Here is a 114,304-nt window from a genome sequence, read left to right on the forward strand (position 1 = left end):
CGCTTCCCTCCACTCATGTGGTGACCCTGCCCAATCCGATACTGCCATGATCCCTCCCCCAAGTCACTCAGCGAGATTGAATCAGAGAAATGTAACATCCGCAACTGTAGTACTAAGCTCCCGGGTCTCTGGAGGCAGAATCCGACCATATGCATGAACCACATCATGCAGGGACTGGCTTTCAACCCGATGCAAACCCCAAGCCTGTATGGTTTCCGCGCTTCCTTGACCGACACACAATCCGCAGGACAATGCGATCGCCAGGGCGCATGTGCGCAGACCTGTCATGCCGCGCTCGCTATTCGGTTCAGGGCGCAATGGCTCCACAACTGATCCAAGGCATCAATAAGCTGCGTAACGTCAGACGAGGAGTGAATGGGCGAAGGTGTCAGCCGCAGCCGTTCCGTCCCTTTGGGCACCGTCGGATAGTTGATCGGCTGCACATAAATCCCATACTCATCGAGCAGGATGTCCGAAACGCGCTTGCAATGAACCGGATCGCCCACAATCACAGGAACGATGTGTGACCCGTGATCAACAAGCGGCAAACCGCGGGACAGCAGCTGGGCCTTGACCTCCGCCGCACGTGCGGCAAGGCCGTGACGCAATTCTTGACCTTCACGCGATTTCAGCACCCGCAGGCTTTCTACTGCGCCAGCAGCAACAGCCGGCGGCAAGGATGTTGTGAATATAAATCCCGGAGCATGGGATCGAATGGCATCCGCGATCCGGGATGATGTTGCGATATAGCCGCCGAACACACCCACGGCCTTGGCAAGCGTGCCGTTGATGATATCAATTCGATCCATCAGGTTGTCGCGTTCAGCGACACCGGCACCGCGTGCGCCGTACATGCCCACTGCGTGTACTTCATCGATATAGGTCAGTGCGCCGAACTCTTCTGCGATGTCGCAGACAGCTTCAATAGGAGCAAAATCACCATCCATTGAATACACAGATTCAAACGCGATCAATTTTGGTGCAGCAGGATCGTCGGCCACAATCAACTGGCGAAGATGGCTCAGATCGTTGTGGCGAAAAATGCGTTTCTCACCACCGCCACGACGGATCCCTTCAATCATTGACGCATGGTTCAGACTGTCCGAATAGATAATGAGGCCCGGCAACAATTGGCGCAACGTCGACAAGGTTGCATCGTTGGCAACATAGGCGGATGTAAAAAGCAGCGCCGATTCTTTCTGATGAAGGTCAGAAATTTCGCGCTCCAGAGCTTTATGATGCCGCGTGGTCCCAGAGATGTTCCGTGTCCCGCCAGAACCCGCGCCAGAGCTGATCAAAACGTCCTGCATGGCGTCCAGCACGCGCGGATGCTGCCCCATGCCCAGATAATCATTCCCGCACCAGACCGTCACATCATGTGTTGTCCCGTCCGCCAATGATCGTTGAGCATGTGGGAAATGCCCGCATTCACGATCCACGTTTATGAAAACGCGGTACCTTCCTTCATCGAAGAGGCGTTGCAGAGCCGCGTCCAAAGCGTGATCGACTTCAAGACGCAACGCAGCGCCATGCGTTGGAGAATTATCAGTCATGGAGGCCCCTTACCGCGCAAAAATCATCTGTGACGGTAGGGGATTCGCTATCGAGAGCGCATCATCGGAAGGTCAGGCGGTTCGACCAACGAAAGTATGAAAAATCGACCACCGCACGCGGCACGTCCAACTTGTCTTTGCCTGCCTGACAGGTCTGAGAGCAGTACCTGACAGGTGGTCACTGCAGCTGCATGACCTTTCCAGCCAATCGCTACACGATCATCATGACAACTCTGTTCGAGCGAATAAACGAAGCTTTGATGTTCCGCGCGACTATCATCAGACTCACTTGCAAGCGCGGTACTATGGTGATCGCAGGCAAAGACCGCAACTCGATCGTTGGCGCAGACCATAGCGCGCGAGAACTATCGCGATAATGCTGAAACCGCGCAAGAAACACTGCGTTGAACGGCAATGCAGGCCTTCGACATCGCTCAGACAGGAGCATCCAAGTCAAGAAGCTAGTTTTGTTGAAGAACTGGTGCCGCTGAAGGGACTCGAACCCCCGACCCCATCATTACGAATGACGTGCTCTACCAGCTGAGCTACAGCGGCCATTCCAGCTGTGTGATCAGTTCACTGCAGGAATGGCCGGGCTGTTAGCACCGGTTGAACGCCAAGAAAAGGGTTATTTGACCTTTTCAGGTTCGGGTGTTGGCTGGGACGTATCGGCTCCTGAAACAGGGGACGTTTCTTCCGTGCCAGCTGTCGCGTCTTCAGTTGGCGCGGGCTCGGGATCAAGAACCTCGCCCTCGTCAACGGGGGGTGATTTGTCCTCGATGGACCCCACGATCAGGGGCAGCATCTCGGCACCGGCGGGCAGAACGGTTTCGCTTTGCGGCGGGGTGGTCCAGCTCAGGGTGTCGAAGCTTTCGCAGGTGTTACAGACCGGCGTCCATTCGCTGTGGATGGTCTTGCAGTTGTCGCAGACCCATTGCGGGCCGCGCGGCGCGGTCAGCGCACGGGCCAGCCATCCGCGCACAACCGCATCCGAGGCTCCCTCGCCCCGTTCGATAGCGGCAGCGATGGCAAGGACACGTGTATCCGGCTCGGTTTCCGCAAGATCGCCCAGCGCACGTCGCGCTTCCGGAAAGTCCTCGGCGGCGAGGTTCAATTCCGCCAGCAGCAGCTTGGTCTCGCGGTGCTCTGGCCGGATCGCGGTGAGTTGCTTGAAGCGTTGGAGGCGGGCCTGCGGGGTTTCGTTCGGCTCGATCTCGGCAAAGGCGGCTGCAAGATCGGGATGTGGCTGCGCCTGCCAGGCCTTTTTGAGAATGCGCACGGCATATTTCGCACGCCCCTGCGCGATATGGCTGCGGGCGGCCATGGCTGCCGCGGGAATAAGGTCAGGCGAGGATTTGTTCGCAGCAATGGCGGCTTCCTGCGCTTCGATGGTCTTGCCTTCGTCCAGCACGCCCTTCGCTTCGGACAGGGCCAGAACCGCGTCGCGCCGTTTGTGAACGTCGCGCGGCAAAGCGCCGTGCTTGAGCTTGGCGTTCAGAGTCTGGCGGGCACCGGCCCAGTCCGCATTGCGCGCCTGAAGACGCAGAAGCGTATCCTGTACCTCTTCGTGCTTGGGCTTGAGGGCAAAGGCCCGCTCTGCCAGCTTGAGCGCGGTATCCGTGTCTCCGGCGTCGAGCTTTTGACGCATCAACCCGCGCACACCCACAAACCGGGTGCGTTCGTTTTGCACCAGACGTTTGTAGACCTCTTCGGCCTTTTTGCGGTCGCCGGTCATCTCGGCCGCCTGAGCGGTGATCAGATCAGTCAGTTCCGGTTTATGCAGGTATTTTTCGGCCTTGTTGGCCTTGGCCATTGCAAGCCGACCTTCACCCGAAGCAAGGGCCATCAATCCTTCGCTCAGCGCCTGGAACCCTTTGCGTTCGCGATTGCGGTCGAAATACCGCGAAATGGCGGTTTCATCGCCATTGATGAATTTCAGCGTCGCGATCAGCAGCGCAAAGAGCTTGAGGAACAGCCACACCGCAAGGATTGCGACCAACGCAGCAATCACCGACTGAAGCGGGCCAAGCGTGAATTCGGTACCACCGGCAGTGATCTGAATGCCGCCGTTGCTTTCCATGAGATAACCGGCACCGAGCGTCAAAGCGGCGACGATGACGACAAAAAGAACGATCTTGAAAAGAGACCAAAGCATCGGACGCCCCCCTTATTCCTGAAGCAGCTGCTGGACGAGTGCGTCCGCTGCCGTTTTTGCGTCTAGTCGCGTTTGTGCCCGTGCCTGCCAATCGGACAGGACCGATCCGGCCACCTCGGGCAATGCGGACAACTCGGACAAGGCCGCGCTCAGATCCCCTGACCGAACTGCGGCTTCGGCGCGCGACAGCACGGAATCGGCGTCATCGCCTTCTTTCGGAGCGACTGACCGCGCCCCAAGCTGATTGGCGAAGAATGTGGTGACGCGGCTCATTCCTTCGGCGCCTTCCGTATCGGCGGTGCGGGCAGCGGCAAGGGCCGCGCGGGCCGCGTCGGGGAAGGTTTCAACAAGACCTGCCTGTGTCGGCACACCGTTGTCCGCATTGGCGGCAAGGATGTCGGGCACCTCGACACCGTTCGAGGCAAGAACGGTCACGGCTCCGCTATAGGCAGCACCAGTATCAAGCGCGGTAGAGACTTCCGCCATCGCAGCGCGGGATGCCGCCAGTTGGGCCTTGGCTTCGGCGTTTTCCTCGGCGGCAACGGCTTCTTGTGCCATTTGAGCGACTTCGGCACGCTGTGTTTCGATCTCTGCCCGCAAATCGGCGAGCGCCCGTTCATAGGCGTCGATGGCCTCCTGAGACACGGCCGATTCCAACGGCTGTCGCTCCAGAGTGTCGATACGGGCGACGATTTCGTCGAGGCGCGCCGATATGGCACGGGTGCTGTCTTGTACCGACGCAATCTGTGCCTCGATCGGGCCAAGATCGACACTGGGCGCTTCGGCGCCTTCAAGCGTGGCGATCCGCGTGCCCAGATCGGACAGTGTGCCGTCCTGCGATGTCAGCGCATCACGAATCTCGTCCTCGAATTCCGTGTCCGTGGCAGCATCGAACGGCCAGACCGCCTGCGAGGTATAGGCGGCGGCCCCATAGCCAAGAATGGCCGCAGCGGCACCACCCAGCAGCATGGGCACAAAGCCCCCTTTCCGCTCGACCGTCGTTTCCTTGATCACCTGAGGTGCGACCGGCAGTGTTTCGGGCTCTGAGGAGAGTTCGGTATACGTGGTCTCGGTGGGATGATCGTCCGCATGTTCGGCCTCGGCGATCAGTTTTTCAGCCTCTTCGTCGCTCAGATGCTCGTCCGGACGATCCGTGGTGCCGGTATCGGCATCGGACTCCGCTGTCGGAGATTCGCCTGATGATGACTGATCTGACTCGGTTTGGCCGTTGTCTTCCTTGTTGGGCTCGGGCTGTTCGACCACATCCTCGGTAACCGCCTCGTCGTCCTTGGGTTTGGTCTCCTCGGAGGCAGCATCGTCAGTCTCAGCGCCATCGGCAGGGGCATAAACCTCAACCGCTTCAACAGCTTCCGCTGCCACATCCATATCCTTGGACTCTGGCTCGGGTGCCTTGGCCTGGTCTGTCGCGTGATCTGCGTCGGCCTGTTGTTCCGTATCGTCTTTTGAGGTTTTGTCCGTGCTTTTGCGTTTCGCCACCGGGTATTCCTTCGAATCTGTCAAGTCTGCGCGACAGCTATGTCAACTTTACCTTACAACCGTCATGGCCGCCGCTCAAGGAGAACGGCGTCCGTGATCATGTCCTTTACCAGCGCCACCATTCCATCACGGTCTGGCGTTTGTGCAATTTCCGTTCTCCCTGCCGCATCGTCGGGCAACGCATCAGCGACCGCCCTGCTGATCGCGGCGTATCGAATATGGTCCAACCCCATCGATTCGCGCGAAAGTTGCCGGGCCGTTCTGGGCGAGAATACCGGCGCAAGGACTGGTCTGTCTTGCGACAAAGCTTCCCGTGCGGCAGGCGACAAAGGTTCCAGCTTTTGGGTATATAGCACAGCATCCGAAGTTTCCACGCCGGCCGCGCTCAGCCGGTTTGCGATATCACCGATTGCGGCTTCGCCTCGAAGATGCAGCAGCGGGCCCCTGCGGCAAAGCCGTAGAACGCAAGCGATGACCTCGTCTGCATTTCCCTTGGCGACATGGGTCTCGAACCCGATGGCACGCGCCGCCTCGCCAGTCGCCGGTCCAACGGCAAAGGCCGGAACCCGAAGGGCCTGACCGCCCAGAAAGCGATAGGCCTCGACCGCATTGGCTGAGGTAAAGATCACACCCGCCACACCCGCAAGATCGGGCAAGGGGCCCGTGACATGGATTGACAGAAGCGGATTGATCAGCACATCGACCGCATCCCGCGCCTCTGGTGGCAACGCCGACCAGAACGCTTCCGACGACGCTTCGGGGCGCGTGAGAAGCAGAAGTGGGCGTGCGGCAGCCATGGCATCCCGTCTTGTTGTGAGCAACACCCAAGGGTGGTAACTGCTGAGCTTCATGGGTGCAACGGAATCTCGGATGGACCACGACCTCACCGTACTTGGCCTCGAAAGCAGCTGCGACGACACGGCCGCCGCCGTTCTGCGCGGTCGCACGATCCTGTCCTCAGTTGTCGCTGACCAGACGGCCTTGCATGCGGCCTTTGGCGGTGTCGTTCCCGAGATCGCCGCCCGTGCCCATGCTGAAAAGCTGGATCTCTGCGTTGAACAGGCGCTTCAGAAAGCCGAACTTTCCCTGTTCGAGATCGATGCCATCGCCGTAACCGCCGGTCCGGGGCTTATCGGGGGCGTGCTGTCGGGCGTGATGATGGCCAAGGGGCTGAGCGCGGCCACGGGTAAGCCCCTGATCGGAGTCAACCATCTGGCCGGGCACGCCCTCACGCCGCGCCTGACGGATGGGATGGACTATCCCTATCTCATTCTTCTCGTGTCAGGTGGGCATTGCCAATTCCTTCGGGTGGATGGACCGACATCGTTCTTGCGTCTGGGAAGCACCATCGACGATGCCCCGGGCGAAGCCTTTGACAAGACGGCGCGCCTGCTGGGTTTGCCTCAACCCGGTGGTCCTTCGGTCGAACGACATGCACACGCGGGCGACGAGGCACGGTTCGCCTTTCCCCGGCCTCTACTGGATCGGCCCGGATGCGACCTGTCCTTTTCGGGTCTCAAGACTGCGCTGCTGCGTCAGCGGGACAATTTGGTGGCCGATCAGGGGGGCTTGCATCCGCAGGACGTGAACGATCTCTGCGCCGGATTTCAGGCGGCCATCCGCGATGTTCTGGTCGAGAAATCGCGCCGCGCCCTTTTGGCCAGCGAAGGGATCACCGGCTTTGCCGTCGCAGGTGGGGTGGCCGCGAACACGCCGCTTCGGCTGGCGCTTGAAGCGCTTGCAGCAGATCATGGACACCGGTTTGTTGCCCCACCGCTTGCGCTTTGCACCGACAATGCCGCGATGATTGCCTTTGCCGGGTCCGAGAAATTCGCCGCCGAAGGTGCCGACGATCTGACCCTGACGGCACGACCCAGATGGCCGTTGGATCAGGCGGCGCCGGCGGCACTGGGCAGTGGCAAAAAAGGGGCGAAGGCGTGATCGGTATCCTTGGCGCCGGCGCATTCGGGACAGCTTTGGCCATCGCCTTGGCCAAGACCGGCCAATCCGTCCGAATGTGGTGTCGCAACCCGGATCAGGCACGCGAGATGGTCGAACACCGTCAGAACACGACGTATCTTCCCGGCGCTCCATTTCCCGATAGCCTTGCCATTGAACAGGACGTGCGGTCGATCCTCGGAGGCACAGCACTGCTGGTCGCTGTGCCAGTGCAATCGATGCGGTCTGCGGTGGCGCAAATCGGGGCGACGGATACGCCCCTTGTGGCCTGCTGCAAGGGCATCGAGCTTAGCTCGGGGCTGGGTCCGACCGGGGTTCTTGCCGACGTCCTGCCCGCCGCGACCTCGGCCATTCTGACAGGCCCCAGCTTTGCCGCCGATATCGCCATCGGTCGACCCACCGCACTCACCCTCGCCTGCACGGACGCGCAGATCGGGGAAATCCTGCAGACCGCGCTGACCACACCGACCCTTCGGCTGTATCGGACCACCGACACGCAGGGCGCCGAATTGGGAGGCGCGCTGAAGAACGTGATGGCCATCGCCTGTGGTGCGGTGATTGGTGCCGGACTGGGTGACAGCGCGCGTGCGGCAACGATGACGCGGGGCTTTGCAGAAATGCAAAGGATCGGCACAATCTTCGGAGCACGTCCCGACACTCTTGCAGGACTATCCGGATTGGGCGATCTCGCCCTGACCTGTACGTCGGACCTGTCGCGAAATTACCGGTTCGGTCTCGCGCTGGGTCAAGGCGCACCCTTCGATCCCGCGATCACCGTGGAAGGCGTGGCAACCGCGCGCGCGATGCAGCAGATTGCACAGCGGAGGGGGCTGGACCTTCCGATCACCGACACCGTGACCCGTCTTGTTGAGGGTTCAACCACGATCACGGATGCCATAGAACGGCTCATGACCCGTCCATTGAAGGAAGAATAGATGCTCGTCGCCCTGATCGCCCGTGATAAAGCCGGAGCTTTGGAAACCCGCAAGGCCAACCGCGAGGCGCACCTTGCCTATATCGAAGCAACCGGTGTGGTTGATCAAGCCGGCCCGCTTCTGGATGAAACCGATCAGATGATCGGGTCGCTGGTTATCCTGAACGTCGCAGACATGGCCGCCGCAAGTGACTGGGCCGACAATGACCCCTACGCCAAAGCCGGTCTTTTCGAAAGTGTTGACCTGATCCCGTGGAAGCGCGTGATCGGCGGATGAGATACTGGCTATTCAAATCGGAACCGGCGACCTGGTCCTGGGACGATCAGGTTGCAAAAGGTGACGCCGGAGAAGAATGGAACGGCGTGCGCAACTATCAGGCGCGCAATTTCATGCGCGAGATGGCCGTCGGTGACAGGGGCTTCTTTTATCATTCCCAGTCCGAAAAGGCGATTGTCGGCACGGTCGAGGTGATTGCCGAGTCACATCCCGACAGCAAGACCGATGATGCCCGTTGGGACTGTGTCGACATCAAGGCGCTGTCTCCGGTCAGAACACCGGTCACTCTGGAGCAGATCAAGGCGGATGATCGGCTGTCGGCGATGGTGCTGGTGAACAACTCCCGTCTGTCCGTACAGCCGGTTACCGAAACGGAATGGCGCCTGATCTGCGACATGGCCGGCTTGGAAGGCTGACACGCAATTTCCCTTCGTCCGACCCGGTTTTCGGGGTAGTCTTTCCTTGACTGCCTGGAGGGTGACATGGGGTTTCTTTCGGTACTGGCCGCCGCAGCGGCATCTTGGGTGTTCGGAGCGATCTGGTACATGACACTGTCCAAGCCGTGGCTTGCCGCTGCAGGTGTCGAATGTGACGAGACCGGCAAACCAACCAACACCAGCCCGCTTCCCTTCCTGCTGTCGGCGATCTGCATGGTCCTGGTGGCCGGTATGATGCGCCACATCTTTGCGACAAGCGGAATCGGGTCCGTTGGGAAGGGTGCCCTGACCGGTCTGGGCATCGGGCTGTTCTTCATCGCGCCGTGGACGATGATCAACAATGCCTATGCCGGACGACCATTTTCGCTGACTCTCATCGACGGTGGGTATGCGGTCTGCGGATGCACGATCATCGGGGCAATCCTGACCCTGATGTAAACACGGAGGGTCCGGCCGACGCCGAAACCCCCCGTCCCCGCGCTCCCAAGTCACCACGCGCGTCAACTGATATGGTTTCGGTCGTCCTGACCGCTGCTTGGAAGTTATGTCACAACGGACTGAACGCAAAACGCGAAATCCGTTGTATTTTACGAAATCCGAAAACAATAAAGGGTGCTCCCTTGGGACCACCCTTACTTTTTGAACTGTCTGCCGGGTTCAGCCGTACACCGATTCCTTGCCGAAATGCTTGGTCAGCATGTAGTACACGACAGCGCGATACTTGTTCCGCTCGGATTTGCCGTACGTCTCGATCACGGAATGGATCGCATCCATCAGTTCCGGTCCGTCCTTGAGACCAAGCTTCTTGATAAGAAAATTGGTCTTGACCGTTTCCAGTTCGGACTCCTGCGAACCGGCAACTGTAGACGCATCATCATTGTAGATCGCCGGTCCACATCCGATGGTCACTTTCGTCAGCAGATCCATGTCCGGCGTCATGCCACATTTGTTCTTCAGGTCGTCCGCATACTTTGCGATCAAATCGTCTCTCTTACCCATCACTGTCTCCCTGTGAAGTCTTGGTTCCCCGGAGGACCGGCCCCCAACACCCGGGAAAGTGGCAAAAACGGTTTAAGGGGGCAACGGAAAATCACGTTTTGCGTTTATCCGGCCTGTTTTCCCCCTAGAGTGGACGTGGAAGCCACGCAAAGCTGGCTTCGACACGCAACCATAGGAGGGGCATATGGGACTTTGGAATTTCGTGAAATCGGCCGGTCGGAAACTGGTAGGCGGAGATGATCTGCCCACGGCCGCCGTTCTTGAAAAGGAAGTGGCAGATCTGGGTCTGGACACCAAAGGTGCCGAGATCAAGGTCGAGGGTGACAAGGTGGTTGTCTCAGGCGGCACCATGTCCAAGGAAGAGCGGGAAAAAGTGATCCTCGCGGTCGGCAATGTCGAGGGCGTTGCGGCGGTCGAGGCTGATACGGACGACGAACCCGTGTTCCACACGGTCGAAAAAGGCGATACGCTTTGGGCGATTGCCGAAAAGACCCTTGGCAACGGATCGAAGTACAACGCGATCTTCGAAGCCAACCGCCCGATGCTCAGCCACCCGGACAAGATTTACCCGGGTCAGGTTCTGCGGATCCCTGCAGAGGCATAAGGCCGCCCGTAAGGCGGTCGCCTGCGCATTCGGGGATTGCGAATTTCGTCATCACGGGTGCCAGACGCACATCCAATCAAGACGACACGCTGGCCTGGCGAATTTATTCGCCGGCCGCATATGTCGGCATGGTTTTCGTAAGAATAACTGTCTGCTCTGCTGATTTGCCGATCTCGCGTAAGTGCCAGACCTCCTTGCCTTTTTTCTTGCTCGGTGGCTCGGAGATGATCTTGTAGGTCGATATCCTTGGGCCGACGTTCGAACCGTGCTGGCACACGACGACTTCGTCGTTCAAGACATGGTCGATCACTCCGATATGGGCGTGGTGGTCAGGCCCTTTCTGACCGTTGGGAATGACTTCCCACAGATCTTTCTTATCGCCTTCCGACGCCTTGGGGCGCGCCCACAGAATAACGCTGTCGTAATCAATATCATACCAATCGTGCGCAACGCCCGCGATCTGCTTGTACTTGTTATGATAGTGGATCGGGTTCTCAAGGAAGCTTCCGATGGCCGTGTAATACGCATTCGTAAACCCGTTGCAGTCCAATCCGAATTCCTGGTCCTGATCGATCCAATTCTGAAGTCGATCGACCGAAACCAGCCCGGCTTTCAACGCAAGTTCAAAGAGAAGCGACAATTCTTCGAGTGTGGCATGCCCGCAGAAGGCCATTCTCACCCGTTGCTTGGAAACATCCAGCCAGTTGATGGCGTGCTTGTCCTTCTGAACCTCGGGGTTCTTCTGCAATTGACCTCTGAGCAAGCCTGCGCGCTTGTAGGCACCACCTCCGGTCCCTGACTTGTATCGCGTGATCGCGACCTTCTTCTTGCCTCCTCCCGGCAATCGGACCGGAAGGGCGTGACAGATTTCAACGAATTCCGAACACCACAGCTCTGGTTTGAACCGCGGGAAGTTGGCGTTTCGGATTTCCTTGATCGCAGGATGGTCGCGGTAATTGCCCATCTCGACCTCAAAGGAAAAAGCGGTTGTGAATGCGGAGATGAGAACACGTTGTCGTGATTCCTCAAAAGGCTTTCGTTCCTCGCACCTGACCGCGAGAAAGCGCATGACGCCTGTCGAAAGCGACAGGACACCCTACAGACCTGACAAGCAAAAAGAAAAAGGCCCGGGAGAGAACCCCGGGCCTTTCCGATGCATGCGCCAATTATTGCCGATTGGCTCAGTAGCGATAGTGCTCCGGCTTGAACGGACCCTCGGGCGACACGCCGATATACGCTGCCTGCTCCGGAGAAAGCTGGGTCAGTTTCACACCGATCCGGCCCAGATGCAGGCGGGCGACTTTCTCGTCCAGATGCTTGGGAAGGATGTAGACCTTGTTCTCGTACTGGCCGCCGTTCTTCCACAGCTCGATCTGCGCGAGCACCTGGTTGGTAAAGGACGCGGACATCACGAAGGAGGGGTGGCCCGTAGCGTTGCCGAGGTTCAGCAGACGGCCTTCGGAGAGCAGGATGATGCGGTTGCCCGAGGGCATCTCGATCATGTCCACCTGTTCCTTGATGTTCGTCCACTTGTGATTGCGCAAGCTTGCGACCTGAATCTCGTTGTCGAAATGGCCGATGTTGCCGACGATGGCCATGTCCTTCATTTCGCGCATGTGCTCGATGCGGATCACGTCCTTGTTGCCGGTGGTGGTGATGAAGATGTCGGCGGTCGACACCACGTCTTCCAGCAGAACAACCTCAAACCCGTCCATCGCGGCCTGAAGCGCGCAGATCGGGTCAGCCTCGGTCACTTTCACCCGGGCCCCCGCACCGGCGAGCGACGCGGCAGAGCCTTTGCCCACGTCACCATAGCCACAGACCACGGCCACCTTGCCTGCCATCATGGTGTCGGTGGCGCGGCGGATACCGTCGACCAGCGATTCCTTGCAGCCGTACTTGTTGTCGAACTTGGACTTGGTGACAGAGTCGTTCACGTTGATCGCCGGGAAGGGCAGTCTGCCGTCGCGCATGAGTTGATAGAGCCGGTTCACACCGGTGGTGGTTTCCTCGGACACCCCCTTGATCGCCTCACGGGTCTTGGTGAACCAACCCGGGCTCTGCGCCATGCGCTTGGCGATCTGTTTCTTGATCACCTCTTCCTCTTCAGACTGCGGCACCGGGATGATCTCTTCCCCGGCTTCCGCCCGCGCGCCAAGCAACACGTAAAGCGTCGCATCGCCGCCATCGTCGAGGATCATGTTCGCGCCTTCGGGGAACATGAACGACTTGTCGAGGTAATCCCAATGCTCTTCCAGCGTCTGGCCCTTGATCGCAAAGACCGGCACACCGGCCTCGGCAATCGCTGCCGCTGCGTGGTCCTGGGTCGAGAAGATGTTGCAGGACGCCCAGCGCACATCTGCGCCCAGAGCAACCAGTGTCTCGATCAGAACGGCCGTTTGGATTGTCATGTGCAGCGAGCCGACGATCCGTGCACCCGTCAGCGGCTTTTCTGCGCCGTATTCCTCGCGCAGGGCCATCAGACCCGGCATCTCGGTTTCCGCGATATCCAATTCCTTGCGGCCAAACCCGGCCAACGCAATGTCCTTGACGATATAATCCTTGGCCATACCCGGCTCTCCACATGTCATGCTTTATTGGAAGCGGCAGTTAGCACGGGGTCGCCGTTCCGGCAATGCACAGCTGTTTACAACCTGCGGGCGGCATCTTACCCAAGTCAAAAACGAGGCATATCATGGCGAAAACTCCCCGCGCATGGCAACGGATGCTGTCAGGCCGAAGGCTTGACCTGCTCGATCCGACACCCGTCGATATCGAGATCGAGGACATTGCGCACGGACTGGCATTTGTGGCGCGTTGGAACGGGCAGACCTTTGGCGACTATGCCTATTCGGTGGCCGAGCATTCCTTGTTGGTTGAAACGCTGTTCGGGCGTCTTTGCCCCAAGGCGACTGCGGCCGAACGGTTAACCGCGCTTCTGCACGATGCACCGGAATACGTGATCGGGGACATGATCTCTCCGGTAAAGGCTGCGGTGGGACCGGGCTATGGCGCACTGGACGACCGTTTGACCGCTGCCATTCACATCCGCTTCGGTCTGCCTGCGGTCACACCGGCCAAACTCAAAAAGCAGATCAAGAAGGCGGATCGGATCAGCGCCTGGATGGAAGCCACTCAGATCGCCGGCTTTACACGGGCTGAGGCAGACAAGTTCTTCGGCGCGCCTGATCTTGATCTGATTGCCGATCTGTCCATCGTGCTCCGACCGCCTGTCGAGGTGCGCAAAGAGTTCACGGCCCGCCATACCGCGCTGATCGGAGAGATGGTGTGATCACAATTCGACGCGCCGGTGTTCTGGATGCACGGCAAATGGCCGAGCTTTTGAATGCGATCATCCGGAAAGGTGGCACCACTGCGCACACGACATCTGTTTCGCGGGACACCATTCTGGAATGGATGGATCGCGATCCACAAAGATCGGCATGGCATGTGGCCGAGGATGACACAGGAAACATCCTTGGGTTCCAATTCCTCGAACCGCATCCAGATCTGCCGGTCGAAGCCTGTGACATCGCCAGTTTCGTGCGGTTGGGACAAACGGGTCTCGGGGTGGGATCAAAGCTGTTCGACGCATCCCGAAAAGCCGCGAAAGCTCTTGGATATGCCTGGATCAACGCAACTATCCGCGCTGACAACTCCGGGGGTCTGGCTTATTACCAAAGCCGAGGCTTTGAAGACTACGCACACCACACGAAACAGCGCCTCGCCGATGGCGCAGTGGTTGACAAGATCAGCAAGCGATACGATCTGACCTGATCGAAGTTCAGCGCGGTGATCGTTTTGCGAGGATCCGCTGCAGCGTCCGGCGGTGCATGTTCAACCGGCGTGCTGTCTCGGACACGTTGCGATCACAAAGCTCGTAAACACGCTGGATGTGTTCCCATCGCACGCGATCCGCGCTCATCGGGTTCTCGGGCGGCGGCGGAAGATCGTCGCCCTTGGCCAGCAGAGCATTCGTGATGTCGGTCGCATCAGCCGGTTTGGAAAGGTAGTCTGTCGCGCCGATCTTGACGGCCGCAACGGCGGTGGCAATCGCACCGTATCCCGTCAGAACCACCACCCGACTGTCCGGACGTTTTTCACGGATGACCTCGACCACGTCGAGACCGTTCCCATCTTCCAGACGAAGGTCGACAACGGCATAGGCAGGCGGCCGGGCGGTGGCAATTGCGGACCCGGCTGTCACCGATTGTGCAGTCTCGACCTCGAAACCACGCTTTTCCATCGCCTTGGCCAGCCTGCGCAGAAACGGCTCGTCGTCGTCAACAAGAAGGAGGCTCTTGTCGTCGCCCAGATCGTCGATGGTCCGCTCGCTCACCGTGGTTCCCTCCCGTCGCGTTTGCGTTATCCGCCAGTATTACCGGCGAAATTTTCAACATCAACGCACAAATGACCCGTTAACTGGCGGCGTCAAGAAAGCAGGACGTGCGCTCGGCAACCTGTTCGGGGCTCAATTCACGACGGAAAAACTCGACGAAACCGTCCTCGGGCATGACGAGATATGTAAAGGTGGAGTGATCGACGAGGTAGTAATCGTCATCACCCGGTTGCGCGCGGAAATAGGTCCGATACGCTTGGCTCGCTGCCTTCACCTGCTCTTCCGATCCCGTCAGACCGATCATGTCTTCGTGCAGATTGGCAGCGAATGCACCCACCGCTTCAGGCGTATCGCGTTTCGGGTCGATGGAAATGAACACCGGGGTCACCTCGTGCCCCTGGCTCTTGAGCAGGTCGACCGCCTCGGCATTGCGGACCGTGTCGAGTGGGCACACATCCGGGCAGAACGTGTAGCCGAAATAGATCAGTGATGGCTTTGTGATCACATCTTGATCCGTGACGGTCTCACCCGCGGAATTTACCAATGTGAATGGACCACCAATGGTGTCGGCCCCGCCTGCAACCTGCGTATTCCGGCAAGAGGCATACTTGTCGCCATCGCCGTCCGGCTGGCTTGCGTACCAAATTCCCCCCATCAGGGCGACAATCGCCACACCAGCCGAAATCGCTGCCAAACGTACCATGTTATCTCCTTCGCCGTCGCGCGAACAAAGCACTTCTCATCAGAATTGCCTTGCTTATGCTCTGCCACTGTCGAGGTAAGGATTTTGACATCCGGCACAAGTGGCGAAAGGGCGCAGATGACACAATCCGAATTCGGGATTTTCCAGGAACGCCAGCGCGGCAGTTTCATCCGACTGCGGACGATGATCTGGCTGCGCTGGTGCGCCATCGTGGGTCAACTTGCGGCCATCACGCTTGCGCAGAAATTCTACAACCTGCAGCTTGAACTGGGTTTGTGCTATCTCGCCGTCGGCGTGTCCATCGTCGGAAACCTGATCGCGATCTTCGTTTTTCCCGAGAACAAGCGTCTGAACGAGGCCGAGAATTTTCTCATGGTCCTCTTCGATCTCTTGCAACTGTGTTTTCTGATTTATCTCACGGGCGGTTTGCACAATCCCTTCACCATTCTGATCCTCGGTCCGGTGATCGTGTCTGCGACCATCATGACACTTCGGTCGACCATCATCATTGGTGCAACAGCCCTGACACTCGTTACGTTGATGGTGTTCTTTCACCTGCCGCTTCGCACCGAACAGGGGTTCATCATGCGCATCGCGGACGTGTTCGTCTTCGGGCAATGGACGGCCATCACCATCGCGGTGATCTTCCTGTCGCTCTATGCGCGCCAGATCACCGAGGAAATGAACTCGATGGGTGATGCCGTTGTCGCAACGCAGATGGCCCTCAGCCGAACCCAGATGCTCAACAATCTCGGTGGAGTGGTTGCAGCCGCAGCGCATGAGTTGGGGACACCTCTGGCGACCATCAAGCTGACAAGCGCCGAGTTGATCGAAGAACTGTCGGACCAACCGGACCTGCAAGAGGATGCGCGCCTGATCCGCGATCAGGCCGACCGCTGCCGCGACATTCTTCAGTCGATGGGCCGCGCGGGCAAGGAAGACCTCCAGATCCGCTCGGCCCCCTTGGTCGAGGTCATCCGAGAAGCGGCGGAGCCACACCTGAACAGGGGCAAGGATGTACTGATCGACTCACTGGGAGAGGACGAAGACCCGTTTGATCCACCACTTGCCCTTCGACGTCCGGAAATCATCCATGGTTTGCGCAATCTGATCCAGAATGCCGTCGACTTCGCGCGTGCCACGGTTTGGGTCGAAGCCCGCTGGACAGCGAAAACCGTGTCCGTGCGGATCATGGATGATGGTCCGGGCTACCCGACCAATATGCTTGGACGGATCGGCGATCCCTTCGTCCGCAACCGTCGCACGGAACGCGACCGCACAACCCGACCGGAATACGAAGGCATGGGCCTTGGTCTGTTCATTGCAAAGACACTGTTGCAGCGCTCGGGGGCCGAACTCAGCTTTGCCAACGGCGCAGATCGCGCCAACGGCTCTTCCCGCCGACGCGGCGCGATTGTCGAGGTCGTCTGGCCACGGGATGCCATCGTGCCTCCCATCCTGCCAAAGGGTGAAGGCATCGGGGAAAATCCGTCGTTCGAGGTCTGACCTTGTCTCATCTCATTAACGCTTGATTAACCAACTCATCGTTGAATGACCCGGACGGCAGACCGGGGTGTGTGATGGAGTCCTTGTATCTTGCAGCAACGACCATAGGCCTCGTCTGTGCCGCAACGGCAATCATCGCCATTCTCATTCTTCATCAATCACGGACGGATGAAGGAACGGCAGTCGCCTCCCGCTCGATGTCGATGGTTTTTCACGACAACCGGCTGATTGATGCGGATGACTGGATCTGGTCACTGCTGCCAGGGCCACAGACGCAGATCACATGGGCCGAAATCCGTGCAGCTCTCAGGCCAGTCTTCCCCGATCTGCCCGACCATCTCGGCCGGATGCGGCGCTTGTGCCCAGAAACAGGAGTCACCCTGAGTGTCACACGCACAGGGTCGCAATTCCGCGTGACCATCGACCCCGAAGACGGCTCCGATGTCGATTGGTTCCTTGCCAAACATGCCGAAGCCCATGCCAAGCGCATGAACACCGCCTTGATGCGCGCACCCGACCTGATCTGGTACATGACCGATCTGGATGGGTTTGTCTGGGGCAATGATGCGTTCGCCACCTATGCCGAATCCTTTGGCGGAATGTCGCATCTGGCGGACCATATCTCCGGCATCGTCGCGGAAGCCGGATCGCCCTATCCAAGACGCGTGCCCATCGACCGCAACGAATTGCGAACCGACCAGAACCGGTGGCTGGATGTTTCGATGCACGAAACCGAGGCCGGACGCTTTTACTACGCAACCGGAATCGATGCGATGATGCGCGCTGAAGCTGCGCAACAGAATTTCGTTCAGACCCTGTCCAAGACATTTGCCAACCTGACCACAGGGCTTGCCATCTTCGACCGGGACCGTCGCCTGATGGTGTTCAACCCTGCGCTCGTCGATCTCTGCCGTGTGCCCATCGACTTTCTGAGCGCGCGCCCGGCAATGTTCGAGTTTTTCGATAAGCTCCGAGATTGCCGTGTCATGCCCGAACCCAAGAGCTATGACGATTGGCGCGACCGCATGGCCAGGCTGGTGGCCGCAGCTCATGATGACCGGTTTCGCGAGACATGGTCGCTGAGCAGCGGTCAGACCATTGACGTCACCGGCCAACCCTACCCTGATGGCGCCATCGCTTTCCTGTTCAACGACATCACTGCAGAAGTGTCTCTGACACGAGGCTATCGGACCGAACTCGATACCTTGCAATCCGTGATCGACACCATCGACGATGCTGTGGCGGTGTTCGACCCACAAGGCATCCTGACCGTCTGCAATGCGAACTATGCGACCCAGTGGGATGTCGACCCGGATGCCTGTATCCCGGCGATCACCATCGCGGACGCCACACAAGTATGGAAATCCGCCTTTCACCCCAGCCCGATCTGGGCAGACCTTCGGGACTTTGTCACAAACGCCACCGATCGCGTCAGTTGGGACAGTGAATTGCGCGGCAGGGACGGTCGCGAGGTGCTTTGCAGGATAGACCCAATCTGCCATGGATCTACTCTGATCAGGTTTTCTCACAGATTGCGCGAGAACCAGACACCGCCGGACACAGGCGGGCTCAAGATCGTTTCCGCCTGACACCGGGTTTCCAATCTTGCAGCCCGCAACAGGGCGGGTAAACATGCCTGCATGACCCAGAACAGCGCGGCCTTCACCTCGACCTCACCCGATGAAACCGCGCGGTTGGCCATACGGCTGGGGGCAACACTGCAAGCCGGGGATACCATGCTTCTCGAAGGTGACATCGGCGCCGGAAAGAGCCATTTCGCACGTGCTCTGATCCAATCGCGACTGCCTGTACCGGAAGACGTGCCCTCGCCGACATTTACCATCGTTCAAGCCTACGATCTGCCGGACACCATGATTTGGCACGCCGATCTTTACCGGCTTGGCGACCCCGATCAGGTCATCGAACTGGGCCTGCTCGACGCGTTCCAGACGGCGATCTGTCTCGTCGAATGGCCGGACAGGCTCGACGATCTGCGCCCAAAAGAGGCGCTGACCATCAAGCTTGACGATCCGGACAAGACAGACCGGCGTGTCATCACACTGAGCTGGTCGGATCCGCGCTGGACGGGGCGTGTTGCGGGCGTTCTGACATGAATATCGAGGCATTTCTGAAAGCACATGGATGGGCCGGAGCCAGCCAATATCCCTTGGCAGGCGATGCATCGTCGCGAAGGTATATCAGGCTCTGTTCAGGCCCAAAACGCGCCATCCTGATGATCGATCCCCAAGACGACACGGAGCGCTTCGCCGCTGTCAGCACACACCTTCAGTCGCTGGCTCTCTCCGCGCCGGACATCTATGCCCGCGACGCCGGGTTGATGCTTCTCGAGGACTTGGGCGACGCACAAGTCGCTCGGGTGGCAAAGGCTGATCCGACTTTGGAGATTCCCCTCTATCAGGCCGCGGCCGATGTTCTCTGTCACCTCGAAACAGCCGAACTGCCGGACGGGCTGACCCATGTCACGCCAACGATCCTTGGTGAGATGATCGAACCGGCGTTCGACCATTACCTTCCGCTTTTTGGACAGAGCAATTCCGAAACAGCAGCAGAGATCACGACACGGTTGACCGAACTTCTTACCCGTCACTTGCCGAATGAGACCGTCCTCGTGATGCGGGACTATCATGCCGAAAACATGATCTGGCTGCCCGAACGCGCACATCTTCGCCGTATGGGGCTTCTGGACTTTCAGGATGCGCTTGTCGGACCGCCGATCTACGATCTTGTCTCCATGCTTCAAGACGCCCGTCGCGATGTGAGCGACACCTGTCACGCGGCCACTCTGCGTCATTACCTGAAGCGGACAGGGCGATCGGAACAGGCTGTCATGCCTGCGTTTCACCTGCTGGGTCTGCAACGCAATCTGCGTATTCTGGGCGTCTTTGCACGGCTTGCAACAGACCGGAACAAACCGGGGTACCTGTCTCTGATCCCACGGGTTTGGCGGCACATCAAAACCAGTTTGGCGCAACCCTTCGCGAGCGACCTCGAACCGCTTGTGCGGGACCTTTTTCCCGAACCCACAGCGGATCGCCTGACACCGAGGGTCATGACATGACCTTTCCTGTGATGCTGTTCGCAGCTGGCTTCGGCACGCGCATGGGCGCGTTGACCAAGGACCAACCGAAACCTCTGATTTCCGTGGCGGGCAAACCGCTGATCGACCACGCGCTCGACCTGGTGCGCGACGCGTCGCCAAGTCGAATTGTGGTCAACGCCCATTACAAGGCAGAGAAGATTGTCGAACACTTCGACGGGACGGACGTGCAGGTCCTGATCGAAAGCCCCGACATTCTCGACACAGGCGGTGGTCTCAAGGCCGCTCTTCCGGTTCTGGCGTCGGACGTCGTGGTGACAATGAACACCGACGCAGTCTGGGACGGACCCAACCCGCTGCACGTCCTGCAATCGGCATGGACCGACGACATGGACGCTTTGCTGTTGTGCGTCCCAAAGGGACAGACCATCGGACACATAGGCAAGGGCGACATCGACATCGGACAGGACGGGCATGCGACCTGGGGGACCGAAACCGTCTATTCAGGTGTGCAGATCCTGCGGGCAAAAACAGTCTCTGAGACACCTGAACGCGTCTTTTCGCTGAAGACCGTCTGGCAGCGGCTGGAGGCGAAAAGCGCGCTGCATGCGGTGGTTTATCCCGGACGCTGGTGCGATGTCGGACATCCCGGAGGGATCGGACTGGCCGAACAGATGCTGAGGTCCGCAGATGTTTGACCCGTCGGATCGGCCGCGCCTCTTTGCTCTTCCGCCCGGGGCAGATTTCGCCAGGGAATTGGTGCTTGGCATCAAACGCAGGCTGATGGGCCACCCGCCCGAGGCGATGGCGCGCGTGGAGCTGATCCTCAACACCCGGCGGATGCAACGCCGCGTCGAAGCCATGTTCGACAGTCTTGGCGCTGGCTTTCTGCCCCGCATTCGACTGATCACCGATCTGGCCGATCCGGTCGATCGCGCGCACCTTCCGAATCCGATCGCGGGACTGCGCCGCCAACTGGAACTGGCGGAACTGGTCCGCAAATTGATCGACGCAGATCCGGGCCTTGCACCCAGATCGGCAGTCTACGATCTTGCTCAGAGCCTTGGCGCTCTTCTCGACGAAATGCAGGCCGAAGGCGTGACGCCGGACGATATTGCTCGCCTCGATGTCACCGACCAATCCGGCCACTGGGAGCGTGCCCAACGCTTTCTGGGGATCGTAACGCACTATTTCGACCCGTCAAACGACACGCCCGATGCAGCCGCCGTCAATCGTATGGCACTGAACAGGCGTCTTGAGCGTTGGGCAGGAAATCCGCCGCATCACCCTGTCATTGTCGCCGGATCTACCGGCTCGCGCGGGTCCGCGTTTCAGCTCATGACAGTGGTGTCCAACCTGCCCCAAGGTGCGGTTATCCTGCCCGGTTTCGACATGGATATGCCGGCATCAACCTGGGATGTCCTGCGAAATGATGTGCGCAACACCGAAGCGATGCAGGGTGAAGATCACCCACAATTCCGCTTCGCGCGCCTGCAGGAACGGCTGGAGCTGCATCATGACGAGATTGTCCCCTGGACGGATGCATCTGCACCGAACCCGGCGCGCAATGCGCTGGTGTCTCTTGCAATGCGCCCGGCACCAGTGACGGACGAATGGTTGAAAGAAGGGCCAAGACTTCCAGCTTTGTCTGACGCGACACAGTCACTGACCCTGCTCGAAGCGGCCTCGCCGCGCGATGAGGCCCGCGCCATCGCCATGCGCTTGCGACAGGCGGCCGAGGACCACGTGACCGCTGCCTTGATCACGCCGGACCGGATGCTCACCCGCCGCGTGACTGCCCTTCTCGATCGGTGGGGCATCCTGCCGGATGACAGCGCAGGCACCCCTGCGCATCTCACGGCACCTGGACGGTTGCTGCGCCACGTCGCCCAACTCCGCGTCAAGGGCCCGACCGCTGATGCCTTGCTGACAATCCTGAAACATCCGCTGTGCCACGCAGGCGGGGATCGCGGTCAGCACCGGCTGTGGACTTCGGAACTGGAATTGTACATCCGCAAGAAAGGCATCCCTTACCCCGACCTTGGGCAACTCATGGCGTGGCCCGGTGCGGACGATGCGCAGGACTGGCTTACGTGGCTGGAGCGCTGTCTCTTGCGCCCTGCCGATACGGGACTGGCTCCTCTGGGGGACCATGTGTCCCGGCACATCAGGCAGACCGAAGAGATCTGTGCAGGATCCGGTAGCGATGATGCGTCCGAACTTTGGAACCGCAAGGCGGGTGAGACATGTCGCAAGGCATTCGACACCCTGATCGAGACTGCGGGTTTCGGCGGAGGCGTCACCTCCCGTGACTATGCCGACCTGGTGGACAACCTGCTGCGCGCAGAAGACGTGCGGGACCGCGACACGCCGCATCCCCATATTCTGATCTGGGGCACCATCGAGGCACGTGTGATGGGTGCCGATCTCGTGATTCTGGGCGGTCTGAACGAACACTCCTGGCCGGATGCACCGCCTGCCGATCCATGGCTGAATCGCAGGATGCGACAGCAAGCGGGACTTTTGTTGCCCGAACGCCGCATAGGACTGTCCGCGCATGACTTCCAGCAAGCCATCGGGGCCAAGGACGTCTGGCTTAGCCGTGCCGTGCGATCAGAGGATGCCGAGACCGTTCCATCCCGCTGGTTGAACCGTCTGACCAACCTGCTCAGCGGATTGCCCGGCACCGGAGGACCCGAGGCACTGAAGGCGATGCAGGCGCGCGGGCAGGCATGGTTGCAACTTGGGCGCGCGCTTGAACGGCCCATTGCTGTGCCAGCAGCATTCCGGCCGTCGCCCATCCCGCCGGTCGAGGCGCGGCCAAGCGAATTGTCGGTGACCAATATCGAAAAGCTGATCCGCGATCCCTATGCCATCTACGCATCCAAGATCCTGCGGTTGCGCCAATTGCATCCGATTCAGCACGCCCCGAACCCGATGCATCGCGGCACGGTAATTCACAAGGTTTTCGAGGAATTCGTCTCTGATACGGCCCGAAAGGGCGCGCCATTGACGGAACAGACATTGCTCGAGACCGCTCGACGTATCCTCGATGCCGAGGTTCCCTGGCCGACGGATCGCATCCAATGGCGCATTCGGATCGAAAAGATCGCTCGTTGGTTCGTCGCAAACGAAGCCGCCCGGCAAGACATCGCAACGCCCGTCCTGTTCGAAACCCAAGGCGCGATGCAACTGGCCGATCCGCCGTTTCGCATCACCGCCAAGGCTGACCGCATCGACCTCAACGACAGGGCCGAAGCGTTTGTCTACGATTACAAGACAGGGACCGCTCCAACAAAGGATCAGCAATTGCAGTTCGATGTGCAATTGCTCGTGACTGCGGCTCTGATCCTTGAAGGCGGTTTTGACGGGTTCAGCCCCCGTTTCGTGACCGATGCCCGCTACATCTCGCTTGCCGGCGATGGCAGCGAAGTCCCCGCACCGCTGGATGCGTGCCCGCCGGCGCAGACCATCGGAATGCTTAGGTCGCTGATCGACGCTTATCGCCATCCGGACACCGGCTACACGGCACGCAATCGCCTGCACAAGGACGCCTTTGGATCGGATTACGACCAACTGTCCCGCTATGGCGAATGGACCGCAGCGGATCCTGCAAGAAAAGTGCGGCTGTCATGATCCGGAACGAGGCCACGGAGGCGCAAGTCCGCGCGGCGGATCCCTGGGCGTCGACCTGGCTTGGCGCAAATGCCGGGTCTGGAAAGACACGTGTGCTGACCGACCGTGTCGCACGTCTGCTGCTGGGCGGCACACGGCCGGAACATATCCTCTGCCTCACCTTCACCAACGCGGCAGCGAGCGAAATGCAGAACCGCCTCTTCAAGCGGTTGGGCGAGTGGGCGATGCTGGACGACCCAAGCCTGAAGGATCAACTTGAAGAATTGGGTGAGGATCCCGCGCTTCTGACCGATACCTTCCTGTCCCGGGCGCGCACTTTGTTTGCCCGGGCCATCGAAACGCCCGGCGGCTTGCGCATTCAGACGATCCACGCCTTCTGCGCGTCGATCCTCAGGCGTTTTCCCCTCGAAGCAGGGGTCAGTCCGCAATTTCAGGAAATTGACGATCGAACCGCCCAGTTGCTGCGCGAGCAGATCCTCGACGAGATGGCCAGCGGTCCAGAAGCCGACCTGATCGCCGATATCGCGCGGATTGCGTCAAACGAACCGCTTCAGGTTCTGGCGGAGTCCATTGTGACCCAGCGCGACGGGTTCACACCTGCGCTGACGAAAGATGAGCTTCGTCAGAGATATGGCCTCGCACCAGATCAGACGCTCGGGACTTTGGCATCCTCTGTTTTTCCTGGTGACGAACTCGCGTTTCTGGCCGGATTGGTCACTGATCTGCGGACCGGAGGCGCCACCGACAACAAGCTGGCCGATGCCATCGTCACCGCGCAGGCCGGCGGATTGACGGCAGTGCTCGCGCTTGAAGGTGGGGTGCTGACGCAGCAGGGCACAATAAGCCAAAGGGTGCCGCCGACCGGCAAATTACGCAAAGGGCCACTTGCGGGCAGTGTCACGAGATTGGAAGACCTGTATCTGCGCATCGAGGCTGCGCGCGAAACGCGACTTGCCCTGGAGGCTGTCGAACGCGACGCCACACTTCATCGCTTTGCAGCGGCTTTCCTGCACCGCTATGAAACGACGAAACAGGCGCGCGGCTGGCTTGATTTTGACGACCTGATCACGCGCACGCGCGCCCTTCTGACCGACCGGCACCAGGCGCAATGGGTGCTTTACCGCCTGGATGGCGGCATCGACCATATCCTTGTCGATGAGGCTCAGGACACCAGTCCGGCCCAATGGGATGTCATCAACAAACTCGCGCAGGAATTCACAGCGGGTCAGGGTGCCCGCAGCACAGTGCGGCGCACCATCTTTGTCGTGGGGGACAAAAAGCAATCGATCTATTCCTTCCAGGGTGCCGATCCACGCGAATTCGACACGATGCGAACCGCGTTCAGGGAACAGATGCAGGCGACAGATGCACCGCTGCAGGACGGTCAACTCAGTTATTCGTTCCGCTCTTCGGTCCCGATTCTGCGGCTTGTCGATCAGCTATTCGCAGGTCGGGACAGGGCCGGTTTTCTGCCGGATCAGACACATATTTCCTTCCACGACAACGTGCCCGGGCGGGTCGATCTTTGGCCGTTGATCGAACCCGCGCCAGCAGAAGAAGACACCTTACCATGGGATACACCTGTAGACCGTGTCAGCCCGACACATCACAACGTGATCCTTGCCAAACGGGTCGCTCGGTTCATACATGACACGCTGGACGCCAAGACGGCAATCCCGGTGGCGGCCAAGAACGGTGAGGTCGACTCCCGCGCTGTCCATGCCGGGGATTTCCTGATCCTCGTGCGGAGCCGCGGCGGGCTGTTTCACGAGATCCTCAAGGCCTGCAAGGCGCTCAGCCTGCCGATTGCCGGGGCTGACAAGCTCAAGGTGATGGCAGAACTCGCGGTCAAGGACCTGCAGGCGCTCTTGGCCTTTCTGGCGACGCCCGAAGACAGCCTGTCGCTGGCATCCGCCCTGCGATCGCCCCTGTTCGGGCTGGATGAACAAGCGATCTTTGATCTTGCCCATCGGCGCACGTCGCCGCATCTCTGGGAAGAATTGCGTCGGCGCAAGGACGCGTTTCCCACTGTTTTCGAGGTCTTGGACGATCTGCGTCGGCAGGTCGATTTCCTGCGCCCATATGACCTGCTGGAACGTGTGCTGATCCGGCACACGGGACGTCAGAAGCTGATTGGGCGACTTGGAGAAGAGGCTGAAGACGGGATTGACGCGCTGCTCAACCAGGCCTTGGCCTACGAACAAACGGACATCCCCAGTCTGACGGGCTTTCTGCATTGGATGGAAACCGACGACATCGAAATCAAACGCACCGTAGACAGCGCCGGTGCCCGGATCCGCATCATGACGATCCACGGCGCAAAGGGTCTCGAAGCGCCCATTGTGATCCTTCCCGACACGCACAAGAAACCCTCGCAATCCGGGAAGGACGTGTTTGTGCGCGCCGAAGGTTCCGCGCATTGGCGCGGCTCCGACAAGACACGCGCCGCCTATCAGCGCGCTGCACTGGAAACCGCAAGACAAGCCGAGGACGAAGAACGCGACAGACTCCTCTACGTGGCGCTTACACGTGCGGAGCGGTGGCTGGTTGTGGCGGGTGCCGGGCCTGCCGACAAGGCCGCCGAAAGCTGGCATGACCGCGTCAAGGCAACGTTAGAGACTGTTGGTGCCGTCCCGCATCGCTTTGCCTTTGCTGACGACGAGGCAAACGAGGGACTGCGTCTGAACCATTCGAACTGGCCCGCAGCCGCTCCTTCGGACGCTGCGCCTTCCCCCGCAGCAGAGCCACCCCTGCCAGCGCTTTTCGACATGCAGGCACCAGAGCCGCCGAAAACCACCCAGGTCCGCAGCCCGTCCGACCTGGGCGGCGCAAAAGCTCTCGCCGGTGCCGAGGGCGACATGACCGATATCGCCAAGGATCGCGGAACGATGATCCACCTGTTGCTGGAAACACTGCCTTCGATCCCGCGCGAGGACCGCAGGGCAGTTGCACAAAGTCTGGTCGCGGGTCACTCTCTCGGAGAGGAAATGATCGACGAAGCGATCAGCGTTCTGGACACCCCGGCCCTCGCCCGGTTTTTCGCAGACAGTGCACTCGCCGAGGTGCCAGTGACCGCAACAATCGACGCGTTTCCCGACACCCACTTCCATGGCGTGATCGACCGGCTTTTAGTGCTGGACGATTGCGTGATCGCCGTTGATTTCAAGACAAACCGAACTGTGCCGGACACAGAGGTTCAAACGCCCGAAGGCCTGTTGCGGCAGATGGGCGCCTACCAAGCCATTCTTCGCCGGATTTACCCGGACAAGCAGATCGAGACCGGCATCCTCTGGACCCGCACTTCCACCTACATGCCGTTGTCGGAAAACCTCGTGACACAAGCACTCGTGAGAGCGCGCCACCTTGACGGGTCAACAGCGGATACATAGTGTCTCGGTCCGACTGAACCATGCGCCCGAGCCTCAAGGAGAGCCGCCAATGCCCACCGTCGCCGTGACCGATGAAACCTTCGATGCCGAAGTCAAGAATTCCAGTGTTCCCGTAGTCGTGGACTTCTGGGCCGAGTGGTGTGGCCCCTGCAAGCAGATCGGCCCGGCGCTTGAAGAGCTTGCTGCCGAATATGGCGACAGCGTGAAGATCGCCAAGGTGGATGTCGACAGCAACCCCAATTCGGCCGCCGCCATGGGCGTCCGGGGCATTCCGTCGCTTTTCATCTTCAAGGACGGTCAGGTCGTGTCGAACAAGACCGGCGCGGCGCCGAAAGCGGCGCTCAAGGGCTGGATCGACGAAAGCATCTGATTTCCGTTGTGAATTTTCTGAAACGCCCGGTCCCAGAACCGGGCGTTTTCCATTGCGGGGCTTGTGGGCTTTGACCGATCGGCCCATATCACCTGCAACGCAAAGAGGACGACACATGGCTGACAATGACTTTCCTGGCTGGCACGGCACCACGATCATCGGCGTCCGCAAAGGCGGCAAGGTGGTGATCGCAGGCGATGGACAGGTCAGCCTTGGTCAGACCGTGATCAAGGGCACTGCGCGCAAGGTGCGCCGCATCTCGCCCGGTGGCTATGACGTGGTCGCTGGCTTTGCGGGATCGACTGCGGATGCCTTTACACTTTTGGAACGTCTTGAGGCCAAGCTCGAAAGCACCCCCGGCCAGCTTCAACGGGCCAGTGTCGAACTGGCCAAAGATTGGCGCACGGACAAATATCTGCAGAAACTCGAGGCGATGCTGATCGTGTCAGATGGCAGGGAACTATACGTAATCACTGGTGCCGGTGATGTGCTGGAGCCTGAACACGATGTCACTGCAATCGGATCGGGCGGGAATTACGCACTCGCGGCCGGCCGCGCCCTGATGGGAACCGACAAGGATGCCGAAGAAATCGCCCGCGAAGCCATGGCGATTGCGGCAGACATCTGTGTCTACACCAATGGCAACCTGACGGTTGAGACGATCAGCGCCTGAGTGCGTTTCGCTCCCGTAGCTGCAAGGACAACATGATATGACCGACCTCACCCCCCGCGAAATCGTGTCGGAACTGGACCGCTTCATCATCGGGCAGAAGGATGCCAAGCGGGCAGTTGCCGTAGCCTTGCGCAACAGATGGCGGCGCAAGCAGCTGAGCGATGATTTGCGCGAAGAGGTGTATCCCAAGAACATTCTTATGATCGGGCCCACCGGCGTCGGCAAGACCGAGATCAGCCGCCGTCTGGCCAAGCTGGCCAAAGCACCTTTCATCAAGGTCGAGGCGACCAAGTTCACCGAGGTGGGCTATGTCGGGCGCGACGTCGAGCAGATCATCCGTGATCTTGTGGATGCTGCCATCGCCATGACCCGTGACCACATGCGCGAAGACGTCAAGGCCAAGGCGCACGAAGCCGCAGAGGAACGCGTGATCGAAGCCATCGCAGGTGACGGAGCCCGAGAGGCCACGCGCGAGATGTTTCGCAAGAAGCTCAAGGATGGCCTGCTGGACGACACGGTGATCGAGCTCGAACTGCAGGACACATCCAGCCCCTTCCCGATGATGGACATCCCCGGACAGCCCAATATGGGCGGCGGCGGCATGATGAACCTGGGCGATCTGTTCGGTAAAGCCTTCGCCGGGCGCACCACCCGCAAACGGATGACCGTGGCGGAAAGCTATGATGTTCTGATTGCAGAAGAGGCCGACAAGCTTCTGGACGATGAATTGGTCAAGGAAAAGGCGTTGGAAGCCGTTGAGCAGAACGGAATCGTCTTTCTTGACGAAATCGACAAGGTCGCCGCACGGCAGGAAACGCGTGGCGGAGATGTAAGTCGCGAGGGCGTGCAGCGCGATCTTCTGCCACTGATCGAAGGCACGACAGTCAGTACCAAGCACGGTCCGGTCAAGACCGACCACATCCTGTTCATTGCCTCTGGTGCGTTCCACATTGCAAAACCCTCGGACCTGTTGCCCGAGCTGCAGGGTCGTCTGCCAATCCGCGTGAATCTGCGTGCCCTGACCGAGGAGGACTTCGTCCGCATCCTGACAGAAACGGACAATGCTTTGACGTTGCAGTACACCGCGCTGATGGCCACGGAAGAGGTGACAGTCGCCTTTACCGAGGACGGAATCGCCGCCCTGGCCAAGATTGCTGCGGATGTGAATCAATCTGTGGAAAACATCGGCGCGCGGCGGCTCTATACGGTGATGGAACGTGTGTTCGAAGACCTGACTTTCGAGGCCCCTGATCGATCTGGCGACACTGTCACGGTTGATGCGGCCTTTGTGGAAAAACATCTGGGCGAGTTGACGAAATCCGCCGACCTCAGCCGCTACGTTCTGTAACCACCCTGTTCGTCGTCAGGTTTCGTGAGGACTCGCCAACGCAGTCCTGTGCTTTCCATGTGGTGCGCGCCTCTCTATGTTAGCGCCATCACATGGGGAGAGAGATTGTGAAACGGTCCCGCATCAACGACATTCTGCGCGAAAGCGATGCTTTCATCCGCTCCTTCGGATACACGCTGCCGCCCTTCGCCTATCACTCACCCGACGCTTTGAAAGCCAGCGATCACACCGAGATCAAGGCACGCCGCATGGGGTGGGACATCACGGATTACGGCAGGGAAAACTTCGACGAGCTGGGCCTCTTCCTGTTCACCACGCGCAACGGACTGAGCGCGGATCTTGGTCAGCGGTCAGCCATGCTCTATGCCGAGAAGATCATGATCTCGCGCGACCGACAGCTCAGCCCGATGCATCGGCATGATCTCAAGGTCGAGGACATCATCAACAGGGGCGGTGGAACGTTGGTCATCGAACTGTTCATGGCAGACGCAGCGGGAGGCGTTGACCGTGACGCCGATGTGAAGGTCATGGTTGACGGTGTGGTTCGCACCTTGCCTGCAGGGGGTCATCTGAAGCTCGACCCGGGTGAATCGGTGACACTTTTCCCAAACAATTGGCATGCTTTCTGGGGCGAAAAGGGCGATGTGCTGATCGGCGAGGTGTCTACTGTCAACGATGATCTGACCGACAACATTTTCGTTGAACCGATCGGCCGCTTTTCCAACGTCCAAGAAGATGAAGCGCCTCTGCATCTTCTGGTTTCGGACTACGACACTCATCTCTGACAAAAAAAGCCCCGCCAGACTGGCGGGGCAATTGTCGCTCTCGCGTTGGTGGATCAGACCATCCACCACCGTTCGGCCATGCGCCCATTGTCCATCTGCCAGAGATTGCCGACGGTTTCTTCCGTCGCGATCTTGTTGGACACCGCCTGAACGTAGTTGGCGAACATCGGGATGATGACGCCGCCATCGTCGCGCAGAATCTGCTGCATCTCGAAATACATCTCGCGACGCTTGTTGCTGTCCAGTTCGGCACGGGCGGTCAGCAGCAATTCCTGGAAGCGCGGCTGATCCCACTGGCTGTCGTTCCAGGGCACACCGGCTTCGTAGGCGGTTGCGAACATCCAGTCCTCAGTCGCGCGGCCCGAGAAATAGGAAGCACAGAACGGCTTCTTCAGCCAGACGTTCGACCAGTAGCCATCTGCGGGTTCCTGCACCACGTTGATGTTGATGCCCGCACCCTTGGCCGAAGCCTGATACAGCTGCGCCGCATCCACCGCACCGTTGAACGCCGCATCCGACACGTTGAGGTCGATGTTGAGCTCGGTCAGACCCGCTTCCTTGAGGTAGAACTTGGCCTTGTCCAGATCGTAGGTCAGCGGCTCCATCTCGGCGTGGAAATACTGGTTGGCCGGGCCGATCGGCGTGTCGTTTGCGGCTTTGCCGTGACCCAGCAGGATTTTGTCTACCAGCTCCTGTCGGTTGATGCCGTACTTGAGCGCACGGCGTACGTTCACGTCGGTGAAGGGATCGACCTTGGTCAGCATCGGGAAGGTGTAGTGCTGGTTGCCTGTCACTTCCTGAATGCGGATCATCGGGTTCGCCCGGAGCAGCGCCTCGGTCTTGAAATCGATGCGATTGATCACATCGACCTGACCCGTCATGAGCGCATTCATGCGCGCCGTGGAATCGTTGATGGCTATGTATTCCAGTTCGTCGAAGAAGCCCGCGCTGTCGCCCTTGTAGTGGCTGTCGACACGGCGTGCGGTCATGCGCACACCCGGCTCGAACGATGTGACCTGATACAGGCCCGTGCCGATGCCCTTGGCAATCGCCTCTTCGATCTGACCCGCCGGATACATCAGCAGGTGATAGTCGGACATCAGATAGGGGAAGTCGGCGTTGCCAGCTTCCAGCGTGAACTGAACCTGATGTTCGCCGGTTTTCTTCATCTCGCTGATCGCGGCGACGATGGGCTGGGCGGCAGATTTTGCACCTTCAGCCACGTGCATCTGCAGCGATTCCAGAACGTCATCCGCACCAAAGGGCTTGCCATTGTGGAAGGTCACACCCTGACGCAGGTTGAATGTCCATGTCTTCGCATCGGGTGTCGCTTCCCAATCCGTGGCAAGTTCACCGATCAGCGATCCATCCGCTGCGATCTCGGTAAGGCTGTCGAACACGGCGCCCTGAGCGCAGGCGATCATGTAAAGATCCGAATGCGTCCGGCCGTCCCAGCTGTCCGATGTGTTGGCCCCGTTGAGACCAGCCCTTAGGCGACCGCCGCGTTTCGCCTGGGCAAACACCGGCAGGCCACTTGCGGCCAGAACACCGGCGGCAGCACCGGTTCGAAGTAGTCCACGTCTAGAAATGCGAGTCATCATCGTCTCCCTGTGATTATGAGCGGTCTCAGGCCGCCTGTAGGTCCTTCATGGACCGATTCTCATGACATCTTATCAACGGCTGCATCGCCGATGTTATCAACTCCACGTTCGTTGAGTAGATTGGTAAGCCAATCCGGGTCCATTTCCGGCACCGAACTGAGCAACAGGTCCGTATAGGGGTGATGCGGTGGCACGAACATCTCCTGTTTCGGCCCCTGCTCCACCACCTCACCGTCTTTCATCACGACAACTTCGTCTGCGATGGCTTTGACCGTCGCAAGATCATGGGTGATGAACATATAGCTGAGTTTCAGATCATCCTGCAGCCGTGCCAACAACTTGAGGATGCCCTCGGCCACAAGCTGATCCAAGGCACTTGTGACCTCGTCACAAATGATGAACTTCGGCTCCGCCGCCAAAGCACGGGCAATGCCGATGCGCTGCTTCTGACCGCCAGACAGCTCGGACGGCAAACGGTCGATATACTGCGCCGCAGGAAGCTCGATCTCATCGAGCAACTCCTCTACACGACGGCGTTTCTGCTTGCCGGTCAGTCCCATGTAGAATTGCACTGGCCGACCGATGATGTCGCCGATGGTGGTCCGCGGGTTCAGCGCCGTGTCCGCCATCTGGTAGATCATCTGCGCTTGCCGCAACTGATCCTTGCTCCGGCTCTTGTAATTCGCCGGCAGCGCCTTTCCGTCGAACTCGATCACACCATGCGTCGGCGGCAACAGCCCCGTGATACACCGCGCCGTGGTCGACTTGCCCGACCCGGATTCACCCACCACCGCAACGGTACGCCCTTCGTGGATGTCAAAGCTGACGTTGTTCAGGACTTTCACCTTGCCGTAGGCGGCAGACACGTTCTGAACGGACACAACAGGCGTCGCGCTTGTGTGCACAGCCGGTTTCTGGGGACGCTCAAAGGCCCGCACTGCCCAGAGGCTCTTGGTATACTCTTCCTTCGGCTGGGCCAGCATCGTGCGCGTGTCAGCCTCTTCCACCTCGTCACCCTTGAGAAGAACTTTGATCCGATCTGCCATCTGGGCGACCACGGCCAAATCGTGGGTGATATAGATCGCGGCGGTGTCAAACTGCTCGACGATATCACGGATCGACGCCAGAACTTCGATCTGCGTCGTCACATCCAAGGCTGTCGTCGGCTCGTCAAAGATGATCAGATCAGGGCGACAGGACATCGCCATCGCCGTCATTGCGCGCTGAAGCTGACCACCGGACACCTGATGCGGGTAGCGGAAGCCGATCTGATCCGGATTGGGCAAGCGCAACCGACGATAAAGCTCGATCCCGTCCTTCATACTCTCGGCGCGGGACATGACACCGTGCTGCACCGGGCCTTCGGTGTGCTGGTCGATCAGCTTGTGCGCCGGGTTAAAGCTGGCTGCCGCAGATTGCGCGACATAGGCAATGCGCTTGCCCAACAGATCCCGCTTCTTGGCGGCTGAGGCTGCAATGAGGTCGATCCCGTCGAACATGACCGACCCCTTCGAGATCCGCACGCCATCGCGGGTAAAGCCCATAGCGGCCAGCCCCAGCGTCGACTTGCCCGCACCCGACTCGCCGATCAGACCCAGCACTTCGCCCTTGTTCAACGTCAGGCTCGCGCCGTTGATGATCGGCGACCACACCTCGTCGCTGCGCCCTTCGATCCAGAGATCGCGGATTTCGACCAGCGCGCTCATTCCTTGAGCCCCGAACTTCTGTGCAGCATCCAGTCCACCACGAAGTTGACTCCGACGGTCAGCAGCGCAATCGCCCCGGCGGCCAGCAGCGGCAGTGCCGCCGTCAAAGGCGAAAACGCCGCGAAGTTGATGAACTGTGCCGAGTCGCGCACCATCGTGCCCCAATCCGCCAAGGGCGGCTGGATGCCGACACCCAGGAAGGACAGCGATGCGATCGTCAGGAAGACAAAGCAGAAGCGCAGTCCGAACTCGGCCAGCAACGGTGCGGTCGCATTCGGCAGGATTTCCTTGAAGATCAGGTAGCCCAAACCTTCGCCCCGCAGCTTGGCGGCTTCAATGTAGTCCATGACCACGATGTTCAGACCCACCGCGCGTGCAAGGCGAAACACCCGCGTGCTGTCGATCACGGCGATGATCAGGATCATGTAGACCGTCAGCAGCCACCGCTCTGATCCGGCCCAGGCACTGGCGATGGTCATCAGGAGCAGCGCAAAGATCAGCGACGGAATCGCCATCAGAACGTCCACGGCCCGGCTGAGAGCCTGATCGAGCCAACCCTGAAGCGTGGCGGCCAGAAATCCGAGAGTCCCTCCAAGGAAGAACGCAATGCAGGTGGTGATGAACGCAATCCCGACGGTGTTCTGCGCGCCATAGATCAGGCGGCTGAGAAGATCGCGCCCGATCTGATCGGTGCCCAGCGGATGCAACGGATCACCCCCCGCCGCCGGGTTACCCCCTGGCAGGACATTGACCTTGGCAAAAACGGCTTCCTGACCATAAGGCGCCAGCCACGCGGCAAAAACAGCCGTAAACGCGTAGACAATCACCACCAGCACGCCAAAGCTCGCAGTCAAAGGCATCTGGCGAAACAGCTTTTTGCTGCCACGCGTGCCAACCGTACGACCCAGAAGGCGAAAGAGATACGCAGCAGCAGCAGACAGAATGAAGAACTGCACCGCCCAGCGAAAGAAGACGACGCCGGCATTCGGGATCCCGGCTTCGTTTACCGTAGGTTGGAAGAAATACCAGACCGAGAAAACCAGAAGACTTGCCCCAAGAACGTAGCCGAAGGCGACTGCGAAAGGCATGTCCCGGAATGCCGGCGCATTGCCCGTTGCCTTTTGCCCGGCGAAGCGGAGAACCCAGCCGCCTGCGGCGATCCCGGTCAGGATCAGGGCCATTGTCAGAAGCGTGTTCATTTGGGATGCCTCAGACGCGGATTGGACAGGATCGACAGGATGTCCGCCAACAGGTTCAGCAGGATGTACGCGGCAGCAAAGATCAGGCAGCACGCCTGCACCACCGGAATGTCGCGGATCTTCACGCTGTCGACGAACAGCTGACCGATGCCGGGATAGACAAACACCACCTCGACCACCACGACCCCGGTGATGAGATAGGCCAGGTTCAAAGCGATCACGTTGATGATCGGTGCAAGCGCATTGGGCAGCGCGTGTTTCACGATGACCCGCATCGGCGACATGCCCTTGAGCCGCGCCATTTCGATATAGGGCGAGGCCAGAAGGTTGATGATCGCCGCCCGCGTCATCCGCATCATATGCGCCGTGACCACTAGGGTCAGCGTCAGCGCGGGCAGCAGCGTCCGTTCAAGCCGTTCACCAAAGGACATGCCCTCAAAGATGTTGGACAGCGACGGCAGCATCGGATTGAGCACCGCAAGGAACAGGATCAGCACATAGGCAAGGAAGAACTCGGGTGACGAGATCGAGGTGAGGGTTGTGATATTCGTTGCACGGTCAAAAACCGAATTGCGGAACAGGGCGGCCAGGATGCCCAGCACAAGCGAGACCGGAACGGCGATACAGGCGGTCACGGCGGCAAGGAACATCGTGTTGGCAAATCGCGGCGCGATCTGCTGCGCGACGGTGGTGCGCACACCACTGTCGGCGCCGACGAAACTGGCAAAGTTCGCCTGTGCAAAGGAATTGCCCAAATCCCCTTGGATCGCGGCACCCAGCCATTGGAAATACCGCGTGATCGGCGGTTGATCGAGACCGAGGTCCCGACGAATCGCCTCGACCGCATCAGGCGTCGCACCCTGCCCCAGGATCGCTTGCGCGAAATCTCCGGGAAGCATGTTCACTGCGGTGAAAATGACAATGGACACCACGAACAGTGTCAGCAGGCCAAGCCCCAGCCGTTGGAGAATGATACGTATGACCGATTGCAACTTCTGGCTTAACCTTGGTTCCCGTCGTTTGCATACGTTAACAACCGCGGGCCACGTGTAAACATCTAATGCCAGCTAAATGTTAAGATGTTGATATATCATCCATAATGCGAACCAGCTCAGCACTGATCCCGGGCTCGGACAGGGCATGACCCGCATTCCGCACCATGCGCAGGTCACATTCCGGCCAGGCACGGGCGAGTTCCCATGCCCGAACAGGCGGGCAAATCATGTCATACCGACCTTGGACAATGGCACCGGGAATGCCCGAAAGGCGACCGATATTCTTGAGGATCCAGCCATCCTCGTCGAGAAACCCGTTGTTGATGAAATAGTGGTTCTCCAGCCTCGCGAAGGCACGGGCGTAATCCCCCGGCGATTCTCCACCCGATCCGCTCGAATAGACCGAGGCCAACGCGTTTTCCCAGGCCGACCATGCCCGCGCAAACCGGGTTTCGGTGCGCAGATCACCACAGAACAGACGCCGGTGATAGGCCGCGATCAGGTCGTCGCGTTCATCCTCGGGGATCATGTCGACGAACCGCGCCCAGGTTTCGGGCCAGAATTGGCCTGCACCCCCGCCGTAGAACCAGTCAAGCTCGGCACGGGTCATCGTGAAAACACCGCGCAGCACAAGATGGCGCACATGCTCTGGATGGCTGATCCCGTAGATCAGAGCCAGCGTGGCGCCCCAGCTGCCACCAAAGACGATGAACTGATCGATCCCGAGCGTCTTCCGGATCAGCTCGATATCCGCAACCAGATCCCACGTCGTGTTGTTGTTGACGCTGGCATGGGGACGGGACCGGCCGCAACCGCGCTGATCGAATAGAACGACGCGGAACACCTTGGGATCGAAATACCGCCGCATCGACGGGCTGCACCCTCCGCCCGGTCCGCCATGAAGCACGATCACCGGGATGCCGTGTTCTGCGCCACATTGCTCGACATACACGCTGTGCCCATCCCCGACGGACAGCATACGCTGATCGTAGGGGTCGATGGGGGGATAAAGGTACTGCACTGCGCGCTTTTGGCTCGGGAATTTATCCATACCCAATCTATATTGGCAGCGATCACCAAAAGACCATGGGGAAAAATCCAGTGACCGCCACGACAACAGTCGATCCTGCCGAAATCGCCAAGTTCGAAGCGATGGCCGCCGAATGGTGGGACCCCAATGGCAAGTTCAAACCCTTGCACATGATGAACCCCGTTCGGCTCGACTACATCACCTCCCAAATTGCTGCAGAGTTCGACCGGGACCTGTCGCAACGCCAACCGTTCTCTGGCTTGCGCCTTCTCGACATCGGCTGCGGCGGCGGGCTCCTGTGCGAACCAATGACCCGGCTTGGCGCGACCGTGGTCGGCGTCGATGCCGGCGGCAGCAACATCCCGGTGGCGCAGGCACATGCGCGCCAATCCGGGCTCGAGATCGACTATCGCCATACAACAGCCGAAGCGATGGCCGCAGCAGGTGAAACATTCGATGTCGTACTCAGTATGGAAGTCATTGAACACGTCGCTGATCCGCTGGGCTTTTTGACGGCGTGCAAGCAGTTGCTGAATCCCGGCGGCCTGCACGTCTGTTCAACGATCAATCGCAATGCCAAAAGCTTTGCCGCCGCCATTGTCGGCGCGGAATACGTCATGCGCTGGCTGCCGAAAGGCACTCATGACTGGGCCAAGTTCATCACTCCGGACGAGCTCTACGGTCTGTTGCGGCAAGCAGGCCTCGATCCCGTTGATCGCAAAGGCTTCCAGTTCAATCCCGTGTCGTGGAAATGGAGCCTCTCGGACCGTGACCTGAGCGTGAACTACGTGACCACAGCCCTGAACCCGCATTAACCACCAGAGCGCGTCAAAGGGACGTTGCGCCTAGCCCCGACCGTCCGGCTCTTCCAGCTTCACGCGCAATTCGCGCAGAACCGGGATCGCCGCACGGACCTTGGTGTCGCCCAGTTCTTCGACCATTTCGTTGATCAGCGGCGTGATCGCAGCTATCGCCGCATCCCGCGCAGACAGCCCTGCCGGACTGATGGACACCTGCTTTCGGCGGGCATCGTCCCAGTCGGGGCGGATATGCACATAGCCTGCCGCCTCGAGCTTGCCCAAAGTGTTGGTCATGGCACCGCGCGTCACGTGAAACGCCTTGGCCAATTGTGCGGGGGTCTTTTCGGATCCTCCCCGTGCCAATTGGTTCAGCACCGAAAAATGCGAAATCTCCATCTTGTTGGGCAACACGCGCGTCAACCTGTTCCGCAGCAACTGATCTGCGGTCAGCAATTCACTGAAGAGCGAAATGGCAAGGGGGCTGCTATCGGTCATCAGGGGCCAGTGAAGTCTCTATCATGCTGTAAAGATGGAATTTTATGTCGCGCTTGTGCCACGTGCGACATATCGAGGTCAACCAGGTGCACCCCGGGTTGCTGCCCCGCATCCAAAAGCACCTCGCCCCAGGGCGATACCGCAAGAGAATGCCCATGTGTTGTGCGTGGCTTGCCTGTACTTACGTCGTGCCGCCCCACTTGGGCCGGGGCCAGGACGAAACACCCGGTTTCGATGGCCCGGGCACGCAGCAACGGTTCCCAATGCATCGGTCCGGTTGCAGGCGAGAAGGCCGCAGGAACGGTCAGGATGTCAGCCCCAGCCTTGGCAAGCGCGCGATGGAGATAGGGAAAACGCACGTCATAACACACTGTCAAACCCACGCGGCCAAAAGGAGTATCGCCCACCACCGCCGCGTGACCGGGCGCAAACCCGGCCGATTCCCGAAATGTCTCGGTTTCCGTCACCTGAACGTCGAACATGTGCAGCTTGTCGTACTGCGCGGCAATCGACCCGTCCGGCGCGATCAGAAAGGACCGGTTCGCAAAACGCTCTTCAGGCGGTTCCGCTTTGAGTGCCAAAGACCCGATCAGAATCCATACCCCCAGGGTCGCGGCCTCATTCCGCAGACCAGCAAGGGTCTGATCCTCGTCCTGATGTACGAGAACGCTGCGCTGATGGCTGCGGCTGTTACTGATGCAATTCGTGACTTCGGGCGTCAGGATGAACTCGGCTCCGTCGCGCGCCGCATCACGGATCAGGCCGGTTGTCACCCGAAGATTGGCAGCGGGATCATCCGAAGACGTCAGTTGGAGCAGAGCCGCACGCATGACGGTCAGGCTGCCAGCAACGGATCGAGCTTGCCAGCGCGATCAAGCGCATAAAGGTCGTCGCAGCCGCCGACATGGGTGCCGCCGATGAAGATCTGCGGCACAGTCCGACCGCCATTGGCGCGCTGGATCATCTCAGGTTTGCGCTCGGGATGGGACAGAACGTCGATTTCCGTGAATGTCGCGCCCTTCTGGGTCAGAAGGCGCTTTGCCGCGTGGCAGAATCCGCAAAGCGGCGAGGTGTATATTTCGATCTGGGGCATCATCAATCCTCTCGGGTAAGTGTCGAGGATTTAATCAGCCTTTGCAACGCGTGCCAGAACCGTGACAAAAATCTCTCGACTCTGTGCGCTCTGGCAGGCGACCGCGCAGGCGGCAAGGGTGGCACCCGAGGTCATCACGTCGTCCACCAACAGGATCGGACGGTCTCGGATATGGTCCGCTTTCCGAACCCGAACCGAGATCGCATCCGACAGTTCCGCGAACCGGGCATCCCGCGATTTGCCATCCAGAGACTGTGTCCGTCTGTGCCGGATCAGAACGTCGGGACAGAACTCCAGCCCAAGTCGCCGCGCGACGGCCTGAGCCAGAAGCGCAGACTGGTTGTATCGACGGGACAGCAACCGGAAAAGATGGAGCGGAACCGGCACGACAATAGCGCTTGGCGGCAGCGCGGGTGGACACGCCGCCACCATCCAGTCCGCGGCCATCGGCACGATGTCATGCCGATCTCCGTGTTTCAGCCCGAGAACAAGCCTGCGCGCGACACCGTCGTAGCGCACCGGCGCACGCCCCTGTGTCCACGGTCGGCCAAGCGACAGGCAATCGTCACACTGGACCGCAATGTCAGAGGTTCCGGGCAAAGAGACCCCGCACAAATCACAGACCAGTCCGGTGATGAATGGGGTTTCGGCAAAGCATGTGGCGCAGAGCCCATGTTCGTCCTGCACCATTCCGCCACACCCAAGGCAGCGCGGCGGGTAAAGCATGCGCAACGCCGTTTGCATTCCACGCTGCAGCATCCTATCTGCCCTGCATGTCCGACACTCCTACCTTGACAGACCGGCCCGCTCTTGCCCGCTACCGTGACCGCGCCCGGCGCGGCCCAGCGTTGTTCCTCCATGAAGAGGCGCTGGCCGATGTGCAGGATCGGCTCGCTTTGGTTAACAAATCCTTTAGCGCGCCCGCCGTCGTGACACCTTTTCCCGACCTTTGGCGCAACGCGTTCCCAACGGCCTGTCTTGTGGATGATACTGAGGTGCTCGACCTATCGGAGACCACCCATGATCTGGTCATCCACGCCATGGCGCTGCATTGGGCCAATGACCCGGTCGGCCAGTTGATCCAGTGTCGGCGGGCGCTCAAACCGGATGGTTTGCTGCTGGTTGTCGCTTTGGGCGGGCAAACCCTGCATGAGTTGCGCGCGGCCTTGGGTCAGGCGGAGATCGAGATCACCGGAGGTCTGTCTCCCCGAGTGGCGCCGATGGGCGAAATCCGTGATCTTGGCGCTCTTCTTCAGCGCGCCGGACTTGCACTTCCTGTGGCGGACAGTGCCGTGCTCAGAACCAGCTATGCGTCCCCCGTGCACCTGATGCACGACTTGCGCGCGATGGGCGAAACCAACGCCATGTCGGCGCGCGTTCGGACCGCGACCCGCAAGAGCGTGATGCTCCGCGCCATGGAACTCTATTCCGAAGCCTACTCGGACGAAAATGGTCGTGTCACGGCCACGTTCGAGCTGATCACCCTGACCGGTTGGGCACCTGATTCGTCGCAACCCCAACCATTACGACCAGGACCTGCAGCGCATCGCCTCGCCGACGCGCTGAACACGGTAGAAACGCCGCTCAAAGATTGACCTGACCCAGATAGAGGTTAGTTAGCCCGCTAAACGACGTGAAGGAAGCAGGCCAGATGTTGGACGCAACAAAAACAGCACAACGCCCCACCCACGCCCCGACGGATCATCCGAAGGTGCCCGCGGAACGGGTTGGCATTCTTCTCGCCAATCTGGGCACACCGGATCACTATTCCTACTGGCCGATGCGCCGCTATCTCAACGAGTTCCTGTCGGATCGCCGGGTCATCGACTACAGCCCATGGCTGTGGCAGCCGCTGTTGCAACTCATCATCCTGACGAAGCGTCCGTTCAGTTCAGGCGAAGCGTACAAGTCGATCTGGAACGAGGACGAGGGTGAAAGCCCGCTCATGACGATCACCAAGGCACAGACAGCCAAGATCACCAAGCAAATGCAGGATCGCTACGGCGATCAGGTGATGGTCGATTTCTGCATGCGCTACGGAAATCCGTCGACCAAATCCAAGGTCCGCGAAATGGTCGATGCCGGATGCCGCAAGATCCTGTTTTTCCCACTGTACCCGCATTATGCGGGCGCCACATCTGCCACCGCCAACGATCAGTTCTTTCGTGCGCTGATGGACGAAAAGTGGCAACCGACGGTACGCACGGTCGATCCCTACTACCAGCACCCGCTTTATATCGAAGCGCTCGCCCAGTCGATCGAACGCGCCTATGCCAAGCTCGAAACCCGTCCGGATATCCTTGTCTGTTCCTACCACGGTGTGCCCAAGCGCTACCTGATGGAAGGCGATCCCTATCACTGCCAATGCCAGAAGACGACGCGCCTGCTCAAGGAACGGCTGGGCTGGGATGACACCGAGATCACCACGACCTTCCAGTCGAAATTCGGCCCGGAAGAATGGCTGAAACCCTACACAGTGGAAGAGGTCGCGCGTCTGGCCGAGGAAGAGAACAAGAAAAACATCGCGGTCTGTGCACCTGCGTTTTCAGCCGACTGCATCGAAACGCTGGAAGAGATCAACGAAGAGATCAAGGAAAGCTTCGAAGAAGCGGGCGGTGAGCATTTCACCTACATCCCCTGCCTCAATGACGACGATGCTCACATCGCGGCATTGTCGGCCGTCATCGAAGAAAACCTCAACGGCTGGCTTGGTTGACGAAAAGCGGAGAACGGCACAAGGAACGCGCGTTCCTAGCCGTCCGCGTGTCCAAGGAAAGATTCAAGCTCTGCCTGCTTGATAGGCTTTGGCATCAATGGCACCGCCGAAAGGCTTGCCGGGATGACGTACTGCGAATAAGCGGATGAAAACGCGATGGTCACGCCTCGTTCCTGAAGCACTTCGGCGACAGCGAAAGACGTGACATCTCCGCCAAGGTTGATATCCAGCACGGCATGGCTGGGTGTCTGATCCGCAATCGCGGCGAATGCATCCTCCTGCGAGACGCAGGGGCCAATCACGGTGTGTCCCATTTTGTGAACCATGGCTTCGAGCATGGTCGCGACCACCATGTTGTCTTCGACGATCATTACGGTCTTCACGGCGTTCAGTCTCCGCCAGTCATTGTCACAGAATGTCGCAAGTTTAACGCTGAAAGTAAATCGGCATGGTGCGGCGCTTGCAGGACAAGCGGGATATTGATCAGGACTCGAGGCAAGATCATGAACCGCCAATCTGCATTGATGTGCTGGTATGGTCTCCAGAACCTGACTGGGAATTGCCGATTGCTGCCAATCGCCGGTTGGTGTCGGACGAGACTTCTCGACAGGAAGGGCTCAACCACCTACGCTCAAGGGCCTGTTCCCCAACGCGGCACAGGTCAATTTGCTTCCGAAGGCGTGCGTCGATGACCACAAGCGGAGCCCGCAGACTGTTGGTTGTGTTCCTCCTGATTTTATCGGGCACATCGGCCTCTGCCGAACAGCGGGTTCTGTTTCTATCGGATTTTGCATCCATCACTCCTGGATACCGTGCGATGGAGAACGGCATCGCCGACATCTTGGGGGATGACTTTCGGTTCTTTCATTCCGAGTTTCTGAATGACCGGGACCTGACCGCCGACGAAGCACGTATGACGTCGATCGTGGATCTCTACGCCCAGAAATATGAAGCGACCGGAATAGATGTCGTCGTCAGCTACGGTCCTCAGTCAGATATCCTGGCCGGCCAGATAAGGGATCGCCTGACAAACGCGCGCATTCTGAGGATTTTGCTGGCGCCCCCGACGTATGACCTCCTGCCTCAGGACGTGGAAATCTCGGTCGAAGCCGACTTGCATCGGATTTTCGAGGAAATCTTCACCTTGTCCGAGCCGGACACCATCCTGTTTACCGGCGAAACAACCGGCCAGCCCTGGCGCGACGGTGAAACGGCTGTCTTTCGCGAGGCGCTTGAAGCCTACGGGTTTGATGGTGAACTGATCGACATGCTCAATCAGCCATTGAGCGAAGTGGAACAGCGGGCGTCCGCACTTTCGGAAAACGCGATCGTCGTTTCGCTGCTATGGTTCTCGGATGGGGAGGGGCGCCCGCTCTATCCTTATCAAGCAATCGACCGCCTGATCGAATCCGCCTCGGCGCCTGTCTTCACCATCCTGAGTGAACATGTAGGGCGCGGCGCTCCGGGTGGGCTCGTCGTCAGTCGCGAAATGATGGGACGCGGGATTGGCCAAGCTCTTCTGGATATGGAACAGGATGTCGAACCGATGGCCACGATGCCTGCGATGCGGCATGTCTATAATTGGGACGCTTTGCAAAAATGGGGTCTCACACCCGCAACGTTTCCCGACGATGCCATCGTTTTGAACACGCCCCCACCTCTCTGGTATACCCACCGCCGACAGTTGATCGCCTCAGGCATACTTGTCGTTCTGCTGTTGAATGCCTTGGTGCTGGCTCTTCTGCTTGCGCGTCAGAGAGCGCTGTCCAATCGAAAGCTCGAAACCTATGTCGAGCAGCTTAACGTCGCCCGCAAAGCGGCCCAGATCGGGTTTTTCCGTCGAACCTATGGCGTTGACGAAATGTACTGCGATGAACGCTTTCGCGAACTGTTCGGTCTGCCTCTGACCGGCCCTGTCTCTGTCGATGAGGCAAACGGCAAGGTTCACGCCGACGATGTTGCCACGATGCTTGAGGAAACCAGGCGCTGCCGGGATCCGGCGTACCCATCAAACGAATACGAAGGCGAATTTCGGATAGATTGCGGACCGATGTCTCCACCTCGTTGGGTGCATGCCCGGGGAGAGGTGCATTTCGAAGACGGGACGGCCAAGACATTTACCGGGGCGGTTTATGACGTCACGGATTATCGGGAAGCCGTCAAAACGCGGGATGTTCTGATCGAGGAGCTGAACCATCGGGTCAAGAATACGCTGTCCGTTGTACAGGGACTGGCGTTCCAGACCTTTCAGGGGGCCGACAATATCGAGCACGCGTGCGAGTCATTTTATGCCCGGCTGACCGGGCTCTCGACCGCGCATGACCTTTTGGCAGCGGCAAGCTGGGAAGCGGCCGAAATACATGACGTTGCCGAAAAAACGCTGATCGGTTCAAGAAACATCTTCATGTCGGGTCCGCATGTGCAGCTGCCACCCAAGCTGTCGCTCAGCATCTCGATGGCATTGCACGAACTGCACACAAACGCGATCAAATACGGGTCGCTGTCCCAAGGTGTTGGCCATGTCGACCTGGAATGGTCCACAACGGAACATCGCGGATCAAAAACGCTGCACCTGACCTGGACTGAAACCGGTGGTCCGCACACGAAAGAGCCATCTACTCAGGGCTTCGGTCTCGTGCTGGTGTCCAAGATCGTTCCAAAGGACAATGGCGGGGAAGCAAAACTCGTATTTCGCGAGACCGGGGTCCGGTACGAACTGACCGTGCCGATCAAGCCTGAGAAGAATCTGGTCGGCCCAAAGGCTTAGAAATTCACCTTGGACGCAGGTGACGATCCAGAGGATGCACTGTCGGGAATCAAAAAAGGCGGTGCTGACGCACCGCCTTTTTCTATAGGATAATCCGCTGTGGATTAGTCCGAAGCAGCAGCAGCCAGCAGTACGAGCAGTACCAGCGGGATGATGATGCCAGCGGACGAGGAGCTTGCTGCGGCTTCTTCAACCACAACCACCGGCTCCATGACCACGTCGTCTTTTGCGTAGGAACCGGCCATTGCTGTCGAAGCAGCACCAGCGAACGCGGCGGCGAGAACGAGTTTCTTCATATTAACCTCCAGATATTTGCATGTCGGCGCGCATAGCAACACACGACAGGCACCCAAGACTTACCTCGTAAGACTCTCTAACCAGTATATCGTGCCAAATGCAAACCTATCTTATCGCTCGACTTTCCAGCTTCGACGCCATGTCGTCAAATTAGCAACACCTGCGTGCCAACTTTCGCCAACTCGTAAAGTTCCTCGATATGCTCGTTGTAGAGCCCGATGCACCCATTCGAAGACCGCCGTCCGATCTTGCGTGTGTCATGGGTTCCGTGAATGCGGTAATAGGTCCAGCTCAGGTGAAGCGCGCGGGTACCAAGCGGGTTGTCAGGACCCGGCGGAACATAATCCGGCCATTCGGGGTTGCGGATCTTCATCGACGGTGTCGGACGCCAATCCGGCTCGGGATCCTTGAGCGTAACTTCCGTGCGGCCGCGCCGTGTGAGGTCTTCTGTCAGCGGCACGGAGGATGGATACAGCCGGTAATTCCCGTTCTCTTCCCAGTAGTGAAGCGCCCGCGAATCGATGTCGACAAGGATCGCACCCTTTGTCAGGTTGCTGAAATAGGGCTGCCAATCCAAGGTCCGGAAGCTCGAGATGTTGCGGCGGACAACCTGCGACAGATCGCGCTCCATTTCGACGGTCGAGCCATCATTGACGTCCTGCGCGACGGCGGGCGTCGCCACGAGCGCCGCGGTTCCCGCAAGGAAACCGCGGCGGTTTATTGGAAAACGAGTATTTTCTGCCATTTTCTGGCCTCTGCGTAAGCATGGAAATTCGGAAGTTGTGTCTCTAGTCTATATGGCGTGAATGCCTCAGTCGCAATTCAAAGGAATGTCATATCGGCAATTCTCGGCTTTGTGTGTTTGCTCCTCCCCCGGACTGGGGCTAAGCCCGGGAACGACCGAATTTGGGTGGCCTATCATGAAGCGTTCGACATTTATCCTGAGTGCAGCCGCGATGGCGCTGACGGCCTGCGCCGGAGCGCCGCCGCCTCCGACGCTTGGGCCAGACGGAAAACCGCTTCCACGAGTGTATCGCATTCGGTCGACGGACACGGGGCGCATCCAGTTCCGGATGCTCGATGCGATCAATGCGCTGCGTCAGGCCTCTGGTGCACCTGCCCTCGAGCTGGACGCACGGTTGACTGCCGCTGCGGCCACCCATGCCCGCGACATGAGCGTGCAGAACCGCCCGTGGCATTTCGGTTCGGACGGGTCTTCTCCGATCACCCGCATCCAGCGGGCCGGATATTCCGGCCGTCTTGTCGGTGAGGCGATCTCGGAAACTTACGAGACCGAGCTCGAGACGCTCGGCGCATGGATGGAAGCGCCGAACACGCGCACCGTGATTCTCGATCCCTCTGCGCGCGAAATGGGCTTTTCCTGGTTCCAGGAATCGAACGGCAAGATTTGGTGGAACCTTGTTCTTGGTGCACCGAACGAAACCGGCTTCACACCGGTCAACGCCCCGTCCTGATATAGGTCCGCGCCGGACCCAATGTTTCGCGCGCGAAACAATGGGTCAGCAAGACTGACCAAGTATCACGGATTGATGGTGATCGGTGTGCCGTCCCGAACCATGGAATAAATCTCTCGCATCTCGCGATTGGTCACGGCGATGCAGCCCCAGGTCCAGTCGCGCCCGCCCTTGCGGTTTTTCCAAGGTCGACCATGAATGAAAATATCGCCACCGGGCGATTTGCCCATGGCCCGTGCGGCCTCCACATCATGCGGTCGCGGGTAGTCGATCCCGATGGAGAGGTAGAAATTGCTGTTCGGATTGCGGCGATCGATCATGTATTCGCCTTCGGGCGTCTTGCCGTCGCCCTCAACCTGTTTGTGCCCGACCGGTGCAAAGCCAAGACCGATATCATAGGACTTCAGGATCGCGTTGTGGTGCAGCAGGTACATCTTGCGATCCGCCTTCTGGACAACGATCCGGGTCACTTCGGGACCGGTATAGGTTGGAAACTTGCCACAGGCCGTCAACCCGAGGAACAGCGCCAGAAGACACAGAAGTCGCAACATGGAAAGATCTGCCCGATTTGTTTTCGGGCATCCTACCAGACATTCATGCCCACGGGAAAACGAAACCGTGAGTCCCGATGCGCGACTTACCGCTGGTCCAGACGTTTTTCGATGGCTTCCAAGCGGGCAAGCACCTGGTCACGATAGGCATCGGTCTTTTCATTCGATTCCTCGGCATGAGCATCCTGCATCGAATTCACGATGAGACCCACCAGCAGGTTCACCACGGCAAAGGTCGTGACCATGATAAACGGCACGAAGAACGCCCACGCCCAAGGATAGACCTCCATCACAGGACGGACAATTCCCATCGACCACGATTCGAGCGTCATGATCTGGAACAGCGAATAGGCAGACCGTCCCAGATCGCCGAACCATTCCGGGAACGCGTCGCTGAAGAGCTTGGTGGCCATGACGGCACCGATATAGAAGATCAGCGCCATCAGGAGGAACACGCTGCCCATGCCGGGCAGCGCGGTGACGAAACCTTCGACCACCCGGCGCAGACGCGGTGCGGCCGAGATGATCCGCAACACCCGCAGGATCCGCAGCGCGCGCAAAACCGAAAAGCCTTGTGTCGCTGGAACCAGCGCAATGCCGACAATGACGAAGTCGAAGATATTCCATCCGCTGCGGAAAAATCGCCATCCATGGGCAAACAGTTTCAGTGCAATCTCGATCACGAAGATGGCAAGGCAGAGCTGATCCAGCAGGAGGATCATCGGTCCAGCGACCGCCATCACCTCGTCCGAGGTTTCAAGCCCCAGCAAAACGGCGTTGAACAGGATCACGCCGATGATGAAATTCGTCACCCAGGGTTGTTCAAGTAACCCCGCCACCTTGTCGCGCATTGTGCCGCCCCGTCACTTGTCCCGGCGCAGAAGCGCCACCAGTTCCACATGGGTCGACCAACGGAATTGATCAACCACTCTGACCCATTCAAGATCGTAGCCCGCGCGGATCAACGTGGCGGTATCTCGCGCGAATGTTGCCGGGTTGCACGAAACATGGGCGATCCGCGGGACCCTGGCCTGTGCAAGTTCGGCGACCTGTGCCGCAGCACCGGCGCGCGGCGGGTCGATCACCACGGCGTCGCATTTCGACAGTTCCTCGGGCTGCAGCGGGGCGCGGAAGAGGTCACGCACTTCGTGGGTGATCCGTTTCAACCCTTCCGCATTGCGCCAGGCATGGTCAAGCGCACGGATCATTTCGCGGTCGCCTTCAACCGCGTGCACCATGGCGTCTTGAGCCAATGGAAGCGCGAATGTTCCGCAACCGGCGAAAAGGTCGATGACCCGCTTTGCCCCGTGTAGAGCCTGATGCACCGCGTCGATCAGGGTGATTTCCCCCTCTTTCGTCGCTTGCAGAAAGGCTCCGGGTGGTGGCGTCAGATCAGCAGGACCAAGGCGCAGGATCGGTGCGCGGCGTTGCAGGGCGATGTCGTCATCCCAGCTGATCCGCGCCAGATCATAGTCGCGGGCCAGTTCGGCAAGTGACTGGTGCAGAGCAACATCCATCTCCTTGCCGCCGGTGACAGCCACGTCGAGACCGGTATCGGTGCGCGTGACAAGCACGGACAGTTCGCCCTTGCGGGATGCGCCAAGCGCGCCCAGCGCTTCGACCATCGGAAGCGCGGCGCTCAGGTCGGGATGTACAAGCTGGCAATTCGGGACGGCGATGATGGTGTCTGATGCTTTAATGTGAAATCCGGCCAGCGCACCCTTCTTGGTGCGACGCACGGAAAATGTGGCCCGCCGACGGGACTGGGGCGGTGACGTGATCGGCTCATCAAGGTCGATCGCGATGCCCTGCGCGGCAAGCGCTTGCCGTACCACATCGCGCTTCCAGTCAGCGACGAAGGCATCGGACGCATGTTGCAGCTGGCAGCCACCACAGGATCTCGCGTGCGAGCACGGTGGCTTGACCCGCTGATCCGACGGCCTGTCGATCTTGGCATCGCGCAGATGCTCCCCCTCGAGCGTGCCGCTCACCACCTCGCCGGGCAGAGCGCCGGCAACATAGATCGGACCGTCGGCAATGCCGTCGCCCAAGTGGCCCAGTCGTTTGATCGTTACCGTTGTCATGCGGCGGCTTTTGCCTCAGCCAAAGGGATTGGTCGAGGGCTATTCGGCGGCTTCGGCTCCGATGAACCCGCCGGACTGCCGATCCCAGTAGCGCGCATAAAGCCCGCCCTTGGCCAGAAGCGCGTCGTGCGTCCCGATCTCGACAATGCGGCCTGCGTCCATCACCACGATCCGGTCCATGCTGGCGATGGTCGACAGACGATGCGCAATGGCAAGAACGGTCTTGCCCTGCATCACGTGCTCCAACGCGGTCTGGATCTCGGATTCCACCTCGGAATCGAGCGCGCTGGTTGCCTCGTCCAGAACGAGGATTGGCGCATCCTTCAGGATTGCGCGCGCCAGGGCAATGCGCTGGCGTTGACCACCGGACAGCTTGACCCCTCGTTCGCCAAGATGGGCCGCGTATCCAACACGCCCCTTGAGATCGACAAGACCCTCGATGAAGGTATGGGCCGACGCACGGCGCGCAGCCTCGAACACCTCTTCGTCGGTGGCTTCGGGGCGACCGTACCGGATGTTCTCCATTGCGGAGCGGTTGAACATCGAGGTTTCCTGCCGCACGACCGAGATATCCTTGCGAAGCGCGATCTGCGTGACGTCCCGGATGTCCGTGCCACCCAGCGTGATCCGCCCTTGCTCGACATCGTAGAGTCGAAGCAGAAGCGACACGACGGTCGATTTACCGGCCCCTGACGCGCCGACCAGCGCGACTTTCTCACCCTCCGCGATCGTCAAGTCGAACCCGTCCAGCGCGCGAGCGGTCCGGCCATAGCCAAAGCTCACCTTATCGAACCGCACATGACCACGCGGCGCACTGTCCTGCGCCATCGGACGGTCGGTGATCCCATGTGCGGGCGTCAGGGTACCGATCCCGTCTTCGACTTCACCGATATTGGTAAAGATCGACATCGCGACCCGGCCCAGGCGATTGGTCAGCATCGACAGGCGCGTGGTGATCATCGCGGTCATGGCGATGTCCCCGGCGGAGGCACTGCCCGCGCTCCACAGCCAGAGAGCCCCGAGAATGGCGAACAGCGGCAGGATGCCACCCAGCGTCATCAGGACCATGCGGAAGACAGCCGAGAGTGTTCCGAATTCAAGGGAGCGGTCCCGATAGGCGTCCAGAGCGGCGCGGGTCGCCGTGTCCTCGTCCGCGTCACCGGCAAACAGTTTGACCGCCGCGATGTTGGAATAGATGTCCACCACCTGACCCGTGACATGGGTTCGCGCGCCAGCCCGAGCCTTGGATCGTTTCTGAACCCGCGGGATGAAATAACGCAACGCCGCCGCATAGAGGATCGCCCAAACAACAAAGACCAGAAGCAAGCGCGCGTCGATGGTCAGCATGAGGACAAAAGCCCCGATGAACATCGCGATGGAATAGATGACGACGTCCGAGACCTCGATCACCAGATCGGTCAGCGCACGTGCGGTTTGAAGCGCTTTCTGGCTCAGGCGACCGGCAAAATCATTCTCGAAGAACTGCATCGAATGACCCAGCGTATGCTGGTTCAAGCGTGCCAGGATCATGGGATAAAGGTTCGGCCCAAGCAGGATGCTTGTCACGCCCGCATCCATGACAAAGATCAGCGGCCGGATCACGAGAAAGAAGGCCACGCCGACAAGGACAACCGGCCAGAACGTCGCCCAGAATGCGCCTTGCTCGGCCACCGCTGTCTGGTCGATGACCCACCCGGTAAAACGGGCGGCGACCAGTTCGGACATGCCTGTGACGAACGTCACCGCAAACGCCACAAGGATCGCGCGTTCAGCGCCCTGCAACGCCCACCGCATGAAGGGCAGGATTGCCTGTGGCGGCGGCCCTTCTGCCGGATCGAACGGCCGGATCAGGCGACCAACAAAAGTCATTCGGCCGCCTGCGCACCGATGAAGCCACCGGACTGACGGTCCCAGTAGCGGGCATAGAGCCCGTGTTGTGCGAGAAGAGCATCATGGGTGCCGATTTCGGCAATACGGCCACCATCCATGACGATGATCCGGTCCATGCTGGCAATGGTCGACAGGCGGTGCGCGATGGCGAGAACTGTCTTGCCCTCCATGACACGCTCCAAAGCCGATTGGATCTGGGCCTCAACCTCGGAATCAAGCGCGCTGGTTGCCTCATCAAGAACAAGGATCGGAGCGTCCTTCAGAATGGCGCGCGCAAGCGCGATGCGTTGGCGCTGACCACCTGACAATTTCACGCCGCGTTCCCCGAGATGTACCGCATATCCGGACCGTCCCCGGGAATCCTCTAGGCTGAGGATGAACTCATGCGCTTCGGCTTTCTCGGCGGCACGGATCACTTCGGCCTCGGTGGCGTCCGGACGGCCATAGCGGATGTTTTCCATGGCCGAGCGATTGAACATCGCCGTTTCCTGCGTGACCATCCCGATCTGCCGACGCAGACTTTCCTGTGTGACAGTTGAGATGTCCTGTCCGTCAATCGTGATCCGGCCCTTTTCGGTATCATAGAGCCGCAACAACAGAGAAACGAGGGTGGACTTGCCCGCACCTGACGCCCCCACCACGGCAAGTTTTTCCCCGGCCGCGATGTCGAGCGACACGTTTTCTATGCCGCCCTCCTGTTGGCCGTAGGCAAACGACACGCCGTCAAACCGGATATGCCCATCGGTCACTACAAGATCTGGGGCACTTGGAGCGTCCTCGATCCTTTGCGCCGGGGCCAAGGTATTCATGCCGTCCTCAACTTCGCCGACATGGCTGTAGATGACCATGATCGTATAACTGATCCATCCGGTCATCTGAGACAAGCGGATGCCGACGGCCCCCACAGCCGCAATGTCACCGGGAGTCACGGTACCGCTGCCGCGCATGGCGACGGCCATGCCGACCAACACAATCGGCAAGGCACCGGCGATGAACATCAGTCCGAGGCGAAACAGGGTCTGCGCCTCGCCGAACCGCAATGCGGTTCCGCGCAAATGCTCCATCGCGCCCAGCGCCTTTCCATCCTCGTGCCGATCCCCCGCAAAGAGTTTGACCGTCTTGATGTTGCTGATGGTGTCGACAACCTGCCCTGTGACCTGAGCCTTTGCTTCGGCGCGAGCGGCAGACCGCGCGCGGATGATCGGCAGCATCACACGCAGGAACCCGAGATAGATCGCGAACCAGACGCCCAGAGCGGCAATCATCCAAGGATTGACGGCCCCGACAAGAAAGGCTGTTCCAAGGATCGTTGCCAAGCCAAAGGTCACCGCGTTGACGGTTTCAATCACAATCTCGGTCAGGGAGTTCGACGCCTGCATCTTTTTCTGGGCCAGACGTCCCGCAAAATCATTGTCGAAAAATGTGACAGATTGGCCGAGCGTCCAGCGGAACATGCGGGCCATGATCTGCATCCCGATATTCGGGCCAATCATCACAGACTGGGTCAGGGCCAGACCACCAAACAGCAGCGGGCGGGCGATCAGAAGGACGACTATGCAGGCAATGACAAGCCCGGCGTGATCGGTCAGAAACGTCTCTGGCGGTGTGGCCGCGACCGCGTCGACAACGTTGCCCAAGAGCTGCATCGACACCACTTCAGTCAGCCCGGCCAGAACGGAAATCAGCACACCCAGCCAGACCACGCGCCAACCGCCCCGCAGGCACCACCCCATGAAGGCCCGCAGTTCGAGAGGCGGCACGCCCAGTGCGGGGGCATCCGGATCAATCTGGTTGCCGGCGCGCAAGATGAGGTTGTGGTAGAACTGCCGCATCATTCCGCAGCCTTTGTATCCGGGTCAAGGAACCCACCGGACTGGCGGGCCCAGAACCCAGCATATAGCCCACCCTTGGCCAAAAGCGCATCATGACTTCCCTGTTCGACGATGCTGCCGTGATCCAAGACGAGGATGCGATCCATATGGGCGATGGTCGACAGTCGGTGCGCAATGGCGATCACCGTCTTGCCCTCCATCATACCATACAGCGTGTCCTGAATTGCTGCTTCGACCTCGGAATCAAGCGCGCTGGTGGCCTCGTCCAAAAGCAGGATCGGCGCGTCCTTGAGGATCACCCGCGCGAGTGTCACGCGCTGACGTTGCCCCCCCGAGAGTTTGACACCCCGTTCCCCGACCTGCGCGTCATACCCGGTGCGCCCCTGCGGATCCTGCAGGTTGAGGATGAACTCGTGCGCCTGCGCCTGTCTGGTGGCGGCGATCAATTCGTCTTTGGTGGCGGACGGTCGACCGTACAGGATGTTGTCCCGAACCGACCGGTGCAGCAAAGAGCTGTCCTGCTGGACCATACCGATAGCGAGGCGCAGGCTGTCCTGCGTGACATGGCTTATGTCCTGACCGTCAATCAGGATGCGCCCCTGTTCGGCGTCGTAGAACCGCAGCAGCAGTTTCACCAGGGTCGATTTTCCCGCTCCGGACCGACCGACCAGACCCACCTTTTCGCCGGGTTCAATGGTCAGGGTGATGTCATCAAGACCGCCCGTGTCGCGGCCATAGTGGTGTGTCAGAGACTGAATCTCGATCTTCCCCGTGCTCAGCTTCAGCGGTTTTGCGTTTGGCTGATCGACCAACGTGATGGGCTGGGCAATGGTTTCCATCCCTTCGGCCACAACGCCCAATTGGCGGAAGAACGAGGTCAGCGCCCACATAATCCAGCCGGTCATCGCGTTGAGGCGCAGCGTCAAAGCGGTCGCCGCAGCGACCACACCGACACTGGCCTGCCCCTGCATCCAGAGCCAGAAGGCCCAGCCGACGACGGCGACGATCAGCAGACCGTTCAGCGTGACCAGAACAACGTCCATGATGGTGAAGAGCCGCATTTCGTACTGAAACGTACGGCGCGTGTTCTCGATCGCGTCCTTGGCGTAGGTCAGTTCGGTGTCATTGTGGGCGAACATCTTGACCGAATGGATGTTCGTGTAACTGTCTACAACGCGGCCCGTGACCTCGGACCGGGCATCCGAGGCCGCTTGCGAGGCGGGGCCGACCCGTTTGACCGTCCAGACCACCAGTGCGCCATAGAGGAAGAGCCATCCGACCAGCGGGATCGCCAGACGCGGGTCCGCCTGCCCGAGCAGCACCAATGCACCGACGACATAGGCTATCGAAAAGGTGATGGCGTCGAACACCTGAAACACCGCTTCACCTGCGGCGGGGGGTGTCTGCATGATCCGGTTGGCGATGCGTCCGGCAAAATCGTTTTCGAACCAGCCCACGGATTGCCGCAGCACATGCTTGTGCGCCCGCCAGCGGATCAAAGTGCCGAAATTCGGCAGGATCGTGTTGTTCAGCAGCAGAACGTCCAGCGCCTGCAACGCGGGCCTGAGAAAGAGAATGAACAGCGCCAGCGCGATCAACCAGCCGCCATAGCTGTCCCACACCTCGGCCGGATCACCGGCGAGGATGTCGACAACCCAGCCCATGGCCCAGATCAACCCGATCTCGATCGACGCCACCACAACCGACATCAGCGCAGCATAGACGAAGACCCGTTTGAACGGTTGCGCATAGTCGAGCAGGAACGGCAGCAGTCGCGAGGGCGGCGTGTCCTTTTCGTCGTAGGGGACGTAAGGATCGACCAGATTTTCGAAGAAGCGGAACACCGAACGGTCTCCTTGGGACATAGGCAGGCGGCCAAGGTCCCGCTGATGTGCGGGACGGCCACGACGATAGATAAAGCAATGTTCGGTATTGTCCGTATGACACCGCAACTTTAGCGCGGGTTTTTCGAAGAGGAAACCCGCCTAACGCAGAAGGTCCGCCTTGCTCAGGGTAAAGCCGGATGCGACCCACCTGTCTTCGACCTCGCGCAGCTTTTCGCCCAACGCGGCACCGGTATAGGCGGGCATCAGGTCACCCGGTTTGACCGGGCATTTTTGCTGCGATCCCATCCTGGCGTCGGGCAAAGCATCTGGTGCGACCGGCGCTTCCAGAAGAGCGGCGCGCAGAAGGATCACGTCCTCCGCCACCTCTGCACCCTGCCGATACCCCAACTCGGCGGGGGATTCTGTGGTCGAGATCAGGCTCTGATACTGCTCAAGTCGCCTTTGCTGCTTTTTCGAGAGCCGCAATCCGTCGCTGTCGAACACGCCCAAAACCGCCAGCCTGCGGAGCGGGTCGGGGACCACGTTGTTGGTCTGTTCAAGATGCACAAGCACTGCCAGACCGCGCGTCGTACTTCCCGGCAGAATGGCGTGCAGGACACCGGTTTGTTCCATCGAGCCGACAGCCGGTGCGGGATCGGGCGCTGCAAGAAGCTTGATCACTTCCCCGCCGATCCGTTCCCGCGACAGGCCCTGAAGGCCGTCCAGACTTTGAGCAATGGCCGCAAGCGCGTCGGGGTCGAACCCGAGATCGGGATCGCCGTACCACGCGGCAAAGCGAAAGAAGCGCAGGATGCGCAGGTAGTCCTCGGCGATCCGATCCTGTGCTGTACCGATGAACCGCACATGCCGCGCCTCGAGATCGGGGAGTCCCCCCAAAGGGTCGACCACCTGCCCCGCCGCATCGGCATAAAGCGCATTCATGGTGAAATCACGCCGCGCCGCATCTTCGGCCATATCGGTCGAGAACCGCACCACCGCATGTCGGCCATCGGTTTCGGTATCCGCGCGAAACGTGGTGACCTCATACCCCGTGCCGCCGGACACTACCGTGATCGTTCCGTGGTCGATGCCTGTCGGCACGGATTTGAGGCCTGCCGCCTGCGCAAGGCTCTGCACGGTTTCGGGGGTGGCATCGGTTGCGATGTCGATATCCGTGACGGGGACACTCATGAGCGCATTGCGCACACATCCCCCTACGGCAAAGGCGCTGTGTCCGTCAGCCTGCAACGCGGCGAACACCGCCTGTGTGCTGTCTGCGGTCAACCAGTCGCCCGTGACCTTCATACGCTCTCCATTCGTTGGGCCAGCCCGCGCAGGATACGCGCCGTTGCCCCCCAAATGTAGTAGGGTCCGAAGGGAACGGTATAGTAATGGCGGCGCGTGCCCCGCCACCGCCGGGATTGCACCGTAAATTGGCTGGCGTCGGTCACATGCGCCAGCGGAACGCGGAACGCTTCGGCCACTTCGCCCGGTTCGGGGATCACGTCAAACGCGGTTTCGATCCAGCCCACAACGGGCGTCACCAGAAAACCCGTCACTGTTTCATGGGTCGGCAAGGTGCCCAGTATCTCGACATGGCCACGCGGCAGACCTACCTCTTCCTCGGCCTCGCGCAAGGCGGCTGCGATCACATCGGCATCGCCGTCGTCCTGTTTGCCGCCGGGAAAGGCGATCTGACCGGGATGGTGTTTGAGCCGCGACGACCGTTTGGTCAAAAGCACCTCCGCCCCCTGCGCACCCGCAATGACAGGGACCAAAACACCAGCGGGGCGCAGTTTGCGCCCCACCGGGAGAACCACATCCGGGTTCAGATCGAAATCGGACGAGGCCGTGCTGTTCTGCGTCAGCGCCGCTTCAAGCCGCGCACGGTCATTCACCCGACACCTCTTCGGCCTCGAACCCGACGGTGGCCGGATCCAGATTGTAATGCGCGCCGCAGAACTGGCAGTCCGCCGTCACGCGGCCTTCGGCCGTTGTCATCGTGGCGATGTCCTTGGCCGAATAGATCGACAGGCTTTGCCGCACGCGGTCTTCCGAACAGGTACAGCCAAACCGCACCGGCAAGGCATCGAACACGCGCGGACCTTCTTCGTGAAACAGACGGAACAGCAGGTCGGTCGAGGGCAGGGACGGACCGATCAGCTCCATGTCTTCGACCGTGGCCAGATGGTAGTTCACCCGGTTCCAGTTCTCGCCCTCGTCCTCGTTCAGCAGGTCATCGGCGTGCAACAGACCGCCTTCGCCCGATCCGCCACCCTCGGCAAAGGGCGACGCCTTGGGCATGTGCTGCACCATGATCCCGCCTGCGCGCCAATGCTGCGGTACGCCGGGTTCCGTCGACTGACCAAAGCTCAGCGCGAATTTGGTCGGCAACTGCTCGGACTGCGCGAAATACGCCTCGGCACAGCTTGACAGGGTCTGGCCTGTCAGCGGCGTGATCCCCTGATACGGCTGCATGCCCTTGCCCTGATCCATCAGGATCGCGAAATAGCCTTCGCCGATCTGATCCATCGCCGGGCCATCGGTGATCCGGTCACGATCAAAGCTGGCATAGGCACGGATGCGGGCAGGCTCACCTTCGGCCTCGGGCGCATAGAAATCGGTGGCGATCATGCGCACCGCACCCTTGGTCTGGATCTGCAGCGACAGCTTCCAGCGCAGCTTGATCGTCTGCCCGATCAACGCGGTCAGCAAGGCCATCTCGGCCACCAACGCCTCGACCTGAGGCGGGTAGTTGTGCTGCTTGAGAATACCGCTCAACACCCCGTCCAGACGGGCCACCCGGCCACGGATGCCCGAACGGTCAAGTTGAAAGGGCAGGACGGTGTCGTCCCAGGCGATTTTCGATCCGAGTGTCATGGAATTTCCTTGCTTGCCGCCCTCCGGCATGTTCGGGACTATATAAGGGACGATCCGGCAGGTCCAAGGGGCAGAAGGGGAATGACATGATCCGCAGGTTTGGCGACGCACCGGACGCTGGCAGATCCTACACGCTGCGCACGGGGGCTTATGCCATTCTGCCCTTGGGCGACGGGCTGCTGCTGACGCATCAGGATGCGCCCGAACCCGAGGTACAATTGCCCGGTGGTGGCGTCGATCCGGGCGAGTCGCCGGTTCAGGCCCTGATTCGCGAGGTCTACGAAGAAACCGGCTGGCGCATCGCGAGTGCACGTCGTCTTGGGGCGTATCGCCGGTTCACCTATATGCCCGAATACGATCTTTGGGCGGAAAAGCTGTGTCTGATCTACATCGCCTCTCCGGTTCGTCGCTATGGTCCGCCACTTGAGCCGGGCCACACGGCGCTATGGATGGGGATGGACGAGGCCATGTCCTGCCTCGCGAATAGTGGAGATCGCGATTTCGTGGCGCGCTTTCAATCACGCATCGGCATATTCCAGCAGCGCCGCTGACAGATCGTCATCGAACTCTGATCCATCTCCCAGCATCGCTTTCAGGCGCTCATAGAGTTCGTCGAGGAAATCAGGCCCGGTGATCTTGGGCGAGATGGACTGGACGAGGGTGCGCAAGCCATCGGTGTCGAGCATCGATCCATCCCGCAGCACCGCTTCGGTGAAGCCGTCCGTGTACAGCAAGAGCCGATCACCGGGCATCAAGGTGACCTCATGATCTTCGAACTCGGCGCCTTCGATCAGACCGATGGGCAATCCCCCGGATCCCACAAATTCCGCGTGTCCGGAATGCCGCAAGAGCAGCGGGGGCGGATGCCCCGCCTGGACAAAGCGAATCCTGCCGGAGGGTTGAACATGCGCATATGCCAACGTGAGGTATTCGGTGACGCCCTTCTGTGCAACGATGCGTTGGTTCAATCGCGCGGCGAGTTGCCGGGGCGGAAGGCATTCCAATTCCCCGTCGGTACGTGTCAGGGCAAGGTTTTCTTCGGGGTGATCCGGAGTCAGATATCCGGCGACACGCGCCGTCATCATGGCAGAGGTGATGCCATGTCCCGACACATCGAGACTGAAGAGGCCGAACTCGCCCGCAGGACCCGAGAACATTCCTGCAAGATCACCGCCGACATGGCCACAGGATCGCAAGAGCAGGCTGACCCGGCTTGCACCAAAGCGCGCGGAGCGGATCGGCATCAATGATTCCTGCAGAATACGTGCTTGTTGCAGGTCCTTGTCGATGGCTGCGTGAATAGTTTGCAACTGGGACAAGGTATCGACGATCATCGCATTCTTGGCCCGAAGTTCCTGCTCCATCGACAGGATTCGGGCGCCCGCGTTGATGCGCGCGCGCAGTTCGTCCCCATTCACGGGCTTGGTCAGAAAATCATCCGCACCGGATTCCAGCCCTGTGGTGACAGCGGCCTTTTCGGACTTCGAGGTCAGGAGAATGAAATAGCCATACCTGTCGCGTTGGGTGGCCCGAAACGCGGCACAAAATTCAGGCCCGCTGAGCCCGGGCATCATCCAGTCCGAAATGATGAAATCAGGTTGAAATGTCTCACAAAGGTCAAGCCCGGCTTCGGCATCTTCCGCCTCGGCAACGTGGAACCCCCAGCGCTGCAACATCAGGGTGAGGATCCGACGCTGTGCGCGGCTGTCATCGACGACCAGTACCCGGCACGAATGACCGCCCCGCAAATCGGGGAACGCGAATGCCGCGTTCTGAAACATAACCATCACCAACCCAAGCGTCGGCCCCCGCACATCGCTATACGCCGTAAGTGTTAACCGGATATGAAAGTCCGAAGATATTTCGGTTCACGGCGCGTCGTTGCAATTTGTTCACCTTTAGCTGCTATCCGAAACCCGCAAGGATGGAGGGTCCCATGATCGACTGGCTGCGTGTTTCCGAACTGCGATGCGAAATCGGACCAGATGATTTCGCAGAAGTGGCCGAGCTGTTCCTGATGGAGGTCGAAGACACCCTGTCGCGCCTCCAAAGTGTCGAAGACGATCCGCAAGAGGTTCAGGAGCTGATGCACTTCCTCAAGGGCTCGGCTCTCAACCTTGGCTTTTCCCAGTTGTCCGACATGTGCAGCGTGGCCGAGCGGAATGCCGCACTGGGCACGGTGTCCATTGACCTGCCGGTTCTCAAGCAACTTTATCGACAGTCGCGCGCGCTGTTCGAAACGGAATATTCGCGCAGATTTGCCGCCTAGATGAACCGGTGAATAGCGGCCGGGTCCGTTCCATCGGCCTGATCCATGACACGGGCCCGCAAACGCTGCATTCCACTGATCCACCGGTCCGTATCTGACGCCCGTTGCAGGAAGAACGTCTGCGCCTCGGGGTGGGGAAGGATCAGGAATTGTCCGTGCTCAACGCCATGCAGAGTTGCCTGCGCAACGGTTTCGGGCGCTATCACACCTGCAGGACGCTCGCCCTCATGTTCTTCGTATCCCAGAAGCGGCGTCGCCACATAGAGCGGACAGACAACGGAGACCTGCACACCCTGATGGGCGTGGTCGATGGCAAGGGATTGTGCAAGGCTGACTGCGGCGTGTTTCGTTGCAGAGTACGCGGCATCCCCAATCTGTGACAGAAGCCCGGCGGCGGACGCGACATTCACCAGAACGCCCGATTTCCGGGCAACCATCTGCGGCAACAGCAATCGCGCTGCGCGCAGATGTGCCATGACGTGCAGATCCCAGCTTTTCTGCCAGTGGCCATCAGGTTGCGACACAGGCCCATCGGGTTCGCCCAACGCAAATCCAGCATTCGAGAACAGCATATCGACATGGCCGAACGCATCTTGCGCGCAGTCGATCATCTCTTTGATCACCTCGGGATCGCAGAGATCACCGTGATGTGGAACACCGCCTATTTCATCCGCTACGCGCTGCGCGAGAGCGGGAACGAGATCGCTGACGAGAACGCAGGCACCTCGCGCGGCGAGCGCCCGCGCCAAGGCCGCGCCGATTCCCTGTCCGGCACCGGTGACAATGACATGTGCCCCATCAAGAGGCATCAGATCACGAATTGCGACAACAGATCATCGTCGGTGATGTCCTGATAGGTGAATCCGGCCGAGTCGAGCTGACCGAACAATCGATCGAAATTGGTCGCGTTGCGGGTTTCGATGCCGATCAGCACCGAGCCATAGTTGCGGGCCGATTTCTTGAGGTATTCAAATCGGGCGATGTCGTCCTCTGGTCCGAGAAAGTTCAGGAAATCCTTCAGGGCGCCTGGGCGCTGCGGCAATCGCAGGATAAAATACTTCTTGAGCCCGAGGTATTTCTGAGCCCGTTCCTTGACTTCGGGCAAACGTTCAAAGTCGAAATTGCCGCCCGTGGTGACACAGACGACCGTGCGCCCCTTGATCGACTGGCCTAGGTCCTGCAACGCATCGACCGACAAGGCCCCTGCGGGTTCAAGCACAATTCCTTCGACGTTCAGCATCTCGAGGATCGTCGTACACAGCCGGTCCTCCTTGATGGTCAGAGTGTTGGCCAGTCCGACACCCGACAGCCGCGCGAAGGTGCGCTGCCCGATCTGTCCTACCGCCGCACCATCGGCAAAGGTGTTCACCTTGTCGAGGCGCACCGGCTTTCCCACCTCGAGAGCAGCGCGAAGACAGGCCCCGCCTGCCGGTTCCACAAAGGTGTATTGGCACCCTGTTCCCAGGTAACTCAGCATGCCAGCCGACAAGCCGCCACCCCCCACAGGAATTACAAGATGATCGGGCATTTTGCCGAGCTGCTGGATTACCTCTACTGCAACGCTTGCCTGCCCTTCGATCACGTCTTCATCATCAAAGGGCGAAAGAAAATGCCCGCCCGCCTCGGTACAGAAGGCCTGTGCCGCCGCGAGGGTGTCATCGAAATAGTCACCTGTCAGACGAATCTCGATACTTTCACCACCGAACATGGCCGTTTTCTGGATCTTCTGCTGCGGCGTCGTCACCGGCATGAAGATCACGCCGGTTTTGCCGAAATGTTTGCACATATAGGCCACGCCCTGCGCGTGATTGCCCGCGCTGGCACAAACGAAAAGCTGAACATCCGGGCGTTTGCGCATGGCGTTGAACGCACCACGCAGCTTGTAGCTGCGCACCGGGGACAGATCTTCCCGCTTGAGATAGATGTCCGCGTCGTATTGCTCGGACAAATGGGCATTGCGAAGAAGCGGCGTCGGTGGGAACACCTCGCGCATCGCTTCGGTCGCGTCACGCGCGGATTGGGCAAAATCAGTCATACATCCCCCTCGGCGCAATAGCGCATGGTCGTACGCAGTCAGTCAATGGGTCGGTTTTCCACGAAATGGCCGTAGAGCGTGGTCAGAACCGAGATTCCGATGATCGTGGCAAACCAGTTGACGACAAGCGAATAGACGACGTTGATGACCGAACTCGGGTCGTCATTGAACCACGAAGGAAGTTGGATGACGATGCTTGCACCAACCACGATCAGGGCGAGGACAAGGATTGTGCCACTTTGCCCTTTCGTCACGTCCCAGGTTTCGCCCAGTGTCAGCCTCTCTCCAAGTGCAGCGGCTGGAAGCATGACACCCAGCCTGAAAAACAGATAGGCGGCTGTCCCGATCAGGATCAGGGACATGATCCCGGCCAAAGGCGGCAACCCGATGGAGATGATACCGACGGGGATCGACAGGACCATGACCCCGAGCACGACGAGAACGCCGATCAGGATGGACCGCCCCAGATAACCCATGACGGCGGAGCCATGAAACCGCGGCAGCCATCCAGATGTACTCTCACCGGTGAGGGCAAAGCGATGCCAGGCGACTGCGATCCAGAGGCTCGCGATCACGGCGAGTATCCCGAAAAGGATCGTCGGAAGAATTGTCTCGGGTGACATCACGGGCACTTCGGTGCCTTCGAATTCCATCATCTGGGGCGGGTTGAAGAAACTGTAGACTGTGTAAATGCTTTGCGCGAGGTAAAGAACCAACGAAAGGCGGAACGCCTGATCAAGGTTGGCCATCACCAGATTGAACGAATGCCGGAAAATCTGCCAACCCTTCATCGTATCCCCGCTTTTGTTGTGTCGACCTTGTTCCAAGGCGACTTCTTGCCCCTGCGCTGAAAAACAAGTAATCGCCCCGGCAAACCCGTTAAAGGAAAACCCATGTCTGCGCCCAAAAAAGTTGTGTTGGCCTATTCCGGTGGCCTCGATACCTCGATCATTCTGAAATGGCTTCAGACGGAGTATGGTTGCGAAGTCGTGACCTTCACCGCCGATCTGGGCCAGGGCGAAGAGCTGGAACCGGCGCGCGAAAAGGCGATCCTGCTGGGGATCAAGCCCGAGAACATCTACATCGAAGACGTCCGCGAGGAATTCGTGCGCGATTTCGTCTTCCCGATGTTCCGCGCCAATGCGCTTTATGAAGGGCTGTATCTTCTCGGCACCTCCATCGCCCGTCCGCTGATCTCCAAGCGTCTGGTCGAGATCGCGGAAGAGACCGGGGCCGATGCCGTGGCGCATGGCGCAACCGGCAAGGGGAACGATCAGGTGCGGTTCGAACTGGCAGCCTATGCGCTCAACCCCGACATCAAGGTGATCGCGCCCTGGCGGGAATGGGATCTGACCTCGCGGACCCGGCTGCTCGATTTTGCGGAAAAGAACCAGATCCCGATCGCCAAGGACAAGCGCGGCGAAGCGCCGTTCTCGGTGGATGCGAACCTGCTGCACACCTCGTCCGAGGGCAAAGTTCTTGAGAACCCGTCCGAAGAGGCACCCGATTACGTCTACCAGCGCACCGTACATCCCGAGGATGCGCCCGATACTCCGGAAATGGTCGAGATCACGTTCGAAAAGGGCGATGCCGTGGCCATCAACGGCGAAGCGATGTCGCCTGCAACGATCCTGACCAAGCTGAACGAACTGGGCGGCAAGCACGGCGTCGGCCGTCTGGACCTCGTGGAAAACCGCTTTGTCGGCATGAAGTCGCGCGGCATCTACGAAACGCCCGGCGGCACCATCCTGCTCGAAGCGCATCGCGGGATTGAACAGATCACGCTGGACAGCGGCGCGGGCCACCTCAAGGATTCGATCATGCCGCGTTATGCGGAGCTGATCTACAACGGCTTCTGGTTCTCGCCCGAGCGCGAGATGCTGCAAGCGCTCATCGACAAAAGCCAGGAACATGTGACCGGCACGGTGCGCGTGAAGCTTTACAAAGGATCGGCCACGACCGTCGCACGCTGGTCGGACCATTCCCTCTATTCCGAAGCGCATGTGACCTTCGAAGAAGACGCAGGCGCTTACGATCAGAAAGACGCACAGGGGTTCATCCAACTCAACGCGCTGCGGCTGAAGCTGCTTGCGGCGCGGAACCGTCGGCTAAAGTAAATCAGTCTCTGTTCAAGCCAAAAGGCCCGCCATTTCGGCGGGCCTTTTTCGTTTTTCAGTTGGCGGTCACGACCGTCATTACAAGCTTGTCGTCCACCCGGATCGGGCCGTCCTCCTTGGCGCCTAGCGTATATTCGAACACGCCTGTCGACATGCCCCCATCTTCGCCATGCACCATCAGCATCAGCATCTCGCCCGATGCGACGTCTTCCTGAAGGATCGCGGCAACGTCCATGTTCTCACCTTCCTTGAGGGCGGCGTAGCCGACCACCGGGCCCGGCTTCATTTCCGCATCGGTGCGGTGCACAACCATCCAGCCATTCGCCGGGGCAACGACTTTGGTTGCGGTCACGGTGCCACCGGACACATCCTGATCCATCGCTTCAACAGACGGTGCCATCGAGTGGCCACCCGCGATCAGAGCCGTTGCGGACAGGGCGAAAATTGTGGTCGAGAGTGCATATTTCATGGTCAATCTCCTGTTTGGTGCGGGCTTTGACCCCGCGAACACCCAAAACCACGGACTCTGACCGTTCAGAGTTTCACTCAGCCTGAAATTTTTTGGGCCTCAAGCACTTGGTAGTATGGCATCGTCTCCTCTACCAACTCTGCCAAATGGCCTGTCAATTCGGGCAACGGCCCCTCTGGTCCGGCAAACCCGGTCGACGCATGAAGCGACCTGTACCAATGTGGCGCCCAGACCCCGTCATAAGGCTTTGGCCCGGGAGGCCAGGACAGCATCGCGGGATCGAACTCCAACCCGATTGTTTCACACAGTGCCCCGAGCATGCCTTCGGGGTCGTCGCGGATGTCGGCGCTGTCGATCACGACCGGGGTCTGGCCAAGCGATGCAACGTGGTCGAACAACTCGGCTTGCGCCTCGAAACCGATGTCCTCGGCGGTGAGGTCAGGATAGCCCTTAGCAAAGCTTGCCACCACGCGCGCAGGGTGGCGGATCAGGAACACATTTACACACTCTGCCATGAAACCGCGGGGGATACCGTCGATCATGTGCTGGCACATATGCTTGTGATAGGCGTGGGGTTTGCCATCCGGGACCGGTCCGATCAGAGACTGTTCTACCTCAACTGTGTCATCGGTGCGATCTGCAAGGACCTCTTGGCGCATCGGATGATTCAGGTCAGTCAGCCGCAGGTAAGGCCCGTAGAACGGCTCATCCAGAACGCTGAAATCGGCGCGTTGGGCAAAGGAATACATCATCGCGGTCGATAGATTGCGGGGGCCTGACCACATCGCCACCTTCATGTCACCTGCCTCCTTTGTTCCTTGATTTGCCGTGACGGTATCGAGAACGGCAGATCGCGCAAGCGGTAACTCGATTTCACCTTCAGGTGAGATCCCGACACGGAAATTGCGCCGACTCGGTCTTTCAGAGCAGGCTGGTCTCAGTTTTATGGAGGTTTCTCATGCGCACGCTTCGCCGCAGTCATCCCATCATCCTGTCTCTGGCCATTCTGGCCGGGGTTTTCCTGCAATCGACCGACGCAAGAGCAGGCGAGACCCGCGAGATCATTGTTGCCGGTGGCTGTTTCTGGTGCGTCGAGGCCGATTTCGAACGGGTGCGCGGCGTGAAGGAGGCTGTATCGGGCTATACCGGTGGAATGGTGGCTGATCCGAGCTACAAACAGGTCACATCCGGCAACACCGGCCATTACGAAGCGGTCAGGATCATTTACGACAGTGGCGTGATCGACCATTCCCGGCTTTACAATCTGTTCTTCCGGTCGATCGACCCGACCGATGCGGACGGGCAGTTCTGTGACCGGGGACAAAGCTATGCCACGGCAATATTCGTCTCTAATTCAGCCCAACGTGCTGCGGCGGAAAAGGCCAAGGCCGAGGCGCAAGCTGCCTTGGGCCGCAAGATCGTGACCCCGATTCTGGACGCAAAGGCTTTTTATGAGGCCGAGGCCTATCATCAGGATTATTACAAAGGCACCAAGCGTGTGCTGACCCGGTTTGGCGCGATACCGCAAAACGAAGCCTACAAGCGGTATCGCAAAGGCTGCGGCCGTGATGCGCGGATCAAGGAGCTGTGGGGCAGCGACGCGCCATTCATCGGCAACTAAGCCAACCGCGCATCCTCGATGTCTTTCAGATCGGGGATCACATCCGCCGTTCCGTGCCGGGTGACCATGATCGCCCCGGCCTGCTGACCCAGTGAAATCGCCTGTTCCATCGGCAGGCCCCGATCCAGCCCGGCCACCAGAAAACCCGTGAAAGTATCCCCTGCCCCGGTCGTGTCGACCGGGGTGACCGGAATGGCGGGAAAGGTTCTGTCTGTACCGTCGTCCGTGTTGATCCAGCGACAGCCATCGCCGCCCAGCGTCACGATCACATCACGTACCGGCAGGTCCGCCAGCGACGTGCCCAGCGCGTCGGTCAATTGCTGGGCTTCGACGGCATTCATCACAAGAATGTCGAGCATCGGCAAAACCGCCTCGACCGCCTGCGTATCGAAAGGGGCGGCCGCATAGACCACCCGCATCCCTTTGGCAGAGGCCAGCTTGGCACCTTCGACCTGTCCCGAGGTCTCGTTCTGGAAAACGAACGTGTCGAGATCGGTCGCAGCTTGCAGGGCCGCTGCAATATGTGCCTCTGTTACGGCCCGATTTGCACCGGGATAAAGGAGAATGGCGTTTTCGCCATGTTCGTCGACCATGATGACCGCATGACCGGTGGGCACATCCAATTCGACGATGTTGCGCGTATCGACACCGTATTCCAGAAACCGTTCCACCGCCCAGCGCCCATCAGCACCAACTGCCCCGACATGCACCGCTCGCGCGGCAGCACGGGCAATGGCGACCGACATGTTCGCACCCTTGCCCCCCAGACCCCGGCTGTGCTCAGTCGAGGCAAGTGTTTCGCCCGGCGCGATCAGATGCGGGACGCGATAGAACAGGTCCGCGTTGATCGACCCAAGGTTATACACGGCCATGTGTCACCGCCCCTTGCACGCCGCCAGCACTGCCATGTTCAGAATGTCGCCAGCCGTCATGGAGGTGGAGCAGATCTGAATCGACTTGTCGACACCGGCCAGAATCGGTCCGATCACCGTAGCCCCCGCCATTTCCTGCATCAGCTTGACCGAGATCGACGCGGAATGGCGTGCCGGGACGACAAGAATGTTCGCGGGGCCCGTCAGGCGCTGGAACGGATAGAACTTCTGCGCATTCCGGTTCAACGCGACATCGACAGTCATTTCGCCTTCATATTCGAAGGTCACGCCACGCCGATCCAACACACGCGGCGCGATATGCATCTTTTCGGCGCGTTCAGAGACGGGATAACCGAAGGTCGAGAATGAAACGAAAGCTACACGGGGCTCCAGCCCCATCAGACGGGCCACTTCGGCGGCGCGTTCCGCGATATTGGCGAGGTCTTCCTCGTCCGGCCATTCATGCACCAGCGTATCCGCGATCAGAACGATCCGCCCCTTGAGCAGAAGCGCCGTCACACCCGCCGCACCATGTGCCGCGTCGGCGTCGAACACATGGTTGATCAACTCCATTACATGCGCCGATTTCCGCGTCGCGCCGGTAACAAGAGCATCTCCATGTCCCTGCTGCAACATCAGCGCGCCGAACACATGCCTGTCCCGCGCGGCAAGGCGGTGGATGTCCTGATGGTCATAGCCTTTGCGCTGAAGCCGTCCGTACAGCACATCCTTGTACCGGGCCAGGTGTTGGGTGTTGGCGGCGTTCACCACTTCGATCTCGCGCACCGCGTCGCCCAGACCGGCCTCTTCCAGCTTGGTCTTCACATCGGCTTCGCGACCGACAACCAAAGCCTTGCCGAAACCTGACCGCTGATACATGACCGCCGCCCGCAAGACGCGTGGGTCGTCACCTTCGGCAAAGATCATCCGCGCCTGCGCCTTTCGGGCTCGTGCGTTGATGCCGCGCAGGATACTTGCTGTCGGATCCATCCGCGACTTGAGCGACTCCTCATAAGCGGGCAGGTCGATGATCGGCCGACGCGCCGCACCGGTGTCCATGCCCGCTTTGGCCACAGCGGGCGGAATGCGGTGAATCAGTCTCGGATCGAATGGCGTCGGGATGATGTAATCACGCCCGAAGGACAGGCTTTTCCCATAGGCCAGCGCCACCTCGTCCGGCACATCCTCGCGCGCAAGGTCGGCCAGCGCCTGCGCACAAGCGATCTTCATCTCGTCATTGATGGCCCGCGCGTGAATGTCCAAAGCACCGCGGAACAGGTAGGGAAAGCCCAACACGTTGTTCACCTGGTTCGGATAATCGCTGCGCCCGGTGGCGACGATGGCATCCATCCGCACCTCGTGCGCCTCTTCCGGCGTGATCTCGGGATCGGGGTTTGCCATGGCAAAGATGACCGGATTGTCGGCCATCGACCGCACCATGTCCTGCGTCACGGCCCCTTTGACGCTGACGCCAAGAAAAACATCCGCGCCGACCATCGCCTCTTCCAGTGTACGCGCGTCAGTTTTGACCGCATGCGCCGATTTCCACTGATTCATGCCCTCGGTCCGACCCTGATAGATCACACCCTTGGTGTCCGCGACAATGCAGTTCTCGTGACGCGCACCCATCCGTTTGAGCAGTTCGATACAGGCAATACCGGCGGCACCAGCGCCATTGAGAACGATTTTCACATCCTCGATCTTCTTGCCAGAGATATGCAGCGCGTTCAGCAACCCCGCCGCACAGATCACCGCAGTACCGTGCTGGTCGTCATGGAAGACAGGGATGTCCATCTCTTCCTTGAGGCGCTGTTCGATGATGAAACACTCGGGCGCCTTGATGTCCTCGAGGTTGATGCCGCCAAAGGTCGGCCCCATCAACCGCACCGCCTTGCAGAACTCGTCGGGGTCTTCGGTATCCAATTCGATGTCGATGGAGTTTACGTCGGCGAACCGTTTGAAGAGGACCGACTTGCCCTCCATCACCGGTTTTGAGCCCAGCGCACCCAGATTGCCCAGACCCAGAACCGCCGTGCCGTTCGAAATCACCGCGACGAGGTTGCCCTTGTTGGTGTAATCATAAGCCAGACCGGGGTCCTTCGCGATGTCTTCGCAGGGCACCGCCACACCGGGGGAATAGGCCAGCGACAGGTCGCGCTGCGTGGTCATGGGAACGGTGGCCTGCACCTCCCATTTGCCGGGGGTCGGTTCAAGATGGAAGGCAAGCGCTTCTTCGCGGGTGTATTTCGGGTTGGACATGCGTCAGAGGCCTCATACGTCAAAATCGGGTTTTCCACCCGGGTCGGTCGTCTTAATGTCACGCCAAAGCACCGAGGGGAAGCTTGTGAACGCGAATAAATCACCCGTCACACCCATGATGGCGCAATATCTGGAAATAAAATCCCAGTATGCGGATGCTTTGTTGTTCTATCGCATGGGTGACTTTTACGAATTGTTCTTTGACGATGCAGCGGCGGCGGCCGAGGCTTTGGACATCGCGCTCACCAAACGGGGCAAACATGATGGCGACGACATCCCGATGTGCGGGGTTCCTGTTCATGCCGCCGAAGGCTATCTTCTGACGCTGATCCGCAAGGGGTTTCGCGTTGCCGTCTGCGAACAGATGGAAAGCCCGGCAGAAGCGAAGAAGCGCGGGTCCAAGTCTGTCGTCAAACGCGACGTGGTGCGTCTGGTCACGCCCGGCACGCTGACCGAGGAAACGCTGCTTGAGGCGCGGCGGCACAATTTTCTCGCCGCTTTGGCCTGTGTCAGAGACGAATGGGCACTCGCCTGGACCGACATTTCAACCGGCGCACTGCATGTCCTGCCCCTATCTCTGGCCCGCGTCGGTCCGGAATTGGCGCAGCTATCCCCGTCGGAAATCCTGATGGCCGAAGGCACCGAAGACGCGCTGTCCGGTGTCCTTGATGATCTGGGGCTGGAACCGACGATCGTTGGCAAATCCAGCTTTGACTCGACCGGCGCGAATTCCCGTCTGACGCAACAATTCGGTGTGTCCTCACTGGATGCCTTTGGCCATTTCTCGCGCCCCGAACTGTCTGCCATGGGCGCTTTGATCGAATATCTCGACCTGACGCAGAAAGGCCGGTTGCCGCTTCTTCGTCCGCCCCAGCAGGAAAAGCTGGGCAACGCGATGCAGATCGACGCGGCAACGCGGCGGAACCTTGAACTGACGCATTCCCTGCAAGGTGGCCGCGCCGGATCGCTTTTGTCCGTCATCGACCGGACCGCGACCGCCAGTGGCGCGCGCTTGCTGGAACGCCGCCTTTCTACGCCGTCCCGCGATCTGGCTGTCATCCACAACCGTCAGGATGCGATCGCCTGGGCCATGTCCGATCCGACGACGGCCCGTCAGGTCCGCGATGCATTGAAACGAGTCCCGGATGTGGACCGCGCGCTGTCCAGGCTTGGTCTGGACCGTGGCGGACCGCGCGACATGGCGGCGATCCGAAATGCCCTGGCTCAAGCCGAGGCAATTTCCGCTGCGTTAGAGACGCATGATATGCCAGACATCCTGCGCAGCGCGGTCTCTGCCTGCACCGGTCACACCGATCTTGCCAGCCTTCTGGACGATGCGCTTGTCGCCGAACCCCCACTTCTTGCCCGCGATGGCGGATTCATCGCACCTGGCTATGACGGCGACTTGGACGAAGCCCGCAAACTGCGTGATGAAGGGCGCGGTGTGATTGCGGGGCTTCAGGCGCAATATATCGAGATGAGCGGCGTGTCGTCCCTCAAGATCAAGCACAACAATGTGCTGGGCTACTTCATCGAGACCACCTTGACACACGCACAAAAGATGATGGCTCCGCCGCTGAACGAAACCTTCATCCATCGGCAGACTACGGCAAACCAAATCAGGTTCACCACTGTCGAACTGTCTGAACTCGAACGTCGGATTCTGAACGCGGGCGGTGAGGCGATCGAGATCGAAAAGCGTCTCTATTCCGTCTTAAGTCAGGCCATTCTCGGCCAGCAACCAGCGCTTAACGCGCTTGCCAGTGGATTGGCGGAACTCGATCTTGCCACCGCTCTGGCCGATCTTGCCAGCGATCTGGATTGGTGCCGCCCAACGGTTGACACCAGCCGTGCCTTTTCCATCGAAGGCGGAAAGCATCCCGTTGTCGAACGCGCGCTCAAGGCGCAAGGCGACACCGGGTTTGTCGCCAATGATTGTAACCTTTCGGCCGATGCGGACAAGGCATCAATCACGCTGCTGACCGGGCCGAACATGGCCGGTAAATCGACCTACCTGCGCCAGAACGCTTTGATCGCGCTGCTTGCCCAGGTCGGGTCTTACGTTCCAGCGACATCGGCGCATATCGGTTTGGTCAGCCAGATCTTCAGCCGTGTCGGCGCATCCGACGATCTGGCGCGGGGGCGGTCGACATTCATGGTGGAGATGGTGGAAACCGCCGCGATCCTCAATCAGGCCGATGACCGGGCCTTGGTCATCCTAGACGAGATCGGACGCGGCACCGCAACCTATGATGGTCTGTCCATCGCCTGGGCCACGCTTGAGCACCTGCAATCCGTGAACAAGGTTCGCGCCTTGTTCGCAACGCATTACCACGAGCTTACCGCGCTCGCGAACACGCTGGACGGCGTGAAGAACGCGACTGTTGCCGTGCGTGAATGGGACGGAGAGGTGATTTTCCTGCACGAAGTCCGCGACGGTGCGGCAGATCGGTCCTATGGTGTTCAGGTGGCCCAACTTGCGGGCCTTCCGCCTGCCGTCATCACCCGTGCCCGTTCAGTTCTTGATGCTTTGGAAAAAGGCGAACGCGAAAACACGTCACCCAAGGCGTTGATCGACGATCTGCCGCTGTTCTCGGCAGTCGCAAACGCGCCTCAGCCTGCAAAGCCATCTGCCGAAAGCAAAATCGAGGCGCAGATCAAAGATCTGCACCCCGATGAAATGACCCCGATAGAGGCGCTACAGGCTCTGTATAACCTGAAAGCGCTTCTGAAGGACGATTAGGATTTGGGCATCGAACTGACGCCAACCTGCGCCGGGCGCAGCAGGCGGTCATAGAGCATGAAGCCTTCGGTCGACACCTGAATAATCTCGCCAGCGGTCGTGCCGGGCACGGGCGCTTCGAACATCGCCTCGTGCATCTGGGGATCGAACTTGTCGCCCACCTGCGGTTTGATCGCGGTCACGCCGTGTTTGCTGAAAACGTTCAGCAATTCGCGCATCGTCAGCTCCACACCTTCGATAAACGCCTTGGACGCCTCGCGCTGGTCTTCGGGAATGGCATCCAAAGCGCGCTGCAGGTTGTCATAGACCGGCAGAAGATCGCGCGCCAAACGAGACCCGCCATATTGCTGTGCCTCGCGACGATCCTTTTCGGACCGCTTGCGCGCATTCTCGGCCTCGGCCAGAGCGCGCATGAACTTGTCCTTCAGATCATCCCGCTCGGCGCGCAGGGCATCCACTTCCGCCTCTTCGCTGTCGATCTCTTCATCAAGCGCTGCGTTTTCCTCTGCCTCAGCCTCGGCCAGACTGTCGAGAAAATCCTTCGTGTGATCCGTTTCGGCCATTTAATTACCCTTGGTTGCGATCGCCGAGCAGTTTCCCGACGAGTTGCGCTGTGTAGTCCACAATCGGTACGATCCGTCCGTAATTCAAACGGGTCGGGCCTATAACCCCCACCGCACCGATAATTTTACGATCAGCGTTCATATATGGAGACACCACCAAAGAGGAACCCGAAAGTGAGAAAAGTTTGTTCTCCGAGCCGATAAAAATGCGCACACCGTCGCCCTGTTCGGTGAGTTCGAGGAATTCGGCAATGTCCCGCTTGCGCTCAAGATCGTCAAACAGTTCGCGAATCCGCTCCAGCTCTTCGGCATGGGTGTCTTCGGCTAGGAGGTTGGACCGTCCCCGGACGATCAGACGGCCTGAATTGTCAGCTTGATCGTCCCAAATGGCCAAGCCCTGCTCTACAAGGGTTGCCGCCAACGAATCAAGTTCACGACGTTTATGCCCAATGTCGTCCTTGATCGTCCGACGCAGATCAGCCAGTGTTTTTCCTTCGACCAATGCATTCAGAAAGTTGGCCGCTTCTCGCATCGAGCTTGGCGTTTGTCCTGGTGGCGGTGTGAATAAGCGATTTTCGACATGGCCATCGGAGAAGACGAGCACCACAAGCGCCTGATCCCCGCCCACGGGGAGAAATTCGATATGCTTGATCGCGGCTTCATGTTTCGGGGTCAGTACCAACGAGGCGCCTTGAGTGACACCCGAGAGTGCTGATCCGACCCGATCGAGGATGGTCCCGACGTCCTGACTATTGCTTGTGACTGTCGCGTCGATCTTTTGACGATCGTCTTGATCCAGGTCGCGAACCTCGAGCAAACCATCGACAAACATGCGCAGGCCCAACTGTGTGGGCACACGTCCCGCGCTGATGTGCGGGCTGTCCAGCAACCCCAGAAACTCAAGATCCTGCATGACGTTCCGGATTGTCGCCGCAGAAACCTTTTCGTTGAGCGTCCGGGTCAGCGTCCGCGAACCTACCGGTTCGCCGCTGGACAAATAGCCTTCGACGACCTTGCGAAACACTTCGCGGGATCGGTCGTTGAGTTCGTCGAGAAGTTTGGCTCCTTGGGTCAATCCCACACCTCGTAAAGTAGAACCCGGTCGTTCCTGCGACAGACTATTGGCTTGCGAAACCGGAAAGCCTGCCTGTATCCGTACACGGCAATCAAGGGGACATACCATGCGACCGTCAGGACGGAAATTAAGCGAAATGCGCGCGGTTTCAATCGAAACCGGGATCAGCAAACATGCAGAGGGCTCTTGCCTGATCCGGATGGGTGACACCCATGTCTTGTGCACCGCGACCATCGAAGATCGCGTTCCACCGTTTATCAAAGGGTCAGGGCTGGGGTGGGTGACGGCCGAATATGGCATGCTGCCCCGTTCCACCACAAGCCGGATGCGCCGCGAGAGCACCACAGGCAAACAAGGTGGGCGAACCGTCGAGATTCAGAGATTGATCGGGCGCAGTTTGCGTGCAGGTGTGGATCGTGTTGCCCTTGGTGAACGCCAAATCACCGTCGATTGCGACGTCATTCAGGCCGATGGCGGAACACGCTGCGCGTCGATCACGGGCGGATGGGTTGCGCTTCGTCTTGCCGTCAACAAACTGACGAAAGCTGGTGATGTGCTGAGTGATCCCCTGATCTCTCCGGTTGCGGCTGTCAGCTGTGGCATTTACGCTGGTCAACCTGTTCTTGACCTGGATTACCCAGAAGACTCGGAAGCTGGCGTCGACGGTAACTTCATCTTGCGCGGCGACGGCCAGTTGATAGAAATTCAGATGTCGGCGGAGGGCGCAACCTTCTCGCGTGATCAGATGACCCAACTGCTTGATCTTGCGGATGCTGGGATCCAGGAACTGGTGGCGTTGCAGCTCAAGGCGGCAGAATGACCCGAAAGTTCGAAGGTGATACGCTTTTGGTTGCCACACACAACGTCGGTAAGCTTGAGGAAATCGCCGATCTGTTGAAGGACTACGGGATCTCGGTCGTCGGAGCGGCCGAGATGAACCTGCCTGAGCCGATTGAGGACGGGACAAGCTTTGTCGAGAACGCGCGGATCAAGGCGCATGCGGCCGCGCAGGCGACTGGACTGCCGGCATTGTCGGATGACAGCGGTCTTGAAATTGATGCGCTGAACGGTGCCCCAGGCGTATATACTGCAGATTGGGCCGAAACAGAGACTGGTCGTGACTTTGTGATGGCCATGCAGAAAGCATACGATGCCATCCAAGACAGCGGCATTGCACCACCTTGGACCGGCCGTTTCTGCTGTACACTCGTACTGGCCTGGCCTGACGGTCATGACGAGGTTTTTCCGGGCACGATGGAGGGTCAGATCGTTTGGCCAATGCGCGGCGATCAAGGGCATGGCTACGACCCCGTCTTCCAGCCAAAAGGCTACGAGGTGACCTTCGGCGAGATGGACCGTTGGGAAAAGAACAAGATCAGCCACCGCGCAGATGCGTTCCAGAAATTTGTGGCGGGGTGCTTTGGCTGAGCTCTGGCAGGAACAAGGTTTCGGTCTTTACGTCCATTGGCCGTTCTGCGCTGCAAAGTGTCCCTATTGTGATTTCAACAGTCATGTTCGAAGCGCAGTAGATCAGGCGGCTTGGGCACAAGCGCTTTCGTTGGAAATCCGAAGGATTGGCGAAGAGACTGGCCCCCGCGTTCTGTCATCCGTATTTTTCGGAGGCGGTACTCCAAGCCTGATGGCGCCAAAAACAGTCAATGCTGTGCTGTCGGCCGCCAAGGACGTCTGGAGTTTTGCCAACGATATCGAAATCACGCTGGAAGCCAATCCAACGTCGGTGGAGGCGTACCGGTTCGAAGGGTACGCCAAAGCCGGAGTCAACCGCGTGTCCTTGGGCGTTCAGGCACTCAACCCAAAAGACCTGCGCAGTCTGGGACGTCTTCACTCGGTTTCGGAAGCGCAGAGCGCTTTCAATACGGCAAGCGCGTTCTTTGATCGCGTCAGTTTCGATCTGATCTACGCTCGCCAGGACCAAACGCTCGAAGACTGGCGGGCCGAATTGTCTTCCGCGCTTGAGATGGCCGTTGATCATCTGTCGCTGTATCAACTCACCATTGAGGAAGGCACCGCGTTCTGGGATCGCGCGCAGCGGGGTGCATTGCGTGGTTTGCCCTCTGACGATCTTGGCGCTGATCTTTATGAGCTTACACAGCAAATTTGTGAAGCTGCAGGATATGTCGCGTATGAGGTCTCCAATCACGCCAAGCCGGGCGCAGAATCAAAGCACAACCTTCTCTATTGGCGCGGGGGTGATTACGCTGGTGTCGGGCCCGGTGCTCATGGACGTCTGACCATGGACGGTCAGCGAAGCGCAACAGAATGCTGGAAACAACCTGAGGCCTGGTTGACCGCGGTATCCAACGGAAGCGGGATCAAGGAACGGACGCTGCTTTCTCCTCTGGATATAGAGGACGAACGCCTCATCATGGGGATTCGGCTTTTGGAAGGGCTAGATATTGATGATGTCGCAAACCTCGTCGACTGGACTCGGTTTTCAGCCCTTGAAGACGAAGGGTTGGTCTGGCGCTCTGATGTCCGGATTGGGGCAACCACCACTGGCCGCCCCGTACTGAACTATCTCATTTCCCAGATCGCCAAGAGCTGACGCTTATCTGGCCGCGCTCAGGACCGAACACAGAAGATCAAGATCTTCGAGTGTATCGTAGCTGATTGTAAGCGACCCTGACTCTTTTCCGGCGGCATGGGCAATCGTCACTTTCATTCCCAAAGCTGCGGACAAGTCTCCCTCCAGGGCCTTGGTATCCGCATCCTTGTCGCCGATCTTTGCCGACTTGGATGTTGTGGCTTTCGAAGATGTCTCTGGATTCTGTGCTTCTCGGACCAGTCGTTCGGTTTCTCGCACGGATAAGCCACGGCGCATGACCTCGCCAGCCAGAGCCACCGCGTCGGGCGCAGTGACCAACGCGCGTGCATGGCCTGCGGACAGGTTCCCATCCACGACGGATTGCTTCACGACGTCTGGCAAGGTCAGGAGGCGCAGAAGGTTTGCGATATGACTTCTGCTTTTCCCCAGAGCTTGCGCAAGCTTTTCCTGCGTGTGCCCGAAGCGCGTCATCAGTTGTTCGTAACCTGCGGCCTCCTCAATCGCGTTCAGATCGGCACGTTGGATATTCTCGATAATCGCAATCTCAAGAACATCTTCGTCAGACAGATCCCGCACGACGACGGGGACTTCATGAACACCGGCAGCCTGCGCCGCTCGCCAACGGCGCTCTCCAGCAACAATCTCGTATTCTTTGTCAGATCCATCGCGTCGACGCACGATCAGCGGCTGGATCACACCTTTGCTGCGGATAGACAGCTTTAACTCTTCTAACGCATCCGCGCTGAAGTGGCGCCGTGGCTGGTTCGGGTTGGGAAAAAGCTGATCGACTGGTAACGTCCGCGAAGTGCGGTCGCGTACAGGGGTCTCTGATTCTGTCGTCGGCTCGATGTCCGCCATCAACGCGGACAAACCTCGGCCAAGACCGCGTCGTTGTTCTTTCTTGTCGGTCATCCGCTCTACCTACGCTGCTGTCATTGTTTCTGTCTTGCCAAGGAACTCGCGCGCAAGCGCACGATACGCAATGGCCCCTTTGGACTGCGTGTCATATTCGAGAACCGGCATCGCGTAAGACGGCGCTTCGCTGACTCTCACATTTCGTGGAATCACGGTCTTGAAAACAAGATCTCCCAGGTTCTCGCGCGCATCCATTTCAACCTGTTGGGACAGGTTGTTTCGAGAATCATACATCGTCAGCACCACGCCCTCGATCCTCAAGGATGGGTTTGCCGACTGCCGGACTTCACGAATTGTCAGCATCAACTGGCTTAACCCTTCCAGCGCGAAGAACTCGCTCTGCAACGGCACCAACACGGAATGCGCCGCAACCATCGCGTTGACAGTCAAAAGGTTCAGCGAAGGCGGACAATCGATAAGCACAAAATCGAACGCAAACGCGTCCATATCCGTTTGACGCAAAGCATCATGCAGAAGAAAGCTGCGCTTTTCATTGGCGATGAGCTCGATATCTGCCGAGCTCAGATCTGTCGTCGAGGGAACAAGGAGCAGATTCTCTTGCCGCGTTTGACAGATGATGTCTGCTAGCGGGAAATCGTCGAGCAGCAGGTCATAAGTCGTGGCATGGCGGTCCTCCGGCATGATGCCAAGTCCTGTCGATGCGTTTCCCTGCGGATCCAGATCGACGACCAAAACCTTCTGGCCAATTTCAGCCAGGGCCGACGCAAAATTAATCGCAGTCGTTGTCTTACCAACGCCACCCTTTTGGTTCGCAATTGCAATGATTTTTGGACCAGACGGACGTGTGGGATCAAACACGAGATAGGCCTCCAATCTCCAGAACGGCAGCATCGGGATGTGTCAAACTTTTATGGGTATTGCAGGTGAATCGCCACTGCTTTTCGGCCGACGCAACTTCTTCGCGCCAAGATCCGCCTTTCATGAACAACGCGACGCCGTCTTTTGCAAGATGCATATCAGTGAATTCCAATAGCTTCGACAGGGGCGCAAGGGCGCGCGCACTGAGGACATCGGCATCCATCGGCGCGACATCCTCAATCCGCCGAGCCAGAACAGAAAAAGGCGTTTGTGTTTCACGTGAAACAGCCCGTAAGAATGCCGCTTTCCGCTGATCACTTTCGACAAGCGTGACGTTAACCCCGCGATTTACAAGAGCAATCGCAACGACCGCACCAGGGAAGCCACCACCTGATCCTAGGTCTGCCCATGTCGACACACCGGACGGGCATAAGGATGCCACTTGAAGTGAATCCTTGAAATGCCGATCAGCCGCGTCTTTCAGAGACGCCGGCGACACGAGATTGATTTTCGGCGACCACTTCCGAAGCAGCTCAAGATAGACTTCCAGCCGTTGCTGTGTTTCACGTGAAACATTCATCCAGCTGCCCGTTCTTGCGGCCTTTTAGCTCGAAGACGAGACAGGATCAAAAGCAAGGCAGAGGGAGTCATCCCGTCAACACGAGATGCTTGGGCCATATTCGCAGGCCGAACATGCGCCAGTTTTACTTTTAGTTCGTTTGACAATCCCTCAACGGATTCAAAAACAAAGTCTGACGGAATTACCTGCGCTTCATCACGGCGAAGCGCCTCTATATCCTTTTGCTGACGCTCAATATAGTTTGCGTAAAGAGCATCCTTTGCCAGCTGATCTTGAATCTTGCAATCAATCTTCCCTAAGTGTGGTTCAATTTGCGCCAAGGCCTGCCATGTCACGGATTCGATCGCCAAAGCTTGGAAACCGGATCTCTTGGACCCGTCTTGAGAAATCGGAACTCCAACATCAACGAGTTGCCGCGCAGTGACTGTGACCGCATCCAGTTTGCCACGTGCATCCGAGATGAGCGACATCTTGGTTTCGAAAGCCCGCTTTCGGTCTTCGCTTACGCACCCCAAGTCAATTGCCTTACGGGTAAGTCGCTGGTCGGCATTATCCGCCCGCAAAGACAAACGATATTCCGCGCGCGAGGTAAACATGCGATAGGGCTCGGCAACGCCCCGAGACGTAAGGTCGTCAATCATCACGCCAATATAACTATCCGATCGACTGAACGTCACGGGCTCTAGTCCCCTGGCTCGACGCGCAGCATTCAACCCGGCGACAAGACCTTGGGCCGCTGCCTCTTCGTAACCAGTTGTCCCATTGATCTGACCCGCCAAATACAAACCTTCGCGTGATTTCAGCGAAAGATCCAAATTTAAAGCGCGGGGGTCCACATAATCATATTCAATCGCGTAGCCAGGTTGAAGGATTTCAACCTGCTCAAGCCCCTTGATCGACCGCACATACTCCAACTGAACATCTTCGGGAAGCGATGTTGAAATGCCGTTTGGATAAACGGTGTGGTCCTCAATTCCCTCAGGCTCCAGAAAGATTTGATGGGATGTCTTGTCCGCGAAACGCACGATCTTGTCTTCAATAGACGGGCAATATCGCGGTCCAACACCCTCGATATGACCTCCATACATTGCAGAACGCGACAGGTTTTCGCGAATGACCCGATGGGTTTCTTCATTTGTATGCGTTATGGCGCATGAAATTTGAGGCGCCGTCGGAGCCTCAGAAAGGAATGAAAACATGACCGGGTCATCATCGCCTGGCTGTTTCTCCAGGTCATTCCAGTCAATTGTCCGACCATCGAGACGCGGCGGTGTTCCAGTTTTCAGGCGACCCAAGGGCAGATCGAATGACGCCAAGGTCTTGGCAAGGTCGTTTGAAGGTTGTTCCCCCATACGACCACCGGCGATCTGTCGATCCCCGATATGGATTGTGCCGCGCAGAAAGGTCCCCGTGGTCAGGATCACAGATGAGGCGTAAAGTTCCTGAGACCCGTCAATCACCACTCCAACAACTTTTGACCCATGCAAGAGAAGGTCGGTGACTTCGCCGATAACAACACTCAGACCTTCCTGGGCTTTCGTCGCTTTCAGCATCTCGGATTGATAAATTTTCCGATCCGCCTGAGCGCGAGGCCCTTGAACGGCCGGTCCCTTCCGACGATTGAGAAGCCGGAATTGAATACCGGCCTTGTCGGCAATGCGGCCCATAATGCCATCAAAAGCATCAATTTCCCGAACAAGATGCCCCTTGCCAAGACCACCGATGGCGGGATTGCAGGACATGACGCCGATGCCCGCCTCGTTCAACGTCACGAGGGCGGTAGCCGCGCCGAGGCGAGCAGACGCATGCCCGGCTTCACAGCCAGCGTGTCCACCACCAACCACAATAACATCGAAGTCAAATTGTTTCACGTGAAACACTCCTCACTTTCCGATGCAAAAACTTGAGAAAACCATATCTAACACATCTTCCACGTCGACACGACCCACGAGGCGTTCAAGCGTAAAGATTGCAGATCGCAACTCTTCAGAGGCAATATCATACTGCTCTGGTCCCAGATGAACGAGATCAATAGCTTTTCGTAGCGCGTCGCGGCCTTCCAAAAGCACGTGTTTCTGACGTTCATGAGAGACCAGACCAGCCATTGTCGCCTTTGAAAACAAATAGGTCTTCACCTGGTCAATGAGTTCTTGGACCCCCTCACCTGTCAGACCGGAAATCCCCTGCCCGTCTTTTCTCAGGTCGGACTTACCGTCAACGACGATGTCATGTTCCAAAGGATGCAGTTCCCCAAAGTTGCCATCGCCCCTAAGAAACACCCGCAAATCCGCAGCCCGCGCCCGATCGACTGCACGCTGAATTCCAATGCTCTCAATTGTATCCTCTGTATCCCGCAATCCCGCCGTATCCAGAAACGTCACGGGCAAGGATCCGAGGTCCATTCGCACTTCGATAACATCACGGGTTGTTCCAGCGATTTCTGAAGTGATCGCGGCATCCCGGCCAGCCAATGCGTTCAACAAGGTCGACTTGCCTGCATTCGGCGGACCAACGATTGCAACTTCGAAACCATTCCTGACGCGTTCCGCAATACCATACCCATCAATCTCACGGGTCATGGTCTCAATCACGCCATTCAGTAATCTTTCGACGTCCGCAGAAACATCAACCGGAACGTCCTCATCTGCAAAATCAATTGTGGCTTCAAGCAACGACAAGGCGTGAACCAGGTCTGCTCGCCACGTATCCGATTGGTCACGAAGTCGTCCCGTAAAGCCCATGAGCGCTTGCTTGCGCTGCATCTCGGTTTCAGCGTCAATCAGGTCGGCAAGCGCTTCGACCTGCGTCAGATCCAAACGACCATTATTCAGGGCACGACGGGTAAATTCGCCCGCTTCCGCTGCTCGAAAGCCCGGAAGCTCTCCAAGACAATCGATCACCGTGTTGATAATCGCGATACTGCCATGAAGATGAAACTCGACAACCGGCTCGCCCGTAAAGCTTGCCCCCTCAGCGAAAGCGAGGATCAAGGCTTCGTCAAGAAAACCGCGAGATGCATGTTCCAGCCGGCGCACCACGGAGTGCCGAGGCGATGGCACGGAGAATCCGAAAACATCGCAGCTATCATTTGCCTTGGGTCCCGAGACCCGAACCACTGCAACGCCAGATTTTCCCGGCACCGTGGCCAGAGCAAAGATCGTGTCCATGACGTTGCGCGCCCGCCAGGTTTAGGAATTCATCGAATCAAAGAATTCCGAGTTTGTCTTGGTCTGCTTGAGCTTGGAGATCAGGAACTCGATCGCGTCGGTTGTACCCATCGGGTTCAGGATACGCCGCAACACGAATGTCTTCTGAAGATCGACCTTATCAACCAAAAGGTCTTCTTTCCGCGTGCCAGACTTGAGAATGTCCATAGCCGGGAACACCCGCTTGTCGGCCACTTTGCGATCGAGAACGATTTCCGAGTTACCAGTGCCTTTGAATTCTTCAAAGATCACTTCGTCCATGCGGCTGCCGGTGTCGATCAGTGCCGTGGCGATGATTGTGAGCGATCCGCCCTCTTCGATGTTACGTGCTGCACCGAAGAAGCGCTTGGGCCTCTGAAGCGCATTCGCGTCAACACCACCCGTCAAAACCTTGCCAGATGATGGAACAACGGTGTTGAACGCACGACCAAGTCTTGTGATCGAATCAAGCAGAATCACAACATCTCGTTTGTGTTCCACCAGACGCTTGGCTTTTTCGATGACCATCTCGGATACAGCAACGTGGCGGGTCGCGGGTTCGTCAAAGGTCGAGGACACGACCTCGCCCTTGACCGACCGCTGCATGTCGGTGACTTCCTCCGGGCGTTCGTCGATCAGAAGAACGATCAGATAGCATTCCGGATGATTGCGTTCGATCGAATGCGCAATGTTCTGAAGTAGAACCGTCTTACCGGTCCGAGGCGGAGCCACGATCAAGGACCGCTGCCCCTTACCGATTGGTGCAACAAGATCAATGATCCGCGCCGAACGATCTTTGATCGTCGGATCCTCGATCTCCATCTTCAGACGTTCATCGGGATAGAGCGGCGTCAGGTTGTCGAATGCGATCTTGTGACGGGCGCGCTCGGGATCTTGGAAGTTGATCTGACGGCAATCCATCAGGGCAAAATACCGTTCGTTATCTTCGGGCGCCTTGATTTCACCGTCAATCGTGTCGCCCGTCCGAAGCGAGAATTTCCGGATCATTTCCGGTGAGACATAGATATCGTCAGGACCGGGTAGATAGTTTGCCTCGGGCGATCTCAGAAAGCCAAACCCATCCTGAAGAACTTCAAGAACGCCATCACCAAAAATGGTCCACCCTTCATCCGCGCGTTCGCGGAGGATCTGGAACATGATCTCGCCCTTACGCATCGTGGACGCGTTTTCGATCTCAAGCTCCTCGGCCATGGCCAGCAGGTCTTTGGGGCTTTTTGCCTTCAGGTCGGCAAGGTTCAGCTTCTCTGTCATGAAATATCCCGGACTGCGATCAAAACGCAGTCGTGTCTTCTGTGTCTCAGGAAAGGCGCGTCCAGAACAGGACTGTGCTGCTCTTAGCCGAGCATGCGCACCCTGTCAAACCTCACAGATCTCATAAATAAATTAAGAAAAAAGAAAGGTTTTGGATTGTTGTAAGGTGACGTGAGCGCTGTGGATTATCGTCTTGTCCAAACCTTACCCCCAGATCCACAGGATGTGGAGTCTTCTGGGGATAAGTGAAAAATCTTCCTATTATAGAACCTAAAGTAATGATTTAATTTTATTATTTACAGATTAGGTCGTGGATAAACTCGGGAAAATAAGGTGATGAACCTGCCGAGGGCTGAGATATGTGCACTGCGTAGTTATCCTTTCCACAACCGGGACAACACAGCTCAGGAGAATGGACAATATCGCGAGACTGAGTTGGTCTTGCCGTTAGGTGCTGATTTCCCCAAAACACTCCGACACAGAAACCGAACTTGTCCGTAGAGTTGTCCACATGAATCTTGATCTTGTCCTCGCCTCGGGATCACAGATCCGCGCAGATCTGCTTTGGAACGCGGGAATTCGATTCGACGTCCAGGTCGCACGAATCGATGAAGAGGCCATTCGACATGCGCTCGAGCTGGAAAGCGCGTCTCCTCGGGATATCGCGGACACCCTGGCCGAGATGAAGGCACGCAAGATATCAGACAAGATGCCAGGCTCCCTTGTTCTTGGCTGCGATCAGGTCCTTGCCTTTGAAAACACGGTGTTTGGCAAACCAACCTCGCCGGAGGACGCGCGTGATCAGCTCCGAGTTCTTCGAAACAAGTCGCACACTCTGCTTTCTGCTGCAGTTCTTTACGAGAATGCTGAGCCGGTGTGGCGGCATGTTGGTGTGGTGCGGCTTCGGATGCGGGATTTCACGGACAGTTACCTGGACTCCTATGTCGAGAGAAACTGGGAGAGCATTCGCCACTCGGTCGGCTGTTACAAACTTGAAGAAGAAGGCGCACGCCTGTTCACTCAGGTGCAAGGCGACTATTTCACGGTGCTGGGACTTCCGTTACTGGAACTTCTGAACCACCTGACTTTGACCGGACGGATAGACGGATGAGTGACAGTAAAATTCCCTTGGCTGCGGTTATCGGCCATCCCATCGCCCATTCCAAGAGCCCGAATGTCCACGGCTACTGGCTGCGGAAATACGGGTTGAAGGGCCACTATATCCCCATGGACATTGCGCCAGAGAAACTTGCCGATCTCTTGCCTCGCTTGGCCGATCTTGGCTTTGTTGGCGCGAACGTCACGATCCCCCACAAGGAAAAGGTGATGGAGATCGCTGATCTGATCACAGATCGCGCCACATTGATCGGGGCTGCCAACACGCTCATTTTCCGCAAGGATGGTCGCATCCATGCAGACAACACAGATGGCTATGGCTTTATCGAAAACATTCGTCAGACCATCCCGGATTGGGATCCAAAGACCGGCCCTGCCGTCGTCTTTGGCGCTGGCGGTGCCAGCCGTGCAGTTCTTGCATCCTTGCTGGACGTGGGGGTTCCAAAGATTCTGCTGACGAACCGCACGCGCATTCGGGCCGAAAAGTTGAAAGAGGACTTCGGCAATCGGATCCATGTCGTGGAATGGGTGCAGGCCGGAAATGTGTTGGAAGAAGCCGACATCGTTGTAAATACGACCTCATTGGGTATGACCGGAAAACCGGAAATGCGTGTGCCGCTTGACGGCCTCAAACCAGGCGCGATCGTAAACGATCTTGTCTACACGCCATTGCGTACCCGCCTTTTGACGACGGCCGAAGAGCGGGGTTGCCGAGTTGTAGATGGTCTTGGGATGCTGCTGCACCAAGCCGTCCCGGGGTTCGAACGCTGGTTCGGGAAACGCCCCGTCGTGGATGAAAACGTGCGCGCGACGGTTCTGCGGTGACGTTCAAGCTTGGACTCACCGGCTCCATTGGGATGGGGAAATCGACGACCGCACGGCTCTTTGCCGAAGCTGGCTGTGCGGTCTGGGATGCCGATGCGGCGGTCCATCGGCTCTACGATGTAGGTGGTCCGGCTGTTTCATTGATGGAAACACTGTTCCCGGATGCCATCTCCGGCGGTGCAGTCGACCGGGGAGCGCTACGTGTCATCATTCGGGAACATCCAGACGCTTTGAAAAAGATCGAGGACATCGTGCACCCACTCGTCCGCGAAGACCGCGCGCGGTTCATGGCCATGACGGATGCGGACATCATCGTGTTTGACATACCTTTGTTGTTCGAAACCGGTGGTGACAGCGAAATGGACGCCGTCGCATGTGTCACTGTTTCACCGGAAGAGCAGGAAAAACGCGTTCTGGATCGCGGAACAATGACCGCGGAACAGTTTCGGACAATCCGAGACAAGCAAATGTCGAACGTCGAGAAATGCAAACGGTCGGATTTCGTGATTGTGACCGATACGCTTGAACATGCCCGCACGCAGGTCCACGATGTGTTGAGGCAGATCAGGACACAAATGACCAATGCGTGAGATTGTTCTTGATACGGAAACAACCGGGTTTGAACCGGAACAGGGTGACCGGATCGTCGAGATCGGTGCGGTTGAGCTGTTCAATCACGTTCCAACGGGAAAAACCTATCATCAATACATCAACCCGGAACGCGCGATGCCGCAGGAAGCCTTCGAGGTGCATGGCCTTGGCGATGAGTTCCTCAGGGATAAACCGGTTTTCGCCGATGTTGCGCAGGCCTTTGTTGATTTCATCGGTGATGCCAAATTGGTGATCCACAACGCCGCGTTCGACATGAAGTTCATCAATGCCGAGCTGTCATGGGTCAAACGGGCACCGATTCCTTTCGATCGGGCAGTCGACACACTTGCCATTGCGCGGCGAAAGTTTCCCGGGTCCCCTGCATCTCTGGATGCGCTGTGCCGACGGTTCGGGATCGACAATTCATCGCGTACCTTGCATGGCGCTTTGCTCGACTCGGAAATCCTGGCCGAGGTTTATCTGGAGCTGATCGGCGGTAAGCAGCCGGATTTTGCTCTGAGTGTGACTCAGGAAAAGTCCTCTTTGGGCGAGTCCATCGGAGAATGGCGTCCGAAACCGCGTTCGACACCGCTGCCCTCGCGGCTGTCGGAAAAAGAAAAGGCGGCTCACGCCGCCTTTGTCGAAAAACTTGGTGATGCCGCCGTCTGGAAGCGGCTCTGACGCTTATGCGTTTGCGGTTTCTTCCTGCTGGGCACTGGCACGACGCGCAAGCTCGGAACGATAAAGCTGAAGGAAATCAATCGTTTCCAGGTTCAGCGGCGGGAAACCACCGTCGCGGGTCACATCGCTTACGATACGGCGCACGAACGGGAAAAGCATACGTGGGCATTCAATGAGCAGGAACGGATGCAGCTGTTCATCCGGGACATTCTCCACGTGGAAGACACCTGCATATTCCAGCTCGAGCACGAAAAGCGTGTTGCCGCTTTCCTTGGCCTTGGACGTGACCTGAAGCTTCAGGATCACTTCATACTGGTTTTCTGTCGTGCGTTTCTTGGCATCCAGATTGACCTGCAGCTGAACGTCCGGTTGCACCTCACCCTGAACGCCTTTTTGCGCCAGAATGTTTTCAAAGGACATGTCCCGCACGAATTGTGCAAGAACGTTCATTTTGACAGGCGCTTGCTGCGGCGCTGCGCCATTGCCAGCGGTTTCCGGCGTATCAGCCATGTGTGTCTCCCTCGGATCGCGTTTTCAAAGTTGGCTGTTGCTTAGCAGCCGATCCCGTCAGCCTCAATGCTTCGTCCACCCGGAACCTTGATGCGTGGGTTTTTTGGTCTCTGAAAGCTCGTGAAACTCGCCGTCAATCACCGTATCGCGCGGCTTGCGGCGGGGATCCTCGGCAAATGGATCGGGTCGAGGCCCCATTTCAAACCGCTGAACGGTGACATGTTTGCGCACATAAGCGATCAGTGCGGACCGCACCGGAGGCGCGAGCAATGCAAACCCAACCGTATCAGTAAAGAAACCCGGCGTAAGCAGAAGTGCGCCTGCCAACAGGATCATCGCTCCGTGTGCAAGTGGTTCTGACGGATCTTCCAGTCGGGAAAAGGACCCGCGCAAATTGTTGAGCGCCATAATCCCCTGCGAGCGGACAAGATACGTACCAAGGATCGCCGTCAGCACGACGATGGCCAAGGTGGGCCAAAGGCCAATCCAGCCGCCGATCTGAATGAACAGGCCGATCTCGATCAGCGGAACGAGCAAAAAAGCCACGAATAGCCACATATCTGGGCACTCCTTTCGCTGGGCGCGCGGTGGACTATACAACGCCCAACACCTACATAAGGATGCAACTAAGACGTTTCCACTTTGGTCTGGGCGAGGTCCTGATGAATTCTCCGCTGATACAGCTTCTGGTGCTTGCCGGCATCGCCGTGTTTCTGATCCTCCGCTTGAAGAGCGTTCTGGGCACACGGGAAGGCTTCGAAAAGCCGCCCGTACCGCGTCAGCAGGAACCCCACGCGTCCACCCGCCGCGATTTTGAGGTGATCGAAGGCGGGCCTGACCATGACATAGTGGATCATGTGCCGGCCGGAAGTGATGCCGCTGATGCCCTTTCGCGGATGAAACGGGTTGAGCCGTCCTTTGGCGTCAGCGACTTCCTCGGTGGGGCGCGTGGCGCGTACGAAATGATCCTTATGGGGTTCGAGCGCGGTGAACTGGCCGACATTCGCCCGTTTCTTGCGGACGACGTTTACGAAACCTTTGCCGAGGTGGTGGAAGCGCGCGAGGAGCAGGGCCTCACCATCGAAGCCGAATTCGTAGGTGTGCGGGAGATGTCGCTTGTCGAGGCAACATTCGATGAAGACACCGCCATGGCCGAGATCACGGTCAAATACATCGGCGAGCTGACATCGACCGTGCGCGACCGATCTGGTGAAATCGTAGAAGGGTCGCCGACCCAGGTTAAGCGGCAAAAAGACGTTTGGACCTACGCCCGCCGAATGGGTGTAGACGATCCGAACTGGCAGCTTGTCGCCACGGGCGAATGATCCGGCGGCTGGGCGCCGTCATAAGTCTTGGTGTTCTGATGGCAGGACCTGTTGTGCCCAGTGAACCGGAAACCCAGTACGCCATTCTTGGTTTCGAAGACCTTGAAGGATGGGCCGATGACGATCACGCGTCGGCCCTCACGGTGTTCAGGAACACCTGCGCTGACCTTGACGAGCCTGATTGGGCTTCTCTTTGTGCGCTTGCCTTCGATGCAAGCGATGCCCGACAGTTCTTTGAACTGTTCTTCCGGCCAATGCTCATCACGGATGGCAAAGAGCCATTGTTTACGGGTTACTTTGAACCGGAACTGTCCGGTTCACCGGTCCGAACCGCACGATACCGGCACCCGATCTACAAGATGCCCCCGGAAGCCAATGATCGCAGACCATGGCTGACCCGCCGCGAGATCCTCAGCAGCGGCGTAATGGAAGGACGTGGGCTCGAGATCGCCTGGGTCGATGATCCGGTCGAACTGTTTTTCCTTCAGGTTCAGGGGTCAGGACGTATCCGTTATCCTGATGGTCGCATGATCCGGGTAGGATATGGCGGAGCGAACGGCCACAATTACCGCTCTATCGGGCAGGAGTTGGTGCGCCGTGGCGTCTACCAACCGCATCAGGTCTCGGCGGATGTCATCAAGAACTGGGTCCGTCGCAACCCTCTGGACGGTGAGGACCTGCTCTTTCACAACGACTCATACGTCTTCTTCCGGGAAGTCAGTCAGGTTCCTGCCGATATGGGACCGCTTGGCGCGATGAACCGGTCGATCACACCCATGCGTACGATCGCGGTCGATCCCGCTTTCACGCCTTTGGGTGCGCCGGTCTGGATCGAAAAAGACGGTGAGAATCCTCTGCGCCGCTTGATGATCGCTCAGGACACGGGTTCTGCCATCAAGGGAGCGCAAAGGGCCGATGTCTTTTTCGGCACGGGCGACGAGGCCGGGCGCGCGGCCGGTCGGATCAAGGACCCCGGGCGGATGGTCGTGCTGATGCCCATCCAACGGGCCTATGCCTTTCTGCCCGAGGCGTTGCAATGAGCCGCAGACGCCTTCGGCCAGAGGAGAAAGAGCTGTGGCAGAAGGTGGCGCACTCCACCAAACCCCTGCCCCAGGCACTGCGCCGCGCCGCGGAGCCGCAAAAGCCATCCGTCCGTCGTGCTCCCGAGCCGGAGGTGATGGACCTGCCCAAGGCCTTTGGCATCGGGACGAAGCCCCCGAAGGCCAAGACGCGTATCACGACACCAGAGCCCACCTCTTCGGTGAAGCCGGTTATGGATACGAAGACCTTCGGCAAGATGAAGCGCGGAAAGCTTGTCCCAGAAGCGCGGATCGATCTGCATGGCATGACCCTCGATCAGGCGCATCCGGCATTGACCAAATTCATCTTGACCGCTTGCGCCCGGGGATTCCGGCTTGTCCTTGTCATCACTGGAAAAGGCGAGCGCGATGATCCCCACGACCCGATGCCCCGGCAGCGCGGTGTGTTGAAGCGTCAGGTTCCCATGTGGCTTCGTATGGCACCGCTCGGAACAGTGGTGATGGATGTAACCGAAGCGCATATCCGTCACGGAGGCGGTGGCGCATTTTATGTGTATCTGCGCAGAACATCACGCAGCTGATCCGCGACCAGATCGGGTGCCTCTTCGTGCAGCAGATGCCCATAGCCCTCAAAAGGCTGCACCGTCGCATCCCGCAGTTTTTCAGCGCTCTCTCTGACCGATTGCGGAGGAACCGCCTTGTCGTTCTCACCAATGAGAAATGTGCAAGGAACCGTGATATCTGGAAGATCGGCGACAAGACCATCCAGCTTCCACTGAGCCATCATCAGAAGTGTTCCATCCAGATGCGCGTCGCTTCGAAAAAGTTTGGCATACAGGTTCAGTCCTTCGGGTGAAATCTTCGAACCTGTTGTCTCCATCAGGGACACCACCTGACCGGGACCGGACATCTTTCGCTTGATCATCCGCGCCATGATCGGACTGAGCGCAACAACCCGGGCTGCGATGGGAAACAGAACTCCGGCCAAGCCTTTGAACGGTGTCAGCGCCGGGTTCACTGCCAAAAGCGGAATGCGCCTTTCAGACTTCTGCAGGATGCGCAAAGCGAGCGCCCCGCCGGCGGAATGGGCGAGGATTGCCCTGAGCTGCCAACCTTCATGTTCGATCAGTGCCTGCACGTCCTGCGCCATGAGCGGAAGGGACGATCTGTGGCGAGAGCCCAGTCTGGTCTGTCCGTGACCAGGCAGATCAATCGCAACAACATGGTGATCCTGTGCCAGATTGGACATTACATCGCGCCAGGAATGGGTGGAACCACTTGCGCCGTGCAAGAGCAGCACTGTTTCGCCCTGCCCCATTTCCTGTATGTGCCAATGATGCGGACGTACATCGGCAAAGCGTGAATGCTCGGCATGAGGCCAGGCCGTCAGGGTTTCCGCAACACCCATGTCGTCACCCGCCAAGCGCCGTTTCTATCGCAGTGCTCAGACCTTTGGCATCAGCTCGTGGCAGAGGAATGTATTGCGCGTTCATCACACCGCACAAAGTGCGCAAATCCCGATGAGGCCGTACGGACGTGTCGATCATGGCGCTTGGAATATCCAGCGTCCGAACATGGCGCGCCATCGCTTGTGCGTCGTCATTCGCCGCCGCACGACCTGTTTTTCCCGGGAATGGCACATTGGCGCGACCATCGGTGAGAACTGCAATCGACGGTGACAGACCTTGGGCACGAACGCGCTGTGCAAGGTCTGCAGCCGCTTTGAGTCCGGACGCCAGCGGTGTGCCGCCGCCGCCGGGAAGCCCCGCCAAACGCCGTTTGGTTTGAACAAGCGACCGTGTGGGTGGAAGGATCAGATCCGCACTTTCGCCACGGAATGCGATCAACGCAACATGGTCGCGCCGGGCATAGGCGTCAGCCAGCATCAATTCGACGGCGCCTTTTGCTTCGGACAGGCGGGCGACAGCGGAGGAGCCAGAGGCATCCACCGCAAAGATCACGAGGCGATCAGACACCTCCTGGAACACTTTGACATGGATGTCGGATGGATGGATCAGGACACCCGTACGTTCGGGGCTGAGCTTGCGCCGAATGGTTTGCCACGGCACAGCCGCGCGCAACGTGGCGACCAGATCAATCCGGTTACCTCCATCAAGACGCCCTGCCCGCGAGGGCAAAGGCCGCCCACGCCGGTTGCCACGTTTCTTTTGCCCGGCACCACCACTTCCAGATGCAGCTTTTATGCGGCCGGAGCCTTCGAGCATGGCAAGCACATCAAAAGGAAGTACGGCTTTGACTGCGTCGATCAGCAGATCATCTGGCAGATTGAATTCCGACTCGTCCTGTTCCGGACTTTGGGCATCAGGTGCTTCGTCGGGCTGCGTGCTGTCTTCGACGTCTTGCTCATCCTCCTCTAGCGGCATTTGCGTCGCGCGATGGGCGTAGACCAGTTGAACTGCGATCTGCAGATCGTCCTCATTGATCTTTTTGCGGTTGTTCAGAGCCGCATTTGCCCGCGCTGTCGCCAAGGCGATCAACGGCGCGCGCAGGGAGTCGATGCCGAAGCGGACGGCTGTTATCGATAAGGCTGCCGGAACATCCTCGGGGATTTCGACCGATGCCAGACGAGTGCGCGCAGCGATGATATCGGTGTCTTCGATCACCATCTGCACCAGTTCAACATGGCGCAAGCCATCCAGATCGACGCGGAACGCAAGACGCTCGGTCAATGTCTTGGGTGCGATTTCGTCGTGCTCTGCGCCTTCATCCAGAAGGATCAGAGCGTGACCGATACCGGTGTCAAGCGATTGCGCCAAACGCGCGGCCAGCCCCGGTTCGCATCTCTCGGCCATTGTGAACACAAGGGGCGTTGGTGTTTCGAGGATACCCTTGGCGCGGATGATTTCGCCCCGCGTAAGCGTTTCACCTATATCGACACCGCCGAAAAGTTGCAGGTCCGAAATGGAAGGAGAAATCCTCCGTGCCTTGGGGAACAGCGTCTTGATCGGCGCGCAGAACATATCCCGCACCGGACCGGCGCGGGCACGCAGGTGCAGACCCCCCAACCCAACCGGATCGACTGCCAGAAGCGTCAGGGCCAGTTGGCCCTGCACGTTAACGGCAGAGGGGTCTTCTCTCATGCAAAGACTTCCTCGACAGTGCGATCGACACGGGTGGATGAACCCGCATCGTCCAGAGGATCGCGGCGCAGGCGGTGGCTGAGCGCCATAGAAGCGACGGCCCGCAGGTGATCGCGGCTGACAATCGGGCTGCCCTGATATGCCGCCAATGCGCGTGCGGACCGCAGCAGGGTCAGTTCACCGCGCAGCCCGTCAGACCCGATGGCAACGCACAGACCCGCACAATCGCGCAGGGTCTCGTCGGGAGCCTCTGTGGTTTTCAGCGCATCCCGCGCGGTCAGAATGGCGTCGCGGATCTTGGCGTCTTCGACCGACCATTTTTCGACAAAGGCATCGGGGTTCGTGTCGAATGCCGCGCGACGGCGGATCACTTCGACCCGTTCTTCGATGTCGTTCGGAGACCGGACTTCGACGGACAGACCGAACCGGTCCAGCAATTGCGGGCGCAACTCGCCCTCTTCCGGGTTGCCGGAACCAACCAGCACGAAGCGGGCATCGTGGCGGATCGACAGACCTTCGCGTTCGATGACGTTTTCACCGGATTGCGCCACGTCGAGCAGCAGATCGACCAGGTGATCTTCGAGCAGGTTCACTTCGTCGATATACAGGTATCCACGGTTCGCCTTGGCAAGAAGACCCGGTTCAAACGCCTTTTCCCCACGGCTGAGTGCGCGTTCGATGTCGAGAGCGCCGACAAGGCGATCTTCGGTTGTGCCCAAAGGCAGGTCGACGACCGGTGTCGGAGCCTTGATCATAGTCCCGGAAACGGGGTCCGCCCATTCCGGCATGTCCTCAACGCTTGCGGCATTCGTCGCGCTGCCTTCCAGCTTGGTAATCTCCGGCAGCAATGCTGCCAGAGCGCGTACTGCGGTCGATTTCCCGGTGCCCCGGTCTCCAAAGACCAGAACACCGCCGATGCCGGGGTCGATGGCGGTAAGGATCATGGCCAGCTTCATCTGGTCCTGACCGACGATGGCCGAAAAGGGGAATGGATGTTTCATGCAGCAATATCCTTGAGAATGCGGGGAGATTGGCCTTCCCAACTGCCGATCTCATCGGCAACGCGAAATCGGGCATACAGTTCTTCTCGGAACCATTTGCCATCGCGCACGGCACGGATGGCCTGAGCGTGGGGTCCGTTGTTGCGCGCGAATTCGGCCATGGAGTGAGAGTCGGGCCATATCGAAAAGGTGATCTGTTGAAGGAGCGGCACTTCACCGATGCCGATCTTGAAGAGGACATTCGGGTCTTCGCCGATCACACCGCTTATGTCGGGAACCCGTTTCCAGAATTGCGCGGCAACGACAGGCCGCACTGTGGCGCGGGTCAGCGCAGCGATGGGTCCCGTCTGCGGCGGTGCTTCCTCGGAAAACGGGGTTGCACCAGACCATGCGCCACGGGCCGAATACGGAGTCAGAAAGACCGTCCAGTGTTCAGAGGCCTTTGCGCGATAGCGCCGGAAGATCGATTCCCGTGCCTGAGCGTGCTGTGCGCGCTCCAGATCGGGCCATACCGTTAATATTGCGTAGACGGATGTGTTGGGGATCGGTGTAAAGCCTTCGCCGGTTCCCGAACCGCACAGTTTCCAGAACTGCAAGCCATCGATTCGCGGCAGCGACAAACGCGCCGCTCCCATCATGGTCAGCGCCCACACCCGCGAAAGCGGTGTGGCAAAGCGGTAAAAGCTCAGGCTCACGGTCTGCATTTCGATTCCCATAGTGTCAACTAAGTCTGACACACAATCTTCAATCAGGGAAGATATTAAATAATTTGACGCACCCCACCGGCAGAATATTGTAAAGTAAAGTTGACAGTATATCATGAGTGGATGATGACAAAACTTGATACGGCCCTGGCGGCACATTCGGACAAGCTGACATCGGCGCATGCCATTGTGATCGGTGCGGGCTTGGGCGGGTTGGCCTCGGCCATGCGATTGGGCGCGCTGGGCTACCGCGTGACCGTGATCGACAAACTGGATGTTCCGGGTGGGCGTGGGTCGTGCATCTGGAAAGACGGCCACCGCTTTGATCTTGGCCCGACCATCGTCACGGTCCCTCAGGTTTTCAAAGAGTTATGGGCTGCGTGTGGAAAGGATTTCCACAAGGAAGTTGATCTGCGCCCGCTGGACCCGTTCTATGAAATCCGATGGCCGGATGGATCGAAATTCACAGCCCGCCAAGACACTCAGGCCATGCGCGAAGAGGTGCGGCGCCTGTCTCCCGGCGATGTTGCGGGGTACGACAAATTCCTGCGTGACAGCGAGGAACGGTACTGGTTCGGATTCGAGGATCTGGGCCGCCGGTCAATGCACAAACTGGGGGATCTGATTCGCGTCCTTCCCCGGTTTGCAATGCTGCGCGCGGACAGATCCGTTTATGCCCACGCCGCAAAACGCGTAAAGGATGAGCGGTTGCGGATGGCGCTGTCGTTTCATCCGCTCTTCATCGGGGGCGATCCGTTCAATGTGACGTCGATGTATATCCTCGTGTCGCATCTCGAGAAGGAATTCGGGGTGCATTACGCGATGGGCGGCGTTGCTGCGATTGCCGAGAACATGGCCAAGATCATCGGGGAACAGGGCGGCACGTTGCGGATGGAGACCGAGGTTGACGAGATTCTTGTCAAGAACGGGCGTGCGCGGGGTGTCAAACTGGCCTCCGGGGATGTTCTGACTGCGGATATCGTCGTGTCAAACGCCGACGCCGGGTTCACCTATGATCATCTGCTTCGCAATCAGCCGCGCAAACGCTGGACGCCGGCCAAGCTCAAGTCACGGCGCTGGTCGATGGGCTTGTACGTTTGGTACTTCGGTACGAAAGGCACGCGCGATATGTGGAAGGATGTGGGACACCACACGATCCTGAACGGCCCGCGCTACAAGGGCCTCGTGCGGGACATCTTCATGAAGGGTAAGGTGGCCGACGATTTTTCTCTCTACGTGCACCGCCCGACAGTGACCGACCCGAGCGCAGCACCCGAGGGCGACGATACGTTCTACGTGCTCAGCCCGGTGCCACATCTGGGCCATGCAGACGCGGCCAATTGGAAGGATCTGGAGCGCCAGTATCGTGTGCGTCTGACAAAGGTATTGGAAGACCAACTTTTGCCTGGTTTTGCCAGTCGCGTGACCGCAAGCGAGGTTTTCACACCTGATACGTTCAGAGACAGATACCTGTCCCCGCATGGATCGGGTTTCTCCATCGAGCCGCGTATCCTGCAAAGCGCGTGGTTTCGACCGCATAATGTCAGCGAAGAGTTGAACGGACTGTTTCTGACCGGCGCCGGGACACATCCAGGAGCAGGCTTGCCCGGAGTTATTTCCTCGGCCGAGGTGCTGGCACAACTTGTACCCGATCCTGCGGTGGTGCGCGGATGACCTGTCGGGAAGCTGATCTCGAGGCCTGCCGCGAAGCGATCCGTCATGGGTCCTTGTCGTTCCACGCGGCGTCAAAGCTTTTGCCGTCCTCCGTACGTGATCCCTCTCTTGCGCTGTATGCGTTCTGTCGATTGGCAGATGACGCGGTTGATCTCCAAATGGAAAAGGCCGCTGCAGTCCTGCGGCTGCAGGACAGGTTGGACCGAATCTACGAAGGCCGTCCCGACAACGCAGCGGCGGACCGGGCATTTGCGCGCGTAGTCGAGGAATTCGATATGCCGCGCGCCCTGCCCGATGCCTTGCTCGAGGGATTGGCTTGGGATGCAATGGGCCGGCGATACGAAACCCTGTCGGAACTTTTCGATTATTCGGCGCGCGTCGCATCGGCCGTTGGCGTGATGATGTGCGTTCTGATGCGTGTCCGCGACCCCAATGCGTTGGCGCGGGCGTGTGATCTGGGTGTTGCGATGCAACTCACCAACATCTCGCGCGATATTGGTGAAGACGCGCTAGAGGGTCGCGTCTATCTGCCTCTCGAATGGCTCGACGAGGCAGGCTTGTCTGCTGATACGTTTCTCGCCAATCCCAAGCCGACCAAGGCCATTCGTCAGATGACGCGACGCTTGGTGATGCAGGCAAACCGCCTCTATATGCGGTCAGAGGCCGGTGTTGCCGCCCTGCCAGTCTCGTCCCGACCCGGCATTTACGCGGCACGTTTCATCTATGCGGGGATCGGTGGTCAGGTGCAGCGGGGCGGCTACGATTCCATCTCTGCAAGGGCTCATACCTCAAGGGCGCAAAAGCTGGGGTGGTTGTCCGTGTCCGCCATGCGCGCGGCGATGACCATGGTCATGCCAAAATCTGCAGTGCTTTATGCAAGATGCCTTCCGGAAACCGAGTTTCTGGTCAGCGCAGCGGGCCACCAGAGTGCTCAACGCTCACGATCTGATGTGGTATTCGAGGCCTTGTCCCAAGTCGCTCAGCGCGATAGAGCGCACCGCGATGCCTTGAATGCCATGAGCGGTCGGCCTACCTGACCTTCATGTTCTGGTTGCTCTTCGGCATATTCCTGCTCGCCTGCTTTGCTGCAGGCTCCACCGGTGGATTGTTTCCGCCCGGCCCGTGGTATCGCAATTTGAACAAGCCATCCTGGACACCTCCGGATTGGGTGTTTCCTGTGACATGGACAACGCTATACCTGTGCATGTCTGCGGCAGGTGCGCGTGCCGCGATCAGCCCGGATAACGCCATCGCCATGGCGATGTGGTCCTTGCAGATTGCTCTGAACGGTTTGTGGACACCCGTGTTTTTCGGCCTGAAACGGATCAAGCTGGGAATGTACGTTCTTGTTGCGCTTTGGCTGTCTGTCGCTGCTACGATTTATGCGCTGTGGCAGGTCGACATGATCGCGGGTTTGCTCTTCGTGCCGTATCTCGTGTGGGTCAGCATTGCGGGTGCGCTGAACCTGAGCGTCTGGCGGCTCAACCCGGATGAGGCAAACAAGCGGACGCCCGCCGTCTCCTAATCGAAACGCCAGTTGCGGCGTCTGGGAACGCGTACCGCCAGCATCGGTTTGAGAAGAGGTGACCGGAACCGCGTCAGATCAAGCGCTTCATGAACACCGACCGTTTTTTCCCCATTCAGCCGCGTTTCCACCATCGACCGGGAATAAAACGGTGCGTCCAGCATGTTCATGACCTGTCTCGGGCGGAACCCGTAATCGCCGCGCGTTTCCCGCCGAACGGCCCAGAGAGACCTTTTGAACTCCAGTTGAGGGGGAAGGTCGATCTCGGTTGCAGTCCCATCGGCCGCAAAATGAAACCCTGCTCCCAGCTCGGAACCGTCCAGACGGGTTGCGTCATAGAAGCATGTGCTTCCTTCCGCTGCCGGATACCGCCCCCACGTCCAATAGGAAAAATCCTCTTCGAGCGCACGCGTTCCGAAATTCGCGTCGAAATACCCATGACCATGCCATTGCCAACCAGGCGCTTCCAGATCCACCGAGATATCGGATACCGGACCGAAAGGACGCCAGATATGCGCGCCATCTTTGCTGAGCGGCAATTCGACAGTCGTGATCGCGCTGGGCGTGACCTTGATCGTGCCGCGCACCCGGCTGACCACCGGCGGACCGGAAATTTCATTGATGTCGATCACCAGCTTGCCGCCGGTCCAGCGCATTGAAGAAGGGCCGACGGTCAGACTGTCTGCGGTCTGACGCAAAGCAGCGCTGCCGCGATCGGTCATGGTAAATCTGCCACCCGGACCATACGTGGCGACATTGATGCACACATGGTCTTCGGGGTTCTTGCGACCAGACCAACGATACCATGGCGAAAAGACTGACCCTATGAACCCGATGACCGAGACAGCTCGCTGTCCATCGTCACTGATTCCATCAACATACCACCACGCGTAGCCGTTTGGCGGGACCTTGAGGTTGAAGTTCGGTCCGTCACAATCGCCGCGGCCGCGTGCTTGCCGGAGAGCGCTGCCATCGGGACGCCCGCCCCCGGATGCGCCCCGCCGCCCGCGAGATAGAGCCCCTGGATCGATGTGCGCGCGGTCGGACGTTCCAGACCCGCTGTCATCCCGTGCGGGGTCTGCCCGTAAAGCGAACCGGCGCTGCCGGGGAAGAGACCGTCGAAGGTCTTCGCCGTCGTCAGGGCGTCGGGTCCCGGTTCCGGTAAGAAGCTCAGACCAAAACGGCGAAGAGGCGGAAAAGTCCGGGTGTGACATATCTCGTAATCCTCTGGCTGGGCGGCGCGCTGGGTCAGCGGCGGCGTATTCATGATGATCTCGAAGCGCTCGGTTTCCGGCGGTGGATCCGACTGTCCCCGATCTTCGGCACAGACATAAAGGGTGGGGTGGGACGGAATGTATCCACGTTCGATTTCGGCGAATTCGTTCCGGGACGGATCACAGAAAAACACGTTGTGATGCACCAGTGGCATGTCAGACGGTTTGGCCGCAAAACTCCAGACATTGGCAGAATGACTACGAGCCCGCTTGGTCGTGATCGGCGCAACGCCAGCGGTGGCCTCGCCGAGAAGGCCCAAGGCAAGGGCACGAGGATCGCCGTTGAACACAATCTGGTCGGCATAAAGCGTTTCACCGGATGTCAGCGTGACGCCGGAAACCGAGCCAAAGGCTGTGTTGATCTTCTTCACTGATGCGTTTGTCCGGATTTTCCCGCCTTTGGCCTCGATCAGGGTGGCAACGGCTTTCGCAAGCGCGCTCATCCCGCCTTTGACGCACCAGACGCCGCGCGCTTCGGCTTCCCACACCAGAGACAGAAGTGCCGGCGAGCGATCCGGTGATCCGCCAACATATGTCGCGTAGCGCCCGAACAACTGCCGCAAGCGCGGATCGGAAAAGGAACTTGCCAAGAGCCTTTTGAGGGATTGTCCAACCCCCATGTCCCGGATGAGGGACGGGTGCTTCATCACATGTGCCGTCAGTCCAGAAAGAGAGGGTTCCGACTGGCGCATCATGGGATCGCTGAAGCCGTCGAACAGACGCGCAGCTCGCGCGGCGAAGGACAGAAACTCTGTCTTGGCTTTGGGTCCGGCAAACTCTCCGATGGCGTCCGCACTTTTGGTGCGGTCGGGGAAAAGGTCCAATGGTCCACTGTCCGGCCACCAATGCCGTGCCAGAATGTCCTGAGGAATCAAGGTCAGATGGTCGGACAGGGACTCTCCGACATCGTCGAACAGGGATTCGAAAACATCCAGCATGGTCAAGACTGTGGGGCCGGCATCCACGCCGTTGACCTGCCGCATTTTCCCACCAGGCATCGCGTGGCGTTCCAGAACCGTCACCTCGAATCCGCGATGAACCAGAGGCAGCGCCGTCGCCAGCCCACCAATCCCCGCGCCAATCACGATGACGCGCCCAGAACTGTGTCGAGGTTTTTTCATCATCGAATTGTTGACTCGCATTTGCCAAGTGTCCAGTATAGTTTACACTAGTGTGTCAGATCAAGATGACAACACATTGTTTTAGGAGCGTCTGATGGGACTTCACACCCGCATTAATTCCGCTGTCGAAGCGGCAATTCGCGTCGGACAGGGTGGAACACCGCCTGCCAAACTCTCCGAAGCTCTCCATTACGCGTGTACGCCCGGCGGCGCGCGCATCCGCCCGACAATCCTGATGTCCGTTGCACTGGCTTGCGGAGATGATTCGCCAAAGATGGCAGATGCCGCCGCCGCCGCGTTGGAGCTGATCCATTGTGCAAGCCTTGTGCATGATGATCTGCCCTGTTTCGATGACGCCGACATCCGTCGCGGCAAACCATCCGTGCACCGCGCCTATTCAGAGCCTCTTGCCGTGCTTACCGGGGACTCTCTGATCATTCTTGCGTTCGAAATCCTCGCGATGGCCGCGGAACATGCGCCGGACCGTGCTGTTCGCCTTATCCGCACGCTGACGCGCCAGTCGGGAATGCCCTACGGCATTTGTGCCGGCCAGGGTTGGGAAAGCGAATCGAAGATCGACCTTTCCGCCTATCATCGCTCAAAAACCGGGGCTCTGTTCATCGCCGCCACGCAGATGGGCGCCATTGCTGCAGGTCAGGACGAAGAACCGTGGTACGAACTCGGCGCCCGCATCGGAGAGGCGTTCCAGGTTGCGGACGATCTGCGCGATGCGCTGTACGACAGTGAAACACTGGGTAAACCCGTTGGGCAGGACGATCTGCATGGCCGCCCGAATGCGGTCGCTGTTCTAGGTGTTGAAGGGGCGCAATCGCGACTCCGCGATATCCTCAGCGGGGCGATTTCATCAATCCCGTCCTGTCCCGGAGAAGCCCAGTTGGCCGAGATGGTCCGCATGCAGGCAGAACGTTTGACGCCGGTTCCACAAACCCGCGCTGCCCGAGCCGGATGAATGGCACTCGCCTCCGATAGCCCTCCTGTCGATTACAGACCGCGGCCAGGGTTGCGCACGCGGCTCATGCGTCTGGTCGCGCGACCGGGTTTTCAGAGCTGGGCGTCCGCCTTTCCCCTGACCCGACGTACTGCCGCCAAGGACGGGGCCGAGCTTTTCGATCTTGTCCAGGGTTTCGTCAAATCCCAGGTTCTGTTCGCGCTTGTCGAGCTTCGGATTTTGCACCGTCTGATTGACGGGGAGATGACGGCGGATGGGCTTGCTCAGATAACCGGCATGCGGTCTGACCGGATGGAGCGGTTGATGATGGCCGCCACCGCAATGAACCTCACACGAAGGGACAAGGCTGGACAATACGGCCTCGCGCGCCTCGGTGCCGCAATGGTCGGTGTGCCGGGTCTTGATGACATGATCCGACATCATGCAGCGTTCTACCGGGATCTGAACGATCCGGTTGCGCTGCTGCGCGGCGATGTCGAAACCGAACTCGCGGCCTTCTGGCCGTATGTTTTCGGTGCGGCACACGCCGAAGACGCCGAAACCTCCAAGCGGTATTCGGATCTTATGGCGCGGTCGCAGCAGATCGTTGCAGCGGACACGCTTGCGGTTGCTGACCTGAAGCACACACGTCATCTTCTGGATGTCGGTGGCGGCTACGGTGTCTTTGCTGAAGCAGCGGCGTTGAAACATCCCCATCTGCGCGCCACGGTCTTTGATCTGCCTGCCGTCGAACCCAATGCGCGCAGTCTGATGGCGCGTTCAAAGGCCAGCGATCGGCTTGATTTCGTGGCGGGATCGTTTCGAGATGATCTTCTGCCGGACGGGTCTGATACTGTCTCCCTGATCCGGGTTCTCTATGACCACGAGGATGACACGGTCGAGGCGCTGCTTTTCGAGATATTCGAAACGCTGCCGGATGGCGGTCGGTTGCTGGTGTCGGAGCCGATGTCAGGCGGCGCACAGCCCGAGGTCTCGGGGGATGTGTATTTCAGCTTTTACTGTCTCGCGATGCAGACAGGGACGGTGCGCAGCCAGGCGCGGATCGCGGAGCTGTGTCGCAAGACCGGATTTGACTCGATCCGTCCGTACCGCTCGCGCCGGCCGTTTGTGACGACCGCGCTCATGGCGACGAAACCTCTCAATTAAGCAGTCTTCGTCAGTTTACAAGTCAAAGTGTCTATTATAGTTGACAGCTGAGTGTGTAAGAATAAACTGACACTACAAAGTATCAGAGGTGGAACACCGGATTCGATTCTGACGAACCGGGGCCGCCAAAACGCAGGAGGTTGGGATGCAAACAAACGCCGTCGTGCTGAACGCACCAAAGACCCTTGCGCTGGAAATCGTTGAACTCAGCGATCCGGGTCCCGATGATCTTGTCGTCGACATTGCCCATTCAGGTATTTCCACGGGAACAGAAAAGCTGTTCTGGACCGGCGACATGCCTCCGTTTCCAGGCATGGGATATCCGCTGATCCCTGGCTACGAAGCTTCTGGCGAAGTGGTCGAGGCGGGATCGAACACTGGCTACAAGGTGGGTGACCACGTCTTCGTTCCCGGTGCGAACTGCTACAACGGTGTTTTTGGGCTTTTCGGCGGCGCAACGCGCCGTCTGATCACTGCGCAGGACCGTGTCACCCGAATTGATCCCACTCTAGGTGCGCAGGGTGCCTTGCTGGCACTTGCCGCAACAGCGCGTCATGCAATGGCCGGGCTAGATAAGGCGGTGCCTGATCTGATCGTCGGACACGGCGTTCTTGGTCGTCTGCTTGCGCGCCTCACCATTGCAGCTGGTGCACCTGCGCCGACTGTCTGGGAAATCAATCCTGATCGTGCAACCGGAGCCGATGGCTATGAAGTGATCCATCCGGACGATGACACGCGCCGCGACTACCGCTCGATCTACGATGCCAGCGGAAATGGCGGTCTTTTGAACGATCTCGTCGGGCGTATCGCCAAAGGGGGAGAGATCGTCTTGGCGGGGTTCTATACCCAGCCTCTGCAATTCGCTTTCCCGCCCGCGTTCATGAAAGAGGCGCGTTTCCGTGTCGCTGCAGAATGGGCGCGCGAAGACCTGACTGCGACCCGTACTCTGGTCGAAAACGGCGCCCTGAGCCTTGAGGGGCTCATCACACACCAAGCCGCGGCGGCTGATGCGCCGAATGCCTACCGTACTGCATTCGAAGACCCGGCCTGCCTGAAAATGATCCTCAATTGGGAGACGCCTTCGTGAAAGACGACGTTCCGAACCTCAAAGACTTCGACCAGCGCCTGCGCGACGAAGCCCACGAAGACCTCGCGGATGTGATCCCGGCAGAGGCCACCAAGAAAACACAGATCATCGCGATCTACGGCAAGGGCGGGATTGGCAAGTCCTTCACGCTGGCCAATCTCAGCCACATGATGGCCGAGCAGGGCAAGCGCGTGCTGCTGATCGGCTGTGATCCGAAATCCGACACCACGTCGCTGCTGTTCGGTGGCAAGGCTTGCCCGACGATCATCGAAACCTCGACCAAAAAGAAGCTGGCCGGGGAAGAGGTGAAGATCGGCGACGTCTGCTTCAAGCGTGGCGGTGTCTTCGCGATGGAGCTTGGGGGGCCCGAAGTGGGTCGCGGCTGCGGTGGTCGCGGGATCATTCACGGGTTCGAACTGCTCGAAAAGCTGGGCTTCCACGATTGGGATTTCGACTACGTCCTGCTCGATTTCCTGGGTGACGTGGTCTGTGGCGGCTTTGGCCTGCCGATTGCCCGCGACATGGCGCAGAAGGTGATCCTTGTCGGGTCGAACGACCTTCAGTCGCTTTATGTGGCGAACAACGTCTGCTCGGCGGTGGAGTATTTCCGCAAGCTGGGTGGCAACGTCGGTGTCGCCGGTCTGGTCATCAACAAGGATGACGGCTCGGGCGAGGCGCAGGCCTTTGCCGAAGCGGTGAACATCCCCGTGCTGGCGTCGATCCCACAGGATGACGATCTGCGCAAGAAATCCGCGAATTACCAGATCGTTGGAACCGCACAAAGCCAGTGGGGCGCGCTGTTCGCCGAATTGGGCATGAACGTCGCGGCGGCTCCGCCCGTGCGGCCCGCGCCGCTTAGCCAGGATGGTTTGCTTGAACTGTTTGACGGCTCCGAGACCGGGGCGGGTGTCGTGCTCGAACCGGCAACTGACACGGATATGCGCGGCAAGAACGCGGCACCGCAGGACTCTTTGGAAGTGATTTACGACGACGCGTGACGGTTAGCCCCCGGAGCGCCCTTGGGAACGAAAGCAGAAGACACGTGACGAACGAAGCAACATACGACGAGACGGCAGAGGTTGAAGTGATCCGTGGGGAACCACGGGTCGACGCCCCCGATGCGCCCGTGCTGGCGGATGGGCTGGGGTGTCACTCTGGATCCGAAATGGAAAAGGCGGCACGCCTCGCCGGCAATTCCGACATGCTCGACCAGTTCGCGAAGGACTATCCGAAAGGTCCGCATGACCAACCCCAAAGCATGTGCCCCGCCTTTGGGTCGTTGCGTGTCGGTTTGCGGATGAAGCGGGTTGCGACGGTTCTGTCCGGGTCGGCCTGCTGTGTCTATGGCCTGACCTTCGTGTCGCATTTCTACGGTGCCCGTCGGTCGGTCGGGTACGTTCCGTTCAATTCCGAAACGCTTGTCACCGGTAAACTTTACGAGGACATCCGCGAGAGCGTGCATGAAATGGCCGATCCCGAGCGGTTCGATGCCATCGTCGTCACCAACCTCTGTGTGCCGACCGCATCCGGCGTCCCGCTCCGGTTGCTTCCGAAAGAGATCAACGGCGTGCGGATCGTCGGCATTGACGTTCCGGGCTTTGGCATTCCGACCCACGCCGAGGCGAAAGACGTGCTTGCCGGTGCGATGCTCAACTACGCCCGCGAAGAGATCAAAGCCGGTCCTGTGCAAGCGCCTGCTGGCGGAAAATCGGATCGTCCGACAATCGCGCTTTTGGGCGAGATGTTCCCGGCTGACCCGATGATGATCGGCGCGATGCTGGCACCGTTGGGTCTGGCCGCTGGTCCGGTTGTGCCCTGCCGCGAATGGCGGGAACTCTATGCTGCTTTGGACTGTGGTGTCGTCGCCGCAATTCACCCATTCTATACCGCCGCGATCCGTGAATTCGAGGCTGCGGGTCGGTCGATTGTCGGATCGGCCCCTGTTGGCCACGATGGCACTGCGGCATGGCTTGCTGCGATTGGGGATGCGTACAACGTCCCGGCTGCGCAGATCGCAGCGGCGCAAAACGCATTTCTGCCTGCAATCAAGGGCGCTTTGGCCACGACGCCGATCAAAGGCACGATCACTCTGTCGGGCTATGAAGGGTCTGAACTTCTCGTCGCTCGTCTGTTGGTCGAAAGCGGCGCGGACCTCCGTTATGTCGGCACCGCCTGTCCGCGCACGAAATGGTCGGAACCCGACCGTGAATGGCTTGAAAACAAGGGCATCAAGGTCACCTATCGCGCCTCGCTTGAAGACGATTGTGCGGCTATGGAGGCGGTAAAGCCTGATCTCGCCATCGGCACGACACCGGTTGTGCAGAAGGCCAAGGAAATGGGCATTCCTGGTCTCTACTACACCAACCTGATTTCCGCGCGTCCCCTGATGGGTCCCGCGGGCGCTGGATCGTTGGCCGAAGTGATCAATGCCGCCATCGCGGGCAAGACCCGCATGGATGACATGAAGGCCTTCTTCGAAGGTGTAGGCACCGGCGACACTGCAGGCGTTTGGGAGAAATCCCCGAACCTGCGTCCCGATTTCCGCGCACAGCATCAGAAGAAGCTCGACAAACAGGCGCGTGCCGCCAAAGCGCAGGAGATGATCTGATGCTCATTCAAGATCACGACCGCGCGGGTGGATATTGGGGGGCGGTGTACGCCTTTACAGCCGTCAAAGGATTGCAAGTTGTCATCGATGGCCCGGTCGGATGTGAAAACCTGCCGGTGACGTCGGTTTTGCATTATACAGATGCGCTTCCGCCGCATGAGCTCCCTATCGTGGTGACTGGCCTCGGTGAGGAGGAGCTGGGTCGAGAGGGGACCGAGGGGGCTATGAAACGCGCCTGGGGTGTGCTTGACCCAGCTCTGCCGGCGGTTGTTGTCACGGGCTCGATTGCCGAGATGATCGGTGGCGGGGTGACGCCGATGGGCACGAACCTGCAACGGTTCCTGCCGCGCACGATCGACGAGGATCAGTGGGAAAGCGCGGATCGCGCGATGACGTGGATCTTCACGGAATTCGGCATGACCAAAGGCCGGATGCCGCCCGAGAAGAAACGCGAAGAGGGCGCAAAGCCGCGCGTGAATATCCTTGGGCCAATGTACGGCACCTTCAACATGCCAAGCGACCTGGCCGAGATCCGGCGTTTGGTCGAAGGCATCGGAGCCGAGGTCAACATGGTGATGCCGCTGGGCAGCCATCTGGCCGAGATGCGGAACCTCGTGAACGCGGATGTGAACATCTGCATGTATCGCGAGTTCGGTCGCGGTCTCGCGGAATGCCTTGGAAAGCCTTACCTGCAAGCGCCGATTGGCATGGATTCGACCACCAAGTTCCTGCGCAAGCTGGGCGAGTTGCTGGGCCTCGATGCCGAACCTTTCATCGAACAGGAAAAGCACTCCACGCTGAAACCTGTCTGGGATCTCTGGCGATCCGTGACGCAGGATTTTTTCGCAACGGCATCTTTCGGGATCGTGGCGAATGAGACCTATGCGCGCGGCATCCGCAACTATCTCGAGTCCGATCTTGGCCTGCCTTGTGCCTTCGCGGTGGCGCGTGTGGCCGGAAGGAAAACGAACAATGAAGAAGTTCGTTCCTTCATCCACACGAAAAGACCCCTGGTCGTGATGGGGTCAATCAATGAAAAGATGTACCTGGCCGAAATGAAGGCCGGGCATGGACCGCAGCCGACATTCATTCCGGCCAGCTTTCCCGGTGCCGCGATCCGTCGCCATACCGGAACGCCGATGATGGGCTATGCGGGCGCGACCTATCTTCTTCAGGAAGTCTGCAACGGCTTGTTCGACGCCCTGTTCCATATCCTGCCTTTGGGCAGCGAAATGGACAAGGCCGAGTCGACCCTGACCCCACTGCGCCGCGACTTTCCGTGGGATGCCGATGCCCAGTCCGAACTTGACCGGATCGTCGCACAGCACCCCGTTCTGACCCGTATTTCAGCCGCCAAGAACCTGCGCGACGCCGCAGAGGCCGCGGCCCTGAAACAAGGCGCTGAACGTGTCGTCTTCGAGACTGTTCACGCTCTTGCTCAAACCCAAGGAGGACCGACCACATGACGGATTTCACCTCTTCAGACACGCGCTCTCACAAGCACGGTCACACAAAACGCGGAACCGAGTTCCTGGTCTATTTCAGCATCATCTTCGTGGTCGCGATCCCGTTCGCAACCGTGATCTGGATGCTTGAAGTGTTCCAGAAGCAGACGCTCAACATGCGAGGCCCACTGGCGCGCGCATGGTGCGAAGCGGATCGGATCACGCCACTGATTTTCTCAGCCTGAAAAGGTTGGGGGAGCGAGACTGTCCGCCCGGCGGGGTGGACAGGACCTGAGGGGTTTCGGCCCTGATGGACCCGGCCGCAGGGAGTGCGGCGTCAGCATAACGTTCCGGAGGAAAGTTCATGGCTGATAATACCGACCTGTCCTTCACAGGTCTTACTGACGAGCAGGCCCAGGAGCTGCATTCCGTCTACATGAGCGGCCTTTGGCTGTTCTCGGCGGTTGCAGTGGTTGCACACCTTGCAACCTTCATCTGGCGCCCGTGGTTCTGAGGAAGGATTAGAAAATGGCAAAGTTCTACAAGATCTGGCTCATCTTTGATCCGCGTCGCGTGTTTGTCGCGCAAGGCGTGTTCCTCTTCCTGCTGGCTGCAATGATTCACCTCGTGGTGCTGTCCAACGGCATCAACTGGTTCGAAACCGCAGCAGCCGCTGGCATGTAAATGCTCGCGAGCTCGGAAGAGCTCAAAAGATCGCTGCGGGCGGAGCCCGGTTCCGGACCGCCCGCGGCAAAACGAATGACTGAAACATGACGGCTGCGTTCCTCTTCGGGGCATGCCGGCAAACGCGGAGATAAAGAAGATGGCGCTGCTCAGCTTCGAAAAAAAGTATCGCGTCCGCGGAGGGACGCTGATCGGCGGCGATCTGTTCGACTTCTGGGTAGGGCCTTTCTATGTGGGCTTTTTCGGGGTCACGACCGCCTTTTTCGCTCTGCTCGGCACGATCCTCATTCTGTGGGGAGCGGCCGATCAAGGCACTTTCAATCCATGGCTCATCAACATTGCGCCGCCTGACCTGAGTTACGGTCTGGGCATGGCGCCGCTGATGGAAGGCGGGCTCTGGCAGATCATCACGATCTGTGCGGTCGGCGCTTTCGTCAGTTGGGCGCTGCGCGAGGTCGAGATTTGCCGCAAGCTGGGGATCGGGTACCACGTGCCTTTCGCCTTCAGCTTCGCGATCTTTGCCTATGTGACGCTTGTTGTCTTCCGCCCGCTTCTGATGGGCGCATGGGGCCACGGTTTCCCGTACGGGATCTTCAGCCACCTCGACTGGGTGTCGAACACCGGCTACGCCTACCTGCACTTCCATTACAACCCGGCCCACATGATCGCGGTGACGTTCTTCTTCACCACGACCCTGGCGCTTGCGTTGCACGGCGGTCTGATCCTGTCGGCTGCAAACCCTGAAAAGGGTGAAGAAATGAGAACCCCCGATCACGAAGACACGTTCTTCCGCGATTTCATCGGCTACTCGGTCGGTACCCTTGGTATCCATCGCGTTGGTCTGTTGCTCGCTCTGAACGCCGGGTTCTGGTCCGCGATCTGTATCATCATCTCTGGCCCCGTCTGGACGAAGGGCTGGCCCGAGTGGTGGAACTGGTGGCTCGAACTGCCCATCTGGGGCGTGAATGTGGGGATGTAACCATGGCCGAGTATCAGAACATTTTCACACAGGTCCAGGTTCAGGGAAAACCTGAATGGGGCATGGCGACCGAGAACGCCGACTATGAACGCACACGCAAGGCCGGTTTCTCGACCCTGATCGGCTGGATCGGCAACGCACAGCTTGGCCCTGTCTGGCTGGGTTGGACCGGGATGGTGTCTCTTGCGACAGGTATCCTTGCGCTGAACATCATCGGGTTGAACATGCTGGCGCAGGTTGGCTGGTCGATCCCCGAGTTCATCCGCCAGCTTTTCTGGCTGGCACTCGAACCGCCAAGCCCCGAATACGGGCTGAGCTTCCCGCCGCTTCAGGATGGTGGCTGGTACATCATCGCAAGCTTCTTCCTGCTGATTTCGGTGATGAGCTGGTGGGCCAGAACCTATCTTCTGGCGATGGAACACAAGATGGGCAAACACGTCTTCTGGGCGTTCGGCTCGGCCATCTGGCTGTTCCTGGTCCTGGGCCTTTTCCGTCCGATCCTCATGGGATCGTGGTCAGAGGCGGTGCCTTACGGGATCTTTCCGCACCTTGACTGGACCACGGCCTTCTCGATCCGCTACGGCAACCTGTATTACAACCCGTTCCACGCGCTTTCGATCGTGTTCCTCTATGGCTCCGTTCTGCTTTTCGCGATGCACGGCGCGACCATTCTGGCGGTGACCCGTTACGGCGGCGACCGCGAGTTGGAACAGATCGTCGACCGTGGCACGGCCACCGAACGGGCGGCTCTATTCTGGCGCTGGACGATGGGCTTCAACGCCACGATGGAAGGCATTCACCGCTGGGCATGGTGGTTCGCGGTACTGACCCCGATCACGGGCGGCATCGGGATCCTTCTGACCGGCACCGTGGTGGACAACTGGTTCATCTGGGCACAGGAGCATCACTTCGCTCCGATGTATGACGGCTCTTACGGGTACGAAGCCTACGGTTCCTACGAAACCTTTATTGGACAGGAGAACTGATTATGCTTCCGATGTGGTTCAATAAATGGAACCGGGAGAACCCGACCAATATCTATGGTCCGGCGATCCTCGTAGGCGCCGCGGGGGTTGCTGTGACAGTCGCAGCCTTCCTCGTGGTGGTCGGCCAGCCCTTCAAGACCGAAAGCCTGCAATCCGGTCCGCGTGGAACGGGAATGTCACGCCCGGAATTCGTGACCGAGGTTCGGACACCTGATCCGACCATCGAGGTCATGTATTCCGAGGCACCGTATATCCCGGAAGGTGGAGAACCCCTTGCACGGGACATCTACCAGAATGTTCAGGTCCTGGGCGATCTGACCGAGGACAACTTCAATCGTGTCATGCTCGCCATGACCGATTGGGTCGCCCCGGAACAGGGATGTGCCTATTGTCACGGAGACGTGGCGGTCGAGGAATACGGCAATGACGATCTTTATACCAAGGTCGTTGCACGCCGGATGATCCAGATGACCCAGACGATCAACGAAGGCTGGGACGGCCATGTCAACGCGAACAAGCAGGTTGGCGTGACATGCTATACCTGCCACCGTGGTCAGAACGTTCCCTCCGACATCTGGTTCAAGATGGGCGCGGTCAACGAAGCGGCTGGCGGCTGGGCGGCGGTGCAAAACCGCGTGACGGTTCAAAGCCAGTACACGTCGCTTCCCTCGGACGCGTTGGAAACCTTCCTGCTCGACTATGGCCGGATCGGCGTTCACAACCTTGAATCCCACGTGGCCGAATATCCCAGCCAGGACGGCGTGACCACCTGGCAGGATACGGAGCGGACATTCAGCTTGATGAACTACGTGTCCAATTCTCTGGGTGTGAACTGCGTGTTCTGTCACAACAGCCGCGCGTTCTACGACCCCGAGCAGGTGACTCCGCAATGGGCCACCGAACAGCTGGGTATCGGCATGGTTCAGGAAATCAACAACGAGTATCTCGTACCGCTTGAGGACGTTTATCCGCCGGAACGCCTTGGCCCGGTCTTTGCCGATGCGCCGAAAGCCGCCTGCAAAACCTGCCACAAGGGTTACCAACAGCCGCTGCAAGGGACGAATGTCATTGCTGACTGGCCCGAGCTCGCAACGACAGGTGCACCTGTCTACGAATGATCGGCTCCGGGCGGTCCGCCGCCCCTGCCATCGCCAGATCCGGTCTTGCCAGGTTCCCAAAATGCAAGACCGGATGCGGGGCCTCAACACCCCGGTTCCCTTCCTGTTGGCTACAGGAACTGGCGTCACGTTTCTAGGCACCCCCTGGCAAACGTGACGCCTTTCTTCCCTCTGTCCCCGAGGAGACTGCCCCATGACACATTCCCTGACCCCCACTCTCGACCGCGTCGCCGGCCCTGCCGATCTGCGCAGTATGGACGACGCAACACTGACGAAGGTTGCGAACGAGCTTCGATCCGAGGTGATCTCGGCAGTGGCACAAACGGGTGGACATCTCGGATCGAGCCTTGGTGTCGTCGAACTGTCCGTGGCAATACATGCGGTGTTCAACACTCCGATGGACAAGCTGATCTGGGACGTTGGGCACCAATGCTATCCGCACAAGATTCTCACCGGACGCCGTGGCCGAATGACGACGCTTCGTCAAAAGGACGGCCTGTCCGGTTTCACCAAGCGCAGCGAGTCCGAATATGATCCCTTCGGTGCGGCGCATTCCTCGACATCCATTTCCGCCGCGCTGGGCTTTGCAGTTGGACGCGACATGGGGCGACCGACCGGAGATGCGATTGCGGTGATCGGTGACGGTTCCATCAGCGCGGGCATGGCCTATGAGGCGATGAACAATGCGGGTCACGAAGGACGCCGCCTGTTCGTCATCCTCAATGACAACGAGATGAGCATCGCGCCCCCGGTCGGAGCGATGTCCTCTTATCTCAGCCGCATGTACGCCAACGAACCCCTGGCCAAGGTCAAATCGCTGGCCGAGGGTTTCGAGGCCGCTTTGCCCGCTCCGATGCGCGAAGGAGCCAAGCGCGCCCGACAACTGGTTACCGGGCATCTGCAGGGCTCCGGCACGTTGTTCGAGGAACTGGGATTCGAATATATCGGCCCCATCAATGGTCATGACATGGGCCAGCTTCTTCCGGTGCTCCGCGCGGCGCGCGCCAGGGCGACTGGCCCGGTGCTGATCCATTGCTGTACCGTCAAGGGCAAGGGCTATGCGCCGGCTGAAAACAGCGCCGACAAGTATCACGGTGTGGCGAAATTCGACGTGGCCTCGGGCACGCAGGCCAAGTCGAAACCCAACGCACCCAGCTATACCAAGGTGTTTGGCGACACCCTGACCGACGAAGCAGCCCGCGATCCGAATATCGTCGGCGTCACGGCCGCCATGCCCGGTGGCACCGGGATCGACATCCTCGCCAATCGATTTCCCTCCCGCGTCTTCGATGTAGGTATTGCGGAACAGCATGCGGTCACCTTTTCTGCCGCGATGGCGGCATCAGGTTTGAAACCGTTCTGTGCGATTTATTCGACATTCCTGCAGCGCGGGTATGACCAGGTCGTGCATGACGTGGCCTTGCAGAACCTGCCGGTGCGTTTTGCCATCGACAGGGCCGGTCTTGTCGGTGCAGATGGCGCGACGCATGCCGGTGCATTCGATGTCGGCTATCTGGTCACGCTGCCGAACATGACGGTTATGGCCGCAGCAGACGAAGCCGAGCTCATTCATATGGTAGCAACCGCTGTGGCACATGACAGCGGTCCCATCGCCTTCCGCTATCCACGTGGGTCTGGAAACGGTGTCGCAATGCCGGAGCGGGGAGAGATTCTAGAGATCGGAAAAGGCCGGGTTCTGCAGGAAGGCAAAGATGTCGCGTTCCTGAGTTTTGGTGCTCATCTTGCCGAGGTGGAAGCGGCCACTCGTCTTCTTGAGAAGGACGGTCTGAGTGTGACCATCGCGGATGCCCGCTTTGCCAAGCCGCTCGACATCGACCTTATCCTTCGCCTCGCCCGCACACATGACGCGTTGATCACGGTCGAGCAGGGCGCGCGTGGCGGTTTTGGAGCGATGGTACTGCACGAGTTGGCAGATCGTGGCGCATTGGATCAGGGTCTGAAGATTCGGACCGTGACCCTGCCGGATCGCTTTATCGATCAGGCCTCGCCCGACGAAATGTATGCCGATGCCGGGATGACGCGCTTTGATCTTTACAAGATGGCCGTCTCCCTGACCTCGGCAGATGGAAAGGTCGTGCCGCTCAGCAAGGGTGCCTGAGCGTCACAACCAATCCAGTGCATCGTCGACAAGCCCGACAACGCTCATTGTGAACTCTGACCCCTGTGCCGTGTCCACAAGCGCGGCATGGTCATCAATTAGATCCCGCGCGTCGATCACCGAAGCAATGGTCCCGTCAAAGGTTTGCATCACGGTGTTGGCGATGCTCACGTTGTTAAGCCCGTTGACCACAGCGTAATAGGCACCAATCTCGGCCTTGGTTTCAAGATAGCGTGCATCTGCCGCGCTGCCTGTGGCGGCTTTGGCGCCATCCAGCATGGCAAGGATGAATTCCGAGCGTTCGACCGCACCACTGTCGAGAATGTCGGTCCAGTATGTGAAGCCCGTTGCATCCGGCGCGCGCCCCAGGATGTTGGAATAAACTGCGGTGACGAAATCACCGGTGCTGCTTGATGCGCCGTAGAGCGCTTGGGTTTCCGGCTGATCGAAGAACAGGCGGGCGATGTCGGTCATCGACATGCCGTCGGCCAGCGCTGATCCCCAGAAGAGCAGACCCATCGAATCCGGCGCGCGGTTGAAATAGGCGACATAGAGCTCGCAGAAGGCCAGCATGTCGGCATCGGTCAACGTGCTGACGTTGGTAAAGCGGCTCAGTTCGAACGGGGTGCCGTCGAATTCGAGCACTTCGATACTGTTGAGCGTGTCCGTGCCATCACCACCGCTGCGGTCCTCGATCACGATGGACCCGTTGCTGATCGTCAGCCCATAATTGACCATGTCGCTCATGTAGACAGCGGTGTCCGTCCCACCTTGGCCGGACAGGATATCGTTGCCGCCGGACCCGGTGATCCGATCATCCTGATCCGTTCCAACGATGTTTTCGGCATTTGCCGTGCCTACCAGAACACCGGATGTGTCGGGAGCCGGATCCACAGAGGCGGGAACCTGCGTGACAGGGGCAATGATGTCCGGAGTAGTCTCTCCGCCCGTCATGGCAAAGTTCTGCGTGACCATAACGGAATAATACTTGCCGGACCCGTAATCATAGGTGCCGGTCTGGATGCCGATGCCGACGACTTCCAGCTCGGGCATGAGGATGTTTTCACGATGGCCCGGACTGTTCATCAGTGCGATGTGCAGGTCATACACATCATCGAACAGGCCTTCAGCGCCGCGTTCGCTTTGAGCGGCGATATTTTCGGCGGTGCGCCATGAGCCCGAAAGATCGAACCCTTCGGCTGTCATACGTTGTGTCGGTGTGGAACCGCCCACACCGGTATGACTAAAGACGTTGTTTTCGAGCATCCACAAGGAATGCGCATCAGCGGACGCGTTCAAGACCTTGTCGAGAACCAGTGCGTTCAAGCCACGGCTTGTCCGTTCCTCGTTCACGAGATCCAACATGTACCGCTCCAGATCACTGGCGGTGGCAGCAGACATCTCAAACTCCCCAGTTCGAGCCCCACTTAAACCTTTACGGAGCAACTGGGGCCAGAATTAGGGTCGAATGTGTTTAAAATTGGCTGGGTTAAGCCGACTGCACGCAGGAAATCGCCAGCTTTCCGAAGATTTGTGGCGCGTATGTGTCGAGATATATGCGTAACCAGGGTGTGAAGCGGGAGGGGTCGTTAACCACTTCCTTCACCAAATCGCCATAGCGTACCCATCGCGTCGCCATGACTTCGTCCGAATTGAGAACAATCTTCGGGGCTGTTTCAACCTCAGCAACAAAAATATCGACCACCTCGTGTTCGATAAGGCCACCGCCGACATCGGCGCGGTATTCCACTCGATCCCGGTAATCGAGTGTCAAACCCGTGATCCCCAACTCTTCCTTCAGCCGACGATTCGCACAATCCAGACTGCTTTCCTTCCAGTTTGGATGCGTGCAGCA

General features: G+C 59.0%; 111 protein-coding genes and 1 tRNA gene (1 of these 112 cut by a window edge). 55 read left to right on the plus strand and 57 right to left on the minus strand.

Annotated elements, in window-relative coordinates:
- Nucleotides 1-284 precede the first annotated feature (284 nt).
- The 5 genes from hemA to MRY75_RS21060 all read right to left on the minus strand — a co-directional run bounded on the left by hemA (nt 285) and on the right by MRY75_RS21060 (nt 6,002).
- Nucleotides 285-1,553 (minus strand): 5-aminolevulinate synthase, encoded by a 1,269-nt coding sequence (gene hemA / locus MRY75_RS21040; protein WP_292309943.1) that lies wholly within the window; start codon nt 1,551-1,553, stop codon nt 285-287.
- Between the two features lie 479 nt (nt 1,554-2,032).
- Nucleotides 2,033-2,108 (minus strand) — tRNA-Thr (locus MRY75_RS21045).
- A 73-nt stretch (nt 2,109-2,181) separates the two neighbouring features.
- The gene (locus tag MRY75_RS21050) at nt 2,182-3,708 is read right to left on the minus strand and encodes a heme biosynthesis HemY N-terminal domain-containing protein (RefSeq protein WP_292309944.1); all 1,527 of its coding nucleotides are present in this window, start codon (nt 3,706-3,708) and stop codon (nt 2,182-2,184) included.
- Nucleotides 3,709-3,720: 12 nt separating this feature from the next.
- On the minus strand, nt 3,721-5,229 hold the full coding sequence (locus MRY75_RS21055; RefSeq protein WP_292309945.1) for a hypothetical protein: 1,509 nt from the start codon (nt 5,227-5,229) through the stop codon (nt 3,721-3,723).
- A gap of 38 nt (nt 5,230-5,267) precedes the next feature.
- A complete protein-coding gene (locus tag MRY75_RS21060) occupies nt 5,268-6,002 on the minus strand; it encodes a uroporphyrinogen-III synthase (protein ID WP_292309946.1) in 735 nt (244 codons plus the stop codon).
- Nucleotides 6,003-6,075: 73 nt separating this feature from the next.
- Here MRY75_RS21060 and tsaD point away from each other — a divergent pair, with 73 nt between their 5' ends.
- The 5 genes from tsaD to MRY75_RS21085 all read left to right on the plus strand — a co-directional run bounded on the left by tsaD (nt 6,076) and on the right by MRY75_RS21085 (nt 9,250).
- Nucleotides 6,076-7,146: a tRNA (adenosine(37)-N6)-threonylcarbamoyltransferase complex transferase subunit TsaD gene (gene tsaD, locus MRY75_RS21065; RefSeq protein ID WP_292309947.1), complete on the plus strand. Its 1,071-nt coding sequence runs from the start codon at nt 6,076-6,078 to the stop codon at nt 7,144-7,146.
- A complete protein-coding gene (locus MRY75_RS21070; RefSeq protein ID WP_292309948.1) occupies nt 7,143-8,099 on the plus strand; it encodes an NAD(P)H-dependent glycerol-3-phosphate dehydrogenase in 957 nt (318 codons plus the stop codon). The genes tsaD and MRY75_RS21070 overlap by 4 nt, the downstream gene beginning before the upstream one ends.
- A complete protein-coding gene (locus MRY75_RS21075) occupies nt 8,100-8,375 on the plus strand; it encodes a YciI family protein (RefSeq protein ID WP_292309949.1) in 276 nt (91 codons plus the stop codon).
- Nucleotides 8,372-8,791 carry an EVE domain-containing protein gene (locus tag MRY75_RS21080; protein ID WP_292309950.1) on the plus strand — a complete coding sequence of 140 codons (420 nt, stop codon included), beginning with the start codon at nt 8,372-8,374 and terminating at the stop codon, nt 8,789-8,791. The genes MRY75_RS21075 and MRY75_RS21080 overlap by 4 nt, the downstream gene beginning before the upstream one ends.
- A 66-nt stretch (nt 8,792-8,857) precedes the next feature.
- On the plus strand, nt 8,858-9,250 hold the full coding sequence (locus MRY75_RS21085; protein WP_292309951.1) for a DUF1761 domain-containing protein: 393 nt from the start codon (nt 8,858-8,860) through the stop codon (nt 9,248-9,250).
- A 219-nt stretch (nt 9,251-9,469) separates the two neighbouring features.
- On the opposite strand, the gene MRY75_RS21090 is transcribed toward MRY75_RS21085, so the two are convergent.
- Nucleotides 9,470-9,811: a DUF2853 family protein gene (locus tag MRY75_RS21090; RefSeq protein ID WP_292309952.1), complete on the minus strand. Its 342-nt coding sequence runs from the start codon at nt 9,809-9,811 to the stop codon at nt 9,470-9,472.
- Between the two features lie 184 nt (nt 9,812-9,995).
- Here MRY75_RS21090 and lysM point away from each other — a divergent pair, with 184 nt between their 5' ends.
- Nucleotides 9,996-10,415: a peptidoglycan-binding protein LysM gene (gene lysM, locus MRY75_RS21095; protein ID WP_292309953.1), complete on the plus strand. Its 420-nt coding sequence runs from the start codon at nt 9,996-9,998 to the stop codon at nt 10,413-10,415.
- Nucleotides 10,416-10,518: 103 nt separating this feature from the next.
- Here lysM and MRY75_RS21100 read toward each other — a convergent pair whose 3' ends face one another.
- A complete protein-coding gene (locus MRY75_RS21100) occupies nt 10,519-11,484 on the minus strand; it encodes a hypothetical protein (RefSeq protein ID WP_292309954.1) in 966 nt (321 codons plus the stop codon).
- Nucleotides 11,485-11,596: 112 nt separating this feature from the next.
- Nucleotides 11,597-12,985, minus strand: coding sequence for an adenosylhomocysteinase (gene ahcY, locus MRY75_RS21105; protein ID WP_292309955.1), 1,389 nt, complete (start codon nt 12,983-12,985; stop codon nt 11,597-11,599).
- A 125-nt stretch (nt 12,986-13,110) separates the two neighbouring features.
- On the opposite strand from ahcY, the gene MRY75_RS21110 reads away from it, so the two are divergent.
- Both MRY75_RS21110 and MRY75_RS21115 read left to right on the plus strand, forming a co-directional pair.
- A complete protein-coding gene (locus tag MRY75_RS21110) occupies nt 13,111-13,707 on the plus strand; it encodes an HD family hydrolase (protein ID WP_292309956.1) in 597 nt (198 codons plus the stop codon).
- On the plus strand, nt 13,704-14,192 hold the full coding sequence (locus MRY75_RS21115) for a GNAT family N-acetyltransferase (protein WP_292309957.1): 489 nt from the start codon (nt 13,704-13,706) through the stop codon (nt 14,190-14,192). The genes MRY75_RS21110 and MRY75_RS21115 overlap by 4 nt, the downstream gene beginning before the upstream one ends.
- Before the next feature lie 7 nt (nt 14,193-14,199).
- Here MRY75_RS21115 and MRY75_RS21120 read toward each other — a convergent pair whose 3' ends face one another.
- Nucleotides 14,200-14,754 (minus strand): ActR/PrrA/RegA family redox response regulator transcription factor, encoded by a 555-nt coding sequence (locus MRY75_RS21120; protein WP_292309958.1) that lies wholly within the window; start codon nt 14,752-14,754, stop codon nt 14,200-14,202.
- 79 nt (nt 14,755-14,833) lie between these two features.
- Nucleotides 14,834-15,457, minus strand: coding sequence for an SCO family protein (locus MRY75_RS21125; RefSeq protein ID WP_292309959.1), 624 nt, complete (start codon nt 15,455-15,457; stop codon nt 14,834-14,836).
- Nucleotides 15,458-15,574: 117 nt separating this feature from the next.
- Here MRY75_RS21125 and regB point away from each other — a divergent pair, with 117 nt between their 5' ends.
- From regB to MRY75_RS21180, 11 genes are all read left to right on the plus strand, one after another.
- A complete protein-coding gene (regB, locus tag MRY75_RS21130) occupies nt 15,575-16,963 on the plus strand; it encodes a sensor histidine kinase RegB (protein ID WP_292309960.1) in 1,389 nt (462 codons plus the stop codon).
- A 203-nt stretch (nt 16,964-17,166) separates the two neighbouring features.
- Nucleotides 17,167-18,552 carry a PAS-domain containing protein gene (locus tag MRY75_RS21135; RefSeq protein ID WP_292309961.1) on the plus strand — a complete coding sequence of 462 codons (1,386 nt, stop codon included), beginning with the start codon at nt 17,167-17,169 and terminating at the stop codon, nt 18,550-18,552.
- 51 nt (nt 18,553-18,603) lie between these two features.
- The gene (gene tsaE / locus MRY75_RS21140; RefSeq protein ID WP_292309962.1) at nt 18,604-19,077 is read left to right on the plus strand and encodes a tRNA (adenosine(37)-N6)-threonylcarbamoyltransferase complex ATPase subunit type 1 TsaE; all 474 of its coding nucleotides are present in this window, start codon (nt 18,604-18,606) and stop codon (nt 19,075-19,077) included.
- Nucleotides 19,074-20,042 carry a phosphotransferase gene (locus tag MRY75_RS21145; RefSeq protein WP_292309963.1) on the plus strand — a complete coding sequence of 323 codons (969 nt, stop codon included), beginning with the start codon at nt 19,074-19,076 and terminating at the stop codon, nt 20,040-20,042. The genes tsaE and MRY75_RS21145 overlap by 4 nt, the downstream gene beginning before the upstream one ends.
- The gene (locus MRY75_RS21150) at nt 20,039-20,719 is read left to right on the plus strand and encodes a nucleotidyltransferase family protein (RefSeq protein ID WP_292309964.1); all 681 of its coding nucleotides are present in this window, start codon (nt 20,039-20,041) and stop codon (nt 20,717-20,719) included. Before MRY75_RS21145 ends, MRY75_RS21150 begins: the two co-directional genes overlap by 4 nt.
- Nucleotides 20,712-23,657, plus strand: coding sequence for a double-strand break repair protein AddB (gene addB / locus MRY75_RS21155; RefSeq protein WP_292309965.1), 2,946 nt, complete (start codon nt 20,712-20,714; stop codon nt 23,655-23,657). Before MRY75_RS21150 ends, addB begins: the two co-directional genes overlap by 8 nt.
- Complete coding sequence (gene addA, locus MRY75_RS21160; RefSeq protein ID WP_292309966.1) at nt 23,654-27,046, plus strand: double-strand break repair helicase AddA; 3,393 nt, start codon at nt 23,654-23,656, stop codon at nt 27,044-27,046. Before addB ends, addA begins: the two co-directional genes overlap by 4 nt.
- A gap of 49 nt (nt 27,047-27,095) precedes the next feature.
- Nucleotides 27,096-27,416, plus strand: a complete 321-nt coding sequence (trxA, locus tag MRY75_RS21165) for a thioredoxin (RefSeq protein WP_292265939.1) — start codon at nt 27,096-27,098, stop codon at nt 27,414-27,416.
- Between the two features lie 115 nt (nt 27,417-27,531).
- Complete coding sequence (hslV, locus tag MRY75_RS21170) at nt 27,532-28,089, plus strand: ATP-dependent protease subunit HslV (protein WP_292309967.1); 558 nt, start codon at nt 27,532-27,534, stop codon at nt 28,087-28,089.
- A 37-nt stretch (nt 28,090-28,126) separates the two neighbouring features.
- Complete coding sequence (gene hslU / locus MRY75_RS21175) at nt 28,127-29,437, plus strand: ATP-dependent protease ATPase subunit HslU (protein ID WP_292309968.1); 1,311 nt, start codon at nt 28,127-28,129, stop codon at nt 29,435-29,437.
- Nucleotides 29,438-29,544: 107 nt separating this feature from the next.
- Nucleotides 29,545-30,222 carry a D-lyxose/D-mannose family sugar isomerase gene (locus MRY75_RS21180; protein WP_292309969.1) on the plus strand — a complete coding sequence of 226 codons (678 nt, stop codon included), beginning with the start codon at nt 29,545-29,547 and terminating at the stop codon, nt 30,220-30,222.
- Between the two features lie 53 nt (nt 30,223-30,275).
- Here MRY75_RS21180 and MRY75_RS21185 read toward each other — a convergent pair whose 3' ends face one another.
- The 5 genes from MRY75_RS21185 to pip all read right to left on the minus strand — a co-directional run bounded on the left by MRY75_RS21185 (nt 30,276) and on the right by pip (nt 36,774).
- Nucleotides 30,276-31,820, minus strand: a complete 1,545-nt coding sequence (locus MRY75_RS21185; protein ID WP_292309970.1) for an ABC transporter substrate-binding protein — start codon at nt 31,818-31,820, stop codon at nt 30,276-30,278.
- A 62-nt stretch (nt 31,821-31,882) separates the two neighbouring features.
- Nucleotides 31,883-33,529: an ABC transporter ATP-binding protein gene (locus MRY75_RS21190; protein WP_292309971.1), complete on the minus strand. Its 1,647-nt coding sequence runs from the start codon at nt 33,527-33,529 to the stop codon at nt 31,883-31,885.
- Entirely contained in the window at nt 33,526-34,728 is a 1,203-nt protein-coding gene (locus tag MRY75_RS21195) for an ABC transporter permease (RefSeq protein WP_292309972.1), read from the minus strand. Before MRY75_RS21195 ends, MRY75_RS21190 begins: the two co-directional genes overlap by 4 nt.
- A complete protein-coding gene (locus MRY75_RS21200; protein WP_292309973.1) occupies nt 34,725-35,720 on the minus strand; it encodes an ABC transporter permease in 996 nt (331 codons plus the stop codon). Before MRY75_RS21200 ends, MRY75_RS21195 begins: the two co-directional genes overlap by 4 nt.
- Before the next feature lie 82 nt (nt 35,721-35,802).
- Entirely contained in the window at nt 35,803-36,774 is a 972-nt protein-coding gene (gene pip, locus MRY75_RS21205) for a prolyl aminopeptidase (protein ID WP_292309974.1), read from the minus strand.
- A gap of 50 nt (nt 36,775-36,824) precedes the next feature.
- Here pip and ubiG point away from each other — a divergent pair, with 50 nt between their 5' ends.
- On the plus strand, nt 36,825-37,568 hold the full coding sequence (ubiG, locus tag MRY75_RS21210) for a bifunctional 2-polyprenyl-6-hydroxyphenol methylase/3-demethylubiquinol 3-O-methyltransferase UbiG (RefSeq protein ID WP_292309975.1): 744 nt from the start codon (nt 36,825-36,827) through the stop codon (nt 37,566-37,568).
- A gap of 30 nt (nt 37,569-37,598) precedes the next feature.
- Here the strand turns inward: ubiG and MRY75_RS21215 are convergent, their stop codons facing one another.
- Genes MRY75_RS21215 through MRY75_RS21230 form a run of 4 tightly spaced genes read right to left on the minus strand, consistent with a single transcriptional unit; the run spans nt 37,599 to nt 39,867 of the window.
- The gene (locus MRY75_RS21215) at nt 37,599-38,048 is read right to left on the minus strand and encodes a MarR family transcriptional regulator (RefSeq protein WP_292309976.1); all 450 of its coding nucleotides are present in this window, start codon (nt 38,046-38,048) and stop codon (nt 37,599-37,601) included.
- Nucleotides 38,048-38,878 carry a carbon-nitrogen hydrolase family protein gene (locus tag MRY75_RS21220; protein WP_292309977.1) on the minus strand — a complete coding sequence of 277 codons (831 nt, stop codon included), beginning with the start codon at nt 38,876-38,878 and terminating at the stop codon, nt 38,048-38,050. Before MRY75_RS21220 ends, MRY75_RS21215 begins: the two co-directional genes overlap by 1 nt.
- Before the next feature lie 5 nt (nt 38,879-38,883).
- Complete coding sequence (gene grxC / locus MRY75_RS21225) at nt 38,884-39,141, minus strand: glutaredoxin 3 (protein ID WP_292309978.1); 258 nt, start codon at nt 39,139-39,141, stop codon at nt 38,884-38,886.
- A 30-nt stretch (nt 39,142-39,171) separates the two neighbouring features.
- Nucleotides 39,172-39,867: a ComF family protein gene (locus MRY75_RS21230; protein ID WP_292309979.1), complete on the minus strand. Its 696-nt coding sequence runs from the start codon at nt 39,865-39,867 to the stop codon at nt 39,172-39,174.
- Nucleotides 39,868-39,914: 47 nt separating this feature from the next.
- Between MRY75_RS21230 and MRY75_RS21235 the strand changes: the two genes are divergently transcribed.
- Both MRY75_RS21235 and hemH read left to right on the plus strand, forming a co-directional pair.
- Nucleotides 39,915-40,736, plus strand: coding sequence for a methyltransferase domain-containing protein (locus MRY75_RS21235; RefSeq protein ID WP_292309980.1), 822 nt, complete (start codon nt 39,915-39,917; stop codon nt 40,734-40,736).
- Between the two features lie 56 nt (nt 40,737-40,792).
- Nucleotides 40,793-41,857 (plus strand): ferrochelatase, encoded by a 1,065-nt coding sequence (gene hemH / locus MRY75_RS21240; RefSeq protein WP_292309981.1) that lies wholly within the window; start codon nt 40,793-40,795, stop codon nt 41,855-41,857.
- A 35-nt stretch (nt 41,858-41,892) separates the two neighbouring features.
- Here hemH and MRY75_RS21245 read toward each other — a convergent pair whose 3' ends face one another.
- Nucleotides 41,893-42,228, minus strand: a complete 336-nt coding sequence (locus MRY75_RS21245; protein WP_292309982.1) for a hypothetical protein — start codon at nt 42,226-42,228, stop codon at nt 41,893-41,895.
- Between the two features lie 77 nt (nt 42,229-42,305).
- Between MRY75_RS21245 and MRY75_RS21250 the strand changes: the two genes are divergently transcribed.
- Nucleotides 42,306-44,624 (plus strand): HWE histidine kinase domain-containing protein, encoded by a 2,319-nt coding sequence (locus MRY75_RS21250; RefSeq protein WP_292309983.1) that lies wholly within the window; start codon nt 42,306-42,308, stop codon nt 44,622-44,624.
- 104 nt (nt 44,625-44,728) lie between these two features.
- On the opposite strand, the gene MRY75_RS21255 is transcribed toward MRY75_RS21250, so the two are convergent.
- Both MRY75_RS21255 and MRY75_RS21260 read right to left on the minus strand, forming a co-directional pair.
- Nucleotides 44,729-44,920 carry a ferrochelatase gene (locus MRY75_RS21255; RefSeq protein WP_292309985.1) on the minus strand — a complete coding sequence of 64 codons (192 nt, stop codon included), beginning with the start codon at nt 44,918-44,920 and terminating at the stop codon, nt 44,729-44,731.
- Between the two features lie 146 nt (nt 44,921-45,066).
- Nucleotides 45,067-45,666 (minus strand): L,D-transpeptidase, encoded by a 600-nt coding sequence (locus MRY75_RS21260; protein ID WP_292309986.1) that lies wholly within the window; start codon nt 45,664-45,666, stop codon nt 45,067-45,069.
- Between the two features lie 175 nt (nt 45,667-45,841).
- On the opposite strand from MRY75_RS21260, the gene MRY75_RS21265 reads away from it, so the two are divergent.
- Nucleotides 45,842-46,396 carry a CAP domain-containing protein gene (locus tag MRY75_RS21265; protein WP_292309988.1) on the plus strand — a complete coding sequence of 185 codons (555 nt, stop codon included), beginning with the start codon at nt 45,842-45,844 and terminating at the stop codon, nt 46,394-46,396.
- A 65-nt stretch (nt 46,397-46,461) separates the two neighbouring features.
- Here MRY75_RS21265 and MRY75_RS21270 read toward each other — a convergent pair whose 3' ends face one another.
- The 9 genes from MRY75_RS21270 to MRY75_RS21310 form a co-directional block, all read right to left on the minus strand.
- Nucleotides 46,462-46,947 carry a L,D-transpeptidase family protein gene (locus tag MRY75_RS21270; RefSeq protein ID WP_292309990.1) on the minus strand — a complete coding sequence of 162 codons (486 nt, stop codon included), beginning with the start codon at nt 46,945-46,947 and terminating at the stop codon, nt 46,462-46,464.
- 86 nt (nt 46,948-47,033) lie between these two features.
- Nucleotides 47,034-47,798, minus strand: a complete 765-nt coding sequence (locus MRY75_RS21275) for an ion transporter (protein ID WP_292309992.1) — start codon at nt 47,796-47,798, stop codon at nt 47,034-47,036.
- Between the two features lie 12 nt (nt 47,799-47,810).
- Complete coding sequence (locus MRY75_RS21280) at nt 47,811-49,031, minus strand: class I SAM-dependent RNA methyltransferase (protein ID WP_292309994.1); 1,221 nt, start codon at nt 49,029-49,031, stop codon at nt 47,811-47,813.
- A 39-nt stretch (nt 49,032-49,070) separates the two neighbouring features.
- Nucleotides 49,071-50,900, minus strand: coding sequence for an ABC transporter ATP-binding protein (locus MRY75_RS21285; protein ID WP_292309996.1), 1,830 nt, complete (start codon nt 50,898-50,900; stop codon nt 49,071-49,073).
- On the minus strand, nt 50,897-52,753 hold the full coding sequence (locus MRY75_RS21290) for an ABC transporter ATP-binding protein (protein ID WP_292309998.1): 1,857 nt from the start codon (nt 52,751-52,753) through the stop codon (nt 50,897-50,899). The genes MRY75_RS21285 and MRY75_RS21290 overlap by 4 nt, the downstream gene beginning before the upstream one ends.
- Entirely contained in the window at nt 52,753-54,597 is a 1,845-nt protein-coding gene (locus MRY75_RS21295; RefSeq protein ID WP_292310000.1) for an ABC transporter ATP-binding protein, read from the minus strand. Before MRY75_RS21295 ends, MRY75_RS21290 begins: the two co-directional genes overlap by 1 nt.
- A 141-nt stretch (nt 54,598-54,738) precedes the next feature.
- Nucleotides 54,739-55,884: a CCA tRNA nucleotidyltransferase gene (locus tag MRY75_RS21300; protein ID WP_292310002.1), complete on the minus strand. Its 1,146-nt coding sequence runs from the start codon at nt 55,882-55,884 to the stop codon at nt 54,739-54,741.
- Nucleotides 55,881-56,477, minus strand: coding sequence for a CoA pyrophosphatase (locus tag MRY75_RS21305; protein WP_292310003.1), 597 nt, complete (start codon nt 56,475-56,477; stop codon nt 55,881-55,883). The genes MRY75_RS21300 and MRY75_RS21305 overlap by 4 nt, the downstream gene beginning before the upstream one ends.
- Entirely contained in the window at nt 56,470-57,459 is a 990-nt protein-coding gene (locus MRY75_RS21310; RefSeq protein ID WP_292310005.1) for an Hsp33 family molecular chaperone HslO, read from the minus strand. Before MRY75_RS21310 ends, MRY75_RS21305 begins: the two co-directional genes overlap by 8 nt.
- 86 nt (nt 57,460-57,545) lie before the next feature.
- Here MRY75_RS21310 and MRY75_RS21315 point away from each other — a divergent pair, with 86 nt between their 5' ends.
- Nucleotides 57,546-58,010 (plus strand): NUDIX hydrolase, encoded by a 465-nt coding sequence (locus tag MRY75_RS21315; protein ID WP_292310007.1) that lies wholly within the window; start codon nt 57,546-57,548, stop codon nt 58,008-58,010.
- On the opposite strand, the gene MRY75_RS21320 is transcribed toward MRY75_RS21315, so the two are convergent.
- On the minus strand, nt 57,978-59,240 hold the full coding sequence (locus tag MRY75_RS21320; protein ID WP_292310009.1) for a SpoIIE family protein phosphatase: 1,263 nt from the start codon (nt 59,238-59,240) through the stop codon (nt 57,978-57,980). The two genes, MRY75_RS21315 and MRY75_RS21320, sit on opposite strands and share 33 nt — an antisense overlap.
- A 155-nt stretch (nt 59,241-59,395) precedes the next feature.
- Here MRY75_RS21320 and MRY75_RS21325 point away from each other — a divergent pair, with 155 nt between their 5' ends.
- On the plus strand, nt 59,396-59,728 hold the full coding sequence (locus MRY75_RS21325; protein ID WP_292310011.1) for an Hpt domain-containing protein: 333 nt from the start codon (nt 59,396-59,398) through the stop codon (nt 59,726-59,728).
- Here the strand turns inward: MRY75_RS21325 and MRY75_RS21330 are convergent.
- The 3 genes from MRY75_RS21330 to MRY75_RS21340 are packed head-to-tail and all read right to left on the minus strand — an operon-like array spanning nt 59,725 to nt 62,554.
- Nucleotides 59,725-60,537: an SDR family NAD(P)-dependent oxidoreductase gene (locus MRY75_RS21330; protein ID WP_292310012.1), complete on the minus strand. Its 813-nt coding sequence runs from the start codon at nt 60,535-60,537 to the stop codon at nt 59,725-59,727. The genes MRY75_RS21325 and MRY75_RS21330 overlap by 4 nt on opposite strands.
- Entirely contained in the window at nt 60,537-61,763 is a 1,227-nt protein-coding gene (gene ilvA, locus MRY75_RS21335) for a threonine ammonia-lyase IlvA (RefSeq protein ID WP_292310014.1), read from the minus strand. Before ilvA ends, MRY75_RS21330 begins: the two co-directional genes overlap by 1 nt.
- A 38-nt stretch (nt 61,764-61,801) precedes the next feature.
- The gene (locus tag MRY75_RS21340; protein ID WP_292310016.1) at nt 61,802-62,554 is read right to left on the minus strand and encodes a hypothetical protein; all 753 of its coding nucleotides are present in this window, start codon (nt 62,552-62,554) and stop codon (nt 61,802-61,804) included.
- A 102-nt stretch (nt 62,555-62,656) separates the two neighbouring features.
- On the opposite strand from MRY75_RS21340, the gene MRY75_RS21345 reads away from it, so the two are divergent.
- The gene (locus MRY75_RS21345; RefSeq protein ID WP_292310017.1) at nt 62,657-63,880 is read left to right on the plus strand and encodes an argininosuccinate synthase; all 1,224 of its coding nucleotides are present in this window, start codon (nt 62,657-62,659) and stop codon (nt 63,878-63,880) included.
- Between the two features lie 55 nt (nt 63,881-63,935).
- On the opposite strand, the gene MRY75_RS21350 is transcribed toward MRY75_RS21345, so the two are convergent.
- Together MRY75_RS21350 and MRY75_RS21355 are read right to left on the minus strand one after the other, a co-directional pair.
- Complete coding sequence (locus tag MRY75_RS21350) at nt 63,936-64,349, minus strand: hypothetical protein (protein ID WP_292310019.1); 414 nt, start codon at nt 64,347-64,349, stop codon at nt 63,936-63,938.
- Nucleotides 64,350-64,426: 77 nt separating this feature from the next.
- Nucleotides 64,427-65,146 (minus strand): HAD family hydrolase, encoded by a 720-nt coding sequence (locus tag MRY75_RS21355; RefSeq protein ID WP_292310020.1) that lies wholly within the window; start codon nt 65,144-65,146, stop codon nt 64,427-64,429.
- Nucleotides 65,147-65,307: 161 nt separating this feature from the next.
- Between MRY75_RS21355 and msrA the strand changes: the two genes are divergently transcribed.
- Nucleotides 65,308-65,970 carry a peptide-methionine (S)-S-oxide reductase MsrA gene (gene msrA, locus MRY75_RS21360; protein ID WP_292310022.1) on the plus strand — a complete coding sequence of 221 codons (663 nt, stop codon included), beginning with the start codon at nt 65,308-65,310 and terminating at the stop codon, nt 65,968-65,970.
- Here msrA and MRY75_RS21365 read toward each other — a convergent pair.
- The gene (locus tag MRY75_RS21365) at nt 65,967-66,842 is read right to left on the minus strand and encodes a ribokinase (RefSeq protein WP_292310024.1); all 876 of its coding nucleotides are present in this window, start codon (nt 66,840-66,842) and stop codon (nt 65,967-65,969) included. The genes msrA and MRY75_RS21365 overlap by 4 nt on opposite strands.
- Nucleotides 66,843-66,845: 3 nt before the next feature.
- Complete coding sequence (locus MRY75_RS21370) at nt 66,846-69,101, minus strand: NADP-dependent malic enzyme (protein WP_292310027.1); 2,256 nt, start codon at nt 69,099-69,101, stop codon at nt 66,846-66,848.
- A gap of 115 nt (nt 69,102-69,216) precedes the next feature.
- Here MRY75_RS21370 and mutS point away from each other — a divergent pair, with 115 nt between their 5' ends.
- Complete coding sequence (gene mutS / locus MRY75_RS21375) at nt 69,217-71,844, plus strand: DNA mismatch repair protein MutS (RefSeq protein WP_292310241.1); 2,628 nt, start codon at nt 69,217-69,219, stop codon at nt 71,842-71,844.
- Here mutS and MRY75_RS21380 read toward each other — a convergent pair.
- On the minus strand, nt 71,841-72,407 hold the full coding sequence (locus tag MRY75_RS21380) for a nucleotide exchange factor GrpE (protein ID WP_292310028.1): 567 nt from the start codon (nt 72,405-72,407) through the stop codon (nt 71,841-71,843). The genes mutS and MRY75_RS21380 overlap by 4 nt on opposite strands.
- A gap of 4 nt (nt 72,408-72,411) precedes the next feature.
- Nucleotides 72,412-73,482, minus strand: coding sequence for a heat-inducible transcriptional repressor HrcA (gene hrcA, locus MRY75_RS21385; protein WP_292310029.1), 1,071 nt, complete (start codon nt 73,480-73,482; stop codon nt 72,412-72,414).
- Nucleotides 73,483-73,588: 106 nt separating this feature from the next.
- Between hrcA and rph the strand changes: the two genes are divergently transcribed.
- The 3 genes from rph to hemW are packed head-to-tail and all read left to right on the plus strand — an operon-like array spanning nt 73,589 to nt 76,048.
- Complete coding sequence (rph, locus tag MRY75_RS21390; RefSeq protein WP_292310030.1) at nt 73,589-74,302, plus strand: ribonuclease PH; 714 nt, start codon at nt 73,589-73,591, stop codon at nt 74,300-74,302.
- On the plus strand, nt 74,299-74,910 hold the full coding sequence (gene rdgB, locus MRY75_RS21395; RefSeq protein ID WP_292310031.1) for an RdgB/HAM1 family non-canonical purine NTP pyrophosphatase: 612 nt from the start codon (nt 74,299-74,301) through the stop codon (nt 74,908-74,910). The genes rph and rdgB overlap by 4 nt, the downstream gene beginning before the upstream one ends.
- Nucleotides 74,903-76,048 (plus strand): radical SAM family heme chaperone HemW, encoded by a 1,146-nt coding sequence (gene hemW / locus MRY75_RS21400; protein ID WP_292310033.1) that lies wholly within the window; start codon nt 74,903-74,905, stop codon nt 76,046-76,048. The genes rdgB and hemW overlap by 8 nt, the downstream gene beginning before the upstream one ends.
- A gap of 3 nt (nt 76,049-76,051) precedes the next feature.
- On the opposite strand, the gene MRY75_RS21405 is transcribed toward hemW, so the two are convergent.
- Genes MRY75_RS21405 through rho form a run of 6 tightly spaced genes read right to left on the minus strand, consistent with a single transcriptional unit; the run spans nt 76,052 to nt 82,819 of the window.
- Nucleotides 76,052-76,960 carry a ParB/RepB/Spo0J family partition protein gene (locus MRY75_RS21405; protein WP_292310034.1) on the minus strand — a complete coding sequence of 303 codons (909 nt, stop codon included), beginning with the start codon at nt 76,958-76,960 and terminating at the stop codon, nt 76,052-76,054.
- A gap of 9 nt (nt 76,961-76,969) precedes the next feature.
- Nucleotides 76,970-77,782, minus strand: a complete 813-nt coding sequence (locus MRY75_RS21410) for an AAA family ATPase (protein ID WP_292310243.1) — start codon at nt 77,780-77,782, stop codon at nt 76,970-76,972.
- Entirely contained in the window at nt 77,775-78,362 is a 588-nt protein-coding gene (gene rsmG / locus MRY75_RS21415; RefSeq protein ID WP_292310036.1) for a 16S rRNA (guanine(527)-N(7))-methyltransferase RsmG, read from the minus strand. Before rsmG ends, MRY75_RS21410 begins: the two co-directional genes overlap by 8 nt.
- Entirely contained in the window at nt 78,359-80,242 is a 1,884-nt protein-coding gene (mnmG, locus tag MRY75_RS21420; RefSeq protein ID WP_292310037.1) for a tRNA uridine-5-carboxymethylaminomethyl(34) synthesis enzyme MnmG, read from the minus strand. The genes rsmG and mnmG overlap by 4 nt, the downstream gene beginning before the upstream one ends.
- Before the next feature lie 3 nt (nt 80,243-80,245).
- The gene (mnmE, locus tag MRY75_RS21425; RefSeq protein ID WP_292310039.1) at nt 80,246-81,529 is read right to left on the minus strand and encodes a tRNA uridine-5-carboxymethylaminomethyl(34) synthesis GTPase MnmE; all 1,284 of its coding nucleotides are present in this window, start codon (nt 81,527-81,529) and stop codon (nt 80,246-80,248) included.
- Nucleotides 81,530-81,550: 21 nt separating this feature from the next.
- The gene (gene rho, locus MRY75_RS21430; RefSeq protein ID WP_292310041.1) at nt 81,551-82,819 is read right to left on the minus strand and encodes a transcription termination factor Rho; all 1,269 of its coding nucleotides are present in this window, start codon (nt 82,817-82,819) and stop codon (nt 81,551-81,553) included.
- Nucleotides 82,820-83,330: 511 nt separating this feature from the next.
- Between rho and MRY75_RS21435 the strand changes: the two genes are divergently transcribed.
- From MRY75_RS21435 to dnaQ, 4 genes are read left to right on the plus strand one after another with little or no spacing between them, the layout of a single operon-like run.
- Entirely contained in the window at nt 83,331-83,930 is a 600-nt protein-coding gene (locus MRY75_RS21435) for a nucleoside triphosphate pyrophosphatase (RefSeq protein ID WP_292310043.1), read from the plus strand.
- Nucleotides 83,927-84,760, plus strand: a complete 834-nt coding sequence (locus tag MRY75_RS21440; RefSeq protein WP_292310045.1) for a shikimate dehydrogenase — start codon at nt 83,927-83,929, stop codon at nt 84,758-84,760. Before MRY75_RS21435 ends, MRY75_RS21440 begins: the two co-directional genes overlap by 4 nt.
- Nucleotides 84,757-85,350 carry a dephospho-CoA kinase gene (gene coaE / locus MRY75_RS21445; protein ID WP_292310047.1) on the plus strand — a complete coding sequence of 198 codons (594 nt, stop codon included), beginning with the start codon at nt 84,757-84,759 and terminating at the stop codon, nt 85,348-85,350. Before MRY75_RS21440 ends, coaE begins: the two co-directional genes overlap by 4 nt.
- Complete coding sequence (gene dnaQ, locus MRY75_RS21450; RefSeq protein ID WP_292310049.1) at nt 85,343-86,032, plus strand: DNA polymerase III subunit epsilon; 690 nt, start codon at nt 85,343-85,345, stop codon at nt 86,030-86,032. Before coaE ends, dnaQ begins: the two co-directional genes overlap by 8 nt.
- 3 nt (nt 86,033-86,035) lie before the next feature.
- Here the strand turns inward: dnaQ and secB are convergent, their stop codons facing one another.
- Together secB and MRY75_RS21460 are read right to left on the minus strand one after the other, a co-directional pair.
- Nucleotides 86,036-86,542: a protein-export chaperone SecB gene (gene secB / locus MRY75_RS21455; protein WP_292310051.1), complete on the minus strand. Its 507-nt coding sequence runs from the start codon at nt 86,540-86,542 to the stop codon at nt 86,036-86,038.
- A gap of 63 nt (nt 86,543-86,605) precedes the next feature.
- Nucleotides 86,606-87,100 (minus strand): FxsA family protein, encoded by a 495-nt coding sequence (locus MRY75_RS21460; protein ID WP_292310052.1) that lies wholly within the window; start codon nt 87,098-87,100, stop codon nt 86,606-86,608.
- 104 nt (nt 87,101-87,204) lie between these two features.
- Between MRY75_RS21460 and MRY75_RS21465 the strand changes: the two genes are divergently transcribed.
- Genes MRY75_RS21465 through MRY75_RS21475 form a run of 3 tightly spaced genes read left to right on the plus strand, consistent with a single transcriptional unit; the run spans nt 87,205 to nt 89,488 of the window.
- A complete protein-coding gene (locus MRY75_RS21465; RefSeq protein ID WP_292310244.1) occupies nt 87,205-87,867 on the plus strand; it encodes a Tim44/TimA family putative adaptor protein in 663 nt (220 codons plus the stop codon).
- A 38-nt stretch (nt 87,868-87,905) separates the two neighbouring features.
- Nucleotides 87,906-88,907, plus strand: coding sequence for a murein transglycosylase A (locus MRY75_RS21470; RefSeq protein WP_292310053.1), 1,002 nt, complete (start codon nt 87,906-87,908; stop codon nt 88,905-88,907).
- The gene (locus MRY75_RS21475) at nt 88,904-89,488 is read left to right on the plus strand and encodes a Smr/MutS family protein (protein ID WP_292310054.1); all 585 of its coding nucleotides are present in this window, start codon (nt 88,904-88,906) and stop codon (nt 89,486-89,488) included. Before MRY75_RS21470 ends, MRY75_RS21475 begins: the two co-directional genes overlap by 4 nt.
- Here the strand turns inward: MRY75_RS21475 and bchO are convergent.
- From bchO to crtA, 4 genes are read right to left on the minus strand one after another with little or no spacing between them, the layout of a single operon-like run.
- Nucleotides 89,455-90,330 (minus strand): alpha/beta fold hydrolase BchO, encoded by an 876-nt coding sequence (gene bchO, locus MRY75_RS21480; RefSeq protein ID WP_292310055.1) that lies wholly within the window; start codon nt 90,328-90,330, stop codon nt 89,455-89,457. The genes MRY75_RS21475 and bchO overlap by 34 nt on opposite strands.
- Entirely contained in the window at nt 90,320-92,008 is a 1,689-nt protein-coding gene (locus MRY75_RS21485) for a magnesium chelatase subunit D (protein WP_292310056.1), read from the minus strand. The genes bchO and MRY75_RS21485 overlap by 11 nt, the downstream gene beginning before the upstream one ends.
- Nucleotides 92,005-93,009, minus strand: a complete 1,005-nt coding sequence (gene bchI, locus MRY75_RS21490; RefSeq protein WP_292310058.1) for a magnesium chelatase ATPase subunit I — start codon at nt 93,007-93,009, stop codon at nt 92,005-92,007. Before bchI ends, MRY75_RS21485 begins: the two co-directional genes overlap by 4 nt.
- Entirely contained in the window at nt 93,006-93,725 is a 720-nt protein-coding gene (gene crtA / locus MRY75_RS21495) for a spheroidene monooxygenase (protein WP_292310060.1), read from the minus strand. Before crtA ends, bchI begins: the two co-directional genes overlap by 4 nt.
- Nucleotides 93,726-93,836: 111 nt before the next feature.
- Here crtA and MRY75_RS21500 point away from each other — a divergent pair, with 111 nt between their 5' ends.
- The 3 genes from MRY75_RS21500 to MRY75_RS21510 are packed head-to-tail and all read left to right on the plus strand — an operon-like array spanning nt 93,837 to nt 96,912.
- Nucleotides 93,837-95,387 carry a phytoene desaturase gene (locus tag MRY75_RS21500; RefSeq protein ID WP_292310062.1) on the plus strand — a complete coding sequence of 517 codons (1,551 nt, stop codon included), beginning with the start codon at nt 93,837-93,839 and terminating at the stop codon, nt 95,385-95,387.
- Entirely contained in the window at nt 95,384-96,424 is a 1,041-nt protein-coding gene (gene crtB / locus MRY75_RS21505; RefSeq protein ID WP_292310064.1) for a 15-cis-phytoene synthase, read from the plus strand. Before MRY75_RS21500 ends, crtB begins: the two co-directional genes overlap by 4 nt.
- A 5-nt stretch (nt 96,425-96,429) precedes the next feature.
- Nucleotides 96,430-96,912: a TspO/MBR family protein gene (locus tag MRY75_RS21510; protein WP_292310066.1), complete on the plus strand. Its 483-nt coding sequence runs from the start codon at nt 96,430-96,432 to the stop codon at nt 96,910-96,912.
- On the opposite strand, the gene crtC is transcribed toward MRY75_RS21510, so the two are convergent.
- Together crtC and crtD are read right to left on the minus strand one after the other, a co-directional pair.
- Nucleotides 96,909-97,781: a carotenoid 1,2-hydratase gene (crtC, locus tag MRY75_RS21515; RefSeq protein WP_292310246.1), complete on the minus strand. Its 873-nt coding sequence runs from the start codon at nt 97,779-97,781 to the stop codon at nt 96,909-96,911. The genes MRY75_RS21510 and crtC overlap by 4 nt on opposite strands.
- Entirely contained in the window at nt 97,736-99,307 is a 1,572-nt protein-coding gene (gene crtD / locus MRY75_RS21520) for a 1-hydroxycarotenoid 3,4-desaturase CrtD (RefSeq protein ID WP_292310068.1), read from the minus strand. Before crtD ends, crtC begins: the two co-directional genes overlap by 46 nt.
- 94 nt (nt 99,308-99,401) lie before the next feature.
- Between crtD and MRY75_RS21525 the strand changes: the two genes are divergently transcribed.
- The 13 genes from MRY75_RS21525 (at nt 99,402) to dxs (ending at nt 112,449) form a co-directional block, all read left to right on the plus strand.
- Nucleotides 99,402-100,277, plus strand: coding sequence for a polyprenyl synthetase family protein (locus MRY75_RS21525; protein ID WP_292310070.1), 876 nt, complete (start codon nt 99,402-99,404; stop codon nt 100,275-100,277).
- A gap of 66 nt (nt 100,278-100,343) precedes the next feature.
- The gene (locus tag MRY75_RS21530) at nt 100,344-101,423 is read left to right on the plus strand and encodes a methyltransferase (protein WP_292310072.1); all 1,080 of its coding nucleotides are present in this window, start codon (nt 100,344-100,346) and stop codon (nt 101,421-101,423) included.
- 145 nt (nt 101,424-101,568) lie between these two features.
- Complete coding sequence (gene bchC / locus MRY75_RS21535; RefSeq protein ID WP_292310074.1) at nt 101,569-102,510, plus strand: chlorophyll synthesis pathway protein BchC; 942 nt, start codon at nt 101,569-101,571, stop codon at nt 102,508-102,510.
- Complete coding sequence (locus MRY75_RS21540) at nt 102,507-103,508, plus strand: chlorophyllide a reductase iron protein subunit X (protein ID WP_292310076.1); 1,002 nt, start codon at nt 102,507-102,509, stop codon at nt 103,506-103,508. The genes bchC and MRY75_RS21540 overlap by 4 nt, the downstream gene beginning before the upstream one ends.
- Before the next feature lie 44 nt (nt 103,509-103,552).
- Complete coding sequence (gene bchY / locus MRY75_RS21545; RefSeq protein ID WP_292310078.1) at nt 103,553-105,118, plus strand: chlorophyllide a reductase subunit Y; 1,566 nt, start codon at nt 103,553-103,555, stop codon at nt 105,116-105,118.
- Nucleotides 105,118-106,584, plus strand: coding sequence for a chlorophyllide a reductase subunit Z (gene bchZ, locus MRY75_RS21550; protein ID WP_292310080.1), 1,467 nt, complete (start codon nt 105,118-105,120; stop codon nt 106,582-106,584). Before bchY ends, bchZ begins: the two co-directional genes overlap by 1 nt.
- On the plus strand, nt 106,581-106,808 hold the full coding sequence (pufQ, locus tag MRY75_RS21555) for a cytochrome PufQ (protein ID WP_085638376.1): 228 nt from the start codon (nt 106,581-106,583) through the stop codon (nt 106,806-106,808). Before bchZ ends, pufQ begins: the two co-directional genes overlap by 4 nt.
- Before the next feature lie 119 nt (nt 106,809-106,927).
- Nucleotides 106,928-107,077, plus strand: coding sequence for a light-harvesting antenna LH1, beta subunit (pufB, locus tag MRY75_RS21560; protein WP_072778079.1), 150 nt, complete (start codon nt 106,928-106,930; stop codon nt 107,075-107,077).
- A 14-nt stretch (nt 107,078-107,091) separates the two neighbouring features.
- Nucleotides 107,092-107,247, plus strand: a complete 156-nt coding sequence (pufA, locus tag MRY75_RS21565; protein WP_085627475.1) for a light-harvesting antenna LH1, alpha subunit — start codon at nt 107,092-107,094, stop codon at nt 107,245-107,247.
- Nucleotides 107,248-107,386: 139 nt separating this feature from the next.
- Entirely contained in the window at nt 107,387-108,226 is an 840-nt protein-coding gene (gene pufL, locus MRY75_RS21570) for a photosynthetic reaction center subunit L (protein ID WP_292310084.1), read from the plus strand.
- A gap of 2 nt (nt 108,227-108,228) precedes the next feature.
- Entirely contained in the window at nt 108,229-109,212 is a 984-nt protein-coding gene (gene pufM / locus MRY75_RS21575) for a photosynthetic reaction center subunit M (protein ID WP_292310086.1), read from the plus strand.
- 2 nt (nt 109,213-109,214) lie between these two features.
- The gene (pufC, locus tag MRY75_RS21580) at nt 109,215-110,330 is read left to right on the plus strand and encodes a photosynthetic reaction center cytochrome PufC (protein ID WP_292310088.1); all 1,116 of its coding nucleotides are present in this window, start codon (nt 109,215-109,217) and stop codon (nt 110,328-110,330) included.
- Between the two features lie 193 nt (nt 110,331-110,523).
- Nucleotides 110,524-112,449: a 1-deoxy-D-xylulose-5-phosphate synthase gene (gene dxs / locus MRY75_RS21585; protein ID WP_292310090.1), complete on the plus strand. Its 1,926-nt coding sequence runs from the start codon at nt 110,524-110,526 to the stop codon at nt 112,447-112,449.
- A gap of 3 nt (nt 112,450-112,452) precedes the next feature.
- On the opposite strand, the gene MRY75_RS21590 is transcribed toward dxs, so the two are convergent.
- Together MRY75_RS21590 and idi are read right to left on the minus strand one after the other, a co-directional pair.
- Nucleotides 112,453-113,850, minus strand: coding sequence for a DUF4214 domain-containing protein (locus MRY75_RS21590; protein WP_292310092.1), 1,398 nt, complete (start codon nt 113,848-113,850; stop codon nt 112,453-112,455).
- Between the two features lie 88 nt (nt 113,851-113,938).
- Nucleotides 113,939-114,304: the 3' portion of an isopentenyl-diphosphate Delta-isomerase gene (gene idi, locus MRY75_RS21595; protein ID WP_292310094.1), read on the minus strand. 183 nt of this gene lie beyond the right edge of the window; the window shows 366 of its 549 coding nt (coding positions 184-549); its start codon lies beyond the right edge, outside the window — the gene reads right to left on this strand; its stop codon occupies nt 113,939-113,941.

It is taken from the genome of Marivita sp., from assembly GCF_022763305.1.
Taxonomy (GTDB): Bacteria; Pseudomonadota; Alphaproteobacteria; order Rhodobacterales; family Rhodobacteraceae; genus Marivita.

Excerpts from the sequence above, each read along its gene's own strand:
- MRY75_RS21190 (WP_292309971.1), bottom strand. The coding sequence starts at position 33,529 with ATGAGCGCGCTGGTCGAAATCCGCGATCTCTGGATCGAAGGGCGCAGC.
- MRY75_RS21440 (WP_292310045.1), top strand. The coding sequence starts at position 83,927 with ATGAGTGACAGTAAAATTCCCTTGGCTGCGGTTATCGGCCATCCCATC.
- MRY75_RS21150 (WP_292309964.1), top strand. The coding sequence starts at position 20,039 with ATGACCTTTCCTGTGATGCTGTTCGCAGCTGGCTTCGGCACGCGCATG.
- MRY75_RS21525 (WP_292310070.1), top strand. The coding sequence starts at position 99,402 with ATGGGACTTCACACCCGCATTAATTCCGCTGTCGAAGCGGCAATTCGC.
- MRY75_RS21500 (WP_292310062.1), top strand. The coding sequence starts at position 93,837 with ATGATGACAAAACTTGATACGGCCCTGGCGGCACATTCGGACAAGCTG.
- MRY75_RS21195 (WP_292309972.1), bottom strand. The coding sequence starts at position 34,728 with ATGAACACGCTTCTGACAATGGCCCTGATCCTGACCGGGATCGCCGCA.
- MRY75_RS21405 (WP_292310034.1), bottom strand. The coding sequence starts at position 76,960 with ATGACCGACAAGAAAGAACAACGACGCGGTCTTGGCCGAGGTTTGTCC.
- MRY75_RS21325 (WP_292310011.1), top strand. The coding sequence starts at position 59,396 with ATGATCGACTGGCTGCGTGTTTCCGAACTGCGATGCGAAATCGGACCA.
- hemH (WP_292309981.1), top strand. The coding sequence starts at position 40,793 with ATGTTGGACGCAACAAAAACAGCACAACGCCCCACCCACGCCCCGACG.
- MRY75_RS21280 (WP_292309994.1), bottom strand. The coding sequence starts at position 49,031 with ATGACAACGGTAACGATCAAACGACTGGGCCACTTGGGCGACGGCATT.
- MRY75_RS21290 (WP_292309998.1), bottom strand. The coding sequence starts at position 52,753 with ATGCGGCAGTTCTACCACAACCTCATCTTGCGCGCCGGCAACCAGATT.
- MRY75_RS21080 (WP_292309950.1), top strand. The coding sequence starts at position 8,372 with ATGAGATACTGGCTATTCAAATCGGAACCGGCGACCTGGTCCTGGGAC.
- tsaE (WP_292309962.1), top strand. The coding sequence starts at position 18,604 with ATGACCCAGAACAGCGCGGCCTTCACCTCGACCTCACCCGATGAAACC.
- rph (WP_292310030.1), top strand. The coding sequence starts at position 73,589 with ATGCGACCGTCAGGACGGAAATTAAGCGAAATGCGCGCGGTTTCAATC.
- bchI (WP_292310058.1), bottom strand. The coding sequence starts at position 93,009 with ATGAAACATCCATTCCCCTTTTCGGCCATCGTCGGTCAGGACCAGATG.
- pufC (WP_292310088.1), top strand. The coding sequence starts at position 109,215 with ATGCTTCCGATGTGGTTCAATAAATGGAACCGGGAGAACCCGACCAAT.
- MRY75_RS21470 (WP_292310053.1), top strand. The coding sequence starts at position 87,906 with ATGGCAGGACCTGTTGTGCCCAGTGAACCGGAAACCCAGTACGCCATT.
- rho (WP_292310041.1), bottom strand. The coding sequence starts at position 82,819 with ATGACAGAGAAGCTGAACCTTGCCGACCTGAAGGCAAAAAGCCCCAAA.
- crtD (WP_292310068.1), bottom strand. The coding sequence starts at position 99,307 with ATGAAAAAACCTCGACACAGTTCTGGGCGCGTCATCGTGATTGGCGCG.
- dnaQ (WP_292310049.1), top strand. The coding sequence starts at position 85,343 with ATGCGTGAGATTGTTCTTGATACGGAAACAACCGGGTTTGAACCGGAA.
- MRY75_RS21135 (WP_292309961.1), top strand. The coding sequence starts at position 17,167 with ATGGTTTTTCACGACAACCGGCTGATTGATGCGGATGACTGGATCTGG.
- MRY75_RS21345 (WP_292310017.1), top strand. The coding sequence starts at position 62,657 with ATGTCTGCGCCCAAAAAAGTTGTGTTGGCCTATTCCGGTGGCCTCGAT.
- MRY75_RS21330 (WP_292310012.1), bottom strand. The coding sequence starts at position 60,537 with ATGCCTCTTGATGGGGCACATGTCATTGTCACCGGTGCCGGACAGGGA.
- MRY75_RS21100 (WP_292309954.1), bottom strand. The coding sequence starts at position 11,484 with ATGCGCTTTCTCGCGGTCAGGTGCGAGGAACGAAAGCCTTTTGAGGAA.
- hemA (WP_292309943.1), bottom strand. The coding sequence starts at position 1,553 with ATGACTGATAATTCTCCAACGCATGGCGCTGCGTTGCGTCTTGAAGTC.
- msrA (WP_292310022.1), top strand. The coding sequence starts at position 65,308 with ATGCGCACGCTTCGCCGCAGTCATCCCATCATCCTGTCTCTGGCCATT.
- ahcY (WP_292309955.1), bottom strand. The coding sequence starts at position 12,985 with ATGGCCAAGGATTATATCGTCAAGGACATTGCGTTGGCCGGGTTTGGC.
- pufL (WP_292310084.1), top strand. The coding sequence starts at position 107,387 with ATGGCGCTGCTCAGCTTCGAAAAAAAGTATCGCGTCCGCGGAGGGACG.
- hslV (WP_292309967.1), top strand. The coding sequence starts at position 27,532 with ATGGCTGACAATGACTTTCCTGGCTGGCACGGCACCACGATCATCGGC.
- tsaD (WP_292309947.1), top strand. The coding sequence starts at position 6,076 with ATGGACCACGACCTCACCGTACTTGGCCTCGAAAGCAGCTGCGACGAC.
- addA (WP_292309966.1), top strand. The coding sequence starts at position 23,654 with ATGATCCGGAACGAGGCCACGGAGGCGCAAGTCCGCGCGGCGGATCCC.
- MRY75_RS21340 (WP_292310016.1), bottom strand. The coding sequence starts at position 62,554 with ATGAAGGGTTGGCAGATTTTCCGGCATTCGTTCAATCTGGTGATGGCC.
- mnmE (WP_292310039.1), bottom strand. The coding sequence starts at position 81,529 with ATGGACACGATCTTTGCTCTGGCCACGGTGCCGGGAAAATCTGGCGTT.
- MRY75_RS21435 (WP_292310043.1), top strand. The coding sequence starts at position 83,331 with ATGAATCTTGATCTTGTCCTCGCCTCGGGATCACAGATCCGCGCAGAT.
- MRY75_RS21060 (WP_292309946.1), bottom strand. The coding sequence starts at position 6,002 with ATGGCTGCCGCACGCCCACTTCTGCTTCTCACGCGCCCCGAAGCGTCG.
- MRY75_RS21185 (WP_292309970.1), bottom strand. The coding sequence starts at position 31,820 with ATGACTCGCATTTCTAGACGTGGACTACTTCGAACCGGTGCTGCCGCC.
- MRY75_RS21315 (WP_292310007.1), top strand. The coding sequence starts at position 57,546 with ATGATCCGCAGGTTTGGCGACGCACCGGACGCTGGCAGATCCTACACG.
- MRY75_RS21485 (WP_292310056.1), bottom strand. The coding sequence starts at position 92,008 with ATGAGAGAAGACCCCTCTGCCGTTAACGTGCAGGGCCAACTGGCCCTG.
- MRY75_RS21510 (WP_292310066.1), top strand. The coding sequence starts at position 96,430 with ATGTTCTGGTTGCTCTTCGGCATATTCCTGCTCGCCTGCTTTGCTGCA.
- bchZ (WP_292310080.1), top strand. The coding sequence starts at position 105,118 with ATGCTCATTCAAGATCACGACCGCGCGGGTGGATATTGGGGGGCGGTG.
- pufQ (WP_085638376.1), top strand. The coding sequence starts at position 106,581 with ATGACGGATTTCACCTCTTCAGACACGCGCTCTCACAAGCACGGTCAC.
- MRY75_RS21465 (WP_292310244.1), top strand. The coding sequence starts at position 87,205 with ATGAATTCTCCGCTGATACAGCTTCTGGTGCTTGCCGGCATCGCCGTG.
- MRY75_RS21370 (WP_292310027.1), bottom strand. The coding sequence starts at position 69,101 with ATGTCCAACCCGAAATACACCCGCGAAGAAGCGCTTGCCTTCCATCTT.
- lysM (WP_292309953.1), top strand. The coding sequence starts at position 9,996 with ATGGGACTTTGGAATTTCGTGAAATCGGCCGGTCGGAAACTGGTAGGC.
- MRY75_RS21075 (WP_292309949.1), top strand. The coding sequence starts at position 8,100 with ATGCTCGTCGCCCTGATCGCCCGTGATAAAGCCGGAGCTTTGGAAACC.
- addB (WP_292309965.1), top strand. The coding sequence starts at position 20,712 with ATGTTTGACCCGTCGGATCGGCCGCGCCTCTTTGCTCTTCCGCCCGGG.
- MRY75_RS21250 (WP_292309983.1), top strand. The coding sequence starts at position 42,306 with ATGGTGCGGCGCTTGCAGGACAAGCGGGATATTGATCAGGACTCGAGG.
- pip (WP_292309974.1), bottom strand. The coding sequence starts at position 36,774 with ATGGATAAATTCCCGAGCCAAAAGCGCGCAGTGCAGTACCTTTATCCC.
- rdgB (WP_292310031.1), top strand. The coding sequence starts at position 74,299 with ATGACCCGAAAGTTCGAAGGTGATACGCTTTTGGTTGCCACACACAAC.
- MRY75_RS21355 (WP_292310020.1), bottom strand. The coding sequence starts at position 65,146 with ATGAAGGTGGCGATGTGGTCAGGCCCCCGCAATCTATCGACCGCGATG.
- MRY75_RS21475 (WP_292310054.1), top strand. The coding sequence starts at position 88,904 with ATGAGCCGCAGACGCCTTCGGCCAGAGGAGAAAGAGCTGTGGCAGAAG.
- MRY75_RS21320 (WP_292310009.1), bottom strand. The coding sequence starts at position 59,240 with ATGTTTCAGAACGCGGCATTCGCGTTCCCCGATTTGCGGGGCGGTCAT.
- secB (WP_292310051.1), bottom strand. The coding sequence starts at position 86,542 with ATGGCTGATACGCCGGAAACCGCTGGCAATGGCGCAGCGCCGCAGCAA.
- trxA (WP_292265939.1), top strand. The coding sequence starts at position 27,096 with ATGCCCACCGTCGCCGTGACCGATGAAACCTTCGATGCCGAAGTCAAG.
- MRY75_RS21230 (WP_292309979.1), bottom strand. The coding sequence starts at position 39,867 with ATGCTTTACCCGCCGCGCTGCCTTGGGTGTGGCGGAATGGTGCAGGAC.
- regB (WP_292309960.1), top strand. The coding sequence starts at position 15,575 with ATGACACAATCCGAATTCGGGATTTTCCAGGAACGCCAGCGCGGCAGT.
- bchC (WP_292310074.1), top strand. The coding sequence starts at position 101,569 with ATGCAAACAAACGCCGTCGTGCTGAACGCACCAAAGACCCTTGCGCTG.
- MRY75_RS21380 (WP_292310028.1), bottom strand. The coding sequence starts at position 72,407 with ATGGCCGAAACGGATCACACGAAGGATTTTCTCGACAGTCTGGCCGAG.
- MRY75_RS21090 (WP_292309952.1), bottom strand. The coding sequence starts at position 9,811 with ATGGGTAAGAGAGACGATTTGATCGCAAAGTATGCGGACGACCTGAAG.
- rsmG (WP_292310036.1), bottom strand. The coding sequence starts at position 78,362 with ATGAATGTTTCACGTGAAACACAGCAACGGCTGGAAGTCTATCTTGAG.
- MRY75_RS21350 (WP_292310019.1), bottom strand. The coding sequence starts at position 64,349 with ATGAAATATGCACTCTCGACCACAATTTTCGCCCTGTCCGCAACGGCT.
- MRY75_RS21300 (WP_292310002.1), bottom strand. The coding sequence starts at position 55,884 with ATGAAGGTCACGGGCGACTGGTTGACCGCAGACAGCACACAGGCGGTG.
- crtB (WP_292310064.1), top strand. The coding sequence starts at position 95,384 with ATGACCTGTCGGGAAGCTGATCTCGAGGCCTGCCGCGAAGCGATCCGT.
- grxC (WP_292309978.1), bottom strand. The coding sequence starts at position 39,141 with ATGCCCCAGATCGAAATATACACCTCGCCGCTTTGCGGATTCTGCCAC.
- MRY75_RS21110 (WP_292309956.1), top strand. The coding sequence starts at position 13,111 with ATGGCGAAAACTCCCCGCGCATGGCAACGGATGCTGTCAGGCCGAAGG.
- MRY75_RS21145 (WP_292309963.1), top strand. The coding sequence starts at position 19,074 with ATGAATATCGAGGCATTTCTGAAAGCACATGGATGGGCCGGAGCCAGC.
- MRY75_RS21530 (WP_292310072.1), top strand. The coding sequence starts at position 100,344 with ATGCGTCTGGTCGCGCGACCGGGTTTTCAGAGCTGGGCGTCCGCCTTT.
- ilvA (WP_292310014.1), bottom strand. The coding sequence starts at position 61,763 with ATGACTGATTTTGCCCAATCCGCGCGTGACGCGACCGAAGCGATGCGC.
- MRY75_RS21235 (WP_292309980.1), top strand. The coding sequence starts at position 39,915 with ATGTCCGACACTCCTACCTTGACAGACCGGCCCGCTCTTGCCCGCTAC.
- pufB (WP_072778079.1), top strand. The coding sequence starts at position 106,928 with ATGGCTGATAATACCGACCTGTCCTTCACAGGTCTTACTGACGAGCAG.
- MRY75_RS21590 (WP_292310092.1), bottom strand. The coding sequence starts at position 113,850 with ATGTCTGCTGCCACCGCCAGTGATCTGGAGCGGTACATGTTGGATCTC.
- mutS (WP_292310241.1), top strand. The coding sequence starts at position 69,217 with ATGATGGCGCAATATCTGGAAATAAAATCCCAGTATGCGGATGCTTTG.
- MRY75_RS21265 (WP_292309988.1), top strand. The coding sequence starts at position 45,842 with ATGAAGCGTTCGACATTTATCCTGAGTGCAGCCGCGATGGCGCTGACG.
- MRY75_RS21270 (WP_292309990.1), bottom strand. The coding sequence starts at position 46,947 with ATGTTGCGACTTCTGTGTCTTCTGGCGCTGTTCCTCGGGTTGACGGCC.
- MRY75_RS21460 (WP_292310052.1), bottom strand. The coding sequence starts at position 87,100 with ATGTGGCTATTCGTGGCTTTTTTGCTCGTTCCGCTGATCGAGATCGGC.
- MRY75_RS21255 (WP_292309985.1), bottom strand. The coding sequence starts at position 44,920 with ATGAAGAAACTCGTTCTCGCCGCCGCGTTCGCTGGTGCTGCTTCGACA.
- MRY75_RS21220 (WP_292309977.1), bottom strand. The coding sequence starts at position 38,878 with ATGCGTGCGGCTCTGCTCCAACTGACGTCTTCGGATGATCCCGCTGCC.
- dxs (WP_292310090.1), top strand. The coding sequence starts at position 110,524 with ATGACACATTCCCTGACCCCCACTCTCGACCGCGTCGCCGGCCCTGCC.
- MRY75_RS21215 (WP_292309976.1), bottom strand. The coding sequence starts at position 38,048 with ATGACCGATAGCAGCCCCCTTGCCATTTCGCTCTTCAGTGAATTGCTG.
- MRY75_RS21125 (WP_292309959.1), bottom strand. The coding sequence starts at position 15,457 with ATGGTACGTTTGGCAGCGATTTCGGCTGGTGTGGCGATTGTCGCCCTG.
- MRY75_RS21365 (WP_292310024.1), bottom strand. The coding sequence starts at position 66,842 with ATGGCCGTGTATAACCTTGGGTCGATCAACGCGGACCTGTTCTATCGC.
- hslU (WP_292309968.1), top strand. The coding sequence starts at position 28,127 with ATGACCGACCTCACCCCCCGCGAAATCGTGTCGGAACTGGACCGCTTC.
- MRY75_RS21245 (WP_292309982.1), bottom strand. The coding sequence starts at position 42,228 with ATGATCGTCGAAGACAACATGGTGGTCGCGACCATGCTCGAAGCCATG.
- MRY75_RS21310 (WP_292310005.1), bottom strand. The coding sequence starts at position 57,459 with ATGACACTCGGATCGAAAATCGCCTGGGACGACACCGTCCTGCCCTTT.
- crtA (WP_292310060.1), bottom strand. The coding sequence starts at position 93,725 with ATGGGAATCGAAATGCAGACCGTGAGCCTGAGCTTTTACCGCTTTGCC.
- MRY75_RS21275 (WP_292309992.1), bottom strand. The coding sequence starts at position 47,798 with ATGCGCGACAAGGTGGCGGGGTTACTTGAACAACCCTGGGTGACGAAT.
- pufM (WP_292310086.1), top strand. The coding sequence starts at position 108,229 with ATGGCCGAGTATCAGAACATTTTCACACAGGTCCAGGTTCAGGGAAAA.
- MRY75_RS21260 (WP_292309986.1), bottom strand. The coding sequence starts at position 45,666 with ATGGCAGAAAATACTCGTTTTCCAATAAACCGCCGCGGTTTCCTTGCG.
- MRY75_RS21285 (WP_292309996.1), bottom strand. The coding sequence starts at position 50,900 with ATGACTTTTGTTGGTCGCCTGATCCGGCCGTTCGATCCGGCAGAAGGG.
- MRY75_RS21050 (WP_292309944.1), bottom strand. The coding sequence starts at position 3,708 with ATGCTTTGGTCTCTTTTCAAGATCGTTCTTTTTGTCGTCATCGTCGCC.
- pufA (WP_085627475.1), top strand. The coding sequence starts at position 107,092 with ATGGCAAAGTTCTACAAGATCTGGCTCATCTTTGATCCGCGTCGCGTG.
- MRY75_RS21085 (WP_292309951.1), top strand. The coding sequence starts at position 8,858 with ATGGGGTTTCTTTCGGTACTGGCCGCCGCAGCGGCATCTTGGGTGTTC.